The organism is Streptomyces sp. NPDC032091 (assembly GCF_055580265.1).
In genome coordinates, this window is sequence record NZ_JBVILR010000001.1 from 336486 (window position 1) to 448002 (window position 111517).

The window sequence follows — 111517 nt, forward strand, 5'->3', positions numbered from 1 at the left end:
ACAGGGCCGTGAAGTGGCCGCCGGCCAGCTCGGGATCGCCGTGCAGGTCGAGCAGCCCGGCCTTCTCCAGGCCCGACAGCGCGTCGGCGAGCGCGTCGGCGACGGGGCCGGGGCCCGCCGCCTTCCACGCGGCCAGCACCTCGGGCGGCACGTGGTCGGCCTCGGCGTGGATGTGGCGCACCAGGGCGAAGTGGTCGGGGTGCTTCACCATCACGTCGATCAGCGCCCGGGCGAGGGCGGCCAGGTCCCGTTCCAGGTTGTCCGGGTGGGGCGGCCGCTCGGGGTCCACCAGGGCGCGCACGGTGGCCACGTGGGCGTCGCGGACCTCGCCGGAGCTCCAGGTGACGACGGCCCGGAAGAGCTCCGACTTGCCGCCGGGGAAGTGGTTGTAGAGCGTCCGCGTCGAGACGCCCGCCGCCGCGGCGAGAGCGTCGACGGCGGCGCGCGCGTAGCCCTCGCGGCCGAACACCGCGCAGGCGGCGCGCGCGATGGCGATCCGTTTGGCCAGCTTGCGGGGCGAGAGCGCGTCCGCCGTCCCCTCCGGCACCCCGCCCGGGGTCTCCTCCTCCATCACGCCTCCATGCCTCCATCGTCGCTCAAGCGATTCTCTACAACGGCCGTTGTGCTTCTTACAACGCTCGTTGTAGTTTACCGGAGAGCCAGGGTCACGAACCCACCATCCGGTCATCAGAGGGGGCCAGCCATGTCTGTCGCCGAAACCGCCACCGCGACACCGCTGCGCGTCGCCGTCATCATCGGCAGCGTCCGCGAGAACCGACGCGGGCCGGCCGTCGCCGAATGGTTCCTGCGGGCCGCCGAGGGCCACACCGGACTGGAGTTCGACGTCATCGACCTCGCCGACGTCCCCCTCCCGCTCACCCTGCCCGACTGGGGCGGCTCCCCCGACGCCGAGACCGCCGCCGTGCTGGAGCGGGTCACCCCGCGCCTCGCCGACGCCGACGCGTACGTCGTCGTCACCCCCGAGTACAACCACAGCTACCCGGCCTCGGTGAAGAACCTGGTCGACTGGCACCGCACGCAGTGGCACGCCAAGCCCGTCGGCTTCGTCTCGTACGGCGGCGTCAGCGGCGGCCTGCGCGCCGTCGAGCAGCTCCGGCTGGTCTTCGCCGAGATGCACGCCGTGACCGTGCGCGACTCCGTGAGCCTGCACGGCCCCTGGAACGGACTCGGCCCGGACGGCGAGCCCCGCGAGACGGTGGTCTCCGACAGCGTCGTGAAGAACCTCCTCGGCCAGCTCGACTGGTGGGGCCGCGCCCTGCGCACCGCCCGCACGGTTCACCCGTACGAGGTCTGAGGGCCGTAGCGCGATGGCGACCGCACCCCCCGCGCAGGACGCACCGGCGGCGTTAGGGGCCGCGCCCGGTCAGCTCGGGCGCATCCTCACCGTCGTGATCACCGGCGCCGTCATGTCGGTCCTCGACATGACGATCGTCAACGTGGCGCTCGACAGGCTCTCCGAGTCCTTCGACGCCCCACTGGAGACCATCCAGTGGACCACCACCGCCTACACCCTCGCCCTGGCCGCCGTCATCCCGGCGGCGGCCTGGGCGATGGGCCGGATCGGCGCCAAACGCACCTACCTCACCGCCCTGTCCCTGTTCACCCTCGGCTCCCTGCTCGCCGCCTGCGCGTGGAGCGCCGGCAGCCTGATCGCCTTCCGCGCCGTCCAGGGCATGGGCGGCGGGCTGCTGATGCCGGTCGGCATGACGATGGTGATGCGGGCCGCCGACCGCGACCGGCTCGGGCGGGCGATGGCCCTGCTCGGGCTGCCCGTGCTCGTCGGCCCGGTGGCGGGGCCGATGCTGGGCGGCTGGCTGATCGACACCGCCTCCTGGCCGTGGATCTTCCTGGTCAACCTGCCCGTCGGAGCGGCCGCCCTGATACTCGCGGCGAAGCTGCTGCGCCCGGATTCCCCCCCGGGCGCGGCGGCTTCGCCGCGGCTCGACCTCCCGGGGCTGCTGAGCCTCTCCCCGGGCCTCGCGCTGCTCCTGTACGGGCTGTCCCGGGGCGGTGAGCGCGGCGACTTCGGCTCGGCCGGGGTGCTGCTGCCCCTGCTGGGCGGCGCCGTCCTCGTCGCGGCGTTCGTACGGCGCGCGCTGCGCGTCCCGGAGCCGCTGCTCGACCTACGGCTCCTGCGCGACCGCACGTTCGCCGCCGCCATCGGCACGCTCGCGCCCTTCACCTGCGGCTACTTCGGCTCGATGCTGCTGGCGCCGGTGTACTGGCAGCAGGCGCGCGGGCTGAGCGCGACCGCGGCGGGGCTGCTGGTGGCTCCGGTGGGCCTCGCGGTCGGGACGACCATGCAGATCGCCTCCCGCCGCGTGGACCGGGTGGCCCCGCGCCGGCTGATCCCCGCCGGGGTGGCGGTGGCGGCGCTCGGCATGCTGCTCACCGGCCTGCGGACCGGCACCCCGGGGGTGCCGGCCTGGCAGGCGGTGGGGTCGCTGATGGTGATGGGCGTCGGCGCCGGGATGGTGCTGATGCCGACGATGACCACCGCCGGGCGGGACCTGCCCCCCGCGCGCATGGCGGCGGCGAGCACGGCCCTCAGCATCAACTCCCAGCTGTGCGCCTCGGTCGGGACGGCCCTGACCTCGGTGGTCCTGGGCGCGTCGGGCACCACCCCGGCCGGCTTCCGCACCGCGTACGCCGTGGCGGCGGGCCTGATCGCCCTGGCCCTGCTCCCGGCCCTGCGGCTGCCGGGGCGCCGGCGGGGGTAGGGCGGGCTACCGGTGGCCCTTCTGCCGGAGCAGGCGTTCCAGGCCGGGGGTCAGGTGGAGGCGCGGGCCGCGGTGGCCGGCGGGGGCCGCCTGCCGGGCCGGTACCTGCTTCGCCGGGGCCGGGTGCGTCACGGGCGCCGGGAGCGTGGTGTGGCCGGACCACCGGTCCGGGCGGGTCTGGACGCGGCCGACGGCGCTCGCCAGCAGCTCCGAGAACCAGATGTTCCGGTCGGGTCCGGCGGTGATGTTGAACGGGACCTTGTCCACCCCGCCCGGGACCTCGTACTCGGTGATCGCGCCGCTCCGGGTGATCCGGCCGATGCGGCCGGACTGGACGGCGTACCACATGTCCCCGTCCCGGCCGCGGGTGATGTCGTAGACCTGGAAGTCGGGGACGGGGACCGGGAAGAGCCGGATCTCGCCCCGCGGGGTGATCCGTCCGACCGCGTTCAGCCCGCTCGCGGTGAACCACATGCCGCCCGGGCCGGCCGCGATGCCGGAGAGGTAGCTGGAATCGCCGCCCACCGGGTACTCGGTGATCCGGCCGTTCAGGCTGATCCGGCCGACCTTGCCGGCGGAGAACTCGGTGAACCAGAGCGAGCCGTCGGCCGCGGCGGCGATGTAGTACGGCACGGCGTCCGGGGTGGGGACCGGGTACTCGGTCACCTTGCCGTCGGGTGCCATCCGCCCGATCGCGTTCGTTCCCGGCTCGGTGAACCACAGGGCGCGGTCGCCGCCGACCGCGATGCCGAGCGGGAAGCGGTTGGCGCCCGGCAGCGGGAACTCGGTGATCCGGCCCTTGGTCGTGATCCGGCCGATCCTGTCGGTGAACCCCTCGGTGAACCACAGGGCGCGGTCGGGGCCCTGGGTGATCGCCTGGGGGAAGCTGTCGGGGGTCGGCAGCGGGTACTCGGTGACGGCGCCGCCCGTCGTGACCCGGGCGATCCGGTTGGCCCCGGACTCGGCCACCCACAGGGCGCGGTCCGGGCCCGATGTGATGCCGGCGGGGAAGGCGGCGGGGGTCGTGAGCGGGAACTCCCTCACGTCCCCCACCGCCCGGCCCGTCCCGGCCTGGGCCGGGGCGGTGGCGGCGGCGAAGGCGAGCAGCGCCCCCAGGGAGGCGGTGAGCAGCGTGCGCAGGCGTCGTCGGATCTTCGGCGGGTACGGCATGGGCCGGGTCCCTCTCGGGTGGGCGGCAGACGGGCGACATAGAGCGGAATATCAGATTCCGAACCGGGTCCGTCCCCACCGCCCGCACGGCTCGCCCGCGAACCGCCCGCCTGCCGTATCGCGGGGCCCGCCGGCCGGCCTACGCCTTGGCGGCGTTGCCGAGCACCTTGGACGGGGTGATGCGCACGACGACCCGTACGGCCCCGTCGGAGGCGTCCCCGTACTCCTTGCCGGCGCCCGGCCCCAGGTACTGCTCGGCGATCCGGACGGCGACGGCCCGGCCGGTGTCCTCGCTGACGGTGGCGGTGCCGCGGATCTCGGCGTACAGGTAGGGGTTCGCCAGGTCGAACACGGTCAGCCCGACCCGCGCGTCCCGGACGAGGTTCCGCTCCTTGCGGCGGCCTTGCTCAGTGGAGACCAGCAGGTCGTCGCCGTCCCGGATCACCCAGACCACGGAACTCTGCGGACTGCCGTCGGGGTTGAGGGTGGAGAGCACGGCGGGGTGCGGGGAGTCGAGCAACTGCCGCACGGTGTCGTTCAGCGCAATCGTCATGCGGTGAAGACTAGTTCGGCCTCCAGCCGGTCCGGCCGGATCCCGGGGCGGCCGGACCCCACTACCCGAAGTCGGTCACTCCCAGGGGATGTTGAGGAAGGGGCTGGCCGGGTCGGTGGTCAGCGTCAGGTGGGTGGCGAGGGAGGACGCGTACCAGCTGCCGAACTCCTCCTCGTCGAAGTGCAGGCACCGGGCGAGCGCGTACCCGGCGGAGAACTCCGCCCACGAGTCGTACGCCCCCCGGGCCTGCTCGCCCGCGCGGAGCACGGCCCGCTCGGCGTCCTGGAGGGTGCCGTAGCGGGTGGCGACGCCCCAGCGGGCCATCTGGGAGGCCCGGCCGTAGTCCCAGGCCACGACCGAGCGGACCCAGCCGTCCGCGGGGAGCAGTCCGTCGGCGCGGAAGCGCTGCTCGTAGCGGGTGATCCGGCCGATGAGCCGCCGGACCCCGGCGATCTCGCCCTCGACCTCGGCGGCCGGGCGCGGCCGGGCGACGGTGACCCCGTCGGGGGTCAGCCGCGGCTGGGCGGCCAGCTCGGCGCTGTGGCGCAGGCCGGCCTCGGCGGCGTGGCGCCAGTGCTCGACGTCCACCGGCCCGGCGAAGTCGCAGGCGAGGACTCGGCGCAGGCGGAGCGCGAACTCCCAGACGGGGCTGACGACATCGGCCTCCAGCATCCGCTGGAGCACGTCGAACCAGCCGGCGGTGTCGGTGATGTCCCACATCGCGCGCAGCCGCTCGCGTTCGCGGGTGTAGCCGTTGCCGTGGTGGGCGAGGGCGTTCCAGAACTCCCCGTTGGAGACGGCCAGATGGGCCCCGACGGCCAGGCCCCGGGCCACCGGGCCGTGCAGCGGGCCGCCGGTGTGGAGGGCGTGCACGGCGCCGGGGGCCAGCCCCCAGGAGCCGGCCGCGTCCCAGTGGGCGCGCCAGCGGGCGAGGTCCGCGGGGGTGGTGGACAGGTAGGCCTCGACGGGGCTGCCGGGGTTCACGGCGAGGTGGGAGGGGTCCCGGGCGTCCCAGGCGTTGGCGAACCAGGCGAGGCTCTGGCGGAGGTAGACGGTGTGGGGGTCGGGGGCCGGCAGCATGCCCCGGGTGTAGACGGCGAGGGTGTGGTCGCCGGACGGGTGGAACCGGGCCGTGCGGGGGTCGGCGTCGACCTGGGCGCGGGGCTGCGGGAGGAAGAGCTCGGCGCGGGCGAGGGCGTCCAGGTAGGCGCCCCAGTCCCCGCGCGCCTTCGCGCCGTACAGCTCGCGCTCGATCGCACTCGGCGCCGTCCACTCGTCCACACGGGGACCCTATACGGGGCCCGGGCGGGCCCCCCGGACGGGCCCGGGCGGCCCGGCGCCCCGCCGTCCCGGTCAGCGGCCGAGGTTTTCCAGCCAGGCCAGAGTGGAGACGAGCTCGGCGCCGAACTCCTCGCAGAGCGCGAGCGCCTCCCGGCCGGCGGCCGTGCCGGACGGGTCCGTGCCGGACGGGTCCGTGCCCGGCGCCGGCGGGGCGAGGAGGCCGTGGCAGGCCCTCTCGACGGCGAGGTTGCGGGCCTCGTGGTAGCCGCCGGTCCCGCCGGGGGCGGCGGCGAGGTGGCGGGCGTGGGCGAGGGCGGCCGGGTGGTCCCACAGGCAGTCCTCGACGTGGTGGTCGAGGGAACGGGACAGCTCCCGGGCCAGCCGGACGATCCGCTCGGCCTGCCGCGCGTCCGGTCCGCCCGACGGACGCCACGCCACGAGTTCCGCCAGGACCTCCAGCTGGAACTCCGCGACCACCCCGTCCGGCTCGCCCTCGGGCATCGCGGCCGCCGCCCGCTCCAGGGCGCGGACGGAACCCTCCCCGTCCGGGCCGAGGAGCAGTGCCCGGAAGGCCTCCTCCACCGCCGTACGGTGCAGCCCCCACGCGGGATCGAGCCCGAGCGCCAGGAGCGGTGCCCGCAGCCGCCACAGGGCCGCCACGGCGTCGTACCGCTCCGCGGGCGTCCCGTCGTCCCGCCCGCCCGTTCCTCCCATGCCGTCACGCCCCCGATCCGCCGGTCCGCCCGTACGGGCCCCACCCTAGACAGGGGCGCCTCAGCCCGGGCCCACCTGGGCCGTGAGCTGGACCGTCACCTCGAACACCGCCAGGGCGGGCTCGGCGCCCACGTCACGGAAGAGGCGGGGGGCCGGGGCGCCGCCCGGGGCCGCGCGCACGGCCTCCAGGGCCGCCCGGTCCCGCCACAGGGTCTGGACGCGCCAGTGCCCGTCCCGGCCGCCCAGCAGCTCCGTGCGGACCAGCCCGTCGGGCAGCGGCCGGGTCACGAGCTCGCGGTAGGCGGCCACGAGATCGGCCTCGCGCCCGGCCGCGACGACCCCGCTGACCTCGCTCAGCACCTGTCCGGTCATGGGCCTCGCCTCCTCGCCGCCCCGCCCCCTCCACGCTACGCGCGCGGCGGCGGGTCGGCGCTCCGGCCCGGAACGCCGGCGGCCGGTGGCCGGATCCGTTGTGTCGGCCGGGGCCGGGGCCGCGGCGTCAGTAGGCTGGCCGGCCGGACAACTCGGCGGCGGGTGGAGGGCGTTGTGCGCGGTGGGACGGTCGCGGTGGTCGGGGGGAGCATCGCGGGGTGTGCGTTCGCCTCGGCCGCGGTGCGGGCGGGGGCCGGGGAGGTCGTCGTCCTGGAACGGACCCGGGGGCGGCTCGCGGACCGGGGGGTCGGGCTGTGCGTCCACGACGACCGGGCCGCGGAGCTGGTCGCGGCCGGGGCGCTGCCGCCGGGGATCGCGGCGCACCGGCTGGAGCGGCGCCGGTGGGTGGTGCGGGACGCCGCGGCCGGGGAGGGCGGGCGGCTGATCTGGGAGCAGCCGTTCCCGTTCCACTCCTACCACTGGGGGCTGCTGTGGCGGGGGCTGCGGGAGGCGGTGCCGGGGGCGGTGGACTACCGGCAGGGGAGGGCCGTGGAGGCGGTGGAGGGGACCGGGGACGGGGTCCTCGTGCGGTTCGGGGACGGGGGCGCCGAACGGTTCGACCTCGCCGTCGGGGCCGACGGCTACCGGTCCGTGGTGCGGGAGGCGGTGAGCCCGGGCGCGGTCCCGCACTACGCCGGGTACGTCTGCTGGCGCGGGAACTTCGACGCCGGGCTGCTGGAGGGGCTTGGGGGCGCGCCCTCGTACCCCGAGGCGGTGACCACCGTGTGCTTCCCCGGCGGGAGCTGCGTGATCTACCGGATCCCCGGACCGGTGGGGCTCCGGGTGAACTGGGTGCTGTACGCGGCGCCGCCGGCGGGCGGGGGGCTGCGCTTCGACGATCCGACCAGCTTCCCGCCGGGGGCCCTGGGGGAGGAGCTCGCGGGGCACCTGCGGGCGCTGCTGGAACGGGAGTTCCCGGAGTACTGGGGGCGGGCGCTGGCGCTGACCGCGCCCGAGGACACCTTCGTCCAGCCCATCTACGACCTGGTGACGGAACCCGCCGCGGCGGGCCGGCTGCTGCTGGCCGGCGACGCGGCGAGCGTGGTGCGGCCGCACAACACGAGCGGTGCGGCGAAGGCCCTCCAGGACGCCACCGCCTTCGGCGCGGCCTGGGCAGGGGCGACGTCCTGGGAGGACCTCGTCGCCGGCTACCGGACGGCCCGCGGCGCGGCCGGACGCGAACTGGTGGCGCTCGCCCGGCGGCTGGGGCGCGCACAGGTGGAGCGGACACCGGTGTGGGCCCGGATGAGCCCCGCCGACGTCGCCGGCTGGTGGGAGGCCCAACTGGCGGGCGCGGCCGGCATCGGGGGCCAGGCCCTGTCCTCGTAGCGGCGCGCCGGGCCGGGCCGCGGCCCGTACGACCCCCGTGCGTCCGCGCGACCGCACGGACCCCCTTGACGGGTCCCGGCGGCGGGGAGACGCTCCCGGGGCTCACAACCGAGTGCAGCTGGGGGGCTGTTATGCCGGAGGAGTCGGTCCAGACGGTGGGGGAGCTGCGGGCGCTGCTCGCGGCGCGCGGGGCGCGGTGGTCGGCCGGCGAGCACCTCGCCGACGAGGATCCCCTGCCGAGGGCCTCGCTCGGCCTGGAACCGGGTCCGCACCTGACGCCCGCCGCCGAGGCGGGGACGGTGGACCTGCCGGCGCTGGTGGGGCGGGAGAGCGGGAACCCGGACCTCGACAGGCGCCGGGCCGCCCACGGGCTGCTGCCGGGGAGGGCAGCGGGCGCCGGGCGGCCGGCGGCCGTGGACTGGCGCGGCCGGTGGGGGTGGCCCTGGCTGACCAAGGTCAAGGACCAGAACCCGTGCGCGTCCTGCTGGGCGTTCGGGGCGGCCGGGCTGGTGGAGTCGATGGCCCGGATCGAGCACGACGTGTGGGCGGCGCGCTCGGAGGGGGACGTCCACGACGCTCTGAAGTGCACCTGCGGGCAGGGCGGCAGCCCCGAGACCGCGCTGGACTGGGTCAGGGACAACGGCGGCCTCGCCGACCCCGACTGCTGGCCGTACGGCACCCCGCCCCCCGGCCTGCCCGCCGAGCGGCGCGACGCCTGGCGGGCCGAGTACACGCCCAGCTGGGACCGTTCGGGGCGGACCGTGCGGATCACCGACTACGTCCGGCTCGGCGACGTGGAGCAGCAGAAGGTGTGGCTGGACACCGTCGGCCCGCTGACCGCCTGCTTCGACGTCTACGACGACTTCTTCGCGCTCGGGGCAGGGGTCTACCACCGCACCGGCGGCCTGCTCGCCGGCGGCCACTGCGTGCTGGTGGTCGGCTACGACGACGCGGCCGGCTGCTGGCTGTTCAAGAACTCCTGGGGCCCCGGCTACCACGTCGGCGGGTACGGCCGGATCGCCTACGGCGAGGTCAACATCGACTACTGGGCCAAGTGCGGCCTGCGCGGCACCAACATCGACCCGTGGAGCAAGCGCCGCCTGCACGCCGGCAACGTCTACGAGAGCGGCAACGGCCCGGCCCACCGCAACTTCGAGCTGGCCGCGACCACCGGCGGCGGCCGGCTCCGGCACTGGTGGCGCGAGGGCGACACCCCCTTCGCCTGGTCCCGCGCCGAGACCTTCGCCGGCGACGCCTCGGGCCAGCCCGCCTTCACCGGCACCACCTACAACCGGAACATGGAGACCCTGCACGTCACCACCGGCGGCCGGCTGCGCCACTGGTACTACGAGCAGGCCGTCGGCGTCTGGCGCGACGGCGGTGCCTTCGGCCCCGGCGACGCCGCCATCGGCTCGACGCCCGCGTTCATCCAGAGCGACTACGGCAAGCCCGGCAACTTCGAGGTGGTCGTCCGCACCGCCGACGGCCGCCTCAACCACTGGTGGCGGATCAACGGCGCCCCCTGGACCTGGAACGACGGCGGCCGTTTCGGCTCCGGCATCGCCCACTACGGCCCCGCCCTCGTCCAGACCCGCGCCCGCACCCTCGACCTGGTCGCCGCCCGCACCGACGGCCGGATGCAGCTGTGGTGGCGCGACGACGCCAACGGCTTCGCCTGGAAGGCCGGGGAGGTCTTCGGCAGCGGGGCCACCTCCGCGCCCTGCCTGATCGAGGGCCAGTACGGGGCCGCGGACGAGGACACCGCCGGGAACTACGAGCTGTGCGTGGCCGTCGCCGGCGGGCGGATCGAGCACTGGTGGCGGGGCAACGCCGCCGGCGGCCCCTGGACCCGCGGCGCCGTCTTCGGGCACGACGTGCTGGCCGTCACCGGGATGCTCCAGGGCAGCTTCGGGTTCAACCTGGAAGTCGTCGCCCTGCGCACCGACCGCCTGCTCCAGCACTACTGGCGCGACGGCGCGGGCTGGCACGAGGGGGCGGTCATCGGCCCTGCGTGAGCGGTGAGGGAGGCAGCGGGTGGAGGTGCGCAGCGTCGTCCTCGGCGCCGGTGAGGCGTACGAGCTGCGGCTGACCGGGCGCGGGGCGCGCGGGTACGTGTGGACCTGGCAGGTCTCCGGGGACGCCGACGCCGTCTCCGTGAGCGAGACCGCGCCCGGGCGGGCGGGGCGGGCGGCGCCCGGGGAGCCGGTGGAGCGGACGTACCTGGTCCGGGGCGGGCGCCCCGGCGGGCGGGCCCGGATCCGGTTCGCCCAGGTCCGGCCGCCGTACCCGCAGGAGGCCCCGTACGACGAGTTCGTGCTGGACGTGGAGGTGGCCGGCGCCGGCCGCTGAGCGCCCGGGCACCGTACGGCAGCCGGAGGTCCACATCGCGGACGGAGGGGACAGGTGTATCCCTCATGTATCTATCCTGTGCGCATGCCACCCGCCACCACCGCAGCCGCCCCGTCCCCCACCGCCGCAGAACGCGTCTACCGGCACGTCAAGCAGGGCGTGCTCGACCGCCGCTACGAAGGCGGGGTGCTGCTCACCGAGGGCGAGCTCGCCGTGGCCGTCGGGGTCTCCCGGACCCCGGTCCGCGAGGCGCTGCTGCGGCTGGAGACCGAGGGGCTGCTGAAGCTCTACCCGAAGAAGGGCGCGCTGGTGCTGCCGGTCTCCGCGCAGGAGATCGCCGACGTCGTCGAGACCCGGCTGCTGGTGGAGGAGTTCACCGTGCGCAAGGCCGTACCGGCCCCGCCCGCGCTGCTGGAGCGGCTCACCCGGCTGCTGGAGGAGCTGCGGCACCACGCGGCCGCCGGGGACCTCGCCGCGATGATGGCCGCCGACCGCTGCTTCCACGCCGAGATCGTCCGGCACGCCGGCAACCAGATCCTCTCGCGCCTCTACGACCAGCTGCGCGACCGCCAGCTGCGCATGGGCGTGGCCCTGCTGCACGCGCACCCCGAGCGGGTGGAGCGCACCCTCGCCGAGCACGCCGAGATCCTGGACGCGCTGCGCGCCGGCGACCGGGAGGCCGCCGCGGCCGCCGTGCGCGGGCACATCGGGCGGGTCGAGGCGCTGGTGCGGGGGGCGGACCGATGAGCGCGGCCGCCGCGCCGTCCTCGTCTCCGTCCTCGTCCCCGTCCGGGATCCCGGACCTTCAGGATCCGCCCGGCGGGCGGCGGGCCGTGGCCGTCTGGTCCATCGGCGTCGCCGTCTACTTCGTCGCGGTGATCTTCCGTACCAGCCTGGGCGTGGCCGGGCTGGAGGCCGCCGACCGCTTCCACGTGAACGCCTCCGCCCTGTCGACGTTCTCCCTCCTCCAGCTCCTGGTCTACGCCGGCATGCAGGTCCCGGTCGGGCTGATGGTGGACCGCCTCGGCACCAAGAAGGTGCTGACGCTCGGCGCCGTCCTGTTCACCGCCGGCCAGATCGGCTTCGCGCTCGCGCCGACCTACACGATGGCGCTGGCCGCCCGCGCCCTGCTGGGCTGCGGGGACGCGATGACCTTCATCTCCGTCCTGCGGCTCGGCACCCGCTGGTTCCCCGCCCGGCGCGGACCGCTGATGGCCCAGCTGGCCGGGCTGGTGGGGATGGCGGGGAACCTCGTCTCCACCCTGGTCCTCGCGCCCGTGCTGCACGGCGCCGGCTGGGTGCCGGCCTTCGCGGGCAGCGCGCTGGCCGGGCTGGTCGTCCTGATCCCGCTCACCCTGTTCCTGCGCGACCACCCCGAGGGCCACGCCCTGCCGCCCGCGCCGCGGGGCGGAGGCGGGTTCGTACGGCGCCAGATACGCGACTCCTGGCGGGAGCCCGGCACCCGCCTCGGCCTGTGGGTGCACTTCACGACCCAGTTCCCGGCGATGGTGTTCCTGCTGCTGTGGGGCATGCCGTTCCTGGTCGAGGCACAGGGGCTGGACCGGACGGCCGCCGCCGGACTGCTCACCCTGATCGTCGCCGCGAACATGGGCTGGGGCCTGGTCTACGGGCAGGTCATCGGCCGCCGCCAGGGCGCCCGGCTGCCGCTGGCGCTGGGCACCGTCGGCGTCACCGCGCTGCTGTGGGCCGCGGTCCTGCTCTACCCGGGGGAGCACGCCCCGATGTGGCTGCTGGGCACCCTGTGCGTGGTGCTGGGCACCTGCGGGCCGGCCTCGATGATCGGCTTCGACTTCGCCCGCCCGGCCAACCCCGCCGAACGGCAGGGGACCGCGTCCGGGATCACCAACATGGGCGGGTTCCTCGCCTCGATGACCACCCTGCTGTCGGTGGGCGTCCTGCTGGACGCCACCGGCGACGACTACCGGATCGCCTTCGCGTCGGTGTTCGTCGTGGAGCTCCTGGGCCTCACCCAGATCCTCCGCCTCCGCCCGAAGGCCCTCGCCCGCGAAGGCGAACGGGAGCGGGAGCGCGCGTGCCCCGTCCCCGCCGCCACCGCCGCGCCGGCGGCCGGGGGGAGCCCCCGGGAGGCCGCCCCCTCGGCACCGCGCTGACCCGGCGGGGCGGCGGGGGCGGGCTACGGCGTGACGGCGAAGTTCGCCAGGATCGCGTCCGCCAGCTCCGCGTCGCCGTCCACCTTCACGCGGTCCGCGACCGTGCGCGGCCGCACCCGCCCCGCCGCGAGACGGACGTACGTCGGCCAGTCCAGCGACAGCGACACCGCCGGGCCCAGCGAGGGCGTCGAATCGAGGGTGGCCCGCCCCGCCGCGTCCACCCGTACCGTCCGCAGGAACTCCAGCTCGCCGTGCACGTCCAGCACCACCGCCGTGTGCGGCGGCGCGCCCGCGCCCTTCGCCACCACCTTCGGCAGCCCCGACAGCAGGATGTCCCGCGCCACGTGCGCCCCCGGGGCGTCCCAGTTGCCCGGCGCGCCCAGCGCCGCCCGCAGGTCCTGCTCGTGGATCCACACGTCGAACGCCCGCAGCCGCAGCGACAGCTCCAGCGGGATCTGGTCGCCCTTCGGTCCGCGCACCAGCGTCGTGGCCGGATCCCGCTTGTCACCCCGCAGCTGCCGCTGGCGGCGGATGACGGTGTACTCCAGCTCGGAGGTCATCTCGAGGGCGGTGTGGTGCCGGCGGACGTCAACCGGAACCTCCATGTAGCGGGTGAACTCGTCCACCACGTGCCGCAGGTCGCGCGGCAGCGTGTGGATCGGCCGCGGGTCGCCGAGCTGCTCCAGCTCCATGCCGATGACGTGGGAGACCACGTCACGGACGGACCAGGCCGGGCACGGCGTCGGCAGGTTCCACTGGCCCTCCGTCAGGGGGAGGACCAGTTCGGTTATCGCCTCGATCGAGTGTGTCCACGCGTCGACGTAGGGCTCAAGACTGGGATGGACGGTCAACGGGACCCCTCGCTGGCTGTTCAGTGGCGCGTTGTGGACTATTCCCAAAACTACGCTGCCGATGAGCACCCCGACAGCGCTTTCGTGTGACGATCGTAGGCCTTGAGTTGACCGGCTGACATGCCAGGACGGTGGTAGTGTGCGCGCCTCGCTGATCCAAATCGCGGTGAATGAGGGGGAGTCGGTGGCTTCCCGGCGGTCCCGGGCCGCCGAACTCGTACGGGAGCAGGCCGGCTCCGACCTCGTCGTGCTGCCCGAACTGTGGACGGTGGGCGCCTTCGCCTACGAGCAGTTCGAGACGGAGGCCGAGCCGCTGGACGGCCCCACGTACGAGGCCATGTCCAAGGCCGCCCGCGACGCCGGGGTCTGGCTGCACGCCGGCTCGGTCGTGGAACGCGCCGGCGACGGCTCGCTCTACAACACCGCGCTCGTCCTCTCCCCGGCGGGCGAACTCGCCGCGACCTACCGCAAGATCCACCGGTTCGGCTTCGACCAGGGCGAGGCGGTGCTGATGTCCGCCGGCGACACCCTCACCACCGTGACCCTGCCCGAGCAGACCCTCGGCCTCGCCACCTGCTACGACCTGCGCTTCCCCGAGCTGTTCCGGGGCCTGGTCGACGCGGGGGCCACGACGATGGTCGTCTCCGCCGGCTGGCCGGCCCGCCGCCGCGAGCACTGGACCCTGCTCAACCGGGCGCGGGCGGTGGAGGACCAGGCGTACGTCCTGGCCTGCGCGACGGCCGGTACGCACGCGGGCGTCGAGCAGTCCGGGCACAGCCTCGTGGTCGACCCGTGGGGCGAGGTCCTGGCGGAGGCGGGCCCGGGCGAGACCGTCCTGACGGTGGAGCTGGACCCGGCGAAGGTGGCGGAGACCCGCGACCAGTTCCCCGCCCTGAAGGACCGCACCCTGGGCCGCTGACGGCACGGACGGGGGACGCCGTGGGCGGCGGCGCCCCCCGCCGGGGCTCACTCCCCCTCCTCCCGCTCCCGCTCCGCCATGCGGATCACGCACACCGCGACCGCGACCATCAGCGCCGCGTCCGCCTCCTCCCGGACCACGTCCACCGCGTACGTCTCGCGGATCCGGTACCACTGCCGGGAGATCAGCGCGAGCAGCTCGCCCTCGTACTCGACCTTGAACTCCCGGTCCAGGATCCGCCCGCTGACATCGAGCTCCGTCCCCTCGGACATCGTCACGCGGAAGTGGTTGCGCAGCAGCGACAGCCGCTTGCGGCGGATCACCGCGAGCCGCTTCCCGTCCCGCTCCAGGGTCATCGCGTCCCGCAGGCCCGGCAGGCCGAGACCGCCGAAGAGCCGCTCCCGCAGCGTGATCAGGACCCGCCCGTCGGGATCCTCCAGCTCCAGGGTGTCGCGCAGCCGCAGCGCCTTCCCGTCGACGAGGAAGGCGTGCCGGCCGTCCTCGTCCTCGATCCAGTAGTCGTCGCCGATGGCCAGCAGTTTGTCCCGAACGAGGTATTTCATGCGGGGATCGTTGCCCGGGATAGGTTGCCGCCATGCCCCTTCTCTACGTGACCGACCTGGCCTACCCGGCGCGCGGCCGCCGCTACGGCGACGAGGACGTCCTCCTCACCTCCCGGCTGCGCGAGCACTTCCCCCTCGCCCTGTGCCATCCGCGGGACGCGCGGGCCCTGATGCCCGGCTTCGACGCGGTGATCGTCCGCAACAGCGGCCCCGTACTGCACTACCAGGAGGCCTACGACGCCTTCCGCGCGGCCGCCCTCGCCACCGGGACCCGCGTCTACAACCCGCTCACCGGCCGCGCCGACATGGCGGGCAAGCAGTACCTCCTCGACCTGACGGCCGCCGGCTACCCGGTCATCCCGACCGTCGACGACCCGGCGGACCTCCACCTCCTGCCCCCGGCGGACACGTACGCCGTCAAGCCCAGGCAGGGCGCCGACTCCATAGGCCTGACCTTCACCGCGGCCCCCGCCGGCCGCCCCGGCCATTCCCTCATCCAGCCCCGGATCGACTTCGCGTACGAGGTCTCCTTCTACTTCGTCGACGACGCCTTCCAGTACGCCCTGTACGCCCCCGACCCGGACCGCCGCTGGGAACTCGTCCCGTACGAGCCCACCCCCGAGGACCTGGCCTTCGCGCGCCGCTTCATCGCCTGGAACACCCTCGACCACGGCATCCAGCGCGTGGACGCCTGCCGGGCCCCGTCGGGCGGGCTCCTCCTGGTGGAACTGGAGGACCTCAACCCGTACCTCTCCCTGGACCTCCTCCCGGCCGCCGTCCAGGACTCCTTCGTCGAGGCCCTGGTCAGCTCACTGACGTCGTTCCTCGCCGCCGGGACCTGAGCAGCAGCCGCCGACCGGGGACCTCCACCCAGGAGTGCAGGGCCCAGGCGAGGGCCAGCGACACGGAGAAGGCGGCGAGGAGCACCAGCGGCCCGCCGTTCCACAGGCCCAGCTTCGGATGCCCGCCGAACAGGCTCTCGCCGGCCCGGATCACCAGGATGTGGACCATGTAGAAGGCGAACGAGACCTCGCCGAGCCTGACGGCGAGCCGCCCCCGCCAGGGCGAGGGCTCGCCGCGCAGGTCCGCCTGCGCGGCGGCGGCGATGAGGGCGGTGTAGCCGACGATCGTGCACGCGGCCGCGTGGAAGGGGTAGTCGGTCTGGGAGCCGAGGAAGTACCCGCCCAGGGTGAGCGCCACCGCCACGGTCAGCCCGGGCCCCCGCCAGCGGCCGGCCCGCACCAGCTCGGCGCAGGCGATCCCGAGCACGAACTCGGGGAGCCGGTACAGCGGGAAGAAGTAGCTGGACCAGATCGTCCCGTCGGGCAGCCCGCTGAGCTCCATCCAGGCGGGCACGGCCATCACGGCGGCCAGGCACACCAGGGCGACGACCGCGCTCCCCCGCCACCCCGTGCGCCGCAGCGGCCGCACGAGCAGCGGGAACGAGAGGTAGAAGAAGGCCTCGACGGCGAGCGACCAGCTGACGGGGTTGAGCCCCTGGAAGTACCGCACCTGCGGCACCCAGGACTGCACCAGCGCCAGGTTGGCGACGACCGGCCCGGCCGCCGGCCTCTCCCCGGCCCCCGGCAGCAACAGCAGCAGCAGCGCCGCGCCGGCCGTCACCAGGTGCAGCGGATACACGCGTGCGAACCGGCGCCGCCAGAACCGCACGACACCCCGCCCGGTGGGCGTCCGCGCGGTCGACCAGGCGAGCACGAAGCCGGAGAGCACGAAGAAGAACGAGACCCCGGTGTTCCCCGCCCCGAAGGCGGCGCCCACCAGCCCCTGCGCCCGCCCGCCGAAGTACTCCACGACGTGGACGTGGTACAGGAACACCATCAGCGCGGCGGTCCACCGCAACCCGGTCAGCGAAGGCAGCCCGACGGGCCGCACCTCGACCCCCTCGCCCGCCTTCGCGCCTTCACTCGTGGACATGACCGCTGCCGTCGACATGCGCGGCAACCTAACACGCGCGATTCTTGTTCGATTGCGCCAATGGCAAGCTTGAAGGATGAACGATGCTGCCCCGGCGCCCACCCCCGCGCCCGCGCCCCGCCGTGCCCGTGTCCGTGCTCCCGAGCTGATCGGCAAGGGGGGCTGGCTCAACACCGGAGGCAAGGAGCTGACCCTCGCCGATCTGCGAGGGCGCATTGTCATCCTCGACTTCTGGACCTTCTGCTGCATCAACTGCCTGCACGTCCTCGACGAGCTGCGCGAGCTGGAGGAGAAGCACCGCGACACCGTGGTGATCATCGGGGTGCACTCGCCGAAGTTCGTGCACGAGGCCGAGCACGCCGCCGTCGTCGACGCCGTCGAGCGGTACGAGGTGCACCACCCCGTGCTCGACGACCCCGAGCTGGCCACCTGGAAGCAGTACGCCGTGCGGGCCTGGCCCACGCTCGTGGTGATCGACCCCGAGGGGTACGTCGTCGCGCAGCACGCCGGTGAGGGGCACGCGCACGCCATCGAGCGGCTCGTGGAGGAGCTGGAGGCCGAGCACGGGGCCAAGGGGACGCTGCGGCGCGGGGACGGGCCCTACGTGGCGCCCGAGCCCGTCGCCACGGACCTGCGCTTCCCCGGGAAGGCGGTCGTGCTGCCGTCCGGGAACCTGCTCGTGTCCGACTCCACGCGGCACCAGCTGGTGGAGCTCGACGCCGACGGGGAGACCGTCGTGCGGCGGATCGGCAGCGGGGAGCGCGGTTTCGGGCCGCAGGCCTTCAGCGAGCCGCAGGGGCTGGCGCTGCTGCCCGACGGGCGGGTCGTCGTCGCCGACACCGTCAACCACGCGCTGCGGGTGTTCGACCCCGCCACGGGGGCGGTGGAGACCGTCGCCGGGACCGGGCGGCAGTGGTGGCAGGGGTCTGCGACGTCCGGGCCGGCCCTGGAGGTGGACCTGTCCTCGCCGTGGGACGTGGCCTGGTGGCAGGGCCGGGTGTGGATCGCCATGGCCGGCGTGCACCAGCTGTGGACCTGGGACCCGGAGGCGGGCACCGTCGCCGTCGCCGCCGGGACCACCAACGAGGGCCTGGTGGACGGGCCCGCCGCCGAGGCCTGGTTCGCGCAGCCGTCCGGGCTCGCGGCCGCCGGCGACCGGCTGTGGATCGCCGACTCCGAGACCAGCGCGCTGCGTTACGTGGAGGAGGAGGGTGAGGGGTACGCCGTGCGGTCCGCCGTCGGGACCGGCCTGTTCGACTTCGGGCACCGGGACGGGGACGCCGCCCAGGCGCTGCTCCAGCACCCCCTCGGGGTGACGGCCCTGCCGGACGGCTCGGTCGCGGTCTGCGACACGTACAACCACGCCCTGCGGCGGTTCGACCCGGCCACCGGGCAGGTGACGACGCTCGCCACCGATCTGCGCGAGCCCAGTGCCGCCGTGCTGGTGGGCGAGGACATCGTGGTCGTGGAGTCCGCCCGGCACCGGCTGACCAGGCTGCGGCTGCCGGAGGAGGCCGTACGGGTCGACGCGGTCGCCCACCGCACCCGGCGGGCGGCCACCGAGGTCGCTCCCGGCACGCTCCGGCTGGACGTGGTCTTCCAGGCGCCGCAGGGCCAGAAGCTGGACACCCGGTACGGGCCCTCCACCCGCCTGCTGGTCTCCTCCACCCCGCCGGAGCTCCTGGCGGCGGGCGAGGGCGCCGGGACGGACCTGTTCCGGGACCTGGTGCTGAACCCCGACGTCACCGAAGGGGTCCTGCACGTCTCGGCGATGGCCGCGTCCTGCGACGACGACCCGGCGAACGAGTACCCGGCCTGCCACGTCCACCAGCAGGACTGGGGCGTCCCGGTCGTCGTCACCGAGGGCGCCGCCGCCCGCCTGCCGCTGGTGCTGGCCGGGATGGACGGCTGACGGAGGGCCGGAGGACTCCTGTCCTTCCCGGGGGGCTCAGCCCTCCAGGAAGGACAGGAGGGCGTTCGCCAGGAGGAACGGGTCGTCGGAGCCGCACAGTTCGCGGGCCGAGTGCATCGAGAGGATCGCCACGCCGATGTCGACCGTCTGGATGCCGTGGCGGGCCGCGGTGATCGGGCCGATCGTCGTGCCGCACGGCATCGAGTTGTTGGAGACGAACGTCTGCCACGGCACCCCGGCCCGCTCGCAGGCGGCGGCGAAGACCGCCCGGCCGCTGCCGTCGGTGGCGTAGCGCTGGTTGACGTTGACCTTCAGGATGGGGCCGCCGTTGGCGCGCGGGTGGTGCGAAGGGTCGTGGCGTTCCGCGTAGTTGGGGTGGACCGCGTGCCCGGTGTCCGAGGAGAGGCAGATGGTGCCGGCGAAGGCGCGGGCCTTGTCCTCGTACGTGCCGCCGCGCGAGAAGACTGAACGTTCCAGCACGTTGCCCAGGAGCGGGCCGTCGGCGCCGGTGTCCGACTGGGAGCCGTTCTCCTCGTGGTCGAAGGCGGCCAGCACCGGGATGTGGTCCGGCTTGTCGGACGAGGAGACGGCGACGAGGGCCGCGACGCCCGCGTGCACCGACAGGAGGTTGTCCATGCGGGGCCCGGCGAGGAGTTCGCGGTCGCGGCCGAGGTAGGCGGGCGGCTCGATCGAGTGGACCATCAGGTCCCAGCCCGCCACCGAGCCCTGGGGCAGGCCCTCTTCCTCCTCCAGGAAGGCGATCAGGTCGCCCTCGTGGGCGTCGCCCAGGCCCCAGATCGGCTGCATGTGCCGCTGCTTGTCGAGCTTGAGGCCGTCGGAGTTGACCGAGCGGTCCAGGTGCACGGCGAGCTGGGGGACGCGCAGCAGCGGGCGGTCGATGTTGACCAGCCGGTCGGTGCCGTCGCGCAGTGACAGCCGGCCGGCGAGGCCGAGGTCGCGGTCGAGCCAGGTGTTGAGGAGGGTGCCGCCGTAGATCTCGACGGCGACCTGCCGCCAGCCCTGGGAGCCCGTGTCCGGTACCGGCTTGACGCGGAGGTTGGGGGAGTCGGTGTGCGCGCCGATGATCCGGAAGGGGGTGTGCGCGGCCGCGCCCTCGGGCACGTACCAGGCGATGAGCGCGCCGCCGCGCAGGACGAACCGGCCTCCCGTGCCCGAGTCCCAGGCGTCCGATTCCGACAACTGCCTGAAGCCTGCCTTTTCCAGCCGCTCGGCCGCGTTGGCCACGGCGTGGTACGGCGACGGACTGGCCGTCAGGAAGGTCATCAGATCGTCGGTGTGGCCGCGGTCGAAGCGGGCGGGAGAGCTCATGTGGTTCACCTTAACGACGGTCGTGTTCGCCATGGCCGGACTGCGGCGGATAGCCGAGGGGTCGGAGGGCCGAGGGGTGCGTGGCCCGCGGCCCGGCCGATTTCAGCCCGGCGGACGCTCGAATCGGCGCTGCAGCTGCCGGCGCTCGCCCCGTCGGATGCGCGGGAGCATCTCGGGGGCCTGCGGCGGGCGCTGAGCACGTCTTTTGCGTCCGGCGCAGAAGATACAGGCCTCGCCGGGCGGGGCATCGGGGTCGATCGGCGCGCCGGGGTGTTCGGAGCACCCCGAGGCGTTGCGCGGCCGCGAGAGTTCGCGGGCCACGATGAACGCGCGGTGGAGGTCGTCCGCGAGGCGTACGAAGTCCTGGTCGGGGGAGCCGAGCGTGAGGTGGAAGCGCTGCTCGTCGATGCCGCGCAGGTAGTCGCGCAGCACGTCGAGGGTGTACGGGGGCCCGGGCACGGGGTAGCCCAGGCGCCGCTGCTCCACGGGGGCGGCGGGGGCGGCCGGGGGGCCGCCGCGCAGGCGCCGGCCGAGGCGGCGGCGGTCGTTGCAGATGAGGCAGCGGCCCCAGCCCTCGGGGGCCTCGGGGTCGAGGGCGCCGTTGGGGTGCTCGGGGCAGCCGGTGTAGCTCTTGGCGGGGGCGAGGCCGGCGGCCGTCTGGAAGGCCACGTAGAGGGCGTCGGCCACGGGGTCGTACTCGGCGGGGTGGGCCCCGTCGTAGAGGTCCTTGATCCGGTCGCCGAGGGCGCCCACGTTGGCCTGGAGCTCCTTGAGGGCGTACGGGCGCCCCGTGGGGACCGTGTACCCCCTGCCGCTGTGCTGCTGCTCCTGTGGACTCATGTCTACGAGCGTCCCACGAACCGCCGACAACCGGGGAACCCGGTCGTCGCACGACCGGGTTCCCCGGTCCCGGACACGCCGGTGGCCGGACCCTCGACAGGAGGGGTCCGGCCACCGGCGCGTACGTACACCGCGTACAGCAGGGGGGCTGCCTTAGAAGGCGGCCTCGTCGAGCTCCATGAGGGAGTTGTCGACGGCCTCGGCCAGCGCGCGCTGGACCGAGACGCCCGGCAGGACCTGGGCCGCGTAGAACTTCGCGGCGGCGATCTTGCCGGTGTAGAAGGGCACGTCCTTGGCGGAGGCGGTCGCCAGCTTCTCGGCGGCCACGGCGGCGCCCTTGAGCAGCAGGTATCCGACGACCACGTCGCCGGAGGCCATCAGCAGGCGGGTGGTGTTCTGGCCGACCTTGTAGATGTTCTTGACGTCCTCGCCGGTGGCGGTGAGGTCGACGATCATCTGGCCGACGATGGCCTCCAGGTCCACGGCGGCCTTGGCCAGCGCGTCGCGGGCCGGGGCCAGCTCCTCGCCGCCCACGCCCTCGGCGAGGAACTTCTTGATCGTCTCGGAGAGGACGTTCAGCGAGGCGCCCTGGTCGCGGACGATCTTGCGGAAGAAGAAGTCCTGGCCCTGGATGGCCGTGGTGCCCTCGTAGAGGGTGTCGATCTTGGCGTCGCGGATGTACTGCTCGATCGGGTATTCCTGGAGGTAACCCGAACCGCCGAAGGTCTGCAGGGACTCGGAGAGCAGCGCGTACGACTTCTCGGAGCCGTAGCCCTTCACGATCGGCAGGAGCAGGTCGTTGAGGCCGATCTCGGCGGAGGCGTCCTCGCCGGCGGCCTCCTTGAGCTGGATCGCGTCCTGGACGGAGGCGGTGTACAGCACGAGGGCGCGCATGCCCTCGGCGTACGCCTTCTGCGTCATGAGCGAGCGGCGCACGTCGGGGTGGTGCGTGATGGTGACCTTGGGCGCGGTCTTGTCCATGAAGTTCGCCAGGTCCGGGCCCTGCACGCGCTCCTTGGCGTACTCCAGCGCGTTGAGGTAGCCGGTGGAGAGGGTGGCGATGGCCTTCGTGCCGACCATCATGCGGGCGAACTCGATGATCATGAACATCTGGCGGATGCCGTCGTGCTTGTCGCCGATCAGCCAGCCCTTGGCGGGGTGCTGGTCGCCGAAGGTCATCTCGCAGGTGTTGGAGGCCTTGAGGCCCATCTTGTGCTCGACGTTCGTCGCGTAGACGCCGTTGCGCTCGCCCAGCTCGCCGGTCTCCCAGTCGAAGTGGTACTTCGGGACGAGGAAGAGGGACAGGCCCTTGGTGCCCGGGCCGTGGCCCTCGGGGCGGGCGAGGACGTAGTGGAGGATGTTCTCCTCCATGTCGTGCTCACCGGAGGTGATGAAGCGCTTCACGCCCTCGATGTGCCAGGAGCCGTCCTCCTGCAGGATGGCCTTGGTGCGGCCGGCGCCGACGTCCGAGCCGGCGTCGGGCTCGGTGAGGACCATGGTGGAGCCCCAGCGCTTCTCGACGGCGATCTGCGCGATCTTCTTCTGCGCCTCGTTGCCCTCGGCGTGCAGGATGCCGGCGAACGCCGGGCCGGAGGAGTACATCCAGATGGCCGGGTTCGAGCCGAGCAGCAGCTCCGCGTAGGCCCAGATCAGGGAGCGCGGGGAGGTGGTGCCGCCGATCTCCTCGGGCAGGCCCAGGCGCCAGTACTCCGAGTCCATGAAGGCCTCGTAGGACTTCTTGAAGGAGGCCGGGACCGGGGCGGTGTTGGTGGCCGGGTCGAAGACCGGCGGGTTGCGGTCGGCGTCCGCGAAGGACTCCGCGAGCTCGTTCTCCGCGAGGCGGGTCAGCTCGGACAGGATGCTCTTGGCGGTCTCGGTGTCCATCTCGCCGAACGGGCCGGTGCCGTACAGCTTTTCGCGGCCGAGCACCTCGAAGAGGTTGAACTCGATGTCGCGGAGATTCGACTTGTAGTGCCCCATGGCGACGGCTCCGTTAAGGCTCGGGGAGACAGATTCCTCGTACATACCAATCGGTAACCTCATCATGCTACCCACGAGTAATAAGGCGCAACCCTTCTGCGGCGACTGTGACCAGCGTCAACCGGGTCCGGCTGGAGGGTGCCTGGGGGCCGGGCCCGCTCGGTAGGCTTCGGTCCATGTACGGCTACGACCAGAACGTGAGCGCGGGACAGCAGCAGTACGCCGCCCCGCAGCAGATGGCCGGCGGGTACGGCGAGCAGCCGCTCTACCCCGAGCCCTCGCCGCCGTCGCTCGCCGACGCGGTACGGGCCTTCACCACCGGGTCGCTGTCCGCCGAGGACTTCCAGCAGATCTTCGCCACGTCGAAGGTCTACTGCCCGCGCGGCGAGACCCCCGGGTTCCTGGCCCTGCACAACACGCAGCAGCCGGTCATCCCGATGTTCACCACGCTCAAGGAGCTCCGCCGGTACGCCGGCAAGGAGTCCAAGTACTTCGTGATCACCGGCGCCGAGGTGATCGACCTGCTGCCGACCGGGTACGGCTTCGTCCTCGACATGGAGGGCGACCACCGGATGGTCTTCGACGCGAAGGCGGTCGAACAGATGGTCGACTTCGCGATGCGCCGCATGTACGGCTGAGTCGCGCCCGGAAGGCGCCGCCGCACCCCCCGGGAATGCTCCCGGGGGGTGCGCTGTTGTGGGCGGGTGGCAGGAAGTTCGAGATTCAACTAAACTCGACGCAGAAGGAGGTCCTGACCATGCCCGCAGTGACCGTTGAGAACCCGCTCGCGCTGCCGCGCGTCATCGCTCCCGTCGAAGGTGCCCAGGCCAGGCCCGTGCTGGGCGTGGTCGACGCGCCCTCCGGTTTCGAGGGCGAAGGCTTCCCGGTGCGCCGCGCGTTCGCGGGGATCAAGTACGAGTACCTCGACCCGTTCATCATGATGGACCAGATGGGCGAGGTGGATTACGCGGCCGGAGAGCCCAAGGGCACCCCCTGGCACCCGCACCGCGGCTTCGAGACCGTCACCTACATCATCGACGGCACCTTCATCCACCGTGACTCCCACGGCGGCGGCGGAGTCATCACCAACGGTGACACCCAGTGGATGACGGCGGGCTCCGGCCTCCTGCACATCGAGACCCCGCCCGAGGAACTCGTCATGTCCGGCGGCCTCTTCCACGGCCTCCAGCTGTGGGTGAACCTGCCCGCCAGGGACAAGATGCTGGCGCCGAAGTACCAGGACATCCGCGGCGGCACCGTGAAGCTGCTCGCCTCGCAGGACGGCGGCGCCCTGATCCGCCTGATCGCGGGCGACCTCGCGGGCCACGCCGGCCCCGGGGCCACGCACACGCCGATCACGATGATCCACCTGACGATCAGCGCCGGCGCCGAGGTCACGCTGCCCTGGCGGCACGACTTCAACGCCCTCGCCTACGGCCTCGCCGGCAGCGGTGCGGCGGGCGCCGAGCGCCGCCCGTTCCGGATGGGCCAGACCGTGGTCTTCGGCTCCGGCGACGGGCTGACGATCCGGGCCGACGACGCGCAGGACTCCCGCAGCGAGACCTTCGAGGTGGTCGTCCTCGGCGGACAGCCGATCCGTGAGCCGATGGCGCACTACGGGCCGTTCGTCATGAACAGCCACGCCGAGCTCCAGCAGGCCTTCGACGACTTCCAGGCGGGCCGCCTGGGCGTCATCCCCAGCACCGACGTGACCGGCCTCGGCCACCGCGGCGCCGGCCAGGCCGACCCGGAGGAGACGGCCTAACCGCCGTCCCCCGCCCGCGCGGGGCCCTCGGGCCCCGTGGCGGCGTACCGGCCCCGGAGCTCCGACAGGACCCCGAACGCGGCCGCCGTCAGCGGGACCGCGAGCAGCATCCCGAGGACCCCGGCGACACTCGCACCGGCGGTGAGCGCCAGCAGCACCGCCGCCGGGTGCATCTGCACCGTCCGGCTCTGGATCATCGGCTGGAGCACGTGCCCCTCCAGCACCTGCACGGCCAGCACCACGCCCAGCGCCCACAGCCCGATGACCCACCCCCGGTCGGCGAGGGCCACCAGCACGGCGACGGCGCCCGAGATGAAGGCGCCCAGGTACGGGATGTACGCGCCGACGAACACCAGCGCGCCCAGCCCCACCGCCCCCGGCACCCGCAGCACCAGCAGCCCCACGGTGATGCAGACGGCGTCGATCGCGGCGATGAAGGTCGTGCCCCGCATGAACCCCTCGACGGCCCGGTAGGCGCGGCGCGCCATGGCCTCCACGGTGTCCCCGGTCGAGCGCGGGGCCAGGGAGCGCAGGGCGCCGATCGCCCGATCGGAGTCCCGCAGGAAGAAGAAGATCAGCAGCAGGGCCAGGATCGCGGTCGCGATCACCTCGCCGACCACGCTGATCCCGCTGATCACCCCGGAGGCGGCCGTGCCGCCGAACTTGGCGAGCAGCTCCTTGGCGTGGGCCGCCAGGTCCTGGAGCGAGGTCCCGGCCGCCCCGAAGTGCTCGGCCAGGCCCTCCCCGGCCCGCTTGAGGGCGCCCACGATCTGGTCACCGGTCTCGATCAGCGCGGCCACCACCACGTAGCTCGCGCCGCCGACCACCGCCACCACCGCCAGGCAGGTCAGCGCGGCGGCCAGCGAGCGGCTCAGCCGCATCCGCACCAGCCTCCGGTGCAGCGGCCCCAGCAGGGCCGTGCCCAGCAGGGCCAGCAGCACCGGGGTGACGGCCGTCTTGAAGAGCACGCAGAGCCACACGCCGACGGCGGCCACACCCGTCACCAGCAGGACGACGGCGCACCAGGCGGCCAGCCGCCGCGCCGGCTCGGGCAGCAGGGACGTGCTCGGGGTCGGTGCGGGCATGGCCGGACCGCCTTTCGGATTCCGGGCGCCGGGCGGTCAGGGGGCGGACCGGGGGGATTCCCGGTCCTCGTCACCGTCCGGCTTGGACCGTTCGTACAGCTCGAACCAGATCGACTTGCCCTCGCCACGCGGATCCACACCCCAGGCGTCGGCGAGCATCTCCATCAGCAGCACGCCGCGCCCGCTGGAGGCCATCTCGCCCGGGTGGCGCTTGTGCGGCAGCTCGTCGCTCCCGTCGGCCACCTCCACCCGCAGCCGCCGCGTGCCCGGCTCGCCCGCCGCCTCCGCGACCAGCAGGGCGTCGCCGTCCGTGTGGACCAGCACGTTCGTCACCATCTCGGAGACCATCAGCACCGCCGAGTCCACCTGCTCCGGGTCCGCCCAGTCGTGCAGCAGCTCCCGGACCTGCCGGCGGGCGCCCGCGATCCGGGCCGGCTCGGCCTGGGCCACGGTCAGCACCGTGCGCCGGGCGGGCCGTACGGGGTGTGCCGCGACGGTCCCGCAGCCGCAGCTCGGACTCTCGCGGCACAGCAGCACCACGGCGATGTCGTCCTCGCGGCGGTCGGCCAGCGGGCCGGTGGTGTGGTGCGAGGACGGCCCGTGCACGGCCTGGACCAGCAGGTCGGCGAGGCGTTCGAGGTGGTTGTCCGCGTCCCCGCCGCCCTCGGCGGGGCCGGTGCGGTCCTGCGCGTCGGTCTCCAGGATCGCCCGCAGCCGAGCCCAGCCCGTGTCCAGGTCGTGCCCGCCGGTCTCGATGAGCCCGTCGGTGCACAGCATCAGCGTCTCGCCGGGCTCCAGCGCGAAGCGGGTCGTGGGGTAGTCGGTGTCGGGCACGATGCCCAGCGGCAGCCCGCCGGCCGTCGGCCGCATCAGCACCGTGCCGTCGGCCATCCGCACCACCGGGTCGGGGTGCCCGGCGCGGGCGATCTCCAGCGTCCCCGTCCCCGGGTCGCACTCCACGTACAGACAGGTCGCGAAGCGGGGACTGCCGAAGTCGGCGTCGGGTCCGGCACCGGGCCCGGCGGCGGGGTCCTCGTCCGGGGCGGGCGCGGAGCACAGCCCGGCCAGGAACCGGGAGGCGCGCGAGAGCACCGCGTCCGGCCGGTGGCCCTCGGAGGCGTAGGCCCGTACGGCGATCCGCAGCTGGCCCATCAGCCCCGCGGCCCGTACGTCGTGCCCCTGGACGTCCCCGATGACCAGCGCGAACCGGCCCGACGGCAGCGGGATCACGTCGTACCAGTCGCCGCCGACCTGGAGCCCGCCGCCGGTGGGCACGTAGCGGGCGGCGATGGTCATACCGGGGATGTCGGGGCCGAGCTGGGGCATCATCGACCGCTGGAGGCCGGTGGTCAGCTCCCGCTCGGACTCGGCCACCCCGGCCCGCTGGAGGGCCTGGGCCAGCATCCGGGCCACCGTCGTCAGCACCGACCGCTCGTCCGGCGAGAAGGTCACCGGATGCTTGAACGCGGCCATCCAGGCCCCCAGCGTCCGGCCGGCCACGATCAGCGGCAGGAAGGCCCAGGAGGCCCGGCCGAAGTCCCGGGCGAGCGGCCAGGTGACCGGGAAGCGCCGCTTGTACTCCTCCGGCGTGGGCAGGTAGATCGCCCGGCCGGTCCGGACGACCTCGGCCGCCGGGTAGTCCGTGTCCAGGGGCATGTCCGAGAAGGGGCCCTCGTCGCCCGGGGCGTGCCCGTGGTGCCCGATGACGGACAGCCGTTCGCCCTCCGTCCCGAAGACGGCCAGCCCGTCGGGGCTGAAGCCCGGCATGGACAGCGAGGCCGCCACCCGCAGCACCTCGGCGGTGGAGCGGGCCTCGGCCAGCGCCCGCCCGGCGTCCAGCAGGAAGGCCTCGCGGGAGCGCCGCCAGTCGCCGGTGATCGGGGTGTGCGCGGCCGTGGTGCCGGGCTGCGGCTCGGCGATCTCCTGGATGGTGCCGATCAGCTCGTAGTCGACGCGGCCGTCCGCGGTCCGGTTCTCCAGCGGCTTGGAGCGGCTGCGGACCGTGCGCAGCACCCGTCCGTCCTCGTCCATGATCCGCAGCCGGGCCTCGGCGAGGGTGCCCTCGGCCACGGCGAGGTTCACGATGCCGTTGATCTCGTTCCAGTCCACCGGGTGGAAGCGCGCGCGGGCGGCCGCCTCGGGCAGGACCACGGGCTCCGCGGGCAGCCCGAGCAGCCGGGCGGCCTCGCCGTCGAGGGTGACCGTTCCGGACGCGTTGTCCCACCGCCACAGGCCGGTCGCGATGGCGGCCAGGACGTCCTCGGTGCGCACCCGGCCATCTTTACAGGTCATGCGGCCGCGGCGCCCGTCCGGCGTCCCGCGCGGCCCTGCTCCCGGCGCGCCCGGTGAGGGTTGCTCCCGGACGGTAACCTTGGGACGGTTGAGTCCACCTTGAAATCGCGTAGAACTGGATGACTGATGCATCGGTACAGGTCCCACACGTGCGGCGAGCTTCGTGCCTCCGACGTCGCATCCGACGTCCGGCTGAGCGGCTGGGTGCACAATCGTCGAGACCTGGGCGGCATCCTCTTCATCGATCTGCGTGACCACTACGGCATCACGCAGCTCGTGGCCCGCCCCGGTACCGCGGCGAACGAGGCCCTCGGCAGCGTCAGCAAGGAGACGGTCGTCCGCGTCGACGGCAAGGTCGTCTCGCGCGGTGCCGACAACGTGAACCCCGAGCTCGCCACCGGCGAGATCGAGATCGAGGTCTCCGAGGTCGAGGTGCTCGGCGCCGCCGCCCCGCTGCCCTTCACGATCAACACCGACGACGGTGTGAACGAGGAGCGGCGCCTGGAGTACCGCTTCCTCGACCTGCGCCGCGAGCGTATGCACCGCAACATCATGCTGCGCTCGGCCGTGATCGCCTCGATCCGCTCGAAGATGGTGGCCCTCGGCTTCAACGAGATGGCGACCCCGATCCTCACCGCGACCTCCCCCGAGGGCGCCCGTGACTTCGTCGTCCCGTCCCGCCTCAACCCGGGCAAGTTCTACGCCCTGCCGCAGGCGCCGCAGCAGTTCAAGCAGCTGCTGATGATCTCCGGCTTCGACCGGTACTTCCAGATCGCGCCCTGCTTCCGCGACGAGGACGCCCGCGCCGACCGTTCGCCGGGCGAGTTCTACCAGCTCGACGTGGAGATGTCCTTCGTCGAGCAGGAGGACGTCTTCCAGCCGATCGAGAAGCTGATGACCGAGCTCTTCACCGAGTTCGGCAACGGCCGCGAGGTCACCTCCCCCTTCCCGCGGATCCCGTTCCGCGAGTCGATGCTCAAGTACGGCAACGACAAGCCCGACCTGCGCGCCAAGCTGGAGCTCGTCGACATCACCGACGTCTTCGAGGGCTCGGAGTTCAAGGCGTTCGCCGGCAAGCACGTGCGGGCGCTGGCCGTGCCGGACACCGCCGACCAGCCGCGCAAGTTCTTCGACGGCCTCGGCGACTACGCGGTCTCGCTGGGCGCGAAGGGCCTGGCCTGGGTGCGCGTCGGCGAGGACGGTGCGCTGACCGGCCCGATCGCCAAGTTCCTCACCGAGGACAACGTCAAGGTCCTCACCGAGCGTCTGGGCCTGGCCGCCGGGCACGCCGTGTTCTTCGGCGCGGGCGAGTTCGACGAGGTCTCGAAGATCATGGGCCCGGTCCGGGTCGAGGCCGCCAAGCGCGCCGGCCACTTCGAGGAGAACGTCTTCCGCTTCTGCTGGATCGTCGACTTCCCGATGTACGAGAAGGACGAGGAGACCGGCAAGATCGACTTCTCCCACAACCCGTTCTCCATGCCGCAGGGCGGCATGAAGGACCTGGAGGAGAAGGACCCGCTCGACATCCTGGCCTGGCAGTACGACATCGTCTGCAACGGCATCGAGCTGTCCTCCGGCGCCATCCGCAACCACGAGCCCGAGGTCATGCTGAAGGCCTTCGAGATCGCCGGTTACGAGGCCGAGACGGTCGAGCGGGAGTTCGCGGGCATGCTGCGCGCGTTCCGCCTGGGCGCCCCGCCGCACGGTGGCATCGCCCCGGGCGTGGACCGCATCGTGATGCTGCTGGCCGACGAGCCGAACATCCGCGAGACCATCGCCTTCCCGCTCAACGGCAACGCCCAGGACCTGATGATGGGCGCGCCGACGGTGCTGGAGGAGAGCCGCCTGCGCGAGCTGAACATCGCCCTGCGCAAGCCGGTCGAGACGAAGGCCGCGGACGCGAAGCCGGTCGCCGAGGCCGTCCACCCGGACGCCGCGCGGTAACGCCGCCGCTCCTGTAGCGGGAAGGGCCCGGGATCCTCGCGGATCCCGGGCCCTTCGCGTCGGCCGTCTGCGGTCTGCGGTCTGCCGTCAGAACCGGTCGAGGAGGCCCTTGAGGAGGGCGGACGGGGTCAGCTCCGCGGGGGCGGGGCCGGCGTGGAAGAAGCCGGCGTTCTCGGCGTCCAGCTTGCGCAGGAAGTCGAAGGCCTTGGCGTCGTGGTCGCCGAACGCGACGAACTGCCAGTGGATGCCGGGGGCGGTGGCGGCGGCGTCCGCGATCGCCTGGCGGGCGGGGCGGACGTTGTCGGGGGCGCCGTCCGTCTGGAAGACGACCAGGGCCGGGCCCGTGCCGCCGTCCTTCCGGTAGCGCTCGACGACGGCCTCGACGGCGACGTGGTAGCTGGTGCGGCCCATCCGGCCGAGCTCGGCGTGGCGCGCCTCGACCCAGGCCTCGTCGTGGGCGTCGAGGGTCAGCTCGGCGGTGCCGTCGAGCTCGGTGGAGAAGAACACCGTGTGGACGGTGGCCTCCTCGTCCAGGTGCGCGGCGAGGGCGAGGGCGTGGTCGGCGAGGTACTGGACGCTGCCGTCCTTGTAGAACCCGCGCATGGAGCCGGACCGGTCGAGGACCAGGTACACCTTGGCCCGGGCCCCGGCCCTGCCCTTGCTCCGCAGCACCTGCCCGGCGGCCTTGTACGCCGCCGGAACGGCCCCGCCCTTGCGGCGCACCGCCGAGGCGGGCAGCGCGGGACCGGCCTCGGCCACGAGGGGCTCGGCCTCCGGCTCGGGGACGTCGGCCGCCTCCTCCGGCTGTGGCGCGGGCTCGGGCTCCGTTTCCACGACGGCCTCGGCGGCGGCCGGTTCGGCCTCGGGGGCGGCCGGTGCGGCCTCGGGCTCCGGCTGGGTGGCGGGCTCGGGTTCGGCCTGGGCCTCGGGCTCGGCGGCGGGCTCCGGCTCGGTGGCGGCCTCGGGTTCGGCCTGGGCCTCGGGCTCCGGCTGGGTGGCGGTGGCCTCGGGCTCGGGGACCTCGGCCGCTTCCTCCGCCTGCGGCTCGGGCTCGGGCTCCGTCTCCACGACGGCCTCGGCGGCGGCCGGTTCGGCCTCGGGCTCCGGCTCGACGGCGACGGCCTCCGGCCGGGTGGCGGTGGCCTCCGGTTCGGGGGTGGTCGGCTCCTCCGCCCGCGGGGCGGGTTCCGGTTCCACGGCGGCCTTGGCGGCGGCCGGTTCCGGGGCCTCCGGGGCGGGGTCCTGGGGCGCCGGGGGCGACGGCCGGCGGGCCTCCGGGACGGTGGGGTCCGTCGTGGTGGCGGGGGCGGTGAGCAGGGCGCCCGCCTCGCGGTCGCGTGGCGCGGACTGCGGCGGGACCGTCGGGTTGTCGAAGGACGCCGCCACCAGGTCGGCCGCCGCGTCCAGGGGGGTGCGTTCGGCCTGGTTGGGGACGGCCGCCGCCGGGGCGTCCGACGTCTCGGCGGCGGCCGTCTCCGAAGTCCTTCCGAACACCTTGCGCAACAAGCTCCGAATACCCATGGGCCAGGCCTTTCGCATGAGTGCGTGCGTCATTTGTCCGTGCTGCGCGGTTGATCCCTGCCCAGAGTGGACACGTAAGGTTATCGGCCCCTTGGCTGGAACGACGGCAGGGGCGCCCTTCGTGGTGCCCGTCCTACCACCCAACCTGTCCGACCGCACGAACTGGCCCTCCGCCGTGCCGGGTTCATCCACCGTTCATCCCCCCGCCGCGGCACCGGCTCGGCGGTCCGAGACGTTTCACGTGAAACGGGGCCCTTCAACTCCCCTCCGGCAGCCGCCCCACCGGGAGCCGGAGCGTGGTCAGGGCGCCGCCGTCGGGGGCGTTGGTGAAGCTGAGCGTGATGTCGAGGACGGCCGCCTGGCCCGCCGCGATCGTCAGACCCAGACCGTGACCGCGGCCCCGGCCGGGATCTCCCGTGCGGAACCGCTGCGGACCCTGTTCGACCAGTTCCGCGGGATAGCCGGAGCCGTGGTCGTGGATCACGACCACGGGCCCCTCCACGGTCACTTCGACCGGAGGCCGGCCATGCTTGTGGGCATTGACCAGCAGGTTGGTGAGGATCCGGTCCAGGCGCCGCCGGTCGGTGAGCACCACCGCGTCCCGCACCACCCGGACGTCGGCGGCGAGCCGCGACCCGGCGACGGCCCGCCGCACGGCCCGTCCCAGCTCCACCCGGGCCAGGTCGGCGCGTTCCACCCCCGATTCCAGCCGCGAGATCTCCAGCAGGTCCTCGGTGAGCAGGTGCAGGGCCCGCAGCCGGTCCTCGATCATCTCCTTGGGCCGGCCCTCCGGCAGCAGCGCGGCCGCGGCCAGCGAACCCGTCAGCGGGGTGCGCAGCTCGTGCGCGACGTCGGCCGTGAACCGCTTCTCCGCCTCCAGCCGTTCCTGGAGCGAGGCGGCCATCGAGTCCAGGGCCCGCGCGACGTCCCGGACCTCGTCGCGGGAGCGGTGCGTGCCGAGGGCGTCCCGTCCGGCGGGGAAGCCGACCCGGGCGTCCAGGTCGCCGGCGCTGATCCGGCGGGCGACGGCGGCCGTGGTGGTGAGGCGGCGGCTGATCCGGTCGGCGAGGAACAGGCCGGCCAGGGCCACCACCCCGGCGGCAAGCGCCGAGGAGGCGAGGATCGCGGTGTCCAGGTCACGCAGCCGGGTGCGGGTGCTCTCGTACGGGATCCAGACCGCGAGGGCCTGCCGGTCGGCGGGCCCGGCCGCCCACATGACGGGCTCGCCCTGGTGGGTGCCGACCATGCTGCCGGTCCGCCCGTGGGCGACGAGGTCGCGCAGCGGGCCCGGGAGCCCGGGCGGATCGAGGGCGGCGTGGACGTCCCCGTGCGCGGTGCCGTACTCGTAGTGGCCGAGGGCGTGCTCCAGTTCCCGGTCCGCCTCCTTGCGGACCTCCCCGACGACCTGCCGGGCGACCACGTTGTGCACGGCGATGCCCAGGGCGGCGGCCACCGTGCAGCAGACCAGGGTGGTGGTCAGGGCGATCCTCCAGCGGAGGCTGCTCAGCGCGCGCATCGCTGCCGGTCCGCGCTCAGCGGGACGTCGGTCAGGGTGGGGCAGTCGTCGAGGGTGAGCTGCGACAGGCTCATGCTCTTGGTGCGGGGGTCCCAGACGTAGTCGGAGACGGAGGTGTAGACCGGGTTCGAGGTCGGTTCGCGGACCGCGAGGTGTTCGGCGGCGACCTCCACGCCCTCCAGGACCCCGCGCCTGGAGAGGATGCGGGCGATCCGGCCGTCGTCCTGGACGGTGTAGACGCGCAGTTCGGAGAGGCGGCCGTCCACGTCCAGGGCGGTGATCAGCTCCTCCCGGCCGTTGCCGGTCAGGTCGTGCAGGACGCCGGGCCGCACCGGGCAGGAGGGGCCGCCGTCCACAGCCTGTGTGCAGAGCGCGAGCCGCCGGACGGCCCGGGGGTCCACGAGGCGGCCCGTGCCGCCGTCCTCGGCGGTGGCGGAGGTGATGTCGGCCCGTACGACGGCCAGGGCGTCCACCCCGCGCATGCTGAGCCCCGGCACCTTGGGCAGGCCGGGGACCACGGCGGCCGCGCCGGGCTGCTGGCCGGGGCCCGGCGGGTCGGGGAAGTAGCCCTTCCACAGGGTCCTGGGGGCGTGGACCGTGCCGAGGTCGCCCTGGTTCTTCAGGCCCTCGACGTCGGCGCACCCGGCGGCCGTGACCGCCAGGGCGGCGGCCAGGGCCGCGGCGGCCGGACGGTGGCGTGGGCGCATGCTTCGATGCTGCCGTGCGACGGGTTCCGGGGCATTCGGTCAGTGCTCCGGTTGGGCGATGGCCCGGGCGGCCGCCACCTCCTGGTGGAGGGGGGACAGGACGCTCGGCTCCTCGGGTTCCGCGGGGATGTCGACCCGGTACAGGGTGGGACTGCTGCGGATGCCGTCCGCGAGCGCGCGCAGCTGGCCGGCGATCCGGGCCACCTCGGACGGGGGCGGGTCGGAGGCTCCGTGGTTGACGCGGACCCGGGCCGCCGTCGTGGCGTCCACGATCCGTTCCACGGCCACCACCAGCGGCCACCAGGCGGCGGCGCGGCTGCCGGTGGGCGGGGGCTCGGTCAGGGCCCGCTGGAACTCGCTGCGCACCCCCGAGAGGTCGCGGTAGATCCGCCGCCGGGCCTGGAGCCGGGACTGGCGGGCCGCCCGCAGCGCCGCCTCGTCCGCCACGGGGGCGAAGGCGCACTCCACGTAGCGGGCGGCGTCGTCGACGGCGTCGGCGAGACGGTCGCCGATCCGGGTGTGCCAGCTCTCGGGCCACAGCAGGTAGCCGGCGACGAGGGTGATGGCGCAGCCGATCAGGCTGTCCAGCAGGCGGGGCCGGATCAGGTCGAAGCCCTGGTGGTTGAGGAGGTCCGACAGCAGCAGGATCACCGGGGTGATGGCCGCGGTCTGGAAGACGTACCCCTTCGCGGAGAACGCCGGGATCAGGGCGGCGAGCAGCACCATCACCGGGACGTCCCACCAGCCGCGCGGCACCTCCGCCAGCACGGCGGCGGCCAGGACCAGCCCGGCCGCCGTCCCCAGGGCGCGCAGCACGGCGCGGGAGAACACCGACCCGAAGTCCGGTTTGAGGACGAAGGTGACCGTCAGCGCCACCCAGTACGAGCGCTCGACCTCCACCAGGGAGACCAGCGACTGGGCCAGGCCGATGCACAGGGCCAGGCGCAGCCCGTAGCGCCAGGAGGCCGCGGACAGCATCATGTCGCGCACCACCCGCCCGGTCCGCACGCGCAGGGCGGCGGGCCGGCCGAGGCGGTCGTCGACGTTGTACGGGTCCGGTTCCGCGAGGGGCACGATCGTCGCCGCGTGCCGCAGGGCGGCGTCCACGGCGCGCTCGGAGGGGCTCCGCGGGGCGGGCAGGTCGAGGACCGGCACCCCGGTGCGGCCCTCTTCCACGGCGCCGGCCAGCTCCCGTACCGCCGCCGGGACCTCCGGGGGCAGCGGCCGGCCGCGCAGGTGGGCGGCGGGGGCGGCCTCGACCAGCGGGATCAGCACGTTCAGCTGGGCGAGGACCCGCACCAGCGAGGGGCTGCGCCCGTGCACCCGGGCGCGGCGTCCCAGGACGAGGTCGTAGGCCTGGTTGAGGGTCTGGGTGACCTGCTGCCGGCGTTCGTCGTAGGCGGAGGCCGGTCCGCCCGCCGCCTCCAGGGCGTCGGCGACGGCCCGGTAGACGGCGGCGACGGCGGCCCGTTCGGGTTGCCGGCCGCGCAGCGGCCAGCCCAGCAGGGTGAGCAGCAGGACGAACAGGCCACCCGTGGCGAGCAGCAGCGGGGCCGTCCACCAGGGTTCGGGCATCGGCAGCCCGGCCCCGACGACGGCGTTGAGCAGGAACACCAGTCCGGACGCGGAGGCGACCGTGCCGATCGAGGAGATCATCCCGGAGAGCAGGGCGACGAGGGTGAGGACCGCGACCGCGACCCAGCCGTGCCCGTACACGAGGGTTCCCAGGGCCACCCCGATCGCGCCGAGCAGCTGCGGGAGCGCGATGTTCAGGATCCGCATCCGGTAGGCGTCGGCGGTGTCGCCGATCACCCCGGACAGGGCGCCCATCGAGGCGAGCGCCCCGTACTCGGGCTCGTCCACGGCGAAGCCGACGGCGAGGGGGACGGACAGGGCGATCCCGGCGCGGGCGACCGCGGCCCAGGGGACGGGGGCACGGTTCGGCCGCAGTCCCGCGAGGAGCCAGGCGGGGGGAGCCAGGGGGTGGGCCCGGGTCCGGCCGGGCGGTATGTGCTCGGTGCGTCGTTCGGTGGTCATTCCGCTTCCGTGTCACCGCTCGCGAATCGGTTCTTCTGGGGCGTTCTGCGGAGGATGGGTATGTTCCGAGCTTATGGGGTGCGGCGCAGCCGGCCCGCCAGCCATGCGGTGAGCGCGGTGGCCAGTCCGACGGCGAGGACCACCCAGGCGGTGGTCCGCAGGAACGCGGTGAGCGCGTCGTACACCGCCCCGGCGGCGGCCCGGTCGATGTCGGCGGGGAGGTCGTCGAGGGTCAGCCGGCGGCACACGGCGACCGCGACGCCCAGCAGGACGGCCCCGGCCGCGACGCCGAGGCCGGTGGCCAGCACGGCGCGGCGGCGGCGCACCGCGACGGCCACGGCCGCCGCGGCGAGCAGCAGCGTCAGCACGGGGAGCCAGACCCCGGCGACCTGGAGCATGCGGAACCCCTTCCGGAGCGCGCCGAGGTCGTCGTACTCCATGACCTTCACCGACAGGTGCGTCTCGGGGATGCGGTCGGCGAACGGCACTCCGTCGGCCACCAGCTCCCCCTTGACCGCGGCCGTCACCGGCGCGACGTCGATGGTGACGGCGTCCCCGTGGCCGGTGGTGAGGGCGTCGAGGAAGGCGGTGTGGGCGGCGCGGTTGGCCGCGTCCCAGGCGGTCCGGTAGGCGGGGGTCCCGGCGAAGGAGCGCAGGGCCTCCCCGAGCAGGGCGTCGACCCCGCCCTGGAAGGGGCCCGCGTCGATCTGGCCGGAGAGGGCGCGGGCGGCCTGGGTGACGACCACCCCCTGGACGGCGGGGTTCGTGGCGAGCGGGGACATGGCGGCGGTGTAGCGGTCGGCGTCACCCAGTTGGCGGTCGGCCCAGTACGCGACCGCGCTCGCGGGCACGAGGAGGGCCACGAGCACGATGAGGGCCGCCGACAGACAGGTGCGCACGTCACCAGGGAAGGCGGACGCGGGGCCCGGCGCCACCCCGGTTGCTCCGTACGGGGACGCGGCGGGGCCCGGCCCGCGCCCGGACGGGTGATCCACTTGCCGCCCCGGGACGGCGGGTGTGCCCTGGAGGCTGGAAGAGAGGAGCCCCGCCATGGCACACGCGGCCCCCACCGCCCCCCGGCGGCACCACCGCCCGAGGGCGTCGGCGCAAGCGCACGACATCAGCAAGAGCGCTCTGGCCCGCCCGCTGCTGCTCGGCCTCGTGTACGGGGTCTGGGCGGCCTTCATCAAGCGCCAGATGGGCCCGGTCGACGCGGGCAACGTCTTCTACGGGATCCTGTGCGGCGTGATCTTCGCCGGCATCATGTTCGCCCTCGCGCGGGTCGGCCCCCGGCTCAAGCGGGAGGTGCACGCCGCCGCGTACGGGGTCTTCATCGGGATCGCCGTGGGCTACCTGCACAGCCTCACCAACCAGTCCGTGCTCCGCGCGGCCGTCGTCGGCCTGTTCTCGGGGCTCGGCGTCGGGATCGTGGCCTTCTACCGGTACTACACGCGGGAGCCCTGAACCCCGCGCACCGGTCCGTGGCGCCGGCTCCCGCGCCCCCTCGCCGGGGGCACGGGAACCGGCGCCGCCTCGCGGCCGGGCCGGACCGCCGAGGCGGCCGGACCGGCTTACGCGGCCGGGTCGGCGGTGGGCCGCTGCGGCTCGCCGCCGGCCGCCGTGCCGGGGGCCTCAGGCGTGGTGTCGCGGGCGGTCTGACGGGCGGGGACCTGCGGTGCGGGCCGGTCCTCACGGGCCGCCGGGGAGAAGCGGGCGGCCTCCGCGCGGATCAGGGCGTTCAGGGCGGCGTACGGGTCGATGGGCATGACGGAACCTCACGGTGGTCCGGGTGGGTGTGGGGGAGTTCTGCCGCTCGGCCCGCTCAGCAGCGCAGGACCACACTCCGCACCGTCCGCGGGGACACGGCCGCCGTGGCCGGCCCGCCCTGGGCCACACGGGTGGACTCGCCCGCGTGTTTCACGTGAAACGTCCCGGTCGGCAGCCCGCGCAGGGCCGGCGCCGCGCGCACGACCGTCCGTACGTCCGCCCGCGCGTCGGGATCCGCCGCCGGGTCCGACTGCCCCTCGGCGGGATCGGCCGGGGCGGAGGCGGCGGCGCGGGGATCGGTGCCCGCGGCGGCGGCCGCCGCCGCTCCGGCGCCGAACAGGCACAGCAGGACCACGCAGGCCACCGTCAGGGCCCGCGCCGGCACCCACCGCGCGTACCGCGCACCGCTCATGGTGCTTCCATGCCCCTCGGGCCCATGTGACTCCCCGGCCGCCGCCGAGAAGCCCCCGACCGGGGGACGGGAACACCTCCCCCGGCGGACGCGGCGGACGCGGCGGACGGAGGCACCGGGCTCAGCCGCTGCGCAGCGGCCCGGTCAGCCGCGCGAGGACGGACGTCTCGCCGCTGACCAGCCGCAGCCGGGCCCGTCCGCCCCGGTCGGGGGCGGTGACCCCGTACGGGGAGACCCGCTCGACGGTGAACACGGCCGTACGGTGGTCCGCGCGCGGCACCTCGATGGTGCGGCCGCGCCGGAGCTCGGCGAGCGGGAGGCCGTTGCCGGTGACCACGGCCGTCCCGGCCGACCCGGGGGCCGGGCCGACGGCGTCCCAGCCGGCCGTGGTGTCACCGCTCGGCTCGCCTTCGGCCAGGGGGAGGTCCACCCCCAGGCTGGGGATCCGCAGCCGCAGCGGACGCGAGGGGCGCAGCGGCCCGGCGGCTCCGGTGCGGCTCCGGTGGGCGGGGGCGTGCCCGTGGGTGCCGGAGTGCTCCAGCTCGCGGACGAGGCGGCGGTGGCCGGACAGGCCCAGCGCCCGTGAGGGCAGTGCGTCGGTGACGCCCGAGGTCCCCGGCTCCGCGCCCTCTCCTCCGCGCAACAGGCCGATGCCGGTACAGAGCAGAGTGACCGTCAGCGCGGCGGCCGCCCATCGGGCGCGGGACATGGCATTCCTCCAGGAGGCCGGCACGGGCGGCCGGTTCCTGGGAGCGTGGCCCAGTCGCGGGGGGACGGCACGTCGACGGTATGCGCGAGTTGACGGTCCGTCATCGGTGTGTCGGGGGGTGCGGCGGGAGTCTTCGCAGCTGGCGGTGGGGGACGGGGGTGGCGGCGAAAGCGGGAGGCCGTACAGCCGAAAGGGTGAGGGCGTCGCTACGGGAGGGGGTGCGCGGGCCAGTTCAGCAGGCGGGCTCCGAGGGTGGCCGTCTGGAGGGTGTAGCGGTGGGTCGGGTTGCCCGGGTCGTGGGCCGTCAGGCTGTGGATCCGTTCCAGGCGGTACGTCAGCGCCCGTACGCTCAGCCCCAGCCGCCGGGCCGCCTCCGCCGTCACGCAGCCCGCGTCGAACCAGACGGCCAGCGTGTCCAGCAGCGGGCCCGCCCCGCCGCGTCCGGCCCGCAGCGGTCCGAGGACGCTCAGCACCAGGTCGGCCAGGGCGGCCCGGTCCCGGGTCAGTACGGGGAAGACGAGCAGCTCGGCGGCGCGTACCAGCGGCCCCTCGAAGCCGAGCAGGTCCGCGAGGTCGAGGGCGCGCAGGGCCTCCGCGTAGGAGGCGGCCACCCCGCCCACCCCCGGATGCGGGCGCCCGACCGCGACGAGCCCGCCGGGGCCGCCGTCCGCCTCCGCCCGCCGGGCGAACCGGGCCGGCAGCCCGTCCTCCTCGCCGGGGGTCACGCAGACCAGCCGGCCCTCCCTGGTGGCGAGCAGCGCCGCCCCTTCCAGGGCCCGCTCCAGCCGCCGGACGCCGGGGCTCCCGTCCGCGTACGGGGTGGCCGCGCGGGCCACGGCCACCGCGTACGTCCGGGCCGGGCGGAGTCCGAGGTGCTCGGCGCGCTCGCCGAGGCGGTCCGGGTCGCCCCGGCCGAGGAGGAGGTCGTCGACGCACTCGCGGCGGGCGGCCTCCTCCCGGCGCACCGCCAGCCGCCGGGCCCGCTCGTAGCCCTCGGTGAAGGCGTCCACGGCCTGTTCCGCGGCGTGCATCAGGGGGTCCGGGGCGGCCCGGCCGGCGAGGGCGGCGCGGGTGGCGGCCAGGTGGGCGCCGACCAGGCCGGACAGACCGTGACCGGCCTCGGCGGCCCTCTCCCCGAGGGCGCGGCGGGCGTCGAGCTCCTCGCGCGCGGGCCGGCGGCCGGTGGCCGAGACCTCCCCGAGCATCCGTACGTACCCGGTCAGGTACTCCTCGGGTATGTCCCGCCCTGCCGCTGTCACACCGACCCCCGTTCCGCTCGAAAAGCCCCATTCTTCCTCGGACGAGGGGCAGTTCGCTGACGGGGGCCGCGGGAGGGCGGAGCGGCGGGCGGGATCAGAACACCACGAAAACCACCGCCGCCGCCCCCATGAGGGCGGCGGCGAGGTGCATCGCGGGGTGGCCGTGGTCGCCGTACCAGAGCTGGCGGGCCAGCCCGCCGAGGGCGGCCAGGGCGGTGATGACGCCGATCTGGGCGAAGAGGGGGACCGCGGTGAAGGGGGCCAGGCTCAGCAGTGCCGAGTTCAGCCAGAATGGTGCGGCGCCGGTCCAGCCCCGCCATTCCCGGATCGCGGACTGCATGTCCCGGTTCCCCACCCTCCGCCCGCGGCACGCCCGCAAGCGGAGTGCCGACTTCAACTCGTCGGCTGTACAGCCTCCTTGGGCGCGACGGCCGGGGCAAGAGCGCGTTCGGCTAGAAAACCGAAGGCCAGGCCGAAAGTCGTCCACACCGTCGCCTGGATGGCCAGCGAGGCGAGCCGGAACTGCCAGATCAGCGCCGCCGGGAACTCCTCCGGCACCTCGTTGATCCCCGGCAGCACCGCGTAGGAGACGGCGACGGCCGCCACGAAGCCGAGGGAGGCGACGACCGAGGCGTTCCAGTTGCCCAGGCGCGGTGCGAGCCGCCGTCCCAGGATCAGGGCGCCCGAGGCCAGCAGCACGCTCAGGGCGATCATCAGCAGGTAGAGGGTGGTCCGGCGGACGACCGTGTCGGGGTCGCCCACGGCGGGGGGATTGGCGGGGTACTTGAGGAACGGCACCAGCGCGACGGTGACGAACAGCCCGCCGCTGACCAGGGCCGCCGTGGCGCGGGGGCCGAAGCGGCCGATCCGGCCGAGGGCGAAGCAGAAGACGAGCGCGGCGATGCCGCCGAGCGCGAGCCCGTAGAGCAGGGTGCCGGTGCCGAGGCCGGCCGTCGCCTGGAGGGCCCGGCTGACCGGGGCGGCCTCGGCGTGGTCGTGCGCGGCCTCACCGGCCTCCTCGATGGCGATCGCCGCGTCCACCTTGGATTCGCCGAGCAGGTACGCGACGAGGAAGGCGGCGACGCCCGCGAGCAGGCCGGCCAGCATGCCCCGGACCAGGAGGGCCCGGGGGGAGACGGTGTTCACGTGGAAGCTCCTTGCGTGATCGTCGGAGGATCAGCAGGAGGTCAGTGGCAGGGGAAGCCGAGCAGGTGGCGGCCGTCGTGCATCCACTCGTGGACGTTCTCGCCCTGGAAGATCGCGGCGGCACCCTGCTCGACGCCGACGAGGTACAGCAGGAAGAGGGTCACGACGGCGGCGAAGACGGCCCAGGGGGCCAGCGCGGAAAGCGAGATGGGGGCGACGGCGACAGGGGCCGAAGCGGGCACGGCGGAGTGGGCCATGGCAGTACCTCCAGGGGAACACGCGTCCCGGTCAGTGGTGCTCTCGTCGAAGGCGGGCGGGTCTGACTTCCCTCCCGCGTAGCGGCGGGAGGATTCACAGTGGCGCGACCGTGCCGGATTCTCACCGGTACTTCCGTCATACCTTCTTCATGTCGTCCGTGACGGTAGCGCGGTCCTGGCGTGAACACCACGGCGTGTGGCCGCCGTCTCACGCCCTGGGCGCGCGCTTTACGCTCTTTTTATGCCCCTGACGCCCCCGGTGCGCCTGCACCTGACCACGCCCCCGCTCGACGACGCCGCCCGCCAGGGCCGGTTCGCGCCCGCGCGGCCCTGCCCGGGACACGAGGGCCTGGCCGGTCCGGACACGGGGGAGTGGGCGGGCCGCACCCTGGACGAGGTCGCCGCCGAGGACCCGGAGACGGTGCGGCGCTGGCTCACCGACCCGGAGTTCGCCCCGCCCGGCGGCGGGGAGTCGGTGGCCGCGCTGATCACCCGCACGGGGGAGCACCTGGCGGGGCTGGAGCCCGGCCGGCACCACGCGGTGGTCGCGCAGGCCGTCGTACGGGCGGTGGTGGTGGCCGCCCTGGAACTGCCGGCGGCGGCCTTCTGGCGGCTCGACGTGCGCCCGGACACCGAGACCGTCCTCAGTGGCCGGGCGGGCCGCTGGAACCTGCTGGTCGGCCGGCCGCGCGCCGCGCGATGACGGACGGCCCGGACCCCGCGACGCGGTCCGGGCCGAAGGCCGTCGGGGCGGAAGCCGTCGGGGCGAAGGGCGTTACGCCACGATCCAGTCGGAGGTTGCGATCACCGGCTGGACGCCGTCACGGTGGACGGTGCCCTCGATCAGGCCGTACATCCGGTCCGCCGCGAAGTACACCTCGTTGTCGTTCTTGAGGCCGAAGGGCTCCAGGTCGACGAGGAAGTGGTGCTTGTTGGGGAGGTTCAGGCGCACCTCGTTGACCTTGGGGCAGTTGTCGAGCACGCGCTCGGCCATCTGGTTCAGGGTCTGCTGGAGCGAGTAGGAGTACGTCTCCGCGAAGGCTTCGAGCAGGTGCTTGCGGGCCTTCTTGTACGACTGGTCCCAGTCGTGCCCGGCGTCGTCGGCGGCCAGCGCCGAGTGCGCCCAGCGGGCGGTGACCTTGGTGGCCAGGATGCGGTCGTACGCCTCCTGGAGGGTCGTGTACGCGTCCTTGATGAAGCCGTGGAACTCGGAGTTGGTCGAGTTCATCACGGTCAGGTCCTTCAGCCCCGAGATCACCTGGAGGCCGGTGGTCTCGCTGTAGGTGACCTGCGCGGTGCGCACCTCCTGGCCCTTGCGGACGAAGGAGTGCTGCTCCTTGCGCGTCGGGACGGGGATCCGCTCCCAGGCGAACTCCTCGATCCGGATCTGCGCCTCGCGGATGGGGGCCTGGGAGGAGACGAAGTGCTTGGCGAGCAGGATGCCGAAGGCCTCGGGCGAGGCGATGCCGTGTTCCTTGCCGAAGGCGTACACCGTGTTCTTGGTGGTGTCGGTCGGCAGGCAGTTGGCGTTGTCGCCGGTGAGGTGGACGTCGCGGAACTCGCCGCGCAGGGCGACCGAGACGTTCAGGTCGCGGATCTCGGCCCAGGAGCCGTCGCTGCCCTTGCGGGTCACCACGACGATGCGGTTCTCGGCCTTGCCGTACTGGTTCTGGCCCAGGACGTGCTTGCTCATGCTGTTTCCTTCGGGTACTCGGGAACACGGAGTCCGTTGGTCTGGATCCCGTACGCCCGGCGTCCAGCGCCCGCCCCCCGAGGAGGGCGTCCCGCTCCCCGCCGTTCGACCCCTCTCGGGGGCCGCCCCGGGACTGACGTGCATCCCGGTCCGTAGGTGCTGAGTCGTACCTGTGTACTGACGGGATTGCACCATGTGTACGGCGGGTTTGACCAGCGCACGGAACCTCCGAACACCGGCACCCGCCGCTTGGGCGACCCCACAACCGCGCAGGTCAGGACATGTGCGCATCCGTGACGGCGAGGGCCTCGTCGAGGACCGCCAGCCCCTTGGCCACGTCGTCGGCCGCGATGTTGCAGGGCGGGGCGACGTGGATCCGGTTCCCGGCCAGGAGCGGCCACAGGCCGCCCTTCTTCAGGGCCGCGCCGAAGGCCGCCATGGGGGCGTTGTCGGCGCCGGAGGCGTTGTACGGGACGAGCGGCTCGCGCGTGGCCGCGTCCCGGACGAGCTCCAGCGCCCAGAAGGTGCCCAGGCCGCGGACCTCGCCGACGGACGGGTGACGCTCGGCGAGGGCGCGCAGGCCGGGGCCGAGCAGCTCGGTGCCGGTGCGGGCGGACTGCTCGACGACGCCCTCCTCCTCCATCACGTTGATCGTGGCGACGGCGGCGGCGCAGGCCAGGACGTGCCCGGAGTAGGTCAGGCCGCCCGGGTAGGGGCGGCGGGCGAAGGTCTCCGCGATGGCGGAGGAGATGGCGACGCCGCCGAGCGGGACGTAGCCGCTGGTGACGCCCTTGGCGAAGCAGAGGAGGTCGGGGGTGACGCCCCAGTTGTCGGCGGCGAACCAGGTGCCGGTGCGGCCGAAGCCGACCATGACCTCGTCGAGGATGAACACGATGCCGTGGCGGTCGCAGATCTCGCGGACGCCCGCCAGGTAGCCGGCCGGGGGCACGAGGACGCCGGGGGCGCCGCCGACCGTCTCCAGGATGATCGCCGCGATGGACTGAGGTCCCTCGAAGACGACCGTGTCCTCCAGGTGGCGCAGCGCGCGCTCGCACTCCTCGGCCTCGCCGCCGGCGTAGAAGGGGGAGCGGTAGGGGAACGGCCCCCAGAAGTGGACGACGCCGGCGGTGGCGGTGTCGTTGCCGAAGCGGCGGGCGTCACCGGTGAGGTTGATCGCGGTGCTGGTGGCGCCGTGGTACGAGCGGTACGCGGACATCACCTTGGGCCGGCCGGTGTGCAGCCGGGCCATGCGGACGGCGTTCTCGACGGCCTCGGCGCCCGCGTTGGTGAAGAAGATCTTGTCCAGGTCGCCGGGGGTGCGCTCGGCGATCAGGCGGGCGGCCTCGGAGCGGACGTCCACGGCGAAGCCGGGCGCGACGGTGCAGAGCCGGCCGGCCTGCTCGGCGATGGCGGCGGCCACCTTGGGGTGCTGGTAGCCGATGTTGGTGTAGACGAGCGCGCTGGAGAAGTCGAGGTAGCGGTTGCCCTCGTAGTCCCAGAAGTACGAGCCCTCGGCGCCCGCGACGGCGAGCGGGTCGATGAGCTCCTGGGCCGACCAGGAATGGAAGACGTGCTTCCTGTCGGCGTCTTTCACGGTGCGGAGGGCGTCGGCGGCTGCGTTCATATGGTGAGGGTAGTTGTCCACGATCCGGACACCGGGCTGCCCGGGCCCGTGGCGGGCCCCGGGACGGCCCGGCAGGACTTGACGGATCGGGCCGGTGGTCCTCGACGGTGGACGAGCGGCCGGATTAGCGTCCCCGCGACGGCCGCTCCACGGGGGAGAACGGCCGAAAACCCCTGGTGGGGGCCGCTCGCTCGTTCTCGGGACCCCGCTTGGAGAGCGGCACGAGGGCCCCCGCCGGGTCCTTTTCCGGCCGTGCGGGGCTGCTCCCGAGGGGAGCCGTGGGGCCGCTGTGGCGGCCTGGTGGCCGAAACCGTGGGATTTGTCCCTCCTGGTCGGGGGTAGGTGCGGCGCCGAGGGGTCGGGTGAGGCCGAGACGGGAGTGCGCCGGTGGCGGAACAGACGCGGAGGCTGGTCCTGGGCGGCGCCACGGCGGGCGTCGTCACGCGGTGCCGGGACTTCACCCGGCGGGCCCTCGCCGACTGGTGCTGGGCGCCGGGGACCGAGGCGGAGGAGGACGTGCTCCTGCTGGTGTCGGAGCTGGTCACCAACGCCTGCCTGCACGCCGGAGGCCCCAGGGAGCTGGTCCTGCGGCACGGGCCGGACGGCGGGCTGAGGGTCGAGGTGACCGACGACAGCCCGGAGCCGCCGCGGCCCCGCCCCGCGCAGGACCGGTCCCGCCCCGGCGGGCACGGCCTGGTCCTGCTGAACCACCTGGCCCGGGACTGGGGGTCCTCCCCCCTCTCCGACGCCCGCCCGGGCAAGACGGTCTGGCTGGAACTCCCGGCGCCCCTGCCGGAGCCGTAGGCCGCGGGGCGCCCTCCGGCCGGGGCCGGGCCGCCGGAGCGGCCCGGCGCGCGGGCGTCAGGCCGTCACACCCACTCGCGCTGGGCGGCGCGCAGGCCGGCCTCGAAGCGGCTGCCGGCGCCGAGACGTTTCATCAGCTCGGCCATCATCCGGCGGACCGTCCGCAGGGACAGGCCCAGCTGCCGGCCGGCGGCCTCGTCGGTGAGCCCGCTGCCCAGCAGGCGCAGCAGCTCCTTCTCCTGCCGGGTCAGCCCCCGGTCGTCGCGGTCCTGGCGGGTGCCCAGCGGTACGGCCGACTCCCAGATCTGGTCGAACAACCCGGCCAGGCCGACGACGACGCCCGGCTCGGTCAGCTGGACCGCACCCTTGCGGGTGTTCTCCGGGTCGGCCGGGACGATGACCGTCTTGCGGTCGAAGATGAGCATGCGCAGCGGCAGCGAGGGCGCGGTGCGCACCTCGCCGCCGAGGTCGGTGAGCCATTCCGCGTAGTCGGTGGTGACCGCGTCGTTGCGGACGCTGTCCAGGTAGACCGTGCGCATCCGGACGCCGCGGTCCAGGGAGTCCCGGTCCAGGGGCTTGCTGGCCTCAAGGCTCGCTTGAGACTGCGCCCCGCCGGGGTTGAAGGTCAGACACTCGGAGGTAGCCTCGTTGGAGAGCTCCCTGATCCGGTTCTGCACCGACTCGACGCCGAGGAACTGCTGGGCGACGCGCTGGGTCTGGCCGGTGTAGAGCTCGCTGTAGGTGCTGACCAGCTGGGCCATGTCGGCCTCGCAGCGGGCCACTGCCTCCTGTCTGCTCTCCAGCTCGCGCTTGCGTTCGTTGAGCAGTTCCCGCAGGCCCAACGCGGGGTCGGACGGCTGGAGTTCCTCCCCCGTGGCGGATCTGTGCAACAAGCGCAGATCGGTCAGCTTCTCCAGTGACTCACGCACGTCGGCGGGCGTGATGCGGAGCCTGCGCGCGATCTCCGTGACGCCCCATGCGTGGTTCGCCAGCATGAGTCCGTACACGTCCGCCGTTTGTGGGTCCAGTCCCAATAGTTCCAGCATGGTCGTTCCTCTTCGGTCCCCCGCCGCTCACTCTGCACTGAGCCGCGCCGATACCGCCAACATATGAGACGCCGCAGGTGGATGGCTACTTCCGCGCGTGCTCCGTTGCGAGGTTGGCACCGAGCTGCCACGGGGTTCTTCCTGCCAGCGGATCTGCTTCCGGATGGGGTCCGGCGTAAAGCAAGCTGGTCGCAGAACGAGGGAGCGCCCGGTGCGGGACGCCCGGGCGGCTCCTCGCTTTACGAACGCTTTTCCAGGGGGAAAACCATGCTGCAGTTCCGTCGTGTCTCCGGTGCCGTTTCCGCCGTCGCTCTCGCCGCCGGCCTGATCCTCTTCGGTGCGGGCCACGCCCCCGGGCAGGGCGGGGAAAACCGGGTCGCCGTCGAGGCCGGGAACCAGAACTGGGACATCGTCGCCCCCGACGCGGACGCGTGGCCCGAGACCTTCGCCATCACCTCGTACAACCAGAACTGGGACTAGTCGACTCGCATGCTTATGACCGCGGTTTCCCTGCGCGCACCGACCGGCTTGGCGGGCGGTCCGCCGGATCCGCTGCTGCTCGCCTCGTTGTTGAGGTCCGTGGCCACACCCGCGGACGGCCTGGAACACGTGGCGGTCCGCCCCCGTGACGGGCGCGTCGAGCTCGTCCTGTTCCAGACCGTCTCCGACGTACTGGAACCACCGGCGTCAGGCGACAGCATTTGCCGCCGGGCACTGGAGATAACCCAACAGCTCAGTGGCTGGACCGTGGAAACCGAACGGTAGGACACGGCCCCACGGTTCATTCAGGGGATTCAGCATGGCTATCAGCGTCATTGTCGGCGGCAGCCGGATTCTCTTTCTGGAGGCTCTCGTCGAAGCCCTCCGGTCGGCCGGCGGCATAGAGGTCATCGCCGCGGAAAGCGACCCTCAGCACGTCCTATCACTTGTCCACCGGCATTCACCCGATGTCGTTCTCCTGGAAGACACCCCGGTGGGCGATGACGTACTGCGCCTCGCGTCGGCGGTACGGGCGCGGGTGCCCTCGTGCGGAATCGTGCTGATGATGGCCGGAAATCGCCCTGCCGCGGTCGGCCGGGCGATGGCGGCCGGAGTCCACGGAATCGTCCCGACCGATACGGGACTGCCGCGGCTCATCGCCACCCTCAAGGGCGTGGCGGCGGGCTGCGTGACGATGGCCCCGTCGCTGGCCGGCAGCGCCATGGGACTCGGCCTGCCGGGCGCCGGACCGGCGACGAAGCTCAGCACCCGGGAGTCCCAGGTGCTGCGCCTCACGGCCGGCGGGGCCACCGTCAAGGAGATCGCCGCCGAGCTCTACCTGGCGGCCGGAACCGTACGCAACGTCACCTCGGCGTCCATCAAGAAGCTCGGCGGCCGCAACCGCTTCGACGCGGCCCGCATCGCGGTGGAGCAGGGCTGGATCTGAGCCCCGCCGGCCGTGCCTCAGGCCTTCCGCGCCCGCAGCCCGGAGAGCGCGGTACCGCCCCACAGCACGGCCGCGCAGCCGAGCCCGGGCACGTACCGCCAGGCCTGCTCGTCCGCGCCCAGCCCGAACACGGCGGCCGCGGCGAGGGCGACGGTGGCCAGCATGGCCGCGCCGAGCCAGCGCAGCATCGGCGCGCGCAGGGTCCTGGCCAGCGGGAAGAAGTGCGCGCCGACCACCAGGGCCGACCAGCTCAGCATCATCTCGGGGCGGTCCAGCGTGGTGCGTATGTAGTTGTTGCCCGCGCCGAGGACGGCGACCTCGATGAGCAGCACGGTGAGGAACTTCGGGCCGCCGCCGCCCGCTGCCGGGGGGGTGCCCTTCGCGGTGGCCGGGGTGCTCCGGGCCAGGAGGAAGAGGCGGACGGCCGTGGCGGCGCTCGCGGCGAACAGGACCGCTCCGGCCGCGAGGACGTACGGGCGGGCGGCGCCGTGGACGACGGCCTGTCCCAGGGCGAACCACATCACGCCGAAGGCGGTGCCGATGAGCGATGCCCGGCCACCGTTCTTGAGCTGGTCCCGTCGGGTCCGCAGGACGGGGCGGACGGCGGTCTTCTCCACGGGTGTTGCCTCCTGAGTGCGTGGGTTTTACATCTTCTCGCAGCGGGTGTACCGGCCCTCCCACGGCGACCGGTCGCGGCGGTCTAGCGGAAGAATCCGGCCAGTTCGGTCTTCAGGATCTTTCCCGTGGGCCCCACGGGAAAGGCCTCGGTGAACACGATCCGGCGCGGGTACTTGTACCGTGCCAGCCGCTCCCCGCTCCAGAGGGTGATCTCCTCCGCCAGGCCCGGGTCCGGCCGTACGCCCGGCACGGTCCGCAGCACCGCGCAGACCTCCTCGCCGAGCCGCTCGTGCGGCACCCCGACCACCGCGGCCTGCGCCACCGCCGGATGGCCGAGGAGGACCTCCTCCACCTCGCGGGGGTAGACGTTGTAGCCGCCGCGGATGACCACGTCCTTCTTGCGGTCCACGACGCGCAGGTAGCCGTCCTCCTCGCGCAGCCCGATGTCCCCGGTCCGCAGCCAGCCGTCCACCAGCACCTCCGCGGTGGCCTCCGGACGGTTCAGGTAGCCGGCCATCAGCCCGTGCCCGCGTACGACGATCTCCCCGCGCTCCCCGTCCGGCAGCAGCCGGATCCGCCGCGCCTCGTCCGGCGCGGCGATGCCGACCTCGACGCCGGGGATCGGCAGGCCGACCGTCCCGGGACGGCGCGGTGTTCCCGGCTGGTTGTAACTGACGCTGGGGGAGGTCTCGGTGAGCCCGTACCCCTCGTAGACGGGGGCGCCCAGCACCTCCTCGACGCGCCGCAGCACCGCCGGGGGCAGCGAGGAGCCGCCCGAATAGGCGCGCTCCAGCGGGGGGCGGCGGGGATCGCGTCCGGCCGCGTCCAGCAGGGCGAGGTACATCGTGGGGACGCCCATGACGACCGTGCAGCCGTGGGCGGCCATCAGGTCCAGGGCGCGGGTGCCGCAGAAGCGGGGCATCAGCACCAGGGTGGCGCCGGCGTGGAAGCAGACGCCCATGCCGCAGATCTGGCCGAAGGTGTGGGACAGCGGCAGCGTGCCGAGCAGGACGTCGTCCCCGTCGAAGGCGAAGGGGGTGCGGGCGGTGGTCGTGATGTTCATGAGCACGCTGTGGTGCGTGAGCATGACGCCCTTGGGCGCGCCGGTGGTGCCCGAGGTGTAGAGGACGACCGCGATGTCCCCGGGGGCGCGGGGGACGGCCCCGTCGAGCGGACGCGCACGCTCCGCCTCCCGGTCGAGCCGGGGGAGTTCCGCGGAGTCGTCCCACGGGTCGCCGTCGCCGTCGTGTACGCCGAGCAGCGCCACGCCCGCCGCCCGGGCGACGGCCGCCGCCCCGGGCAGCAGGGAGGCGGCGCAGACCAGCGCCGCCGCGCCCGAGTCCCGCAGGACGTGGGCGATCTCGGGCGCCCGGGAGTCCTCGTGGACGGGTACGGCGGTGCAGCCCAGGGCGAGGACCCCGTAGTAGGCCATCGGGAACGCCGGGGTGTTGGGCAGCAGCAGCGCCACCCTGTCCCCGGCGCCCAGACCCCGCTCGCGCAGCGCGGCCGCGTACCGCAGGGCGCCGTCCCACAGCTCCGCGTAGGAGTAGGAGCGGTCCCCGAAGACCAGCGCGGGATGCGCGGGCCTGCGGGCGGCCGACTCTGCCAGGACGGACGCCACCGACGAGGACGGCGAGGGCAACGGGGGCGGGGAGGACGCCGGGGACGGGGAGCTCATGCGCCGGTCCGGGGCAGGCCGAGTTCGAGCCAGACGGAGTCGAGCGCCTCGACGAACTTCTCCACCTCGGCCGGCTCGGGCAGCGCCCCCGGCGCGATCCGCAGGATCTCCTCGCCGGTCTTCACGCTCGGCGCGTTGATGGACTGCACGTAGATCCGGTACCGCTCCAGCAGCAGGGCCGAGGCCTTCTTGCAGGCGGCGTCCTCGCCGATCAGCACGGACACGATGTGCGACTCGTCCGACAGGAACGGGATGCCCCGCTCCCGCAGCAGCCCGTGCAGCAGCCGCGCGTTGCGGTGCAGCGCGGTCCGCTCGGCGTCCGAGCCCGCCAGGTGCCGTACGGCGGCCAGCGCGCCCGCCGCGACCGCCGGGGGCAGGGAGGTGGTGAAGACGAACGGCCGCGACAGGGTCCGTACGGCGTCGACCAGGGCGGCCGGGCCGGCGATGTAGCCGCCGGCGGTGCCGAAGCCCTTGCCGAGGGTGCCCATCACCACGTCGATCTCGTCGGCCAGCCCCTCGCGGGCGGCGATGCCGGCGCCGCGCGGCCCGTACATGCCCACGGCGTGGACCTCGTCGAGGAAGACCGTCGCCCCGTACCGGCGGGCGATCTCGGTGACCTCGCGGATCGGCGCGACGTCGCCGGACATCGAGTACACGGACTCCAGCACGATCAGCTTCGGGCGCTCGGGGTCCTCGGCCGCGATCAACTCCTCCAGGTGGGCCGTGTCGTTGTGGCGGAAGATGCGCTTGGCGGCGCCGCTGTGCCGCAGCCCGTCGATGATCGAGGCGTGGTTCAGCTCGTCCGAGAAGACCACGCAGTCCGGCACCGCTCCGGCGATCACCGTGAGGGCGCCGTCGTTCGCGGTGTAGCCGGAGGTGAAGATCAGCGCCGCCTCCTTGCCGTGCAGCGCCGCGAGTTCCTCCTCCAGCCGCACGTGCACGTGGTTGGTGCCGCCGATGTTGCGCGAGCCGCCGGAGCCGGCGCCGAAGCGCTCCAGCGCGTCGCGCATGGCCGCCATGACCTTCGGCTGCTGGCCCATGCCGAGGTAGTCGTTGCTGCACCAGACGCTGATCTCGGCGGTCGCGTCGGCCGGGTCGGTGGAGGTGGAGGCGCTGGGGAAGCGGCCGGCCCGGCGGCCGAGCTCCAGGAACTCCCGCTTGCCGTCCGCGATCGCGGCGGCGGCGCGGTCCGTGAAGAACGCCAGGTGGGCCTGGGGGGACGCCAGGAGGGTCGGGGTCGTGGAAGTCGTCACGATGTCAGCTCGCTTTCTTCATCGGTTCGAGGCCGCGCCGGAGACCGCCGCGCCCGCGAGGCGCCTGTGGTCGGGCTTTCCGGATTCGGTCAGGGGGAGTTCGGGCCACCGCACGATCCGCGCGGGGGCGTGGGCGGGGGAGAGGGCTTCGGCGACGTGCCGGCGCAGCTCGTCGGGCTCGCAGGGGACGCGCAGCACCACGGCGGCGTGCACGGCCTCGCCGGTCACGGGGTCGGGCGCGCCGAACACCGCGCAGTCGGCGACGGCGGAGTGGGTGAGCAGGGCTCGTTCCACCTCGGCGGGCCGGACCTTGACCCCGGCCGCCTTGATCACCCGGCCGATGCGGTCGACCAGGTGGAGGCAGCCGTACGCGTCCAGGTGCCCGAGGTCGCCGGTCCGCAGCCAGCCGTCCGGCAGCAGCACGGCGGCGCTCTCGGCGGGCAGCCCCTGGTAGCCGGCCATCGCGTACGGGGAGCGCACCTGGACCTCGCCGGTGCCGCCCGCCGGGACCTCGCGGCCGGTTCCGGGGTCGCGGACGCGGACCTCGACGCCGGGGAAGGGCCGGCCCACGCTGGGCAGCAGCTCCGGCTCGAAGTGGTCGAGCTGGTCGAGCAGGGTGATCCGGCCCGCCTCGGTGGAGCCGTAGCACTGCACGAGGCGTGGCCCGAAGACCCGTACGGCGTCGGCCAGCCGCGCCGGGGAGGCCACGCAGCCGCTGTAGATGAGCTGGCGCAGCGCGGACAGGTCGGTGCCGGCGGTGTCCGGGTGGTCCAGCAGCCGGTACAGCTGCGGGACGGTCAGGTAGACGCGGGTGATCCGCTCGGCGGCCAGGGCCCGCAGCACCTCGCCGGCCTCGAAGCGGTCGTGGACCACGAGGGTGCCGCCGGAGGCCAGGACCACGTCGGCCATGACGGCGACGGTGTGGCTGGTCGGGGTGACGATCAGCATCCGCTCCGGCGGCCGCCCCGCGAGGGAGGCGGCGTCGCCGAGTACGAGGCGGTTCCAGGCGGTGAAGGACTGCCGTACGCCCTTGGGGCGGCCGCTGCTGCCGCTGGTGTACGTCACCACCGCGCAGTCGGGGGTCCGCGGAGCCGGGACACCGCCGCTGGCGTCCGCGTCCGCGTCCGGGTCCGCGTCCGCGTCCGCGTCCGGGTCGGCGTCGGCGTCCGTGGCGTCGGCGTCCGCGGGGTCCGCGGTGTCGAGCGTCACGACGGCCGGCGACTGCGGGAGCAGACGGGCGAGTTCGGCGCCGCGGGCGGCGTGGGCCGGGTCCGTCACGAGGACCCCGACCCCGCACTCCGCGAGGAGCGCGGCCTGTTCGGCGGCTGGCAGCGGCAGGTCCGAGCCGGGGTTCACCGACCGGACGTACATCACCCCGGCGCCCAGCAGGTGGGCCGCGTACCGGGCGGTGAAGGTCAGCGGGTGGTTGGCCGCGGTGAGGATCCCGACCATGGCACCCGGCCCGGCGCCCGCCGCGCGGAGCGCGTCGTGGGCCCGGAGCGCGGAGCGGACGAGCGCGGCCCCGTCGAGGGCGCCGGCCCGGCCCCGGATACGGGACCGCCGAGGGGTGCGGGCGAGTACGTCCAGGATCCGGGAGACGTAGTGCCCTTGCGCAGTGGATGGTCCGGTCACGCCGTCATTCCGTTCCCTGTGAAGCAGAGTCACCCGCATGCTCGACCGCGGGAGGGGGCCCGTACAAGGCTTTCCGGCAAGGCGCTGACACCGGTCACGCGAGGTCGTGACATTTGTCATTCCGGGCGCCCCGAAAACATGAGGGGAATCGCGTGCGCGTACACGCGAAAGGGCCGGCATGACGAATGTAACGGGGCCCCGTTACCTGTGTCAGGGGAAGCCCGGAAAGGCTTCCGGAAGCCGATTGCGGCGGGCCATGATTCTTCTCGTCAGGCCGACCGGCCCGACAGACGGAAAACCTGAAAGGGAATTCACATGGACAAGAACCTGGGCACCGAGGACTTCGCTTCCTTCGAGCTGGAGGAGATCGAGGTCCTCGACGTCGCCGACGGTGCGGCCCTCCCCGAGGTCGGCGCCTCCAGCGGTGACTGGCTGTGCTGCTCCTCGTCGTCCTCCTCGTCCTGCTGCTGAGCTGACGAGGCGGTACGCCGCAGGCAGGTCCGAGCAAGGCGCCCCGCCCACCGTCGCGAGACGGCGGGCGGGCGCCTGCCCCGCTGTATCCGTGGAAGCCGAGAAAAAGAAAGGGAATTCGCATGGACAACCTGACCGCCGAGGACTTCGCTTCCTTCGAGCTGGAGGACCTGGAGATTCTCGACGTCGTCGACGGCGTCGCCCTTCCCGAGATGGGCGCCTCCAACCTGGGCAGCTGGCTGTGCTGCTCTTCGTCGTCCGGTTCGTCCTGCTGCTGACGCCGGATCCGAGAACGAGAGGTGACACCCATGGAAGGCGCCCCGGACGAGCGCACGATCGGCATGCGCTTTCATGCGCAATCACCGATCGAACCCGCATGGATTTCGCAGGTGATGGCGCCGCTGGTGCGCACCCTGCGCATCGAGCACAACGCCACCGTGGCCTACCTGGCCCGTGGCTGGAAGCACGGCCCCCACGTCGAGCTCATCGCCCGCGGCCCGGACGGGATCCCGTGGCAGGACATCGCCGGCTCCGTCGACTGGCGGCTGGAGGAACTCCCCGAGCCCATCACCGGGGAGCAGTACCTCGCCCAGGCCCGTGAACTGGGCCGGCTGGAACGCGTCGAGCCCCCCTACCTTCCGCTCCGCCCGCGCGGCACCGTCGAGTTCTTCGACCGGCACTCCGGCATCACCTGGCCCGAGGCCCTCGAAGCCCCCCGCGACCTCGCGCTGACCCGGATGTTCACCCCCCTGGCCCGGCTGCTGGACCTCGCCGCCCGCCGGGACGGGGGCGTTCCCGTGACGGCCCTCGCGGAGGCCTTCACCGCCCTGTGCACGGCCCACCCCGGCGGCCCCGCCTACGGGGTGTTCTCGCTGCGCTCGCACGCCGAGGCCTTCCTGCACTGGGCCGGCTCCGTCAAGGACCCGCGCCCCTCCTTCGCCCGCCGGCGCGAGGCCGACGCGCCCATGCTGCGCGCGGTCGTCGAGCGGGCCCGGGACGGGGCCGAGAGCGCCGAAGCCGCAGAGTTCCGGGCGGCGTTCGCCTACGGCATGGGGGTCTTCGACACCGCGGCGGCCCGCGGCGACCTCAGTGCCGCACTGCTCGACGGGCTGGCCCCCGTCATGGACCGCGCGTCCACGGCCCCGCCGGGACACCGCGGACCCGTCGGAGAGGGCCGCAGCGAGTTCCACGCGACCATCGCCGAGAGCCGGGTCGCGGACCGGACGCCGTCCTGGTTCGCCTCGTACCGGCTCCTCATCAACCTGTTCTACAGCCGGCTCCCCCTGCTCGGCGTGACACCCATCCAGCGCTACTACCTGTGCTTCGCCATCGCCGAGACCGTCGACGAGGTGTACGGGGAGGACTGGCGCGAGCGGCTGCGGCGCGCAGCGGAGAGGAAGGCGGCGTGAGCACGCTCACCCGGCCCGGCACCGAAACCCCCGACGGGACGGACACCGGCACGGGCCCCGCCGCCCGCGCGGCGGCGGGCGGACCCGCGGACGACGCGGACCTCGCCATCCGGACCTCCGGCCTGCACAAGGCGTACGGGTCCCATGTCGCCGTCGGCTCGGTGGACCTGGAGGTCCGCCGGGGCGAGGTGTTCGGCGTGCTCGGCCCCAACGGCGCCGGCAAGACCACCACCATCGAGATCCTGGAGGGCTTCCGGCACCGCTCCGGCGGCTCCGTCAGCGTCCTCGGCGAGGACCCCGGCCAGGCCGGACGCGCCTGGCGCAACCGCATCGGCATCGTCCAGCAGAGCGGCACCGACCACGAGGGCTGGCGGGTCGGCGAACTCGTCGAGCAGATCGGCCTGTGCTACTCCGACCCGCTGCCCGTCCGGGAGGCGCTGGAGCTGGTGGACCTCGCCGACCGCCCCAAGGCCCTCCTGGGCTCCCTCTCCGGCGGCCAGCGCCGCCGCCTGGACCTGGCCCTCGCGGTCGTGGGCCGCCCCGAGCTGCTGTTCCTCGACGAGCCGACCACCGGCCTCGACCCGCAGGCCCGCCGCGACTGCTGGCACATGATCGAGCGGCTCCGCGACGAGGGCACCACCGTCCTGCTGACCACCCACTACCTCGACGAGGCCGAACGGCTCGCGGACCGCGTGGCGGTCCTCGCCGGCGGCCACGTACGGGAGGTCGCCCCGCCCGCCGAACTGGGCGGCGGCGACGCCGGCACCGAGGTGTCCTGGCGCGAGGACGGCCGCACCCGGACCGTCACCACCGCCGAGGTCGGACCCGTCCTGGAGGAACTGCGCGCCCGCCTGGGCACGGACGTCCCCGGACTGGAGATCCGCCGCCCCTCCCTGGAGAGCCGCTACCTGCGGCTGATCGAGGACGCCGCACGCGACCGCGCCGGCGAGGACCCGCACGAAAGGAGCAGGACCCGATGACGCCCACCCCGGCCCTCCAGGCCACCGCACCGGCCCCGGCCGCCGCCCCCGCCACCCGCGCCGGCGCCACCGCCGCCGCGAAGGCCCCGGTCGGCGCCGTGGCCGCCCGCGGCCCGCTGCCGGGCGTCTTCCGCACCGGCGTCCTGCGCGCCCGCGCCGAACTGCGGGTCTTCTTCCGCAACCGCACCGCGGTGGCCATGAACATGGCCCTGCCCGTGGTCCTGATGCTGCTCTTCGGCTCCATCTTCACGATGAAGGCCGGCGACCACACCGTCCCCATGCACGACGTGGTCGTCGCGGGCGTCCTCGCCTCGGGCGTCATGTCGGCCGCGTTCGGCGTCCTCGCCACCGGCATCGCCCTGGAGAGCGGTGACGGCTCGCTGAAGCGGCTGCGCGGCACCCCGTTCGCGACGGGCGGCTACTTCCTGGCGAAGACGGTCCTGGTCCTCGTCCTGGCGCTGCTCCAGTCCGTCGCCGTACTGGCCCTGGCCGTCGCCGTGTTCGACTTCCCGCTGCCCACCACCCCCGGACGCTGGGCCACCCTGGCCTGGGTGTTCCTCCTCGGCTCCGCCGCCACCGCCCTGATGGGCATCGCGGTCGGCTCGCTGATCACCGACCGGCGGACGATCACGGCCGCCGTCCAGTTCCCGTTCGTGCTCCTCCAGTTCGTCTCCGGGGTCTACTACTCCTTCTCCGGCCTGCCGGACACGGTGCAGCACATCGGCGCGGTCTTCCCGCTGAAGTGGATGGCCCAGGGCATGCGGGCGGCCCTCCTGCCCGACGACATGGCCGCGCTGGAGCCCGCGCACAGCTGGGAACTCGGGCGGGTGGCCCTGGTCCTGGGCGCCTGGATCGCCGGCGGCCTCCTGCTGTGCGTCGCCGCGCGCACGCACCGGATCCGGAAGGACTTCCGGTGACGGTCACAGAAGAACGCCCGGCGGCCGCCCTGCGGGCCACCGCCGCGGAGCCCACCGCCGGGGCGGACACCCCGGTGAGCGGCCCCGGCACCGCACCGGGGGCCACCGCCGGGGAGAACACCCCGGTGAGCGCCTCCGCCGACACCCCGGGGCGCCCCCCGGCGGAGCGGACCGAGCCCGTCTGGATGCTGCGCGTCAACCCCCTGCGCCGCACCCGGCTCGCCGACCCGGCCCTCGCCGGGATCCTCGACGAGCTGGCCCGCGTCGAGGCCGAACTGGCCGTACGGGCCACCGCCTGCACCGACGCCCTGTACGAGCGCATCGGCGCGGCCCCCGCCGACGAGCGGGCCGCACTGGTCGCCGTACGCCGGGCCGTGCACAACGACCGGGTCCCGGCCACCCTCCCGGACCCGGCCCCGGCCGAGTTCCTCGCCTGGCTGGAGCTGCGCGTCCTGCGCGACGGCCTCCTCGCCGAGGCCGCCGGGGAACACCCCGGGGCCCTGGCCCGCGAGCGCGGCACCCTCTCCGGCCTCCTCGGGGACGAGGACCTGCTGCGCTCGCTGGCGCTGCTGGCCCCCGAGGTCCACCGGGCGGCCGTCGGCTACCGCGAGGGCACCCTCTCCCGGGCCGCCAAGTCCGAGCGCGGGCTGCTCCAGTACGTGACCCGGGCCATGATGCGCACCAGCCCGCTCGCCCGCTTCACGGCGGTCGGGCTGGCCGTGCCCTCCCCCGACGGGGCCCGCCCCGACGAGGTGGCCTTCACCGGGGCCCGCTCCTTCCCCCACCTCGACCAGGCCATGCTCGGCTACGTCGCCCGCACCGCCGACCCCGCGCTCCCGCCGGGCCCCGGCACCTGGGTCCGGCAGTCGCCCAGCCTCTCCCCGGGCCCCGGCCCGGACCGGATCTCCTTCGTGAAGGCCGGCGTGGACAGCAGCCGGCTGCTGTCCACCTCCCTCACCGAACCCCTGCGCCGGCTCCTGAACGCCACGGACATGGGCCCCCGCACCGTCGGCGCCATCGCCGGCGACCTCGCCCGCACCCTCGGCACCACCCCCGAGCGGGCGGCCGCCGTCGTCCTGGGCTCCCTGGACGCCGGGCTGCTGTGCACCACCGACGGCCCCGAGGACTGCGCCGCCGACCCGCTCGCCGGGTCGGCGCGCCACGAAGCCCTGCGCACCGCCCTGGCCGGGCTCGCCGACGCGGGGCACGCCGAACGCGCCGACACCCTGCGCGGCATCGGCGCCCTCACCACGGCGCTGACCGAGGAGGCCCGCCGCCCGGCCGTCCTCCTGGTCTCCGAGAACTACGTGCTGCCCCCGGCCCGGGTCGACACCCGGGGACTCGACCGGCAGCTGCGCGACCTCGCGCACGCCATGGAGTTCCTGTCCGCCTTCGACCGGCTCCACGACATCCGCGCCGTGCTCACCGACGTGTTCGTCGAACTCCACGGCCGCGGGGCCTCCGTCAGCCTCACCGACCACGCCCGCCACCTGGTGCGCACGGTCAACGAGCGCGTGATCGCGGGCAGTGACAGCCTCGCCCCGCTGCGCGCGCTGCGCACCCGGATGCTCGGCGAGCTCCGCGCCGACCTCGCCGCCCGCGCGGGCGACACCGAAGTGGTGTGGGACGCCGAGTGGCTCGCGGAGCTGGCCGCCCCGCTGCCCGAGCGGTTCCGCCGGGACGCCGTCGCCTACAGCGTCCTCGTCCAGCCGGCCGGCGACCGGCTGGTCGTCAACGACTCCTACCCCGGCCACGGCATGCTCTACGGCCGCTTCCTCGGCCACGACGCCGCACTCGGCGGGGAGGCCCTGCACCGGCTGCGCCATCGCCTGACGGAGCGGCACGGCACCGGCGGCACCGTCCTCGCCGAGGACCGCGGCCTGCACGGGGTCAGCGTCAACGCGCACGCGCCCGTCCTCGACCGGCGGCTGCGCGCCGACGACTGGTACGGGCTGCGGCTCGTCCACGACCCGGACCTCGACCGGCTCCACGTCGAGGACGCCGACGGCCGCCCGCTGCACCTCGTCACCCTCGGCACCGGCCACCCCGAGCTGCTGCCGCCCCCGCTGCGCCTGGCCAACTGGCTGGTCATGGGCGGCCGGCTGCTCCCCGACCTCGGGATGCCCGGCGGCCTCGGCGGCCCCGGCCCCGGCGGGGTGCCAGCCGAGCCGGCGACGCCCCGGCTGCTCGCCGGGTCCGTCGTCCTCCAGCGCCGCCGCTGGTACCCGGGCGAGGACTTCGCGCAGGCCGTCAAGCAGGGGCCCGGCGAGGCCGACCGGATGCTGGCGCTGACCCGCTGGCGCGCCCGCCACGGGGTTCCGGCCGAGGTCGTCCTCAAGCCGGCCCCCGCCGCGGCCGCGGGCGCGGGCTCCGGCCGATCCGGTGCCAAGCAGCGCAAACCGCAGTACGTGGACCTGACCAGCGCGCTGCTCGGCCGTGTGCTGCCGCGCTTCCTCGACCGGGACGGCAGCGGCTTCGTGGAAGAGGCCCTGCCCGCCGCGGGCACGTCACCGCACGCCTACGAGTGGGCGGTCGAGATCAGCAGGCCGTCCGGCGGACGGTTCACCTACGACAAGGACCAGGGAGAGCGATGATGAGGATGAGGCTGCGCCCGGCCCTGCACTACGCACCGGTGCGGGACGGCGTCTACTTCGGGGCCGAGGGCACCTCGTTCGTGGTGCGCGGTCCGGCGGCGCTGTTCCGGGTGGCCGACGTGTGCGTGCCGCTGCTGGAGGACGGCGCGGACGAGGACTCCCTGGTCGCCGCCCTCGGCAACGAGGCCGCCCGGCCCGTGGTCGCCACCCTGCTGAACACCTTCAGCCGGCAGGGCCTCCTCCTCGACCTGGACGCCCTGAGCGTGCCGGAGCCGGACGCGGAGACCCGTGAGCGGTACCGCGACGTCCTCGCCGACCTGGAGACCCTGCACGAGGACCCGTACGCGGCGTTCGCCCGGCTGCGCGCGGCCACCGTGCTGGTCTCCGGTCCGGCCGCCTCCGTCCTGCCCGCCGCCCGGGGCCTCGCCCGGACGGGCGTCGGCCGCCTGATCCTGGCCGTCCCGGCCGCGGAGGCGACCACCGCGGCCGACACGGCCGCCCGCCTGGGCGCCGAGCTGCTGACGCAGGCCCCGGAGTCCGCCGCACCGGTGCGGGCGGACGTCGCGATCGTGTGCGCCCCGGGCGAGCTGCTCGGTGCGGAGCTGGCGCGGGTGGGCGCGCTGCTGCCGGCGGGCTGCCCCGTCGTGCCGGTCCGCCAGGACTCCCGCTTCCACCTGGTCGGCCCGGAGGTCTCCGGTCCCGCCGGGCGGCTGGAGGCGGTGGCCGACCGGGTCGGCCACTGGGTCCGCACCCCCGACGCCGCCCCGCTGGGCGCGGCGGCCGGCGCGCTGGCCGGGGCCCTCGCCGGGCAGCTGGCCTACCGGGTGCTGACCGGCACCGCCGGGGCCGTGGGCGAGAGCGCTTACGTGGTCCACGGCGCCGAACTGAACGCCACCCGCATCGACCTGCCCCCGCTTCCGGCGCCCGCCGGGGCCGCCGCCCCGGCCGCCTCGGCCATCGCGCCCGGGCCGGTCGGGTCCGGTGCCGGTCTGGACGAGGTCGTGGCGCGGGTTCAGGACGTCGCCGCCCGGTGGACCGGACCCTTCGCGCTGGTCACGCCCGAGAACCTGCCGCAGCTGCCGCTCGGCATCGCCGAGGCCGAGCACCGGGACGGCACCGCCGGCTCCGTCGCCGCCTGGGGCGCCGACCAGCGCTCCTCCTCCGTGGCCGCCGCCCTCGCCGCCCTGCGCGCCCAGCAGCACCCCGGCCCGGAGGCCGTCGGCGCCGCCGGCACCACCGAGGAGGGCTGGCTGCTCGACGGCACCCTGCGGCTGCTCGCCGGGCGGGCCGAACCCGCCGGCGACGCCCCCGCGTTCGAGGAGCTCGACAAGGCCGCCCAGGTGCTCTGGCGCACCCTGGAGGACCACGAATTCGTCGGCGTCGGACTGAGCCTGCTCACGGTGCCGGGCGTGGACTGGCAGCTGGCCGTGGTCCACGACCGCGCCACCGGGCAGGACGTCGCCTCCGCCTGGGGCCCGGACCGCGCGCGTGCGGCCGTCGCCGCGCTCAGCACCGCGCTGACCCGCGTCCAGACCCGGCGGATCCGCGGGCGCGAACTCGTCACCGCCGGGCCCGACACCACCGCGCTGCTGCACGCGGGCCCCGCCGCGCTGACCGCCCTGGCCGCCCAGACCCGGCTCTGGCTCACCCCGTCCGGGACCCGCGCCGCCGACCCGGTGTCGGGCGAGACCCCGCTGTGGTTCGGCACGGTCACGGCCCGCCCGGCCACGGACTCGGTCACGGAAGCCCTCCCGAAGGAGGCCCTGGCATGACGACCGCCCCCAACACGGCGGCCCCGGTCGACGTTTCACGTGAAACATCGCCCCCGGCGCCCCCGGCCGCCCTCCCCGATCTGGTCGGGCTCCTCGGCGCCTACGCCCGGGCCGCCGGACTCGACGCGGGCTCCGTCGTCCTGCACACCGGCTGGGACCTCGACCGGGAGCGGGACCTGCACCGGCGGGCCCTCGCGGACGGGCGGCCGTACCTGTCCGTCCGGATCCTCGGCGACGAGGCCCAGGTCGGCCCCCTCTGGGTGCCCGGCACCGACTCCGGCTGCCCCGGCTGCGCCGAGACGCGGTCCCGGATCGCCGTCGACCACCCGCTGGCCGACCGGATCGAGCAGCCCCTGCGCGGCGCCCGCCCGCCCCGGCCCTTCCTCGCCGAAGCGCTCGCGGCCGCCCTCGACGCCCTCACCGCACACCCCCTCGCCCCCGGCGAGCTCCTCGCTGTGGGCGGCTCCGGCGTCTCCCGCCACCGCGTCGTCCGCACCTTCAACTGCCCGGTCTGCGCCGGACCCGCCACCGCCCCCGACCCGGCGGCCCGGCCGCCCCGGCTGGTCCTCGACGACCCCGCCGCCTCGCCGGACGACCCCGTCCGCGGGACCGGCGGCGACGCGCTGCTCGCCCCGGGCGTGCTGCGCCGCCGCCTGGTCGACCCCCGCTTCGGTCCGGTCCTCCAGGTCATGCGCGACCTCGACGCCCCGTACGCGATGAGCAACGCCGTCCTGCCCGAATCGCCGGCGTACGGCTACGGCCGGGCGCTGACCTTCGACCGCGCCGAGTCCGTCGCGGTCCTGGAGGCGTACGAGCGCATGGGCAGCTTCCCGCACCACGGGCAGGTCCTCACCGGCCTCTCCTACCGCGACGTCGCCGACCGCGCCCTCGACCCGGTCACCCTCGGCACCTACACCGAGGAGCAGCTCGCCCACCCCCTCTCCCGGGTCATCCCGAGCACCCCCGACACCCCCATGGACTGGGTGTGGGGCCACGACCTCGCCACCGGCGAACCGACGCTCGTCCCGGCCGAGATCGGCTTCTACCGCTACGAGTACCTGCACCGCCACGACCGTCACGGTGCCCGCCGCGACCAGCACGCCGACCGCCGCCGCAGCCACTTCCCGGACTCCTCCAGCGGCTGCGCCCTCGGCTCCGGGCTCACCGAGGCGGCCCTGCACTCCCTCCTCGAACTCGCGGAGCGGGACGCGTTCCTGCTGTCCTGGCACCGGGCCCGGCCGCTGCCCGCCATCGACCCGGCGAGCCTGGCCGACCCGGTCTCGCGCCGGCTCCTCGACACCATCGACATCCACGGCTACGACGCCCATCTGCTGGTCGCCACCCAGGACATCGACATCCCCCTGGTGTGGGCGATGGCCGTCAACCGCACCGGCGGCCACCCCGCGAGCTGGTCCGCCGCCGGCTCCGGCGCCGACCCGGAGTCCGCCGTGCGCGCGGCGCTGTGGGAGCTCACGCAGATGTGCACCCGGCCCCCGGCCGACCCGGAGGCGGGCGCGGCGATGGTCACCGACCCCTGGCAGGTCGACGTGCTGGAGGACCACGTCGACCTGTACAACCGGCCCGAGACCCTGCCCCGCGTCACGGCCGTCCTCGGCGGGCCCCGCGTCACGCTCCAGGAGGCCTTCCCGGACTGGCCGGACCGCCTGCTGCGGGCCGCCGGCGGCACCGTACGGGGCGCGCTGGACTTCGTACGGGCCCGGTTCGCGGACGCCGGCCTGGACCGGATCGTCCTCGTCGACCAGTCCACCCGCGACCACACCGACCTCGGCCTGGCCGTGGCCAAGGCGGTCGTGCCCGGGATCCTCCCGATGTGCTTCGGCCACGCCCAGCAGCGCCTCGCCGGCCTGCCCCGGCTGGCCGCAGCGCTGCGCGGCACCCCGCAGGAGCACCGCGGCGCCCCGTACGACCCCCACCCCTTCCCCTGAGAGGCAGGACCCCGATGAGCGTGTCGACGACGCCGGACACCCTGTCCCGCCGCGTGCTGCGCTACGCCCACGCGCAGGGCACCGGCCGTTCGCAGTTCCCCACCCCGGCCCAGGTCGCCGAGGCCTCCGGGCCGCTTCCCGACGGGGCGGCCGGGGCGCCCGGCACCGCGCTGCCGTACGGGACCACCGAACTCCTGGAGCGCGCCGCGTTCCCGGCGGGACGGGTGGCCGGGGCGGACCGGCTGCCGGAACGGGCGCTGCTCGCGGCGTTCGGGCTCCAGCGGGCCGAGCTGACCAACCCGTACTTCGAGCACCGGGCGCTGCCCTCCGTCCGCAGCCTCTTCCCGGTGCACGCCTTCCTGACCGGGGAGGGCCCGGCCCGGGTCCTCGACGTGCACCGGCACGCCCTGACGGAGCTCCCGGGCGCGGCCGGCGACACCGCCCGCCGCATCCTGCTGGCCGGCCGCTACACCCGCCTTCCCGCCTTCTACGGCCCGCTGCGCGGCACCCTCACCGAACTGGAACTCGGCATCTCGCTGCGCGCCCTGGCGGTGGGCCTGGAACTCTTCGGCGTGGAGGGCCGGCTGACCCTCCCGACGTCGGGCGGGGCCCTGACGGAGCTGGGCCTGGCGGACGGCGAATGGAGCTGGCCCCTGACGGTGGACCTGGCGGGTCCGGGCGGAGCCCCCGCAACGGGCTCGGGGGCGGAGCCCCCGGAAACGGAGAAGGGGCGGGGCGGGGAGCAGCCGCGCGCAGCGGCCTCCGCGGACCTCTCCCTCGACCAGATCCTGGCGGTCAACCGCACCCAGTCCACCCTCCCCCACCGGGAACCGGCCCCCCTCGCCCCCGCGATCCCGCAGGACGCCGCCGCCCGCGGCCTCTCCTGGGCCGAGGCCCTCTGGGAGCGCGGCTCCGGCCGTATGCCCCGTGGCCTCACCGGCATGGCCGGCCGTCCGCGCCGGGTGTCGCGGGGCTCCCTCACCGGCGCCGCCGCCTGGGCCGCCGTCGCCCCGCCGGGCGAACTGCTGCGCCGGGTCGCGGAGCACGTCACCGTCACGGTGGCCGTCCAGGCCACCGACGGCTTCGAGGACGGCGTCCACCGCCTCACCGGCGGCCGGCTGGTGCCGCACCGCCCCGGCCCCGGCGCCCTGGCGGACCTGGAGCGGGACTACGGCTACAAGCTCGCCCCCGGCAACGGCTGCGACGTCCGCCACGCCTCCGCGGTCTGGTTCTGCTCGGTCCGCCAGCACGCGCTGGTCGCGGAACTCGGGCCGGGCGCCTGGACCCTGGCCCAGTACGTGGCCGGCTGGATCACCCAGGGCCTGTGCCTGAACGCCGCCGCCCACGGGCTCTACGCCCGCCCGGCGCGCGCCTTCGACGGGCTCGCCGTCCAGCGGCCGCTGGGGCTCGCGCCCGACGAGACCGTCCTGCTGTCCGTCATCAGCGGCACCCCGCGCTTCAACGGACTCCCCCTGGACCTGAGGTTGTGACATGAACGAAACCCCGAACACCCCGGACCGCTCCTGGACCTCCTGGCACCTGCACATGGCGGCCTCCGACCGTTCCGTGGGCGACCGCGTCGTCACCGACGTGGTCGGTCCCGCCATGGCCGGACTCCCGTCCGGCAGCTGGTTCTTCATGCGCTACTGGCAGGGCGGCCCGCACGTGCGCCTGCGCGCCCGTGACCTCCCGGCCCCGGAGGCGGCCGCGCTGGGCGGGGTCCTGCGGGAGCGGCTCGCGGCCGCGAACGTCCTGCTGCCGGGCGAGACGCCCGTGGACCCGGCGCGGTTCGCCGTGCAGTCCCGGCGGCTGGCCACGGCGGGGGAGGGCGGGGTCCCCGTCGAGGAGCGGGAGCTGCTGGCACCCGGCGTGTACGAGACCCCGTACGTCCCCGAGTACGGGCGCTACGGCGGTCCCGGTCTCATCGGCGTCTCCGAGGACCTCTTCGGCGGTTCGAGCGCGCTGTGCCTGGCCTTCCTGCGCACCGGGCCCTCGGACCGGGCGCGGACGGCGCTCGCCCTGCGGGCCACCGCCGTGGCCGCCTCCGTGCTGGACGCGGGTCTCTTCGCCGCCTTCGGGGCGGGCTCCTGGAGCGACTGGGCGCTCAAGGCGGGCTACCCGCAGGAGGTGCTGACGGCGCTGGAGGCGGAGTGCGTCATCGCGGCCGACCGGCTCACCGCCGACGGCCACGACCTGATCGCGCGGGCCACCTCCTCCCCGGGCCCGCTGGCCCCCTGGCGGACGGCGCTGTCGGAAGCGGTCACCGGGCCCTTCGCCTCGGCGGGCGCGTACCTGGCGCGGATCGTGTTCTCCCACGTCCACATGCTCCACAACCGGCTCGGCCTGGGCACGCTCGACGAGCTGCGCAGCTACCTGCTGCTGGCCCGCCAGGCCGGTACCGCCACCCCGGCCGCCCCGGCCGCCACCCCCGCCCCGACCACCCTCCCGACCGCAGCGAGGACGGCATGACGACGACCACGACCACCACCCCCTCGGCCCTGTCCCGGCCGGCTTTCGCGGCGCTCGGCCGGCTGACCGCCGACCCGGAGGCCTTCCGCGCCGACACCCCGGCCGAGCCGGTGGTCTTCCGCGCCCCCGGGGACTTCTCCGACCTCTTCGGCTGGGCGGCCCTCGACGCCTCCCTCGCGACCTCCGGCCGGCGCCTGCCCGACTTCCGGGTGATCAGCGGCGGCGCCCAGATCGCCGACCAGCGCTACACCCGCCCGACGCTGATGTACGCGGACGCGCCGGACGTGCGCAGGACGGCCGGCGAACTCGCCGAGGGCGCCTCGCTGGTGATGCAGGGCCTCCAGGAGTACAGCGAGCCCCTCGCCCGCTTCACCCGCGCCCTGGCCCACGACACCTCGCGGCCCGTGCACGTCAACGCGTACGTCACCCCGCCCAAGTCCCAGGGCTTCGCCGCCCACTTCGACCCGCGCGACTCCTTCATCGTGCAGGTCGAGGGGACCAAGGTGTGGACCCTGCGCGAGCCGGTCCTGCCGGCCCCGCTCGCCCACGAGTCGTGGGACCGGCTGCGCGAGCGCCCCGAGTGGACGACGGAGCGGCTGGAGGGCATCGAGCCGTGGAAGGTGCTCACCCTCGAACCCGGTGACGTGCTGTGGCTGCCGCGCGGCTGGGTGCACTCGGCGCGCAGCGAGGGCGTCTCCTCCCTGCACCTGACCCTCAGCCTCACGGCGTGGACCGAGCACTGGGCGGTGGGCGAACTGCTCTCGCGCGTCGTGGAGGTGCCCGGCCGGACGACGTTCCCCGCGGACTTCGTACGGGACCCGGCCGCGGCCGCCGAGGCCGTGGCGGACCTGCGCCGGGGCCTGGCCGACTGGTTCGCCGGGACCTCCGACGAGGAACTGGCCGCGCTCCTCGCCGGGGCCGCGATCCGGCAGTTCCCGGCTCCGCTGCGCCAGGTCTCGGCGGTGCTGGCCGACGAGCCGATCACCCCTGACACGGTGTTCGAGGTCCACCGCGAAACGGTGCTCAGCGCCGTGGTGGAGGGCGGGCACCTGCTCCTGCGCCTGGCGGACCGGGTGCTGACCTTCCCCGAGGCGGCCGCCCCGGTCCTGGCGGAGCTGCTGGCCCGCCCGCGCTTCACCCCGGCCGAGCTGCCCCTGGCCGAGGACGTCGTCCGCCGCCTGTGGCACGAGGGCCTCCTCACCCGCGCCTGACCCGACCCCGCCCCGTGCGCCTTCCCCCGGCGCACGGGGCGCCCCTTCCCGCACGCCCCTCCCCTCCCGAAGGAGAACCGCCATGCAGTCCCGTCCCGTGATCACCGTCGCCCTGGTCGTCGCCCTCACCCTCGCCGTCGTCGTCGCGATCGGCGCGCTGCCCCACGACGTACAGCCGATGCCCCGCATCCTGGCCCTGGCGATCGGCATCTCCACCGTGATCTACACCCTCCGCCGGCCCAGGAACGCGGCTGCGAAGGCCTCCCGCTAGGTCGTCTCCGGAAGAGACGGCCTAAGCGGTGCCCTCCGGCGCGGTGAAGATCCGGTCCAGGTGGTGGCGCAGCACCGCGGTGGCCGATTCGGGCCCGCGCTGGCCGACCAGGATGCTCGTGCCCAGGGTCGCCGCCATGGCCAGCAGGCTGATCGCCTCCGTCCGCGCGTCCGCCCCCGGGTCGGCCAGGCCCGCCTCCTGCGCCGCCACGATCAGTCCGGCCAGGGCGTCCTCGGCGGCGTCGGGGTTGTCGATGAACGGCTGGGCGGCCAGCGCCTCGTCGGTCACGGAGAGGATCGCGTACGAGGAGTACAGGAGGTGGAAGGTGCGGCTCTCCTCGTCGGTGGGCAGCGAGGCCAGCACCAGCGCCTCGGCGGTCGCCCGCGGTCCCGGGGCCGGGCCGGCGGCGGCGAGGCGCGCGCCGACGCGGGCCGTGAACCGGCCGGTGAGGTGCTGGAGCCCGTAGAGGAGCAGCTTCTCCTTGGTCTCGAAGTAGTACTGCACCAGCCGCAGCGACACCCCGGCCTCGGCGGCGACGTCCCGCATGCCGACGGCGTGCAGCCCGCGCCGTCCCGCGACCCGTACCAGTGCCTCGGCGATCTGGCCGCGCCGTTCCTCGTGGTCCACGCGCTTGGGCATATCCGCTGTCTCCGTTCATCGGCCGCCTTCTTCATGGTACCGCCGTACCATCAATATGGTACGGTCGTATCACGAAGAACGGAACTACAACGGAGGTGCCGCCGTGCCCGAGAACAGGACCCGCGTACGCCGTGACATCGGCCGCTACGTCAGCGACGAGCTCCGCGACCGCTACTTCGAGGCCTGCGACGCCCTCTTCGCGATGGGCGCCCCCGCCCGCTGGGAGAAGGACGTCGAGACCAGCTTCGGCACCACCCGGGTCTACCGCTACGGGCCCACCGACCCGGCGGCCGAGTCCCGTACGCCCATCGTCCTCATCCACGGCTCCGGCGGCTGCTCCGCGATGTGGTACCCCAACACCCCCGCGCTCAGCGCCGAACGCCCCGTCTACGCCCTCGACACCCCCGGCGACCCCGGACGCAGCGTCCACCGCGAGCCCATGTGGCAGCCCGAGCGCGCCGCCCAGTGGATGGACGAGGCCCTCGACGCGCTCGGCCTGGACCGGATCCACCTCGTGGGCTCCTCCTACGGCGGCTGGCTCGTCATCAACCAGGCGCACCTGCGGCCCGGCCGGCTCGCCTCGGTCACCGCGCTCGACCCGGGCGGCCTGGAGAAGGTGGGCCTGCGCTTCTTCGTCTGGATCTTCGTCAGCCTCTTCGCCACCTTCGCCCCCAAGGCGCTGCGTCCGACCCTCGCCAAGTGGCTGGAGCAGCCGGTCCTGGCGGTCCCGGAGCTGCGGCGATGGATCCAGGCCGGCGTGCGGGCCTTCCGCATCCGCCGCCCCGCGCCGCTGCCGCTGTCCGACGCGGAACTGGGCTCCATCCGTACCCCGTTCTACCTGATCATGGGCAAGCGCAGCCTCCTGGTGCACCCGAAGCGGCAGATGGAACGTGTCCCGCGGCTCATCCCCGGCGCCCGTGCCGAGATCATCGCCGCCACGGGCCACGGCCCCCAGATCGACCACCCGGACGTGGTCAACGCCCGCATGCTGACCTTCATGGACGACGCCGACACCCTGGAACGCTCCACCGCCCGGTGACCGTCCGTCCGCCTCCTCGTTTGGCATCCACCAACGATCACGAGGCGGAGGCCGGCCATGACCCACCGACGGACGACCGATCCCAGGCGGCCCACCCTGGAGAACACCGAGGACGTACGCGCCGCCGCCCGCTCCCTGGCCGAGGGGCGGGCCGTCGCGCACGGCTTCGGCAACCTCTACGCCCTCACCGCCCGCCCGGACCGGGCGGTGGTGGAGCGGATCAACCGGATGAAGGGCCGTCCGCCCGCCCAGGTCGCGAGCGTCACGACCGTCCGCGACCACGTCCCCGCCCTCTTCGACTGGAGCCGGCTGCCGACGGCCGTGCGGCGCCGGCAGGTCGAGGACCTGATCGAAGACCTCTTCAACCTCGGCCCCTTCGGATTCCGCGGCCCGGCCGCCCCCCGGGTCCCGGACCACCTCACCGCCACCCACGAGGGCGTGCCCACGGTGCGGCTCATCGCCCCCGGCTACCACTGCCCGTCCAACGACTTCCTCGCGGCGGCCCTGGACCGCACCGACGGCGACTTCCTCGCGATCACCTCGGTGAACCCCTCGCGGCACCGGACCGGCGCCGCGTACGAGCCGGCCCACTGGCGTGCCGACGGCGTGCTCGCCGACTTCGGCGACGAGCCCGGCGTCACCCTCCTCGCCCACCGCGACGAGGCCGCCGCCCGCCGCCGCCACCCCCACCACGCGACGGCGTCCACGACCGTCCTCTCCTTCCACCACACCACCGCCAAGGGCCGCTCGGGCCTGCCCGCCCTCACCCTGGAACGCCACGGTTCCCTCTCGGCGGCCCACACCCGGGCCGTGGCCGCCAACCACGGCTTCGCCCTCGTCGTCGGCCCCCGGGCCGGCGAACCCCTCCCGCCGCGCGTGTACGCGGACTGACCCCGGGCCCAACCAGCTGTCCCGGAAGCGCCGTTGGGCGGAGCGGGCGTGCACCTGTGTACGCCGATGGTTGTATGGCCGGTGCGGCGGGCCGCTTCCTAGGGTGGCGCCCGTGATCAATCTCAGTGGGCAACTGATCGTCACCAGGCCGCCGCGGGTCCTGGACATCCGCTGGCACTCCCTCGCGGAGACCGTCCGCCTGTGCTGGCAGGAGGCCCGGCCGGTCGTCCAGGTCGCGTTCCTCCTGCGGTTCGCCGTCGGTGCCGTCTGCGCCGCGCAGCCGCCGCAGTCGCCGGGCCGGCCCGTCCTCGGACTGGCGTCCCTGTGGTGCGCCGTGATCTGCGCGTACCTGCTCAACGGCGTCACCGACGTCCAAGAGGACCGGGTCAACGGCTCGCGGCGCCCGATCGCCCGCGGGTACCTCCCCGAGCACACCGCCGCACGGGGCACGGTGCTGTTGGCCTGCGCCGCGCTCCTGCTCGGCGGGCTCGCCGGGCCGGGCGTGGTGGCCTGGACGGCCGCCTTCCTGGGGCTCGGCTGGGCCTACTCGGCCGGCCCGGTGAAGGCCAAGTGCTCCAGCGGACGCTGCGCACTGGTGGTGTTCGGGCTCGGCGTGAGCGCGTACGGGGCCGGGGTCGCGGCGTCCGGCGGCGGGTGGACCGCGACGGGTGTGCTGGTCGCCGGGGTGATGTCGGCGTGGATGGCGCTGGTCGGCGCCGTGGCCAAGGACCTGGGCGACGTCAGCGGTGACGCGGCCGGCGGCCGCCGCACGGTCGCGGTCGTCCGGGGCCCGGCCGCGGCCCGGGCCCTGGCGGTGGGCGGTGCCCTCGCCGTCGGCGCGGCCGCACCGGCGCTGGCCCTGCTGTGGGCGGAGCCCGCGCTCGCCGCGGCCGTGCCGGTGGCCCTCGGCTCGGTCTGGGTGGTCGTCCGCGTGCTGCGCGGAGCCCGCCGGGAGCACGCGGGCCGCGCCGAACGACGCGGCGCCTACCGGGCGTTCATGGTCACCCAGTACGCCGCGAACCTGGCCGTGGCGGCCTGCCTGGCCCTCCTCCACGCCACTGGGTGAAACCCCCCTCAGCCCCGCCCCGCCCGACCGCCCCGATCACCCCGACCGCGCCGCGCCCGCGGCGCGGTCAGCCCTTTTCCTGGAACATCTTGTTCAGCGCCTGCACCCGGGAGCTGATGCCGAGCTTGCGGTACGCGTTGTGCAGATGGCGTTTGACGGTCGCCTCGGTGATCTCGAAACGGCGGCTGATCTGCCGGTTCGTCAGCCCCTCGCGCACCGCCGTGAGGATCTCCCGCTCCCGCAGCGTCAGCAGTTCCAGGGCCTGCGGCTCCAGCTCCGCGCCCGGGGCGGCCGGCGCCGGCCGCCCCGGCCGGCCGTCGGCGGGGGCCGTCGGCCGCGCGGCCTCCTCGTAGCCGCGGATCCCCTGGTAGAGGCGGGCTCCCGTGACCGCCCGGAAGATGGTGCTGATCTCCTGCTGCACCGCGTGCCGTCCGTCGGGCGGCATCAGGGCCGCCGCCCGTGCCACCGCCTCGCGCATCGCCTCCCAGAGGACCTCCGCCGCCCGGACCGACTCGGACACCGGGATCTCCTGGGTGACGCGGTGCGCCCCGAGGAGCCGCGAGTACTCCCCGACCCCGGTCACCTCCGCCGGCCGGCCCGTCTCCAGCGACTGCGCGCACTCCGCCAGGATGTTCTGCGCCTGGTACCGGCACTGCCCCCAGGCGTCATCGCGGGTCGCCAGCGGGCTGCCGAGGCGTCGCAGCTCCGCCCGGTAGGTCTCGATGACGGCGGGCGCGGCGTCACGGAGTTGCTGTGCGGCTGCCTGGCGGCTCAACTCGCGCCTCCTCTTCGGTCCGGCGGCTGGGACGCGGAGAACGTAGCACCCACAAGATCCGAAGGAAAAGGCCGTCCGAGGGGTGAGAATGCGTCGGTCCGGCGCACCCGCAGCCACGGATTTCGTGGTTTCGGGTGCGCCGGACCGCTGGTTCAGCCGGTTCAGGACGTTCTGGCCCGCTGGGTCACCACGATGCAGGCGAGCACGACGGCGGCCGTCAGCGGCACCGCCGCACCGATCTCCTCACCGAGCAGCAGCACCGCCCACACCAGCGTCAACAGCGGCTGCGCGAGTTGGAGTTGGCTCGCCCGGGCCACACCGATGAGACCCATGCCCTTGTACCAGACGACGAACCCGCCGAACTGGGAGACGGCCGCGATGTACGCCATGCCGACCAGGGCCTTCGCCGTCAGGTGCACCGGTTCGTGCGGCAGCGCCCACAGGGACACGGCCAGGTTGACCGGAGCGGCCAGGACCACGCCCCACGCGATGACCCGCCAGCCCGGCATCCGTGCGGAGAGCCGCCCGCCGAAGGCGTACCCGGCCGCGCAGACGACGAGGGCGCCGAAGAGGTAGAGCTCGGCGATCGTCGGCTTGCCGTGGCTCTGCGTGAGCGTGAACGCGATGACGGTCGCGCCGCCGGTCAGGGCCGCGGCCCAGAACACCTTCGAGGGTCGGCGCCGGGTCAGCACCGCGGAGAACGCCGCCGTCGCCATCGGCAGCGCGCCGATGACGATCGCCGAGTTCGCCGTCGACGAGGTCTGCAGCGCGAGCGTGGTGAGCAGCGGGAAGCCGATCGCGCAGCCACCGGCCACGACGGCCAGCGCGGCCCGGTCCCCGCGGGCCGGCAGGGGTGCCCGGGTCACCAGCAGCGCCGTCCCCGCGATGACGGCGGCGAGCACGCCGCGCACCCCGATGGCGCTCCACGGACCGAACCCGTCGAGGGCCCACACCGTGCCGGGGAAGCTGAAGGAGAAGCTCAGCACGCCGAGCGCGGCGTAGAGGGTGCCGCGCGGCACGACCGAGGCGGCGGGTGCGGCGGCGGACGCACCGGATGCGGACGCACCGGATGCGGGCGCACCGGTCGCGGGCGCGGCGGGTGCGGCGGCCGGGGCCGGGGCTGTCGGAGTCTGTCGGGTAGCCATGGTCATCCGTTCTTGCGGTCTCGGGTGATGTCTTCCAGCCGTGCGGCGAGGGCGCGCGCGAACCGGGTCGCGGATCCTTCCGCGAAGGGCATGCTCAGCGACGGTTCGCACACTTCGAGTTCGAGGAGCACGGGCCTGCCGTCCCCGTCGCGGATGAGGTCGACGCGGCCGTAGAGCAGCGGCCGCTCCAGTTCCAGCCGTGCCACCACCGCCCGCAGCGCCGCCGAGGCGACCGCCCGCTCGTCCTGGGCGGCGTCCCGCGCGGTGCGGGCGTCCTGCGTGGGGACGTCGACCGTTCCGTCGGGCAGGAGCAGCGCCCGCTTGCGGATGGCGTGGCTGTACTCGCCGTCGAAGTAGATCAGGTCGGTCTCGCCGTCCCGGTCGACGGCGTCCAGGTAGGGCTGGATCAGCGCGTCGCAGCCCTGCTGGAGCAGCTTGGCGATGTGCCGGACCGCCTCGGGCTCCTGCGCGCGGGAGTAGCGCTGCACGTCCCGCGAGTACGCGCCCACGGTCGGCTTGACCACGAACTCGGCGGCCTGCGGATGCCGTTCGAGGAAGGCGCGCAGCGCGTCGGCCGGCTCGGCCTCCGGGGCGACGAAACTGCTCGGCACGACGGGCACCCCCGCCGCGTCCAGATCGCCCAGGTAGCTCTTGTCCAGGTTCCAGCGCACCACCGGGAGCGGGTTGAGCAGGTGCGTCACGGCGGTGACGTGCTCGCACCAGCGCAGGAAGCGCGGCAGCTGCTCGACGTAACTCCAGGGGGACCGCAGGAGTACGGCGTCGAAGGCCCCCCAGTCGATGGCCGGGTCCTCCCAGCTGCATATCTCCGCCCGCACTCCGGCCGCCCGGCACGCCTCCAGCAGCAGCGGCATGTCGTAGTCGATCGGAAGGCTGGTCATGTCGGTGGCCAGGGCCACGTGGTTGCCCATAGATGTGCTCCATTGATGTACCGGGATTACCAGGGGACGGTCGCGCCGCGGTGCGTGTACGTGCCGGTGGGGCCGTCGTCGCCGAGCAGGGCCATCGCCACGCCCGTGCGCGCGCCCTGCGCGGGCGTGAGGTCCCCCTCGCCGTCGTTCAGGCCGGTCCGGGTGTAGCCGGGATGGACGGCGTTCACCTTGACGGGGGTGTCACGCAGCTCGTAGGCGAGGTGCACGGTCCACGAGTTGAGGGCGCTCTTGGACGCGCTGTAGGCCGGGAGCGACTTGAACAGGTCGCTGTGGGCGTACGAGGAGGGGTCGCCGTGCGTGCCGACGGAGCCGAGCAGGCTGGACAGGTTGACGACGCGTCCCGCCGGGGAGCGCCGCAGCAGCGGCAGGAAGGCCCGCGTCACCTCGACGACCGCGAACAGGTTGGTGTCGAAGGTCCGGCGCCACTGCGCGAGCGGCTGCTCGGACGGCTTCCTGCCGTACTCCTCGACGCGGATCGCGGCGTTGTTGACGAGGATGTCGAGCCGGCCGTACGACCGCTCGACCTCGGCGGCCGCGGCCCGGACGGCGTCGCCGTCGGTCACGTCGAGGACCAGCGGCTCCACCGGGAGACCGCTCGCGCGCAGTTCCTCCACCGCCGCGTCGACCGCTTCGCGGTCCCGGCCGGAGAGGAGTACGCGGACGCCCTCGGCGGCGAGCAGGCGCGCCGTCTCGAAGCCGATGCCGCGGTTCGCGCCGGTGACCAGGGCCAGCCGGAAGGGATGGGGGGACATGCGGGGCCTCCAGGACTAGAGCGTGGTGAGGAACTTCGCGACGGGCGGGCCGAAGCGGTCGATGTCGACGAGGAAGGCGTCGTGGCCCTCGTCCGACTCCAGGGCCAGGAACCCGGCGTCGGTACCGCCGGCGCCGAGCCCGTCGGCGATCTCCCGCTGTTGGCCGAGCGGGAAGAGGATGTCGGTCTCCACACCGATCACCAGCGCCTTCTCCAGCCGGATCCGGGCCAGCGCCTCGCCGGTCGCCGATCCGCAGGACTCGCCCAGGTCGAAGCGGTCCATGCACCGGCTGAGGTGGAGGTAGCTGTTGGGGTCGAAGCGGCCGGAGAACTTCCGGGCGTGGCGTTCGAGGTACGCCTCGACGGCGAACTCGGGGCCGAACGGCCCGCCCTGCGCACGGCGCTCCGCCGCGACGCGCTCCCGGCCGAACCGGCGGTCCCATTCCCGGGCCGAACGGTAGGTCGTCATGCCCAGCTTGCGCGCCGTGAGCATGCCGCGGTGCGGATAGTCCTCCGTCTCGTGGCCGGCGTAACGGCCCCCGTTCCACCCCGGGTCGAAGCGGATCGCCTCGCGCTGCAGCGAGCGGACCGCCGTGGCGAACGGCAGCGAGCGCGCCGCCCCGCAGATGTTCAGGTGGGAACGGGCCAGGCCCGGATGCCGGGCCAGCAGGGACAGCGCGCTCATCCCGCCCATGGAGGCGCCGATGACGCAGGCCAGCCGCTCGATGCCCAGGGCCCGTACGGTGTGCGCGGCGGCGTCGGCGATGTCCTCCATCGACAGCTCCGGGAAGTCGGGCCCGTACGGGACCCCCGTCGCCGGATCCACGGACGCGGGCCCGGTCGACCCCTTGCAGCTGCCCAGCGCGTTCACGCAGACCACGTACCAGCGGTCCGTGTCCACCGGCTTGCCCGGCCCGACCATGGCCTCCCACCAGCCGGGCGCCGGGTCCCCGGGGTGGGAGGCCACATGGCTGTCGGGGGAGAGGCCCGTCAGCACCAGGACCGCGTTGTCCCGTTCGGGGGTCAGCCGCCCGAGCGTCTCGTACGCCGTGCGCGCACCGGTCAGGGTCCCGCCGCGCAGCAGCGGGAAGGCGTCGGGCAGGGCGCTGAACCGGGCGGCCGGCGGAACGAATTCCCGGCTCACGTCAGTTCCCGGCGCCCGGTCCGGCGCCGAGCGACGCGAGCCACTCGTCGTCCGAGCCCTCGTTGACGCCCTCCATCAGGAAGGTGGACAGGTACCGCTCGCCGGTGTCCGGCAGCATGGCGAGGAGCACCGACCCCTCCGGGGCGGTCTCCGCGACGCGCAGCGCCGTGGCCAGGGTGGCGCCGGCGGAGATGCCGGCGAAGATGCCCTCCTCCGCGGCGAGCCGGCGGGAGGTGTCCCGTCCGACCGTCTCGTCGACGGTGACCAGGTCGTCGATGACCCGGTCGTCCAGCACGCCGGGCACGAAGTTCGGGGACCAGCCCTGGATCCGGTGGACGTTCCACTCCTGCTTGCCCAGGATGGCGGCGTTCTCCGGCTCGGTGGCGACGACCCGTACCCCGGGGCGGGCGGTCTTCAGCATCTGCCCGACGCCCGTGAGGGTGCCGCTGGTACCGAACCCGGTGACGAAGTAGTCCAGCCGCCTGCCCGCGAAGTCGGCGAGGATCTCCGACGCCGTGGTCTCGCGGTGGTAGGCCGGGTTGGCCGGGTTGTCGAACTGCCGGGCCCGGAACCAGCCGTGCTCCGCCGCGAGTTCGTCCGCGATCCGGTTGCCGCCGCTGCTGCCGAGCGCGCCGGGGAAGAGCAGCACCTTGCCGCCGTACGCACGGATGAGCTGGCGCCGCTCCCGCGAGTAGGTGTCGCCCATGACGGCGACGAACCGGTAGCCGCGCGCCGCGGCCACCATCGCCAGGGCGATGCCGACGTTGCCGGAGGTGCACTCGACGATCGTGTCCCCGGGCTTCAACTCCCCCCGGGCCTCGGCGTCGAGGACCACGGAGAGCGCGAGCCGGTCCTTCACCGAGCCGCCCGGATTGAACGCCTCCACCTTCACGTACACCGTGGTGTGCGCGGGGGCGAGCCGGTTCAGCCGGACGATCGGGGTACGGCCGACGGTGTCGAGGATGCTGTCGTACAGGGGCATGGGGGATCTCCTGGGCGGCGGGGGGAGGGAAGGAAGAGGGGAACGGGGCCGGGAACGGGAACGCGGCCTAGCGGCCGGCGAGGACCTCGGCGTCGGTCCGTGTCTCGAAGACCGGGGCGACCATGTCGAGGATCACGGCGACGGCCCGCTCGTTCAGCGCCTCGTCCGGGGACGCGTCGAACTCGGCCAGCTCGACGCCGAGCAGCCGGTCGGCCGGGATCGTCTCGAAGACGGTCCGGATCTGTTCGGGGAGCAGGCCGTCGGGGACGGTGTAGTCGGCCGGCACGTGGCCCGGTTCGAGCACGTCCCAGTCGATGTGCACCCAGACGGGGCGGTCGCCGATGGCGTCCCGGACGTTCTCCGCCGTCGTCTCGGCGGGCGGGATGACCCTGACCCCGGCCGTCGCGATCAGCCCGGCCTCGCCCTCGTCGATGTCCCGGGCGCCGACCAGCACCGCCTGCGAGGCGGGCAGCCCGCCCCCGTGGCCGCTGTCCCACAGGCCGCACGCGGCCGAGAGCACCATCCCGCCCAGGTAGCCGGTGCCGGTGGCCGGGGTGTTGAAGTCGCCGTGGCCGTCGATGTAGAGCACCACGGCGTCCGGGACCTCACGGGCCACCACCGGCAGCGTGCCGATGCTGGCGGGGCAGGTGTTGGAGACCAGGACCGTCCGGCGGCCGGCGCGGATCCCGTCCCCGACCGCCCGGCCGAGGGCCTGCAACTGGCCTTCGGCCTGCGGGAGGCTGACGCTCCAGTCGTCGACGGCGGCCGGCGCGGGCTCTCCGATCCAGCGGCCGGTGAGTCCGTACCGCTGCTCCAGGGCGCGCGCGAGCCGGGCCGCGCCCTCGATCATGCGGGGCTTCCGGTCGGCCACCCGGCCCTGGGAGACGATGAGCTCGATCATGGTCAGGAGGTCCTCTGCGTGTCGGCGTCGGTGCGGTGGGGGAAGGGGCAGGCGTCGGTCCGCCCGGCGTTCTCCTCGATCAGGCCGTACTGCTGCCATTCGAGGGCGCCGATTCCGTAGGAACCCAATTGCCGGGCGTGCGGGACACCGTCGTAGCGGTGTATTCGGCCGCGAATGTTGGCGCGCACTTTCCGCCCGCTCGGGGTGTCGCCGGCGAACACGTCGAACCGCTCCCGCGGATTGACGACCAGGACGAAGGAGCCGCCGAGGTTCCGGCTGCGGCGGACCCGGTGCGCGGGGCTGCTCATATTGCAGAAGAGCGGCATTCCGTCGAAGCACATGGACCAGGTCTCGTCATCGGGACGCCGGGCGACCCCGGCGGGCCAGGGCGCGGGGTCGGCCCGGTGCAGCTCCCGCAGGACGTGCCAGCCGAAGGCGTGGTGGTCCTCGACGGAGTCCCCGGGCACGGCGTCCGGCGCGAACACCACGACCAGCGGATACGCGGTGTCCAGCTGCCCGTCCCAGCCCCTGGCCAGCTCGACGTACTCCCCGAGCGCCCCCGCCAGGTGCCGGATGCCGTCCGGCCCGCCGTCCGCCACGAAGACGAACCTCAGGAGCTCCTTGCGCAGGGCGTTGCGCGAGAACACGCACGGAAATCCCGGGTCGGCGAGCCGTGCGGTGATCTCCTCGACCGCCGTGCGCTGCCAGCCGTCCTGGAATTCGCCCGTGCGGGCCTGGGAACAATTGCTGTGGTGTGTTGCGACGTGTGCACCGAGCCATCCGTTTCTGCGGTTACGGGCTGTGGCGATGGCCATCGTGGCCCGCAGAATCGGGGCGCCGCAATAAAGGGAAACGAACGGCTGAGGAAGGGTGTAATTCCCCTACAACCAAAGGTGTAGACGCCGGCCCCTGCCGGAAAGGCGAAGAAAGGGGGCGGACGGCGCGGCGGGCAGTGGCAGCGCCGGCCCGAGCGCGCCCGGGGCGGCCGGGTCCGCCCGCCCGCTCGGCATCGGGACCGCCGCGGAGCCGGCGGAGCAGGGGCGCGCGGCGGCTACCGGGGCCTCCCGCCCACCGGCACGCCGGTCAGGCGGGTCGCCGGCCCGGTGGCCTCACACCCGCTCCGGGGGCGTGCCGGATTCGGCGGCGCGGCGGTACTCGGCGTTGATGCGCTGGGCCTCTTCGAGCTGGTCCTCGAGGATGATGATCCGGCAGGCGGCCTCGATCGGGGTGCCCTGGTCGACGAGCTCGCGGGCGCGGGCGGCGATGCGGAGCTGGTAGCGCGAGTAGCGGCGGTGGCCGCCCTCGGAACGCAGCGGAGTGATCAGGCGGGCTTCGCCGATGGCGCGGAGGAAGCCCTGTGTGCTGCCGATCATCTCCGCGGCTCGGCCCATGGTGTACGCGGGGTAGTCGTCGTCGTCGAGACGGTCGTACGAGTCGTCTGCTGTCATTTGCACCTCTCCGTGAAACGCATAGAGGGGCCCTGGTGCCAGTACTGGCACCAGGGCCCTGAAGGAACTACTACACCACCTGCCGGCCCTGATGAAGCGCCGGCCTTCTGTGTCCGCACACCCGGTCGGGTAGTTGCCGTCGGTGCGGGGATCGCAGCTGCTTGACCGAAGACCACCTCGCTATCGATGTCCCGCGGTACCCGGGTTCGAAGACTTCCGCCCGGGCGATCCTGATGGCGCCGTGTTCCTCCGTTCCTTCCTTGCTGCTGCTCGCCGGCAGTTCGTCTCTGCCAGGCCTGCTGTCTCTGCGACTACGAGAGAAAACATAACCCACCCGTGCGCCGATGTCTACTGCGGCCACGATAGATTTTTTGCCCCCGGTGAGGGATGGCCGGCTCCCGGCGCGGAGTGCGACGTGGTTGCGCGGGTGCGGCGGCCCCCGCACCCGCGCGCCCCCGGTCGTCCTTCCCGTGCGGCGGGACGACCTGTGGACGGGGCGGAGCGCCCCGTAGGATCGGGTCTCATGTCGAAGATTGACGAGCTGCTCGTTGACGTCGCCCGGCTGGTGGAGTCCGCGCAGAGCAACCAGATGTCCCTGACCGTCGTGACCGGGGGCGCTGTCATCACAGGCCGACTGGCACCCGAAGCGGTGTGGCGGCAGCGGGTCTCGGAAGTCCTGGCGGACTCCGACCGGCTGGCCGAGTTCTCCGCCGTCTTCGCCACCGCGGCGGCGAAGGACGGCCCGCCCACACACCTGCACTTCCACCTGGCGCGGATCCTCCAGGGCACGGTGGGGATCCCGGAGACAGGCGGGATGTACCGCGTCTCGATCGCGGACATCAGCGCCTGGACCCTCGGCGACGTCAGCTACTCCGACCACTGACCCCGCTTCGCCGGGGTGTCACGGGAATGACGGGAAGCCCTGGGAAATGAACGCAGCCGGGGCCCGCACCCAAAAGGATGCGGGCCCCGGCTGTGCATGACGCGTCGGTGGCGCGTCAGTGGTGCGTCAAAGTCAGGCGGGAACGATGTTCTCGGCCGTCGGGCCCTTCTGGCCCTGCGCGATGTCGAAGGAGACCTTCTGGCCCTCCTGGAGCTCGCGGAAGCCCTGGGCGGCGATGTTCGAGTAGTGGGCGAACACGTCAGGACCGCCGCCCTCCTGCTCGATGAAGCCGAAACCCTTTTCCGCGTTGAACCACTTCACGGTGCCAGCGGCCATGTCATATCTCCTTGGGGGAGTGCAGCGGCATCCGCACTGTGCGGTCGCCGTGTCGCCGCGATGATTCCCTGCCCGGAAAATGACCGGAAAGTAAAACGGGTACCAAAACTGCAACGGATTCGACGTTAGCACGCTGATGCCGTCCGTGCGGGTTCCCTTTTTATTCCGAGTGTCGCCGGCAAAAACCCTCCCCGGGGTGCCGGCCAAAATCTCCGTCCGCGAAAGCAGTATTCGCGATTCAGGCAACGACAAAGGCCCAGGTCGTCGACCTGGGCCTTTGTTCGAGAGCGGATGACGGGAATCGAACCCGCGCTATAAGCTTGGGAAGCTCATGTTCTACCATTAAACTACATCCGCAGAGTGGGCCAGTTGCCTGGATCCCTACCGTTGCACACTGTACCCCATGATCGACCTCCGGTGAATCCACCCGCCGGGCCGGCGTCCTCGCGGTGGGGCACCAGGCGTCACGGGGGCGGGAGTTGGGGCGTACCTTTGGGGTGCGGAGCGGCGGCTGGAGTGGGTCTTGTTCATCCCCTAATGTGGCGATTCATCGCAGTACGGCTCGTTGGGGAAAGGGACTCGATGGAGCACACAGTCGTCCGTTGTGCCGAAGGGCACGTTTTCAGCACCGCCTCCTTCCCGCTGCAGCACCTCGGTGCCGGCCGGATCGGTCCGGGGCGGCTGCTGCGGTGTCCGCGGTGCGCACGGCTGCGGCACGCGGTGCCCGTGGGCGGCATCAAGCGGTAGGGCCGTCCCGCACGGCTTCCCGGGCGCGCGGGCCCGCTCTCGATTGGGGGCGGCCCGCGCGCTCTGCGTATCCTCGGGACGTGCTTCTCTCCGACAAAGACATCCGGGCCGAGATCGACAGCGGACGGGTTCGCATTGACCCGTTCGACGAGTCGATGGTGCAGCCCTCCAGCATCGACGTACGCCTCGACCGGTTCTTCCGGGTCTTCGAGAACCACCGCTACGCGCACATCGACCCCGCCATCGAGCAGCCCGACCTGACCCGCATGGTCGAGCCCGAGGGCGACGAGGCGTTCATCCTGCACCCGGGTGAGTTCGTCCTCGCCTCGACGTACGAGGTCATCTCGCTCCCCGAGGACATCGCCTCCAGACTGGAGGGGAAGTCCAGCCTGGGCCGCCTGGGCCTGGTGACGCATTCGACGGCCGGGTTCATCGACCCCGGTTTCTCCGGCCACGTGACCCTGGAGCTGTCGAACCTCGCCACCCTGCCGATCAAGCTGTGGCCGGGCATGAAGATCGGACAGCTGTGCATGTTCCGCCTCAGCTCGCCCGCGGAGTTCCCGTACGGCAGTGAGCGGTACGGCTCCCGGTACCAGGGGCAGCGCGGGCCGACCGCCTCGCGCTCCTTCCAGAACTTCCACCGCACCCAGGTGAGGCACGAGGCATGAGCGACGTACGCGAGACCCTGACCTACGAGGCGTTCGGCAGCGCCGTCCGCGAGCTGGCGCAGACCATCGCCGACGACGGCTACGAGCCGGACATCATCCTCAGCATCGCCCGGGGCGGGGTGTTCGTCGCCGGCGGTCTGGCCTACGCGCTGGACTGCAAGAACATCCACCTCGTGAACGTCGAGTTCTACACCGGCGTGGGCACCACGCTGGAGATGCCGGTCATGCTGGCGCCCGTGCCCGAGGCGATCGACTTCACCGACAAGAAGGTCCTCATCGCCGATGACGTGGCCGACACCGGGAAGACGCTGAAGCTCGTGCACGACTTCTGCCTGGGCCATGTCGCCGAGGTGCGCTCCGCCGTGATCTACGAGAAGTCCCACTCGCTCGTGAAGTGCGAGTACGTGTGGAAGAAGACCGACGACTGGATCGAGTTCCCGTGGTCCACGGAGCCGCCGGTGGTCAAGCGCGAGGGCCAGGTCCTCGACGCCTGAGGTGACCGGACGACCGGACAAGAGGAAGGGCCCGCCGCGCTGGTGCGCGGCGGGCCCTTCCGCGTGTGCGGGGTCAGCCGGTCAGAGCATGCCGAGCTTGATCATCGACAGCAGGGCGACCAGCTGGATCGCGGAGGCGCCCAGCGCCTTCTGCCACGGCAGGTCGTGCGACTTGCTGACCATCGAGGTGAACAGCGCGCCGGCCGCCAGCCAGGTCAGCCAGCCCAGGATCTGCACGACCATGTTGTCGCCGCTCAGGAACACCGCCACCAGCAGGCGCGGCGCGTCCGTGATGGACATGACCAGCATCGACAGGCCCACGGTCGGCTGCCAGGCGCCGTCGCCGCCCAGCTGGCGGGCCAGCGTGTGGGTGACCGCGCCCAGGATGAGCCCGCAGATGACGAAGGCCACGCCGGTGCTCAGGACGATCGGGACCGCCTGGGTGAGGGTCGCCTTGATGGCGTCCTCGCGGGCCTTGTCGAAGCCGAAGACGGCGAGCATGCCGTAGAGGAAGGTGACGACGAGCGCCGGCCCCCAGACGGCGTAGTCGCGCATCTGGAGGAAGGTCGGCCCGGGCCGCAGCACGATGCCGCGCAGCAGGTCCTTCCAGTGCAGGCGCGGCCCGGCCGGGGCGGAGGCCGCGGCGCCCGCGTGGTAGGTCGCGGCCTGGCCGTACGGGTCCTCGCCGAGGGAGAAGGCCTGGGTGTGGCCCGGGTTGTCGGCGTACGAGGGGCCGTGCGGGGCGGCGTGGTGCGGCTGCTGGTGGTGCCCGCCGGGGCCGCCGCCGTACGGGTCGAAGTACTCCGGCTCGCCCTGGCCGCCACCGCCGGCCGCGCCGCCCGGCTCCGGCCAGTGCTGCTGTGGCGGCGGGCCGCCTGCGGGCGGGTACGGCGGATGGCCGTACGGCGCCTGGGCCTGCGCCTGGGGCGCCTGCTGCCGGCCGTACGGCTGCTGCCGCGGGGTGTGCGGGGGTTGCTGCGGGGGGCGGTTGTCGTCCCGGCCCCGTCCGATCCTGAATCCAGCCACGTGATCGAAAGTACCTGCTCCGGCGGGCGGTCGTGGCCGGGGCGGCGGAAACGGGGCCTTTGCGGCTGAGCTGTGACATCCCCTAGGGGGAGTGGGGGACGGCCCCGCGCGGCGGCGACCGGTGGGCGGCGGTCCCGGACACACAGGAACGGCCGGCCCCCGAGGGGACCGGCCGTTCCTGCTCTGCGCGCTACTTGCCGCTCTCGGCCTTCGGCTCGGCGGCTTCCGCCTTCTTCTCCGTCGCGGGAGCGGCGTCGGCCACGGCCTCGGGCTCCGCGTCGGTCTCGGTCCCGGCGTCCTCCGACGCGGCGGATTCCGCGGCAGCCTCGGCCTCGGCCTTGGGCTCCGCCTCCGCCTCGGCGGGGGCCTCGGCCTTCGGCTCCGCGTCCGCCTTGGCCTCCGCTTCGGCGGCGGCCTCCACCTTGGCCTCCGCTTCGGCCTTCGCCTCCGTCTCGGCGTCAGCCTCGACCTTCGGCTCCGCGTCAGCCTCCGCGTCAGCCTCGACCTTCGGCTCCGCGTCAGCCTCCGCGTCAGCCTCGGCCTTCGCCGCGGCCTCCGCCTCGGCGTCCGCCTTCGCCTTCGCTTCCGCTTCGGCCTTGGCCTTCGCTTCCGCGTCCGCCTTGGCCTTCGCCTCGGCGGCGGCCTTCGCTTCGGCGTCCGCCTTGGCCTTCGCCTCGGCGGCGGCCTTCGCTTCGGCGTCCGCCTTGGCCTTCGCTTCGGCGGCGGCCTTCGCCTCGGCTTCCGCTTCGGCAGCGGCAGCGGCAGCGGCTTCCGCCAGTTCCTCCTCCGTCGGTTCCGGCGCCTTCACCGATTCCAGGAGGAGCTGGGCCACGTCCACGACCTGGACGGATTCCTTCGCCTGGCCGTCGTTCTTCTTGCCGTTGACCGAGTCCGTCAGCATGACCAGGCAGAACGGGCAGGCCGTCGAGACGATGTCGGGGTTCAGCGAGAGGGCCTCGTCGACGCGCTCGTTGTTGATGCGCTTGCCGATCCGCTCCTCCATCCACATCCGCGCGCCACCGGCGCCGCAGCAGAAGCCCCGCTCCTTGTGGCGGTGCATCTCCTGCTGGCGCAGCCCCGGCACGGCCGACATGATCTCCCGCGGCGGCGTGTAGACCTTGTTGTGCCGGCCCAGGTAGCAGGGGTCGTGGTACGTGATCAGGCCCTCGACCGGGGTGACCGGGGTGAGCCGGCCCTCGTCGATGAGGTGCTGGAGCAGCTGCGTGTGGTGGATGACCTCGTACTCGCCGCCCAGCTGCGGGTACTCGTTCGCGATGGTGTTGAAGCAGTGCGGGCAGGTCGAGACGATCCGCTTCGCCGACTTCGGCTTCTTCGTCGACTCGTCCTCGTCGTCCTCGCCGAACGCCATGTTCAGCATCGCGACGTTCTCCTGGCCCAGCTGCTGGAACAGCGGCTCGTTGCCCAGGCGGCGCGGCGAGTCACCGGTGCACTTCTCCTCGCCGCCCATGATCGCGAACTTGACGCCCGCGATGTTCAGCAGCTCGGCGAAGGCCTTCGTCGTCTTCTTCGCGCGGTCCTCGAGGGCGCCCGCGCAGCCGACCCAGTACAGGTAGTCGAACTCGGAGAGGTCCTCCGCGTCCTTCCCGATGATCGGGACCTCGAAGTCGACCTCCTTCGTCCACTCCACGCGCTGCTTCTTGGCCAGACCCCAGGGGTTGCCCTTCTTCTCCAGGTTCTTGAGCATCGTGCCCGCCTCCGACGGGAACGCGCTCTCGATCATCACCTGGTAGCGGCGCATGTCGACGATGTGGTCGATGTGCTCGATGTCGACCGGGCACTGCTCCACGCACGCACCGCAGGTGGTGCAGGACCACAGCACGTCCGGGTCGATGACGCCGTTCTCCTCGGCGGTGCCGATCAGCGGGCGCTCGGCCTCCGCGAGGGCCGCGGCCGGGACGCCGGCGAGCTGCTCGGCCGAGGCCTTCTCCTCGCCCTCCATCGTCTTGCCGCCGCCCGCGAGCAGGTACGGCGCCTTGGCGTGCGCGTGGTCGCGCAGCGACATGATGAGGAGCTTGGGGGAGAGGGGCTTGCCGGTGTTCCAGGCGGGGCACTGCGACTGGCAGCGGCCGCACTCGGTGCAGGTGGAGAAGTCGAGGATGCCCTTCCAGGAGAACTGCTCGACCTGGGAGACGCCGAAGACGTCGTCCTCGCCCGGGTCCTCGAAGTCGATCTCCTTGCCGCCGCTGGTCATCGGCTGGAGGGCGCCGAGCGCCGTCGCCCCGTCGGCGTTCCGCTTGAACCAGATGTTCGGGAAGCCGAGGAAGCGGTGCCAGGCCACACCCATGTTGGTGTTGAGCGAGACGGTGATCATCCAGATGAAGGAGACGCTGATCTTCACCATCGCGGTGAAGTAGATCGCGTTCTGGATGCCGGCCGCGCCGAGCCCCTTGAAGGCCAGGACCAGCGGGTACGAGGCGAAGTACGCGGGCTCGTACGACTCCACGCCGTGGATCGCGCCCTCCAGGCCGCGCAGGCACAGGATCGCGACGCCGATGGTGAGGATGACCCACTCGACGAAGTACGCCTGCCAGGCCTTCGAGCCGGCGAAGCGCGACTTGCGACCGGCGCGCGAGGGAAGGTTGAGCAGGCGGATCACCATCAGGACGGCGATGCCGACGACCGTCATCACACCGATGAACTCGGTGTACAGCTCGAAGGGCAGCCAGTCGCCGACGATCGGCAGCAGCCAGTCCGCCTGGAAGAGCTGGCCGAAGGCCTGCACCAGGGTCGGCGGCAGCGTCAGGAAGCCGATCGCGACGAACCAGTGCGCGAAGCCGACGATGCCCCAGCGGTTCATCCGGGTGTGGCCGAGGAACTCCCTGACCAGGGTGATCGTCCGTTCCTTCGGACGGTCGGTGCGGCTGCCCGCCGGTACGGGTTGGCCGAGTTTCACGAACCGGTAGATCTGCGCCACGGCTCGGGCGAGCAGCGCGACGCCGACCACAGACAGGACCAGCGACACGATGATCGCGGCGAGTTGCATGGGAGGGCTCCTCGGGCGGGACTTACTAAGCGGTAACTTATTGAGTCAAGGCTTGAGGTTACCCATTTCCCGCGCCGCACTGTAGGTGAGTGAGCGGTGATCTGTGTCGCTCAGGCACGCCTGTGTTCGAAGGCGGCCCGAGGGGTCTTCGCGAGGATCGCGAGGTCCGTCCCCAGCCAATGGCTCTCCACATAGTGCCGGTCCATCAGGGCCATCTCCTCCCAGGGGAGGTCGGAACGTGCGCCGACCTGCCACAATCCGGTCATTCCGGGGCGTACGAGCAGGCGTTCGGGGTGGTCCGTGCGGGGCTCGGGGCGGGGCCCCACCAGCGACATCTCGCCGCGCAGCACGTTGAGCAGCTGCGGCAGCCCGTCCAGGGCGCACCGCCGCACCCACGCCCCGGGCCGGCCGGCGCCGTCGGTGCGCAGCCGCCAGGTGCGGAAGGGGCGGCCGGCCAGGCCGAGCGCGGGCTCCCGTACGAGGACGCCGGCGCGCGTGGCCCCGTACAGCGCGGCGGCCGCGAGGAGCAGCGGGGCCGCGCACAGCAGGGTCAGCGGGACCGCCCCGATCAGGTCGCACACCCGCTTGGCGGGGGGCCTGGCCGGCCATCGCAGGGTGACCCCGGGTCGGCGCACCCGTAGCCAGGCCGGCCGGGCGGGCGGGGTGAGGTGCAGGTGCATGCCGGGCACGCTGCCGGAACCCCGTCCGCCCGGCGGGCGCGCCGCGCGGCTCCGTCCGTCCCCGGAACCCGTTCGGGTGCCGCGCCGCAGTCGGGGGCTCCGCCCCCGAACCCCCGCGCCCCCATCGCCGGCGGGGCTGGTTGAGCGTAAGCAACACCTAAAGGTTGAGCCGACCCGGCTCACCTCTGTTGACGCCGGCGCAGCGTTCCGGCATCCTTGAGTCTGTTCCACTCAAGTCAGCTGGAGGAATCGAAATGGCACGTGCGGTCGGCATCGACCTGGGCACCACTAACTCCGTCGTCAGCGTTCTCGAAGGCGGCGAGCCCACCGTCATCACCAACGCCGAGGGCGCCAGGACCACGCCGTCCGTCGTCGCCTTCGCCAAGAACGGCGAGGTCCTCGTCGGCGAGGTCGCCAAGCGCCAGGCGGTCACGAACGTCGACCGCACCATCCGTTCCGTCAAGCGCCACATGGGCACTGACTGGAAGATCAACCTGGATGGCAAGGACTTCAACCCGCAGCAGATGAGCGCCTTCATCCTGCAGAAGCTGAAGCGCGACGCCGAGGCGTACCTGGGCGAGAAGGTCACGGACGCGGTCATCACCGTCCCGGCCTACTTCAACGACTCCGAGCGCCAGGCGACGAAGGAGGCCGGCGAGATCGCGGGCCTCAACGTCCTGCGCATCGTCAACGAGCCGACGGCCGCCGCCCTGGCCTACGGTCTCGACAAGGACGACCAGACCATTCTCGTCTTCGACCTCGGCGGCGGCACCTTCGACGTGTCCCTCCTGGAGATCGGTGACGGTGTCGTCGAGGTCAAGGCCACCAACGGTGACAACCACCTCGGTGGCGACGACTGGGACCAGCGCGTCGTCGACTACCTGGTGAAGCAGTTCGCCAACGGCCACGGCGTCGACCTGTCCAAGGACAAGATGGCGCTCCAGCGCCTGCGCGAGGCCGCCGAGAAGGCGAAGATCGAGCTGTCGTCGTCCACCGAGACGACCATCAACCTGCCGTACATCACGGCCTCCGCCGAGGGCCCGCTGCACCTGGACGAGAAGCTCACGCGCTCGCAGTTCCAGCAGCTCACCGCGGACCTGCTCGACCGCTGCAAGACCCCGTTCCACAACGTCATCAAGGACGCCGGCATCAGCCTGTCCGAGATCGACCACGTGGTCCTGGTCGGCGGCTCCACCCGCATGCCGGCCGTCGCCGAGCTCGTCAAGGAGCTCACCGGCGGTCAGGACGCCAACAAGGGCGTCAACCCGGACGAGGTCGTCGCCATCGGCGCCACCCTCCAGGCCGGTGTCCTCAAGGGTGAGGTCAAGGACGTCCTGCTCCTCGACGTGACCCCGCTGTCCCTCGGCATCGAGACCAAGGGCGGCATCATGACCAAGCTCATCGAGCGCAACACGACCATCCCGACCAAGCGGTCGGAGATCTTCACGACGGCCGAGGACAACCAGCCGTCCGTGCAGATCCAGGTCTACCAGGGCGAGCGCGAGATCGCGGCGTACAACAAGAAGCTCGGCATGTTCGAGCTGACGGGCCTGCCGCCGGCCCCGCGCGGCGTCCCGCAGATCGAGGTCTCCTTCGACATCGACGCCAACGGCATCATGCACGTCACGGCCAAGGACCTCGGCACGGGCAAGGAGCAGAAGATGACCGTCACCGGCGGCTCCTCGCTCGGCAAGGACGAGGTCGACCGCATGCGCCAGGAGGCGGAGCAGTACGCGGAGGAGGACCACCGCCGCCGCGAGGCCGCCGAGTCCCGCAACCAGGGCGAGCAGCTCGTCTACCAGACGGAGAAGTTCCTCGCGGACAACGCGGAGAAGGTCCCGGCCGAGGTCAAGACCGAGGTCGAGACGGCCGTCACCGAGCTGAAGGACAAGCTCAAGGGCGAGGACACGGCCGAGATCCGCACCGCGACGGAGAAGCTGGCCGCGGTCAGCCAGAAGCTGGGCCAGGCCATCTACGCCGACGCCCAGGCCGCCCAGGCCGCCGGCGGTGCCGGTGACGCGGGCCAGGCCAAGGCCGAGGACGACGTCGTCGACGCCGAGATCGTCGACGAGGACAAGCCGAAGGGCGGCCAGGTCTGATGTCGGAGGAGACCCCGGGCTTCGACGAGAAGCCCGAAGTCCCCACCGGCGCCGACGACGCCGAGCCGAAGGCCGCCGACTCCTCCAAGGAGAAGGAGGCGGCCCCGGCCGGGGACGCAGCTCAGGACGTAGCGCTCCTGGCGCAGCTGGACCAGGCCCGTACCGCGCTGAACGAGCGCACCGCGGACCTCCAGCGGCTCCAGGCCGAGTACCAGAACTACCGCCGCCGCGTGGAGCGGGACCGGGTCGCCGTCAAGGAGATCGCGGTCGCGAACCTGCTGTCGGAGCTCCTGCCGACCCTGGACGACATCGGCCGGGCCCGGGAGCACGGCGAGGTGGTCGGCGGCTTCAAGTCGGTGGCCGAGTCCCTGGAGACGGCCGCCGCCAAGATGGGGCTGCAGCAGTTCGGCAAGGAGGGCGAGCCCTTCGACCCGACGATCCACGAGGCCCTGATGCACTCGTACGCGCCGGACGTCACCGAGACGACCTGCGTGGCGATCCTGCAGCCGGGGTACCGGATCGGCGAGCGGACGATCCGCCCCGCGCGGGTCGCGGTGGCCGAGCCCCAGCCGGGCGCGGCGCCCGCCGCGAAGTCCGAGTCCGCCGACGGCGACACGCCGTCCGACAAGGACACGGATGCCCCCGACGAGGGCTGACGGACACCATGTAGGCAGACGGGAGGAGGGTCACCGGGGATGAGCACGAAGGACTTCGTCGAGAAGGACTACTACAAGGTCCTCGGTGTCCCGAAGGACGCCACCGAGGCCGAGATCAAGAAGGCGTACCGGAAGCTCGCCCGCGAGTTCCACCCGGACGCCAACAAGGGCGACGCCTCGGCCGAGGAGCGCTTCAAGGAGATCTCCGAGGCGAACGACGTCCTCGGCGACGCCAAGAAGCGCAAGGAGTACGACGAGGCCCGCGCCCTGTTCGGCAACGGGGGCTTCCGCCCCGGTCCGGGCGGGGGCGGCTCGTTCAACTTCGACCTGGGCGACCTCTTCGGGGGCGCCCAGGGCGGCGGCCAGGGCGGCTTCGGCGGCGGACTGGGCGACGTCTTCGGCGGCCTGTTCAACCGCGGCGCCGGCGCCGGGCCGGGAGCCCGCACCCAGCCGCGCCGCGGCCAGGACATCGAGTCCGAGGTCACGCTCTCCTTCACGGAGGCCGTGGACGGGGCGACGGTCCCGCTGCGGATGTCCTCGCAGGCCCCCTGCAAGGCCTGCTCGGGCACCGGCGACAAGAACGGCACGCCCCGCGTGTGCCCGACCTGCGTCGGCACCGGACAGGTCTCCCGCGGCAGCGGCGGCGGCTTCTCGCTGACCGACCCCTGCGCGGACTGCAAGGGCCGCGGCCTGATCGCGGAGAACCCCTGCGAGGTCTGCAAGGGCAGCGGGCGCGCCAAGTCCTCCCGGACCATGCAGGTCCGGATCCCGGCGGGCGTCTCCGACGGCCAGCGGATCCGGCTGCGCGGCAAGGGCGCCCCGGGCGAGCGCGGCGGCCCGGCGGGCGACCTCTACGTCGTCGTGCACGTCGGTACGCACCCGGTGTTCGGCCGCAAGGACGACAACCTCACGGTGACCGTGCCCGTCACGATCGCCGAGGCGGCGCTCGGCGCCGACATCAAGGTCCCGACCCTGGGCGGCCCGGCGGTGACGCTGAAGCTTCCCCCGGGCACCCCCACCGGCCGTACGATGCGGGCCCGCGGCAAGGGTGCGGTCCGCAAGGACGGCACCCGCGGCGACCTGCTCGTCACGGTGGAGGTCGCGGTACCGGCGGAGCTGTCCGACAAGGCCCGCGAGGCCCTGGAGATGTACCGGGACGCGACCGGGTCCGAGGACCCGCGCGCCCTGCTGTTCGAGTCCGCGAAGGGAGCTTGACGTGGAAGGCCGCCGACGACAGTCCCGCTTCGGTGACGGGGCGTACCAGTTGACCGACGAGACCCCGGTCTACGTGATCTCGGTGGCCGCCCAGCTCTCCGGACTGCATCCGCAGACCCTCCGCCAGTACGACCGCCTCGGCCTGGTCTCCCCGGACCGCACGGCCGGGCGCGGCCGGCGCTACTCGGCCCGGGACATCGAGCTGCTGCGCACGGTGCAGCAGCTGTCCCAGGACGAGGGCATCAACCTGGCCGGCATCAAGCGGATCATCGAGCTGGAGAACCAGGTGGCCGCGCTCCAGCAGCGCGTGGCCGAGCTGGCCAGCGCGGTGGACGGCGCGGCCGCCGCCCTCCAGGCCCGCGAGGCCGCGGTGCACGCCTCGTACCGCCGCGACCTGGTCCCGTACCAGCAGCCGCAGCCGGGCAGCGCCCTGGTCGTCTGGCGCCCCAAGCGCCCGATGGACTGACGGCGGCTCCTGGCCGCCTCGTGTGCCCCGCCCGGGACCTTCCGGGCGGGGCACACGCGCGTCACGGCCCGGAGAGGTCCCTACAGGCCCCCGGGGGCCCTTCCGAGCCCCCGGTGTGCAGGATGCCGGACTGGGCGATGAGGTAGCCCAGCTGGGCCCTGCTGCCGCTGCCGAGGGCGGTGGCCAGCTTCGCGATGTGGGCGCGGCAGGTACGGACGTTCATCCCCAGGCGGCGGGCGATGGCCTCGTCGACGTGTCCCTCGACGAGGAGCTGCGCTATGGAGCGCTGCACGCCCGAGATCCCGTCCGGGGTCTGCGTGTAGGTGACCTCGTCCTGCAGCGGGACGGCGCGCCGCCACAGCTGCTCGAACACCTTGATGAGGTAGTCGACCAGGCCGGGGTGGCGCAGCTCCAGGGCCACGCGGCGGTCGTCGCTGACGGGGATGAAGGCGACCGTCCGATCGAACACTATGAGCCGTTCGATCAACTCCTCCAATGTCCGGATTTCCACCTTTCCGGCGGACATCCGGTCCACGTACGCCAGTGTCCCCTGGCTGTGCCGGGCCGTGTGCTGGTACAGGGTCCTGATGCTGATGCCCCGGTCGATGAGCGGGGCGTCCCGCTCCAGGGCCTGCGCCAGGGCCTCGGAGGGCCGTGCGCCGCCCGGCTGGACCGTCAGGACCTCGGTGTGGCATTCGGCCGTCGCGAGGTCCAGGGCGGCGTTGATCCGTTCGAAGCCCTCCAGGACCGTGATGGCGTGGGTGTTCGCCGGGTTCTGCGCGCTGATGGTCAGGAACGGCTCGAATACGTCGGTGAGATCTACAGCGGCGCGTCTGCGGTCCTGGATCTCGCGTTCAATCGGGTGCAGCCGCTGTGCGAGTGCGACGGACGGCGGAACCGGCCGCAGCTGGTTGGCGTCATCGGGGTCGGGCTGCAAAAGGGCGAATTCAAGCAAGCAGGGTGCCTGCTGCACCTCACTCCGTGCGATCCGACCGGTGCTGAGCGCCGTCGCGTAGAGGCGCGTGCCCTCCGGGCAGAGCGCCGTGATGGGGTGGGGATGTGTCGGGTTTGTCGTACTTTTGGGCAAATCTCCACCCCCCAGGGTCCTGAACATGCAAGAACATGATGCATCGTCCCTGTGGCGTTGACGTGCCTGAATGAGCCATCGTCTGTCAGGCGGGGGAGAGGATTCCATCAAGTGAGGACGAAGCCGACCATGTATAAGAGAATGCTTCGCTCGGCGCTTGCCGTTGGTTTCTCCGCTGTTGCGGTCTTTGGGGCGGTCAGTGCCGTCGGGAGTGACGCGGGGAGCGCTCTGGCCATCGACACCGGCTGGACCAGCAGCCCGGCAGGTAAGGACGACACCGGCTGGACGGTCCAGCCGACCAGTGTCGACACCGGCTGGACCGCTCTCCCTGCGAAGGCTGCCTGATGACCCCCGACGACCGCGACTTCCGTCGCGAGATGGCTTCGGCGTACCGATCCGGATGGCAGTTCATCGACCTCGCGACGGCGATCCCCTACGCCGGCGACTCGCTGATGGTCACCCTGTTCGGCCAGCCGATCGTCATCGTGCGCGAGGAGGACGAGGACGTCCGTGCCTACCGCTGCCTGCGCCGCCCCCGGGGCGCACCGCAGCCCGTCCGCTGCGAAGTGCGGTACGGCATGGTCTTCGTCAACCTGGACCAGCGTGATCACCAGCTCTTCGAACCCGATATCACCACCGCCACCCCCCGCAGTGCCTGAGGCGATTCCCCCGTCGTTGCAGATCGCTCCAGGTGCTTCCCCCACACAACGGCGCCATCGTGGACCTGACCACGATGGCGCCGTTGTGATGTCCCCGTCCAGTGCGCGAACAGGACATCCGGGTGAGGATCCGCTGAGAATCGCTCGAGGACCGCTCGAATCCGGCCGTTGTCCTCAGGCGCGCCCCATCGCGCGGTCCAGCGTGATCTCCAGGACCACCCGGTCCGGGTTCGGCGAGGGCGTCCGCCCGTACCGCTGCGCGTAGCGCTCCACCGCCTCGGCGACCGAGGCCTCGTCGGTCCGCACCACGGCCCGGCCCTCCAGGGTGGCCCAGCGCCGCCCCTCCATCTGGCACACCGCCACCCGCGCGCCGCCGTCCGCCGCCGCCGCGAGCACGTTGCGCACCTTCCTGCTGTGCCGGTTGCTGATCACCCGGGCGAGCCCGGCCTCCGGGTCGTACGTCACGCCCACCGGGACCACGTGCGGGGTGCCGTCGGGGCGGGGGGTGGTCAGGGTGCAGATGTGCCGCTCCCGCCAGAAGGCGAGGTATGCGGGAGTCGGGTTGAGTACGTCGTGGACGGGCTTCGCATCAGGCATGGTCCGAAGCATATGTCCGGCCCGGATCCTGCCTTGAGTGGAATAGACTCAACTTTGCGGACGCTGAACCAGTCAGAGTTGTGGACGCAAGAGTCGCCCCGCCGGAGAGGAGAACCCGAGAGTGGACGCCGAGCTGACCAACAAGAGCCGTGACGCGCTGAACGCGGCCACGAGCAGGGCCGTCAAGGACGGCCACGCCGACCTGACCCCCGCGCACCTGCTGCTGGCCCTGCTCGCCGGCGAGGACAACGAGAACATCACCGACCTGCTCGCCGCGACCGAGGCCGACCAGGCCGCCGTCCGCTCCGGCGCGGAGCGGCTGCTCGCCGCCCTGCCCAGCGTCACCGGCTCCACGGTCGCGCCCCCGCAGCCCAGCCGCGACCTGCTCGCCGTGCTCGCCGACGCCGACGCGCAGGCGAAGGCGCTCGGCGACGACTACCTCTCCACCGAACACCTCCTCATCGCCGTCGCCGCCAAGGGCGGCGCGGCCGGTGAGGTCCTTTCCGCCCAGGGCGCGACCGCGAAGAAGCTGCTGGCCGCCTTCGAGAACGCACGAGGAGGACGGCGGGTGACCACCCCCGACCCCGAGGGCCAGTACAAGGCCCTGGAGAAGTTCGGCACCGACTTCACGGCAGCCGCCCGCGAGGGCAAGCTCGACCCCGTCATCGGCCGCGACCACGAGATCCGGCGCGTCGTCCAGGTCCTGTCGCGCCGCACCAAGAACAACCCGGTGCTCATCGGCGAGCCCGGCGTCGGCAAGACCGCCGTCGTCGAGGGCCTCGCCCAGCGCATCGTCAAGGGCGACGTCCCCGAGTCCCTGAAGAACAAGCGGCTCGTCTCCCTCGACCTCGGCGCCATGGTCGCCGGTGCCAAGTACCGGGGCGAGTTCGAGGAGCGCCTCAAGACCGTCCTCGCCGAGATCAAGTCGAGCGACGGCCAGATCATCACCTTCATCGACGAGCTGCACACCGTCGTCGGCGCCGGCGCCGGCGGGGACTCCGCCATGGACGCCGGCAACATGCTCAAGCCCATGCTGGCCCGCGGCGAGCTGCGCATGGTCGGCGCCACCACCCTCGACGAGTACCGCGAGCGCATCGAGAAGGACCCGGCGCTGGAGCGCCGCTTCCAGCAGGTGCTGGTCGCCGAGCCCACCGTCGAGGACACCATCGCGATCCTGCGCGGCCTCAAGGGCCGCTACGAGGCCCACCACAAGGTCGTCATCAACGACAGCGCCCTCGTCGCCGCCGCCACCCTCTCCGACCGCTACATCACCTCCCGCTTCCTCCCCGACAAGGCCATCGACCTCGTCGACGAGGCCGCCTCCCGGCTGCGCATGGAGATCGACTCCTCTCCGCTGGAGATCGACGAGCTCCAGCGCTCCGTCGACCGGCTGCGCATGGAGGAGCTGGCGCTGAAGAACGAGTCCGACCCGGCCTCGATCGAGCGCCTGGAGAAGCTGCGCAAGGACCTCGCCGACAAGGAGGAGGAGCTGCGCGGCCTCACCGCCCGCTGGGAGAAGGAGAAGCAGTCCCTCAACCGTGTCGGCGAGCTCAAGGAGCGCCTGGACGACCTGCGCGGCCAGGCCGAGCGCGCCCAGCGCGACGGGGACTTCGACTCCGCCTCCAAGCTGCTCTACGGGGAGATCCCCGCGCTGGAGCGCGAGCTCGCCGAGGCCACCGAGGAGGAGGCCCAGGCCGGGCCCGCCAAGGACGCCATGGTCAAGGACGAGGTCGGCCCGGACGACATCGCCGACGTGGTCGGCGCCTGGACCGGCATCCCGGCCGGCCGCCTCCTGGAGGGCGAGACCCAGAAGCTCCTGCGCATGGAGGAGGAGCTGGGCCGCCGCCTGATCGGCCAGACCGAGGCCGTACGGGCCGTCGCCGATGCCGTGCGCCGCACCCGCGCCGGCATCGCCGACCCGGACCGGCCGACCGGCTCGTTCCTCTTCCTGGGGCCCACGGGCGTCGGCAAGACCGAGCTGGCCAAGGCCCTCGCGGACTTCCTCTTCGACGACGAGCGGGCCATGGTCCGCATCGACATGTCCGAGTACTCCGAGAAGCACAGCGTGGCCCGCCTCGTCGGCGCCCCGCCCGGCTACGTCGGCTACGAGGAGGGCGGCCAGCTCACCGAGGCCGTCCGGCGCCGCCCGTACAGCGTGGTGCTGCTGGACGAGGTCGAGAAGGCCCACCCCGAGGTCTTCGACATCCTGCTCCAGGTCCTCGACGACGGCCGCCTCACCGACGGCCAGGGCCGCACCGTCGACTTCCGCAACACCATCCTGATCCTGACCAGCAACCTGGGCAGCCAGTTCCTGGTGGACCCGGCCACCTCGCCCGAGGACAAGAAGGACCGGGTCCTGGAGGTGGTCCGGGCGAGCTTCAAGCCGGAGTTCCTCAACCGCCTCGACGACCTCGTCGTCTTCTCGGCCCTCACCCGCGACGAACTGGCGCACATCGCCGAGCTGCAGATCTCCCGCCTGGCGAAGCGCCTCGCCGACCGCCGGCTGGCCCTGGACGTCACGCCCGAGGCCCTGGCCTGGCTGGCCGACAAGGGCAACGACCCCGCGTACGGCGCCCGCCCGCTGCGCCGCCTGATCCAGACGGCCGTCGGAGACCGCCTGGCCAAGGAGATCCTCTCCGGCGAGGTCCGCGACGGCGACACCGTCCGGGTCGACGTCGCCGGCGAGGACCTGCTGGTGGGGCGGGCCCTGTAGGCCCCGTGTCCGTGCGGACCCCCGCGCGCCCGTGTCCGCCCGGAGCGGATCGGGCGTGCGGGGGTGGACAGGGGGTGGGCGCGATGGTGGAGGATGGCTGTATCCGCACGAAGGGAAGTACACGGTGAGCATCGACCCGGCCTCGATTCCGAACTTCGGGGGTCAGCCCGAACCGCAGGCGACAGGACCGGCGGGCCCCGTCGTCCCCGACCAGGATCTGGTCAAGCAGCTCCTGGAGCAGATGGAGCTCAAGTACGTCGTCGACGACGAGGGCGACCTCGCGGCGCCGTGGGAGGACTTCCGCACCTACTTCATGTTCCGCGGTGAGGGCGAGCAGCAGGTCTTCTCCGTCCGGACCTTCTACGACCGCCCCCACGCGATCGACGACAAGCCGCAGCTGCTGGAGTCGATCGACGACTGGAACCGCCGCACCCTGTGGCCCAAGGTCTACAGCCACACGCACGACGACGGCTCCGTCCGGCTGATCGGCGAGGCGCAGATGCTGATCGGCACCGGCGTCAGCCTGGAGCACTTCGTGTCCTCCACGGTCAGCTGGGTCCGCGCGTCGATCGAGTTCGACAAGTGGCTCATCGAGCAGCTCGGCCTGGAGAAGGAGGTCGACTCCGCGGAGGGCGACGCCGACTCCGACGGCGGGGACGACGCCTAGCCGTCCCCGCCCCGGCCCGCTAGAGGGGCACCTTCGCCATGAGCAGGAGGTACGCCCCGTAGCCGTACGAGAGCCCGGCCAGGCCGGCGGTCACCGCGACCGCCGTGCGCGGCCGGGCTCTCGCCGTCGCGGCGGCCAGCGGCAGCAGCAGCGGGAACGCCGGCAGCAGGAAGCGGGGCTTGGACTCGAAGAACCCCGCCCCGCCGACGGTGATCACCAGCAGGGTGCCGGTGTAGACGAGCAGCGGCAGCGGCGCCCGGTCCAGCAGCAGGAGCACCGCGAGCAGGCCCGCCACGGCCAGCCCGGCCACCGCCACGGCCACCGGCAGGGTGACGTTCCCGCCGGTCAGCACCCGGTCCACGACGCCGACCGTGCCCGCGCCGAAGTCGAAGCGCGAGCCCCACTGCCGCTGGACGGTGAAGTAGCCGAGCGCCTCGTGCCGACGCGCCCCGACAGCCCCCACGTACGCCGCCCAGCCCGCGGGCGCCAGCAGCCCGGCCGCCCACACCGCGGGCGCCCGGTTGCCCCGCAGCAGCTCCCGCAGGGCCGGCAGGGTCACGGCGGCGGCCACGGCGATCCCGGTCGGCCGGGTCAGCCCGGCCAGCACCGCGAGGGAGGCCGCCCACATCCAGCGCTCGCGCAGCAGCGCGTACAGGGCCCAGGCGGCCAGCGCGCACAGCAGCGGCTCGGTGTAGCCGAGGGTCAGCACCACCGCGTGCGGCAGCGAGGCCCACAGCGCGACGAGCAGCACCCCGGCCCGCGCCCCGAGCAGCCGCTCCCCGACCCGGTACACCCCGACGGCGGCCGCGCCGGCGGCGGTCCAGGCCACGGCGAGCCCGGCGACGGGCCCCCCGCCGAGGAGGTGCGTCAGCAGCGGGTACAGCGGGAAGAAGGCGGCGTCGCTCTGGATGGAGTCGGAGGCGGGCCACATCTGGGTGCGGCCGTAGCCGTTGGCGGCGATGGACAGGTACCAGAAGGAGTCCCAGGAGCCGCCGAGCACCTTCACGGGGTCCCGCCCGGCCCACCAGGCCCCGACGGCGACGACCAGCGCACCGGCCCCGCGCAGGACGGCGAACACCGCGAGCGCCCGCCCGGCCGACCCGCCCGGCGCGGCGGTCTCCGGCCTTGGCGCGGCCGGCGCGGGGGCGCCCGGGGTCCGTCTCGTCGACACGTCCACGCCGGCGCCTAGAGCGCCCGCAGCCGGTCCACCGCTTCGCGCAGGACCTCCGTCTTCTTGCAGAAGGCCCAGCGGACCTGGGTGGCGCCGGCCTCCCGGTCGTCGTAGAAGACCTGGTTCGGGATGGCGACGACCCCGCAGCGCTCGGGCAGGGCGCGGCAGAAGGCCAGGCCGTCCTTCTCGCCCAGGGGCGAGATGTCGGTGGTGATGAAGTAGGTGCCCTGCGGGCGGAAGACCCGCAGTCCGGCGGCGGTGAGGCCCTCGGTGAGCAGGTCGCGCTTGGCGGCGAGGTCGGCGCGGAGGGTCGCGTAGTAGGTGTCGGGGAGGGCGAGGGCCTCGGCGACGGCGTACTGGAAGGGGCCCGACGAGACGTAGGTGAGGAACTGCTTCGCCGAGCGGACGGCCGAGACCAGTGCGGGCGGGGCGGTGATCCAGCCGACCTTCCAGCCGGTGAAGGAGAACGTCTTGCCGGCGGAGGAGATGGTGACGGTGCGCTCGCGCATCCCGGGCAGGGAGGCCAGCGGGGTGTGGCCGCCCTCGAAGACGAGGTGTTCGTAGACCTCGTCGGTGACGACGAGCAGGTCGCGTTCGACGGCAAGTTCGGCGACGGCGGCGAGCTCCTCGGGGGTGAGGACGGTGCCGGTGGGGTTGTGCGGGGTGTTGAGCAGCAGCAGGCGGGTGCGCGGGGTGACCGCGTCGCGCAGGGCGTCGAGGTCGGGGCGGAAGTCCGGGGCGCGCAGGGTGAGGGGGACGCGGACGGCGCCGGCCATCGCGATGCAGGCGGCGTAGGAGTCGTAGAAGGGTTCCAGGGCGATGACCTCGTCGCCCGGTTCCAGGAGGGCGAGGAGGGCGGCGGCGATGGCCTCGGTGGCGCCCGCGGTGACCAGCACCTCCGTGTCGGGGTCGTAGCCGAGGCCGTAGAAGCGCTGCTGGTGCGCGGCGACGGCCGTGCGCAGCTCGGGGACGCCCGGACCGGGCGGGTACTGGTTGCCGCGTCCGTCGCGGATCGCCCGGACGGCCGCCTCGGCGATCTCGGCGGGGCCGTCGGTGTCGGGGAAGCCCTGACCCAGGTTGATCGACCCGGTGCGGGAGGCCAGGGCCGACATCTCCGCGAAGATCGTGGTGCCGAAGGCCGCCAGGCGGCGGTTGAGGAAGGGGCGGTCACTGTTCACGGGTGCGCTCATGGGCGCCATCCTGCGGGGAACCTCTGGAGTTGCTCAAGTGTGCTTTGGCGGGTCCGGCCGACGGGCATCCCCCCTCCACGCGGGACACGGGGGTCCCGTTCCCCGGGGGACCGGGGTGTCGGAAGGGGGCGGTGACATGGTCGTCGTCGTACTGGTCGTCGGGGCGATCGCCGCGGTGGTCGTCTGGGTCGCGAAGAAGATCTCCGGCGGGGGCGGGTTCGGCGGCGGGGGGAGCTCCGGCGGCAGCTGGTGGGCGGGCGGCGGGGGCTCTTCCTCCTCCTGCGGGTCCTCTTCCTCGTGCGGTTCCTCGTCTTCCTGCGGCTCGTCCTGCGGTTCCTCCTGCGGTGGCGGCGGGTGCGGGGGCAGCTGACACTGGGACGGGACGCGGCGCGCGCGGCCGCGTGGACAGGGCGCCCGGCGGGGACAACTTCCTTCGGGCGTCTTCTTGTTCGGGTGCGTACGAAGGCGTACGGACGGCCTGTCGTTGAACACGTGAACCGGGTAGCCCCCGAGGGGATGTAAACCCCGTCAAGTTGGGTAAAAGCGCTGTGAGTGCCGTGCCTTTCATGATTCCCTCGGTTGAGTAGACCAGTCCTCGGAGGACCTCCCTGGACTCCCTGTGGACCAGTGCCGGTGTCCCCCCACCCGTTCGTTTGCCGCTGGCGGGCCCCGGCCCCTCTCCCTCGCGCGTTTGCGGAGCCGACTCATGCTCACGACCCTCCAGACCACCTACACCGACACGCGTGCCGCCGATCTCGCCTGGGCCCTGGGACGGGAGCGGCTGCCCGCCCTGGCCGTACTGAACCTCCAGCTGGAGGACGCGAAGGTGGAGTTGCGCCTGCTCGGGGCCTCCCACCAGGTGCTCCTGGAGGAGGGCGAGGTGCTCTGTTCGGAGACGGTCGCCTGCATGCCCGGCAGCCGCACGCCGCTGCCGCTGGGCGTGGCGAAGCGGGTGGGGGACTGGGAGTACGAGTTCGCCGCGCGCGTCGAGACCCTCTCGCGGGGGTCGTTCGCGGGCCGGGCCCAGGAGTTGCTGGCGCTGGTCGCGGACCACCCGAACGGGCTAGCGGGCACTTTCCCGGGCGACCCGCACGCCTTCACCGCGATGCTCGCGCAGCGGTACGAGGGGCAGGTGCGCTGGCGGACCTGGCACGCGTACCCGCAGGAGGGCCAGCTGGTGGCCACCCGCACCCGGGTGGGGGTCCGGATGGGGGCCCCGGTCTAGTTCCGCCGGGCGCGGCCCGGGTGGGTGCACGTTACGCCAACTGGCGGGATCGGCACCGCACTTGCACCCATGTGGGTGACAGGGTGTCCGTGGGTGGTGACGTACGGTTCGCTGCATGATCGACCGTTCCGCCCCCCGCGGGGTGCTCCCGGCGGCGGAGCCGCGGGGCGTGCAGACCGTCCCGGCCGCCCTGCCCGTACAGCCCCGGACCGGCCGACTCCTCGTCCTGGCCACGGTGTTCGTCTGCGCCGCCTGCGGGCTCGTGTACGAACTGGAGCTGCTCGCCCTCGGCTCCTACCTCATCGGCGACTCCGTCACCCAGGCGTCCGTCGTGCTGTCCGTCATGGTCTTCGCCATGGGCGTCGGTTCGCTCCTGGCCAAACGGCTGCGCGCCCGGCCCGCCTTCGGCTTCGCCGCCATCGAGGCCGCGCTGGCCCTGCTCGGCGGCTTCTCCGCCATGGCCCTCTACGCGAGCTTCGCCTGGCTGGGCGAGTCGCGGCCCGCGCTCGTCGCGTTCTCCTTCGCCATCGGTGTACTCATCGGCGCCGAGATCCCGCTGCTGATGGTCCTCATCCAGCGCATCCGCAGACAGGACGCCGGCGGGGCCGTCGCCGACCTGTTCGCCGCCGACTACGTGGGCGCCCTCGTCGGCGGGCTCGCCTTCCCCTTCCTGCTGCTGCCCGTCCTCGGCCAGCTCACCGGCGCGATGCTCACCGGCACCGTCAACGCCGTCGTCGGCGGCGGGCTCGTGCTGTGGCTGTTCCACCGCGACCTCAGCCGGCGCTGCCGCTGGCTGCTCCTCGTCGTCAACGCCGCCGTGCTCGCCGTGCTCGCCTGCGCGACCCTGCTCGCCGACGACTTCGAGCGCGTCGCCCGCACCGCCGTCTACGGCGCCGAGGTGCGGGTCGCGGTGCAGACCGGCGTCCAGGAACTGGTCCTGACCGGCCCCTCCACCGGCTCCCCGCGCTCCCTCGACCTGTACCTCGACGGGCGGCTGCGGGTCAGCGGCTACGACGAGTACCGCTACCACGAGGCCCTGGTCCACCCCGCGATGACCGGCCCGCACGCCCGCGTCCTGGTCCTCGGCGGCGGCGACGGGCTCGCCGCCCGCGAGGTGCTGCGCTACCCCGACGTCGCCTCCGTCACCGTCGTCGAGCTCGACCCCGGGGTGGTCGAGCTCGCCCGCACCGACCCGATGCTCTCCGCCCTCAACGGCCGCGCGTACGAGGACCCCCGCCTGGGCGTGGTCTCCCAGGACGCCTTCCGCTGGCTGCGCGGGCCCGCCGCCCGCGACCGGTTCGACGTGATCCTCTCCGACCTGCCCGACCCCGGCATCACCCCGAGCACCAAGCTGTACTCGCAGGAGTTCTACGGGCTGGCCGCGCGGGCTCTGAACCCGGGCGGGCGCATCGCGGTCCACGCGGGACCGCTCGGCACCAGGCCCCGTACGTACTGGACCGTCGAGTCCACCCTGCGCGCCGCGGGCCTGCTCACCACCCCCTACAGCGCGGGCGGCCGCCTCTCCGGCTTCGCCGCCGGGCCCGACCGCACCCTGGGGGCCGCCGACGCCCCGCCGCAGGACTGGGGCTTCGTCCTCGCCTCCCGCGACCGGGTCCCCGAGCTGCGGGTCGATCGCGACACGCCCGCCCTGCGCGCGGTGTCCACCCGGGGCCTGCAGGACGCCGCCCGGGACGCGGCCCGCGTCCGGCTGTCCGGCCTGCCGCCCTCCACGCTCCCGCACCCGCGCTACTCCTGACGCACGGGGGCGTCGCCTCCGTGTGCAGGGACGGCGCGCGTCGGTAGGCTCGACCGCATGGAGCATCAGGTGTTCGTTCCGGTACCGGCAGACGAGCTGCGCGCCGTGCTGCGCGACCCCGTCCGGGTGGCCCGCTGCGTGCCCGGTCTCCAGCAGGACGCCGACACCGGCACGGCCGCCGGGACCGCCGCCGGCGCGGTGGCCGGGCGGCTCAGGCTGCGGGTCGGCTCCAGCAGCGTCACCTACCGGGGGACCCTGGCGCTGACCGAGCGGGACCCGGAGCACTTCGCCGCGGAGTGCGAGGGCGCCGAGGTGCGCGGGCACGGCAGCGTGAAGCTCTCGGCCCTGGTGCGGCTGATCCCCCACGACGGCGGGACCCGGCTGGAGTTCACCGGGGAGGCCACCGCCGAGGGGCGGACCGCCGGCTTCGACCACGAGGCCCTGGCCGCCGCGGTGCGGCGCCTGCTCGACCGGCTCTGCGCCAACCTGGCCGAAGCGGCCGGCCCGGTGCAGCCGGGGGACACCGGGCGGCAGCCGGACACCGGGGAGCCGTCGCAGGCCGGGGAGCAGGCGGACACCGAGGTGCCCCCGCCGTCCCTCGACCCCTTCCTGGACCACGACTTCCCCGAGCTGCCCGACTTCACCGGGCTCCCGGAACTCGGCGGTCTGCCGGAGAGCGGCGGGCTCGGGGACGCCGCCGACCCGGCCGACCCCACCGCGCCCCCCAACCCCCCGGCCGAGGCCGCTCACGCCCGCCGCACGATGATCGGCCGCAGCGCCGAGGAGGTCGACCACGCGCCTCCGCGCGGCCGTTACGCCCCCGTGCCGGCCCCCTCGGCCGGCGGCGGCAACACCGCCATGCGCTGGATCGCCCCGGCCGCGGCCCTGGCCCTGGCCTCGGCGGTGGTCGTCGGACGGGCCCTGCGCCGCCGCCGCTGACCGCGGCCCGGCCGGTGGTGAGCGGCTGCCGGGCCCGGTCGCCGTAGGGTCGGCCGTATGAGTACGCAACTGAGCGCCGGCGGCGCCGACATCACCATCGACCAGGAGAACGGCTGCCGCATCGGCAGCCTGCGCGTCGACGGCACGGAGCTGCTGCGTCAGGGCCCGCACTACGGGTCCTTCCCGATGGTCCCCTGGTGCGGCCGCACCGCGGAGGGGCGGTTCCGCGACGGGGCCGCCGTCCACCAGCTGCCCGTCAACCACCCCCCGCACGCCATCCACGGCCTCGGCCGCGACCTGCCCTGGCGGAGCGCCGGGGTGACCGGCACCGCGGCTTCCTTCTACTTCGACCTGGCCGACCCCTGGCCGTACGCCGGGCGGGTGACGCAGACCTTCGAGCTGAGCGGCGACGCCCTGAAGATCACCCTGGGCGTGGAGACGTACCAGGACTCCTTCCCGGCCCAGGCCGGCTGGCACCCGTGGTTCAACCGCACCCTGTCGGCCGGCGGCGCCGAGGCGCAGATCGCCTTCGACCCCGCCTGGCAGGAGGAGCGCGGCGAGGACCACCTCCCCACCGGCCGCCGGACCACCCCCGGGCCCGGCCCGTGGGACGACTGCTTCGGCATGCCCTACGGGGTAGACGTCACCCTGACCTGGCCCGGGGAGCTGGAGCTGAAGGTCACGAGCCCGGCCGAATGGGTGGTCGTGTACGACGAGCAGCCCGAGGCCGTCTGCGTGGAGCCGCAGTCCGGCCCGCCGAACGGCCTGAACACCCTTCCGCGCCTGGTCACCCCGGTCGACCCGCTGGAGGTCTCCACGACCTGGACCTGGCGCCGCCTGCGCTCGCCGCACTAGGGGGTGTCCGCAAAGTCCCGCCTGCCCCGCGACGCCCGGCACGCACTCTCGCCGCACCGGGCGCAAGACCGAGTACGTCCAGTACGAGGTCTCGCGCCCGGCGCACCGAGAGCACGCACCGGACGCCGCGGGGCCCGCCCTGCGGGCGGACGACGCTACTTTGCGGACACCCCCTAGGGCCCAACTAAGCTCGACGTCATGACTGACGTACGCGATGCGCTTCTGCAGCAGATCAAGGACAAGGCCGTCGTGCACGGCAAGGTGACCCTCTCCTCCGGCAAGGAGGCCGACTACTACATCGACCTCCGCCGCATCACCCTCGACGGCGAGGCCGCCCCGCTGGTCGGCCAGGTCATGCTCGACCTGACCGCCGACCTCGACTTCGACTGCGTCGGCGGCCTGACCCTGGGCGCCGACCCGGTCGCGACCTCCATGCTGCACGCCTCCGCGGCGCGCGGGGAGCGTCTGGACGCCTTCGTCGTCCGCAAGGCGCAGAAGGCGCACGGCATGCAGCGCCGGATCGAGGGCACCGACGTCAAGGGCAAGCGCTGCCTGGTCGTCGAGGACACCTCCACCACGGGCGGCTCCCCGCTGACGGCCGTCGAGGCCGTCCGCGAGGCCGGCGGTGAGGTCGTCGCCGTCGCCACCATCGTGGACCGCGGTGCGGCCGAGGCCATCGCCGGCGCCGGTCTGCCGTACCTCACCGGCTACCAGCTCGGGGACCTGGGTCTGGCCTGACCCGCCCTCCGGCGGCCCGATCGTCTCGGATCGTGGTCGCGAAGGGGTGGTGACGCCCTCCCGGGAGGGCGCGGCGCACCAGGTGACGAAGGTCCCCGGAAGCCCCCGCTCCACTCCTGACCTGCGCCTTTTCGGAAGGGCCGGGTGTTTCACGTGAAACACCCGGCCCTTCTCGTCGTACGACCCCCGTCATGCGGGGTGGAGTGTTCCGCCGAGTCTGGAAAGATAGGCGCGACGTCTGACGTCGCCCCCAGGTCAGGGCCCGCAATAAGCACACTCCCCGCACATCCAAGGAGCGGACAGATGCCCATCGCAACCCCCGAGGTCTACAACGAGATGCTCGACCGGGCGAAGGCAGGCAAGTTCGCCTACCCGGCCATCAACGTGACCTCGACCCAGACCCTGCACGCTGCGCTGCGCGGCTTCGCGGAGGCCGAGAGCGACGGCATCATCCAGATCTCCACCGGCGGTGCCGAGTTCCTGGGCGGCCAGTACAACAAGGACATGGTCACCGGCGCGGTCGCCCTGGCCGAGTTCGCGCACGTCGTCGCCGCCAAGTACGACATCACGGTCGCGCTGCACACCGACCACTGCCCCAAGGACAAGCTGGACGGCTACGTCCGCCCGCTGCTCGACATCTCCGCCGAGCGCGTGGCCAAGGGCCTGAACCCGCTCTTCCAGTCGCACATGTGGGACGGCTCCGCCGAGACCCTGGCCGACAACCTGGCCATCGGCCAGGAGCTGCTGGCCAAGGCCGCCGCCGCGAAGATCATCCTTGAGGTCGAGATCACCCCGACCGGCGGCGAGGAGGACGGCGTCAGCCACGAGATCAACGACGAGCTGTACACCACCGTCGACGACGCCATCCGCACCGCCGAGGCCCTCGGTCTGGGCGAGAAGGGCCGCTACCTGCTGGCCGCCTCCTTCGGCAACGTGCACGGCGTCTACAAGCCGGGCAACGTCGTCCTGCGCCCCGAGCTGCTCAAGGACCTCCAGCAGGGCGTCGGCGAGAAGTACGGCAAGAGCAACCCGTTCGACTTCGTCTTCCACGGCGGCTCCGGCTCCACCGAGCAGGAGATCGCCACCGCGCTGGAGAACGGCGTCGTGAAGATGAACCTCGACACCGACACCCAGTACGCCTTCACCCGCCCGGTCGCGGACCACATGTTCCGCAACTACGACGGCGTCCTGAAGGTCGACGGCGAGGTCGGCAAGAAGTCCACCTACGACCCGCGCACCTGGGGCAAGCTGGCCGAGGCGAGCATGGCCAAGCGCGTCCTCCAGGCCTGCGGCGACCTGCGCTCCACCGGCACCAAGCTGAAGTAGTCCCCCGGCGCTCCCCAGCGCCCCGGGCCCCGGAGAGGGGTCCGCCCGTCCGGAAGCGGAAGGGTGGACCCCTTTTTCGTGCGCGGGAGGTGACATACGCCGGTGGACGTCCGCCGGGCGATGGTGTGGAATCTACCCCTGAGCGAAAAACGTACCCGTGGGAATGTAAAGCCGGCGGGCCAGGAGAGGCGACGCCACATATGAGGACCGAGCGACCCCAGGTGAAGCAGGACCGGGCGGTGCGCACCCGCCGCGCCATCCTGGACGCGGCCGCCGTGGTGTTCGAGCAGTGCGGCTACGACGCGGCCAAGCTCTCGGACATCGTCAACATCGCGAAGGTCACCAAGGGCGCCCTCTACTTCCACTTCGAGTCGAAGGAAGGCCTGGCGCAGTCCGTCATAGACGCCCAGAACCAGGGGCAGCCGCAGGCCCTGCCGCAGCAGTACAAGGCGCAGGAGTTCATCGACATCGGCATGGTGTTCTCGCACCAGATGCGCCACGAGGTGCTGATCCGGGCGAGCGCCCGGCTGACCCTGGACCAGACCGGCACCCACCTCGACCGGGTGACCCCGTACGAGACCTGGATCGACCTGTGCGTGGGCGTGCTGTCCGAGGCCAGGGAGCGCGGGGAACTGCTGCCGGGCGTGGACCCGCTCGTCCCCGCCCGGCTGATCGTCGGCGCGTACGCGGGGCTGAACACCATGTCCCACACCCTCGGGCTCGACCTGGACGCCCAGGTCGCCGAGCTCTACACGCACGTGATGCCGAACGTGGTGGTCCCCGCCGTGGCCATCCGGCTGGACAGCGCCCCCGGGCGCGGGGCGCGGGCCCTGTACGGGCCGCAGGGGGTCCACCCGTGCCGGGTCGGCTGCGCGGACGGGGTGCTTCCGGCCGACGGCGGGTGCGAGGAGGACGAGCCCGGCGGTCCGGCCGTCTGACACGTCACGTCCGCCGCGCGTTCCTCCCCCTTCCCAAAAAGATCCTTCCGGGTATTATTTTTTTCCTCGCCTGCCCAGGGAGAACACGGTGGACATTGAGGTACTCGGCGCACCACGGGTCATCGAGAACGGTGTGCCCATCACCCCCTCCACACCGGAGTCCCGGCATGTCCTGGCGGCCCTCGCGGCCTGTCCCGACCGCCTCGTCCCGGTCTGCGTGCTCGCCGACGAACTCGCCCGCCACACCCCGCCCGAACACGCCCGCGCCGCCCTGCACACCGCCGTACGCCGGCTGCGCGAGCGGTTCGCCGAGGCGCTCGGCGCCGGCTCGGTCCGTACCCCCGAGACCGTTCTCTCCACCCGGCCCGGCGGATACCTCCTCGACACCGGCGGCGGCCGCTGCGACGTCCGCGAGTTCGAACGCGAGGCCGGAGCCGGCTACCGGGCCATGGGCCGCGGGGACTTCGCGCAGGCCTCCGCGCGACTGCGCCGCGCCCTCGACCTGTGGACCGGCCCCGCCCTGGACGGCATCGACGCCGGCACCTGGCTCCGCGGCCGCACCGCCTCCCTCGACGCCGACCGGCTCTCCGTCCTCGGCCAGTGGGTCGAGGCCGAACTCGCCCTCGGCCGCCACCGCGAACTGCTCCTGGAACTCGCGGGCCTGCGCGGCGCCGGCGGCCAGCGCCCCGACGGCGCCTACCTGGCGGCCCTGCGCCGGGCCGAAACCCGCGTCACCGCCCTGCGCGCCGCCCTCCCGGCCCCCGGACTGAGCCTGGCGGGCGCCGTACGCCGCTGAACGTCCCACCCTTGACCCCTGCTTGACCCTTCGCCGCCCGGAACCTAGGTTCGGGACGGGACGCGGGGAAAAACAGCTGGTCGGAGGGGGTCGGCAGAATGCGCGGGGACGACGCGGGCGCACTGGCCGTACTGGAACTGCTCGCGGAGGACGCCCCGCCGGGCCGCTACCAGGCGCTGCTCACCGAAGCGCGGGCGGCCGGAGCCGACGACGCCACCCTCGACGGGCTCACCCGCGCCCTGGAACTGGCCCGGTCCGTCCAGGCCCGCGCGAGCCGCAGCCGGCAGCGCGAAGCCGCCCTCACCGCCCTCGTCGACACCGCGCACGACCTCACCTCCCCGTACGACATCGACGGCCTGCTCCGCCTGATCACCCGGCGCGCCCGGCGCCTCCTCGGCTTCGACATGGCCTGGCTGTCCCTGAGCCGCCCCGACGGCTCGGCCTACGTCCGCACCTCCGAGGGCGAGACCACCGCCCTGAACGTCGGCCTGGAACTCGGCACCGGCCGCGGCCTCGGCAGCATCGCCCAGGCCCGCCGCTCCCCGGTGTGGACCCCCGACTACCTCACCGACCCCACCATCGCGCACGCCCCCGGCATCGACGCCGTCGTCGAGGCGGAGGGCCTCCACGCGATCATCGCCGTACCGCTGCGCCGCGGGGACTCCACGCTCGGCGCCCTCTACGGCTCGGACCGCGCGGTACGGCAGTTCAGCCCCGACGAGATCGGCATCATGCTCTCCCTCGCCGACCTGGCCGCCGTCGCCATCGAGAAGGCCCGGCTGCTGGAGCAGACCCGCGACCAGGTCACCGAGCTGGAGGCCTTCGGCTCGCGCACCAACACCGCCCTCACCCGCGTCCGCTACCTGTGGGAGTGTCACGCCCGCCTCGCCGGGCTCGTCCTGGACGGCGCCGGCCTGCCCACCCTCGCCCGGGCCACCGCCGACGCGCTGGACGGCGTCCTCCAGGTGCGCGACCCGGGCGGGCGCCCGCTGACCGCCACCGGGGAACTGCCCGGCTTGGACGAGGAGGCCGTCACCAAGGGGGCCCTCCAGGCGCTCACCGACCGGCGCCCCGTCCGCCTGCCCGGCGACCTGTGGCTGGCCCCCGTCCTCGCCGGCGCCGAGGACCTGGGGGTGCTGCTGCTGAGCGCCTCCGCCCCGCTCGCCGACGAGGACGTACGGCTGCTCCAGCTGGCCGCCCAGTCCGTGGCCTGCCTGATGCTCATCCAGCGGGGCACCGCCGCGGCCGAGGGACCCGTCCACGACGAACTCCTCGCCGACCTCCTCGACCGGCCGCACTCCGTCGACCTGCACCTGCTGGAGCGCACCCGCCGGCTCGGCATCGACCTCGACCGCCCGCACGTGGTGGTCGTCGCCCGGCCCGAGGGCGGCGAGCTCGGCAAGGCCGTCGCCTGGGCCACCTCGTACGCCTACCGGATGGGCGGCCTCAAGGGCGTCCGCCGGGGCTGCCTCGTCCTCGTCCTGCCCGGCACCGACGCCTCCGCCGCCGCCCACCGGGCCTCCGGCGAGCTGTCCCCGCTGCTGGGCCACGCCGTGTCCACCGGCGCCGCCGGACCCGCCGGCGGCCCCGGCGAGGTGGCCCGCGTCTACGCCGAAGCGGTGCGCTGCCTCGACGCGCTGACCGCCCTCGGCGGGGTCGGCGGCACCGCCTCCCTGCGCGAACTGGGCTTCGTCGGCCTGCTCCTGTCCGCCGACCACGACGTGGAGGCGTACATCGAGGGCACCATCGGCCCCGTCCTGGAGTACGACACCGACCGGCCGACCGAACTGACCCGCACCCTGGAGGCGTACTTCGCCTCCGGCGCCAGCCCCACCCACGCCGCCGAGGCCCTGCACGTCCACCCCAACACCGTCTCCCGGCGCCTGGAGCGCATCGCCGAACTCCTCGGCCCCGACTGGCAGAAGCCCGCCCGGGCGCTGGAGATCCAGATGGCGCTGCGGCTGCGCAGGACCCGTACCGTCCTGCACGACCGCCGCACCGCCGCCGACCGGTCGGCCGCTCCCCCCTACGCCGCCCCGTACGAGGCCCCGTAGCCCCGCGTCGCCGTCAGCGCCCGGGCGGCGTGCGCCACCGAGGCCAGCGTCACGTGCCGGTGCCAGCCCGGCAGCGCCCGCCCCGCGAAGTCGCGCAGCCCGGCCTCCTGCCCGCTGTGCTCGGCGGCGAACGCCACCCGCCGGCCCTGCTTCGTCAGCCGCAGCAGCGGGCCCACCGGCAGCCGCACCAGGTCCGTCACCCACAGCTGCGACGGCGCGCGGCGCGGGTCCGTCCACTCGCCGACCAGCAGCAGGTGGCGGCGGCGGGCCGGCGCGGGGTCGGGCATCATCACCCGCACCGCGACCGCGAGGGTGCTGCGGTGCCGGGTGCCGCCCGCCGCCGGATCCGGTTCGGTCCACTCCACCGGGGTGCTCAGCCCCTTCACCGACTGCAGCACGTCCCGCGCGCAGCGCGCCCCCGCGCCGTGCCCCGGCAGCGCCGGATCGGTGACGAGCAGCGGGGTGGACGGGCCGATCCGGGCGATGACGGGCAGGCCCGCCTCGGCGAAGCGGTTCATCGTGGAGCGTGTGCCGATCCCGCGGATGTCGAGCACCACCGGCCGCACCGGGCTCCCGCCGCGCCGGATCGTGGAGATCACCGCGGCCGCGGCGGCCTCCTCGTACGCGGCCCGCGCGGCGTGCTCGTCGGCGAACCCCGCCGGTCCCGCCCCCGCGCCCGCCGCCGCGGACGCGCCCGCGGCCTCCTCCGCCTCCGGCAGGAACATCTCCCAGCCCACCGGCGTGGCCAGCGCGGCCGAGGCGAACCAGATCCCGAACGCCTGCTGCCCCCGGAACATCTGCCCCTGGTGCGGGTCGAAACGGTTCGCCACGCCCACCGAGTGCTCCCCGCCCTTCGGGATGGCCATCGGCTGCGCCACCCACGCCGTCAGCGGACTGGCCGCCTCCAGGAAGCGGGAGAGGTTGGCGCGGATCGGCTGCCAGTCCCAGGTGGAGCCCGAGATGAAGTGGTGCATGCTCTGCTCGGCCGCCCCGCCGCCGACCTGGCCCGCGATCCCGCGCATCGACTTGCGGCCGGGCAGGGCGAGCAGGCCCTGCACGTACTGGCGGCCCTTCTCCCGCTGGTCCTTGCGGCGCAGCGGGGAGAGGACGGCGGCGCACAGGTCGTCGGCCGCCTCCCGGGCCGGATCCGGCCGCCCCGTCCCGGTCCCGCCCCCCGCCGGTGCCCCCGTACCCGCCCCCGCGGATGCCCCCGTCCCCGTGATGCTGATGGTGCTGCTGCTCATGACCGCTTCCACGACATGCCCCCCTCGGCGTGCGTCCACTGCCCCTCTACCGTCCGTCGAGGAACCCCTGTGGGGGGAGGTGTGCCGGTCACCGCGCTCGGCGCGGAGGTGGTGGGGTCCCCACCACCCGGGCGACTTGACGGACTGTCGGCCCGGACCTGGCCGGACCACCGCAGATCGGGCACGGTCTTGACCCGCGGCGTCGGCACGGGAGGCGTACGAAGGCGGGAGCAGCGGCGTGCAGTTCGGCATCTTCTCGGTCGGCGAGCTGGCCCCCGACCCCCGCACCGGCCGGA

General features: G+C 73.6%; 106 protein-coding genes, 1 tRNA gene and 1 pseudogene (2 of these 108 only partly in view). 55 read left to right on the top strand and 53 right to left on the bottom strand.

Features of this window, described 5'->3' with window-relative positions; all coding sequences use genetic code 11:
* Positions 1-571, bottom strand: the 5' portion of a protein-coding gene (locus ACZ5NJ_RS01550) for a TetR/AcrR family transcriptional regulator C-terminal domain-containing protein (RefSeq protein WP_468761495.1). It extends 119 nt beyond the left edge of the window; 571 of the gene's 690 nt are visible here — the first part of the coding sequence; its start codon is at positions 569-571; its stop codon lies off the left edge, out of view.
* A gap of 132 nt (positions 572-703) precedes the next feature.
* Here ACZ5NJ_RS01550 and ACZ5NJ_RS01555 point away from each other — a divergent pair, with 132 nt between their 5' ends.
* Positions 704-1315, top strand: a complete 612-nt coding sequence (locus ACZ5NJ_RS01555) for an NADPH-dependent FMN reductase (protein ID WP_468761497.1) — start codon at positions 704-706, stop codon at positions 1313-1315.
* 13 nt (positions 1316-1328) lie between these two features.
* The gene (locus ACZ5NJ_RS01560) at positions 1329-2741 is read left to right on the top strand and encodes a DHA2 family efflux MFS transporter permease subunit (protein ID WP_468761499.1); all 1413 of its coding nucleotides are present in this window, start codon (positions 1329-1331) and stop codon (positions 2739-2741) included.
* A gap of 6 nt (positions 2742-2747) precedes the next feature.
* On the opposite strand, the gene ACZ5NJ_RS01565 is transcribed toward ACZ5NJ_RS01560, so the two are convergent.
* The 5 genes from ACZ5NJ_RS01565 to ACZ5NJ_RS01585 form a co-directional block, all read right to left on the bottom strand.
* Positions 2748-3911, bottom strand: coding sequence for a Vgb family protein (locus ACZ5NJ_RS01565; protein ID WP_468761501.1), 1164 nt, complete (start codon positions 3909-3911; stop codon positions 2748-2750).
* 139 nt (positions 3912-4050) lie between these two features.
* On the bottom strand, positions 4051-4464 hold the full coding sequence (locus ACZ5NJ_RS01570) for a PPOX class F420-dependent oxidoreductase (RefSeq protein ID WP_468761503.1): 414 nt from the start codon (positions 4462-4464) through the stop codon (positions 4051-4053).
* 75 nt (positions 4465-4539) lie between these two features.
* Positions 4540-5745 carry a DUF1266 domain-containing protein gene (locus ACZ5NJ_RS01575; protein WP_468761505.1) on the bottom strand — a complete coding sequence of 402 codons (1206 nt, stop codon included), beginning with the start codon at positions 5743-5745 and terminating at the stop codon, positions 4540-4542.
* 72 nt (positions 5746-5817) lie between these two features.
* On the bottom strand, positions 5818-6459 hold the full coding sequence (locus tag ACZ5NJ_RS01580) for a hypothetical protein (protein WP_468761507.1): 642 nt from the start codon (positions 6457-6459) through the stop codon (positions 5818-5820).
* 60 nt (positions 6460-6519) lie between these two features.
* Positions 6520-6831: an antibiotic biosynthesis monooxygenase family protein gene (locus ACZ5NJ_RS01585; RefSeq protein WP_468761509.1), complete on the bottom strand. Its 312-nt coding sequence runs from the start codon at positions 6829-6831 to the stop codon at positions 6520-6522.
* Between the two features lie 174 nt (positions 6832-7005).
* Between ACZ5NJ_RS01585 and ACZ5NJ_RS01590 the strand changes: the two genes are divergently transcribed.
* The 5 genes from ACZ5NJ_RS01590 (at position 7006) to ACZ5NJ_RS01610 (ending at position 12701) form a co-directional block, all read left to right on the top strand.
* Positions 7006-8220, top strand: a complete 1215-nt coding sequence (locus ACZ5NJ_RS01590) for an FAD-dependent monooxygenase (RefSeq protein WP_468761511.1) — start codon at positions 7006-7008, stop codon at positions 8218-8220.
* Positions 8221-8351: 131 nt separating this feature from the next.
* Positions 8352-10235 (top strand): C1 family peptidase, encoded by a 1884-nt coding sequence (locus ACZ5NJ_RS01595; RefSeq protein ID WP_468761513.1) that lies wholly within the window; start codon positions 8352-8354, stop codon positions 10233-10235.
* 19 nt (positions 10236-10254) lie between these two features.
* The gene (locus ACZ5NJ_RS01600; protein WP_468761515.1) at positions 10255-10569 is read left to right on the top strand and encodes a hypothetical protein; all 315 of its coding nucleotides are present in this window, start codon (positions 10255-10257) and stop codon (positions 10567-10569) included.
* 84 nt (positions 10570-10653) lie between these two features.
* A complete protein-coding gene (locus ACZ5NJ_RS01605) occupies positions 10654-11316 on the top strand; it encodes a GntR family transcriptional regulator (RefSeq protein ID WP_468761517.1) in 663 nt (220 codons plus the stop codon).
* Positions 11313-12701 (top strand): MFS transporter, encoded by a 1389-nt coding sequence (locus ACZ5NJ_RS01610; RefSeq protein WP_468761519.1) that lies wholly within the window; start codon positions 11313-11315, stop codon positions 12699-12701. The genes ACZ5NJ_RS01605 and ACZ5NJ_RS01610 overlap by 4 nt, the downstream gene beginning before the upstream one ends.
* Positions 12702-12724: 23 nt before the next feature.
* Here ACZ5NJ_RS01610 and ACZ5NJ_RS01615 read toward each other — a convergent pair whose 3' ends face one another.
* The gene (locus ACZ5NJ_RS01615) at positions 12725-13552 is read right to left on the bottom strand and encodes a maleylpyruvate isomerase family mycothiol-dependent enzyme (RefSeq protein WP_468761521.1); all 828 of its coding nucleotides are present in this window, start codon (positions 13550-13552) and stop codon (positions 12725-12727) included.
* 139 nt (positions 13553-13691) lie between these two features.
* On the opposite strand from ACZ5NJ_RS01615, the gene ACZ5NJ_RS01620 reads away from it, so the two are divergent.
* A complete protein-coding gene (locus ACZ5NJ_RS01620) occupies positions 13692-14471 on the top strand; it encodes a carbon-nitrogen family hydrolase (RefSeq protein WP_468761522.1) in 780 nt (259 codons plus the stop codon).
* Between the two features lie 47 nt (positions 14472-14518).
* On the opposite strand, the gene ACZ5NJ_RS01625 is transcribed toward ACZ5NJ_RS01620, so the two are convergent.
* Entirely contained in the window at positions 14519-15034 is a 516-nt protein-coding gene (locus ACZ5NJ_RS01625; protein WP_468761524.1) for an LURP-one-related/scramblase family protein, read from the bottom strand.
* A 32-nt stretch (positions 15035-15066) separates the two neighbouring features.
* Here ACZ5NJ_RS01625 and ACZ5NJ_RS01630 point away from each other — a divergent pair, with 32 nt between their 5' ends.
* Positions 15067-15876 (top strand): ATP-grasp domain-containing protein, encoded by an 810-nt coding sequence (locus tag ACZ5NJ_RS01630; protein ID WP_468761526.1) that lies wholly within the window; start codon positions 15067-15069, stop codon positions 15874-15876.
* On the opposite strand, the gene ACZ5NJ_RS01635 is transcribed toward ACZ5NJ_RS01630, so the two are convergent.
* Positions 15839-16987 (bottom strand): acyltransferase family protein, encoded by a 1149-nt coding sequence (locus ACZ5NJ_RS01635; protein ID WP_468761528.1) that lies wholly within the window; start codon positions 16985-16987, stop codon positions 15839-15841. The two genes, ACZ5NJ_RS01630 and ACZ5NJ_RS01635, sit on opposite strands and share 38 nt — an antisense overlap.
* A 58-nt stretch (positions 16988-17045) precedes the next feature.
* Here ACZ5NJ_RS01635 and ACZ5NJ_RS01640 point away from each other — a divergent pair, with 58 nt between their 5' ends.
* Positions 17046-18881 (top strand): NHL domain-containing thioredoxin family protein, encoded by a 1836-nt coding sequence (locus ACZ5NJ_RS01640; protein WP_468761530.1) that lies wholly within the window; start codon positions 17046-17048, stop codon positions 18879-18881.
* A 36-nt stretch (positions 18882-18917) separates the two neighbouring features.
* Here ACZ5NJ_RS01640 and ACZ5NJ_RS01645 read toward each other — a convergent pair whose 3' ends face one another.
* The 3 genes from ACZ5NJ_RS01645 to ACZ5NJ_RS01655 all read right to left on the bottom strand — a co-directional run bounded on the left by ACZ5NJ_RS01645 (position 18918) and on the right by ACZ5NJ_RS01655 (position 23030).
* Positions 18918-20210: a M18 family aminopeptidase gene (locus ACZ5NJ_RS01645; protein ID WP_468761532.1), complete on the bottom strand. Its 1293-nt coding sequence runs from the start codon at positions 20208-20210 to the stop codon at positions 18918-18920.
* A gap of 102 nt (positions 20211-20312) precedes the next feature.
* Positions 20313-21050, bottom strand: coding sequence for a hypothetical protein (locus ACZ5NJ_RS01650; RefSeq protein WP_468761534.1), 738 nt, complete (start codon positions 21048-21050; stop codon positions 20313-20315).
* Positions 21051-21203: 153 nt separating this feature from the next.
* Positions 21204-23030, bottom strand: a complete 1827-nt coding sequence (locus ACZ5NJ_RS01655) for an acyl-CoA dehydrogenase (protein ID WP_468761536.1) — start codon at positions 23028-23030, stop codon at positions 21204-21206.
* 176 nt (positions 23031-23206) lie between these two features.
* On the opposite strand from ACZ5NJ_RS01655, the gene ACZ5NJ_RS01660 reads away from it, so the two are divergent.
* A complete protein-coding gene (locus ACZ5NJ_RS01660; protein ID WP_042815576.1) occupies positions 23207-23668 on the top strand; it encodes an SseB family protein in 462 nt (153 codons plus the stop codon).
* Positions 23669-23787: 119 nt separating this feature from the next.
* Positions 23788-24795, top strand: coding sequence for a pirin family protein (locus ACZ5NJ_RS01665; protein WP_468761539.1), 1008 nt, complete (start codon positions 23788-23790; stop codon positions 24793-24795).
* Here ACZ5NJ_RS01665 and ACZ5NJ_RS01670 read toward each other — a convergent pair.
* A complete protein-coding gene (locus tag ACZ5NJ_RS01670; RefSeq protein ID WP_468761542.1) occupies positions 24792-25880 on the bottom strand; it encodes an AI-2E family transporter in 1089 nt (362 codons plus the stop codon). The genes ACZ5NJ_RS01665 and ACZ5NJ_RS01670 overlap by 4 nt on opposite strands.
* A gap of 36 nt (positions 25881-25916) precedes the next feature.
* Positions 25917-28151 (bottom strand): SpoIIE family protein phosphatase, encoded by a 2235-nt coding sequence (locus ACZ5NJ_RS01675; protein WP_468761544.1) that lies wholly within the window; start codon positions 28149-28151, stop codon positions 25917-25919.
* 147 nt (positions 28152-28298) lie between these two features.
* Here ACZ5NJ_RS01675 and aspS point away from each other — a divergent pair, with 147 nt between their 5' ends.
* Positions 28299-30116: an aspartate--tRNA ligase gene (aspS, locus tag ACZ5NJ_RS01680; RefSeq protein WP_468761546.1), complete on the top strand. Its 1818-nt coding sequence runs from the start codon at positions 28299-28301 to the stop codon at positions 30114-30116.
* 87 nt (positions 30117-30203) lie between these two features.
* Here the strand turns inward: aspS and ACZ5NJ_RS01685 are convergent, their stop codons facing one another.
* From ACZ5NJ_RS01685 to ACZ5NJ_RS01705, 5 genes are all read right to left on the bottom strand, one after another.
* Positions 30204-31637 (bottom strand): VWA domain-containing protein, encoded by a 1434-nt coding sequence (locus tag ACZ5NJ_RS01685; protein WP_468761548.1) that lies wholly within the window; start codon positions 31635-31637, stop codon positions 30204-30206.
* Positions 31638-31893: 256 nt separating this feature from the next.
* Complete coding sequence (locus ACZ5NJ_RS01690; protein ID WP_468761550.1) at positions 31894-33153, bottom strand: sensor histidine kinase; 1260 nt, start codon at positions 33151-33153, stop codon at positions 31894-31896.
* A complete protein-coding gene (locus ACZ5NJ_RS01695) occupies positions 33141-33860 on the bottom strand; it encodes a hypothetical protein (protein ID WP_468761552.1) in 720 nt (239 codons plus the stop codon). The genes ACZ5NJ_RS01690 and ACZ5NJ_RS01695 overlap by 13 nt, the downstream gene beginning before the upstream one ends.
* Positions 33861-33899: 39 nt before the next feature.
* Positions 33900-35897 (bottom strand): FUSC family protein, encoded by a 1998-nt coding sequence (locus ACZ5NJ_RS01700; RefSeq protein ID WP_468761554.1) that lies wholly within the window; start codon positions 35895-35897, stop codon positions 33900-33902.
* Between the two features lie 71 nt (positions 35898-35968).
* Positions 35969-36796, bottom strand: a complete 828-nt coding sequence (locus ACZ5NJ_RS01705) for a hypothetical protein (RefSeq protein WP_468761556.1) — start codon at positions 36794-36796, stop codon at positions 35969-35971.
* A 151-nt stretch (positions 36797-36947) separates the two neighbouring features.
* On the opposite strand from ACZ5NJ_RS01705, the gene ACZ5NJ_RS01710 reads away from it, so the two are divergent.
* A complete protein-coding gene (locus ACZ5NJ_RS01710; RefSeq protein ID WP_468761558.1) occupies positions 36948-37361 on the top strand; it encodes a hypothetical protein in 414 nt (137 codons plus the stop codon).
* A gap of 107 nt (positions 37362-37468) precedes the next feature.
* On the opposite strand, the gene ACZ5NJ_RS01715 is transcribed toward ACZ5NJ_RS01710, so the two are convergent.
* The 7 genes from ACZ5NJ_RS01715 to ACZ5NJ_RS01745 all read right to left on the bottom strand — a co-directional run bounded on the left by ACZ5NJ_RS01715 (position 37469) and on the right by ACZ5NJ_RS01745 (position 41447).
* Entirely contained in the window at positions 37469-37663 is a 195-nt protein-coding gene (locus ACZ5NJ_RS01715) for a hypothetical protein (protein ID WP_468761560.1), read from the bottom strand.
* A gap of 56 nt (positions 37664-37719) precedes the next feature.
* The gene (locus ACZ5NJ_RS01720) at positions 37720-38076 is read right to left on the bottom strand and encodes a hypothetical protein (protein ID WP_468761562.1); all 357 of its coding nucleotides are present in this window, start codon (positions 38074-38076) and stop codon (positions 37720-37722) included.
* A gap of 121 nt (positions 38077-38197) precedes the next feature.
* Positions 38198-38785, bottom strand: coding sequence for a class F sortase (locus ACZ5NJ_RS01725; RefSeq protein ID WP_468761564.1), 588 nt, complete (start codon positions 38783-38785; stop codon positions 38198-38200).
* 206 nt (positions 38786-38991) lie between these two features.
* Positions 38992-39990: a PucR family transcriptional regulator gene (locus ACZ5NJ_RS01730; protein WP_468762003.1), complete on the bottom strand. Its 999-nt coding sequence runs from the start codon at positions 39988-39990 to the stop codon at positions 38992-38994.
* Positions 39991-40138: 148 nt separating this feature from the next.
* Entirely contained in the window at positions 40139-40384 is a 246-nt protein-coding gene (locus ACZ5NJ_RS01735; protein ID WP_468761566.1) for a hypothetical protein, read from the bottom strand.
* A gap of 53 nt (positions 40385-40437) precedes the next feature.
* A complete protein-coding gene (locus ACZ5NJ_RS01740; RefSeq protein WP_468761568.1) occupies positions 40438-41190 on the bottom strand; it encodes a CbtA family protein in 753 nt (250 codons plus the stop codon).
* Between the two features lie 41 nt (positions 41191-41231).
* The gene (locus ACZ5NJ_RS01745; RefSeq protein ID WP_468761570.1) at positions 41232-41447 is read right to left on the bottom strand and encodes a CbtB domain-containing protein; all 216 of its coding nucleotides are present in this window, start codon (positions 41445-41447) and stop codon (positions 41232-41234) included.
* Between the two features lie 241 nt (positions 41448-41688).
* On the opposite strand from ACZ5NJ_RS01745, the gene ACZ5NJ_RS01750 reads away from it, so the two are divergent.
* Positions 41689-42150, top strand: coding sequence for a histidine phosphatase family protein (locus ACZ5NJ_RS01750; protein WP_468761572.1), 462 nt, complete (start codon positions 41689-41691; stop codon positions 42148-42150).
* 72 nt (positions 42151-42222) lie between these two features.
* Here ACZ5NJ_RS01750 and pucL read toward each other — a convergent pair whose 3' ends face one another.
* Both pucL and ACZ5NJ_RS01760 read right to left on the bottom strand, forming a co-directional pair.
* Complete coding sequence (gene pucL / locus ACZ5NJ_RS01755; protein WP_468761574.1) at positions 42223-43140, bottom strand: factor-independent urate hydroxylase; 918 nt, start codon at positions 43138-43140, stop codon at positions 42223-42225.
* A gap of 274 nt (positions 43141-43414) precedes the next feature.
* Positions 43415-44764 (bottom strand): aminotransferase class III-fold pyridoxal phosphate-dependent enzyme, encoded by a 1350-nt coding sequence (locus ACZ5NJ_RS01760; protein WP_468761576.1) that lies wholly within the window; start codon positions 44762-44764, stop codon positions 43415-43417.
* Positions 44765-45151: 387 nt separating this feature from the next.
* Between ACZ5NJ_RS01760 and ACZ5NJ_RS01765 the strand changes: the two genes are divergently transcribed.
* Positions 45152-45568 carry an ATP-binding protein gene (locus tag ACZ5NJ_RS01765; RefSeq protein WP_468761578.1) on the top strand — a complete coding sequence of 139 codons (417 nt, stop codon included), beginning with the start codon at positions 45152-45154 and terminating at the stop codon, positions 45566-45568.
* 65 nt (positions 45569-45633) lie between these two features.
* Here ACZ5NJ_RS01765 and ACZ5NJ_RS01770 read toward each other — a convergent pair whose 3' ends face one another.
* Complete coding sequence (locus ACZ5NJ_RS01770; protein ID WP_468761580.1) at positions 45634-46614, bottom strand: LuxR C-terminal-related transcriptional regulator; 981 nt, start codon at positions 46612-46614, stop codon at positions 45634-45636.
* 267 nt (positions 46615-46881) lie between these two features.
* Between ACZ5NJ_RS01770 and ACZ5NJ_RS01775 the strand changes: the two genes are divergently transcribed.
* The 3 genes from ACZ5NJ_RS01775 to ACZ5NJ_RS01785 all read left to right on the top strand — a co-directional run bounded on the left by ACZ5NJ_RS01775 (position 46882) and on the right by ACZ5NJ_RS01785 (position 48040).
* Positions 46882-47094, top strand: coding sequence for a hypothetical protein (locus ACZ5NJ_RS01775; RefSeq protein WP_468761582.1), 213 nt, complete (start codon positions 46882-46884; stop codon positions 47092-47094).
* Between the two features lie 9 nt (positions 47095-47103).
* Entirely contained in the window at positions 47104-47379 is a 276-nt protein-coding gene (locus ACZ5NJ_RS01780; protein ID WP_468761584.1) for a hypothetical protein, read from the top strand.
* A gap of 208 nt (positions 47380-47587) precedes the next feature.
* On the top strand, positions 47588-48040 hold the full coding sequence (locus ACZ5NJ_RS01785) for a response regulator transcription factor (protein ID WP_468761586.1): 453 nt from the start codon (positions 47588-47590) through the stop codon (positions 48038-48040).
* 17 nt (positions 48041-48057) lie between these two features.
* On the opposite strand, the gene ACZ5NJ_RS01790 is transcribed toward ACZ5NJ_RS01785, so the two are convergent.
* The 4 genes from ACZ5NJ_RS01790 to ACZ5NJ_RS01805 all read right to left on the bottom strand — a co-directional run bounded on the left by ACZ5NJ_RS01790 (position 48058) and on the right by ACZ5NJ_RS01805 (position 53221).
* The gene (locus ACZ5NJ_RS01790) at positions 48058-48657 is read right to left on the bottom strand and encodes a hypothetical protein (protein WP_468761588.1); all 600 of its coding nucleotides are present in this window, start codon (positions 48655-48657) and stop codon (positions 48058-48060) included.
* A gap of 83 nt (positions 48658-48740) precedes the next feature.
* Positions 48741-50336, bottom strand: coding sequence for a long-chain-fatty-acid--CoA ligase (locus ACZ5NJ_RS01795; RefSeq protein WP_468761590.1), 1596 nt, complete (start codon positions 50334-50336; stop codon positions 48741-48743).
* Complete coding sequence (gene hemA, locus ACZ5NJ_RS01800; RefSeq protein ID WP_468762005.1) at positions 50333-51541, bottom strand: 5-aminolevulinate synthase; 1209 nt, start codon at positions 51539-51541, stop codon at positions 50333-50335. Before hemA ends, ACZ5NJ_RS01795 begins: the two co-directional genes overlap by 4 nt.
* A 66-nt stretch (positions 51542-51607) precedes the next feature.
* Positions 51608-53221: an ANL family adenylate-forming protein gene (locus tag ACZ5NJ_RS01805; RefSeq protein WP_468761592.1), complete on the bottom strand. Its 1614-nt coding sequence runs from the start codon at positions 53219-53221 to the stop codon at positions 51608-51610.
* Between the two features lie 315 nt (positions 53222-53536).
* Here ACZ5NJ_RS01805 and ACZ5NJ_RS01810 point away from each other — a divergent pair, with 315 nt between their 5' ends.
* From ACZ5NJ_RS01810 to ACZ5NJ_RS01865, 12 genes are all read left to right on the top strand, one after another.
* Positions 53537-53692: a thiazolylpeptide-type bacteriocin gene (locus tag ACZ5NJ_RS01810; protein WP_351877899.1), complete on the top strand. Its 156-nt coding sequence runs from the start codon at positions 53537-53539 to the stop codon at positions 53690-53692.
* Positions 53693-53814: 122 nt separating this feature from the next.
* Positions 53815-53970 carry a thiazolylpeptide-type bacteriocin gene (locus ACZ5NJ_RS01815; RefSeq protein WP_403349849.1) on the top strand — a complete coding sequence of 52 codons (156 nt, stop codon included), beginning with the start codon at positions 53815-53817 and terminating at the stop codon, positions 53968-53970.
* A 114-nt stretch (positions 53971-54084) separates the two neighbouring features.
* Positions 54085-55101 (top strand): hypothetical protein, encoded by a 1017-nt coding sequence (locus ACZ5NJ_RS01820; RefSeq protein ID WP_468761595.1) that lies wholly within the window; start codon positions 54085-54087, stop codon positions 55099-55101.
* Positions 55098-56081 (top strand): ABC transporter ATP-binding protein, encoded by a 984-nt coding sequence (locus ACZ5NJ_RS01825; RefSeq protein ID WP_468761597.1) that lies wholly within the window; start codon positions 55098-55100, stop codon positions 56079-56081. Before ACZ5NJ_RS01820 ends, ACZ5NJ_RS01825 begins: the two co-directional genes overlap by 4 nt.
* On the top strand, positions 56078-56998 hold the full coding sequence (locus tag ACZ5NJ_RS01830; protein ID WP_468761599.1) for an ABC transporter permease: 921 nt from the start codon (positions 56078-56080) through the stop codon (positions 56996-56998). The genes ACZ5NJ_RS01825 and ACZ5NJ_RS01830 overlap by 4 nt, the downstream gene beginning before the upstream one ends.
* Entirely contained in the window at positions 56995-59592 is a 2598-nt protein-coding gene (locus ACZ5NJ_RS01835; RefSeq protein WP_468761601.1) for a lantibiotic dehydratase, read from the top strand. The genes ACZ5NJ_RS01830 and ACZ5NJ_RS01835 overlap by 4 nt, the downstream gene beginning before the upstream one ends.
* A complete protein-coding gene (locus tag ACZ5NJ_RS01840; RefSeq protein WP_468761603.1) occupies positions 59589-61364 on the top strand; it encodes a hypothetical protein in 1776 nt (591 codons plus the stop codon). The genes ACZ5NJ_RS01835 and ACZ5NJ_RS01840 overlap by 4 nt, the downstream gene beginning before the upstream one ends.
* On the top strand, positions 61361-63310 hold the full coding sequence (locus ACZ5NJ_RS01845) for a TOMM precursor leader peptide-binding protein (RefSeq protein ID WP_468761605.1): 1950 nt from the start codon (positions 61361-61363) through the stop codon (positions 63308-63310). Before ACZ5NJ_RS01840 ends, ACZ5NJ_RS01845 begins: the two co-directional genes overlap by 4 nt.
* Positions 63311-63330: 20 nt before the next feature.
* The gene (locus ACZ5NJ_RS01850) at positions 63331-64800 is read left to right on the top strand and encodes a hypothetical protein (protein ID WP_468761606.1); all 1470 of its coding nucleotides are present in this window, start codon (positions 63331-63333) and stop codon (positions 64798-64800) included.
* A 1-nt stretch (position 64801) separates the two neighbouring features.
* Positions 64802-65779, top strand: a complete 978-nt coding sequence (locus ACZ5NJ_RS01855) for a thiopeptide-type bacteriocin biosynthesis protein (RefSeq protein WP_468761609.1) — start codon at positions 64802-64804, stop codon at positions 65777-65779.
* Positions 65776-66990, top strand: coding sequence for a JmjC domain-containing protein (locus ACZ5NJ_RS01860; RefSeq protein ID WP_468761611.1), 1215 nt, complete (start codon positions 65776-65778; stop codon positions 66988-66990). Before ACZ5NJ_RS01855 ends, ACZ5NJ_RS01860 begins: the two co-directional genes overlap by 4 nt.
* An 82-nt stretch (positions 66991-67072) precedes the next feature.
* Positions 67073-67261, top strand: coding sequence for a hypothetical protein (locus ACZ5NJ_RS01865; RefSeq protein ID WP_468761613.1), 189 nt, complete (start codon positions 67073-67075; stop codon positions 67259-67261).
* Positions 67262-67282: 21 nt separating this feature from the next.
* Here the strand turns inward: ACZ5NJ_RS01865 and ACZ5NJ_RS01870 are convergent, their stop codons facing one another.
* Positions 67283-67900, bottom strand: a complete 618-nt coding sequence (locus ACZ5NJ_RS01870; RefSeq protein WP_468761615.1) for a TetR/AcrR family transcriptional regulator — start codon at positions 67898-67900, stop codon at positions 67283-67285.
* Positions 67901-68003: 103 nt separating this feature from the next.
* Here ACZ5NJ_RS01870 and ACZ5NJ_RS01875 point away from each other — a divergent pair, with 103 nt between their 5' ends.
* From ACZ5NJ_RS01875 to ACZ5NJ_RS01885, 3 genes are all read left to right on the top strand, one after another.
* Positions 68004-68939: an alpha/beta fold hydrolase gene (locus tag ACZ5NJ_RS01875; protein ID WP_468761617.1), complete on the top strand. Its 936-nt coding sequence runs from the start codon at positions 68004-68006 to the stop codon at positions 68937-68939.
* 57 nt (positions 68940-68996) lie between these two features.
* Positions 68997-69830 (top strand): L-threonylcarbamoyladenylate synthase, encoded by an 834-nt coding sequence (locus ACZ5NJ_RS01880; RefSeq protein WP_468761619.1) that lies wholly within the window; start codon positions 68997-68999, stop codon positions 69828-69830.
* Positions 69831-69942: 112 nt separating this feature from the next.
* Entirely contained in the window at positions 69943-70896 is a 954-nt protein-coding gene (locus tag ACZ5NJ_RS01885; protein WP_468761621.1) for a UbiA family prenyltransferase, read from the top strand.
* Positions 70897-70963: 67 nt separating this feature from the next.
* Here the strand turns inward: ACZ5NJ_RS01885 and ACZ5NJ_RS01890 are convergent, their stop codons facing one another.
* From ACZ5NJ_RS01890 to ACZ5NJ_RS01930, 9 genes are all read right to left on the bottom strand, one after another.
* Positions 70964-71671, bottom strand: coding sequence for a helix-turn-helix transcriptional regulator (locus ACZ5NJ_RS01890; RefSeq protein ID WP_468761623.1), 708 nt, complete (start codon positions 71669-71671; stop codon positions 70964-70966).
* Between the two features lie 161 nt (positions 71672-71832).
* Positions 71833-72816, bottom strand: coding sequence for a DMT family transporter (locus ACZ5NJ_RS01895; protein ID WP_468761625.1), 984 nt, complete (start codon positions 72814-72816; stop codon positions 71833-71835).
* Between the two features lie 2 nt (positions 72817-72818).
* Positions 72819-73745, bottom strand: coding sequence for an ATP-grasp domain-containing protein (locus ACZ5NJ_RS01900; protein ID WP_468761627.1), 927 nt, complete (start codon positions 73743-73745; stop codon positions 72819-72821).
* A 26-nt stretch (positions 73746-73771) separates the two neighbouring features.
* Positions 73772-74518, bottom strand: coding sequence for an SDR family oxidoreductase (locus ACZ5NJ_RS01905; protein WP_468761630.1), 747 nt, complete (start codon positions 74516-74518; stop codon positions 73772-73774).
* A gap of 15 nt (positions 74519-74533) precedes the next feature.
* Positions 74534-75661, bottom strand: coding sequence for a homoserine O-acetyltransferase MetX (gene metX / locus ACZ5NJ_RS01910; RefSeq protein WP_468761632.1), 1128 nt, complete (start codon positions 75659-75661; stop codon positions 74534-74536).
* Position 75662: 1 nt separating this feature from the next.
* A complete protein-coding gene (gene cysK, locus ACZ5NJ_RS01915; RefSeq protein ID WP_468761634.1) occupies positions 75663-76643 on the bottom strand; it encodes a cysteine synthase A in 981 nt (326 codons plus the stop codon).
* A 67-nt stretch (positions 76644-76710) separates the two neighbouring features.
* A complete protein-coding gene (locus ACZ5NJ_RS01920; RefSeq protein WP_468761636.1) occupies positions 76711-77544 on the bottom strand; it encodes an arginase family protein in 834 nt (277 codons plus the stop codon).
* 2 nt (positions 77545-77546) lie between these two features.
* Positions 77547-78359, bottom strand: coding sequence for a YqcI/YcgG family protein (locus ACZ5NJ_RS01925; RefSeq protein ID WP_468761638.1), 813 nt, complete (start codon positions 78357-78359; stop codon positions 77547-77549).
* Between the two features lie 294 nt (positions 78360-78653).
* Positions 78654-78992 (bottom strand): MerR family transcriptional regulator, encoded by a 339-nt coding sequence (locus ACZ5NJ_RS01930; protein ID WP_468761639.1) that lies wholly within the window; start codon positions 78990-78992, stop codon positions 78654-78656.
* A gap of 523 nt (positions 78993-79515) precedes the next feature.
* Here ACZ5NJ_RS01930 and ACZ5NJ_RS01935 point away from each other — a divergent pair.
* Positions 79516-79875, top strand: coding sequence for a hypothetical protein (locus ACZ5NJ_RS01935; RefSeq protein ID WP_468761641.1), 360 nt, complete (start codon positions 79516-79518; stop codon positions 79873-79875).
* A 132-nt stretch (positions 79876-80007) separates the two neighbouring features.
* Here ACZ5NJ_RS01935 and ACZ5NJ_RS01940 read toward each other — a convergent pair whose 3' ends face one another.
* Together ACZ5NJ_RS01940 and ACZ5NJ_RS01945 are read right to left on the bottom strand one after the other, a co-directional pair.
* Positions 80008-80211, bottom strand: coding sequence for a cold-shock protein (locus ACZ5NJ_RS01940; protein ID WP_030747648.1), 204 nt, complete (start codon positions 80209-80211; stop codon positions 80008-80010).
* A 286-nt stretch (positions 80212-80497) separates the two neighbouring features.
* Positions 80498-80568, bottom strand: a tRNA-Gly gene (locus tag ACZ5NJ_RS01945).
* A 470-nt stretch (positions 80569-81038) separates the two neighbouring features.
* On the opposite strand from ACZ5NJ_RS01945, the gene dcd reads away from it, so the two are divergent.
* Complete coding sequence (gene dcd, locus ACZ5NJ_RS01950; RefSeq protein WP_007265045.1) at positions 81039-81626, top strand: dCTP deaminase; 588 nt, start codon at positions 81039-81041, stop codon at positions 81624-81626.
* Positions 81623-82120 (top strand): phosphoribosyltransferase, encoded by a 498-nt coding sequence (locus tag ACZ5NJ_RS01955; RefSeq protein WP_468761643.1) that lies wholly within the window; start codon positions 81623-81625, stop codon positions 82118-82120. The genes dcd and ACZ5NJ_RS01955 overlap by 4 nt, the downstream gene beginning before the upstream one ends.
* An 81-nt stretch (positions 82121-82201) precedes the next feature.
* On the opposite strand, the gene ACZ5NJ_RS01960 is transcribed toward ACZ5NJ_RS01955, so the two are convergent.
* The 3 genes and pseudogenes from ACZ5NJ_RS01960 to ACZ5NJ_RS01970 form a co-directional block, all read right to left on the bottom strand.
* Entirely contained in the window at positions 82202-83146 is a 945-nt protein-coding gene (locus tag ACZ5NJ_RS01960) for a Yip1 family protein (protein ID WP_468761645.1), read from the bottom strand.
* 787 nt (positions 83147-83933) lie between these two features.
* Positions 83934-86150 (bottom strand): annotated as a pseudogene (locus ACZ5NJ_RS01965) ((Fe-S)-binding protein); the annotation flags it as partial.
* A 110-nt stretch (positions 86151-86260) separates the two neighbouring features.
* Positions 86261-86830: a sugar transferase gene (locus ACZ5NJ_RS01970; RefSeq protein ID WP_468761647.1), complete on the bottom strand. Its 570-nt coding sequence runs from the start codon at positions 86828-86830 to the stop codon at positions 86261-86263.
* Between the two features lie 254 nt (positions 86831-87084).
* Between ACZ5NJ_RS01970 and dnaK the strand changes: the two genes are divergently transcribed.
* The 4 genes from dnaK to ACZ5NJ_RS01990 are packed head-to-tail and all read left to right on the top strand — an operon-like array spanning position 87085 to position 91266.
* Positions 87085-88929, top strand: coding sequence for a molecular chaperone DnaK (gene dnaK, locus ACZ5NJ_RS01975; protein ID WP_468761649.1), 1845 nt, complete (start codon positions 87085-87087; stop codon positions 88927-88929).
* Positions 88929-89585, top strand: coding sequence for a nucleotide exchange factor GrpE (gene grpE, locus ACZ5NJ_RS01980; RefSeq protein WP_468761651.1), 657 nt, complete (start codon positions 88929-88931; stop codon positions 89583-89585). Before dnaK ends, grpE begins: the two co-directional genes overlap by 1 nt.
* Positions 89586-89624: 39 nt before the next feature.
* Positions 89625-90800 (top strand): molecular chaperone DnaJ, encoded by a 1176-nt coding sequence (gene dnaJ / locus ACZ5NJ_RS01985; RefSeq protein ID WP_468761653.1) that lies wholly within the window; start codon positions 89625-89627, stop codon positions 90798-90800.
* 1 nt (position 90801) lies between these two features.
* Positions 90802-91266: a heat shock protein transcriptional repressor HspR gene (locus ACZ5NJ_RS01990; protein ID WP_395513781.1), complete on the top strand. Its 465-nt coding sequence runs from the start codon at positions 90802-90804 to the stop codon at positions 91264-91266.
* Positions 91267-91327: 61 nt separating this feature from the next.
* Here ACZ5NJ_RS01990 and ACZ5NJ_RS01995 read toward each other — a convergent pair whose 3' ends face one another.
* The gene (locus ACZ5NJ_RS01995; RefSeq protein ID WP_468761656.1) at positions 91328-92380 is read right to left on the bottom strand and encodes a helix-turn-helix transcriptional regulator; all 1053 of its coding nucleotides are present in this window, start codon (positions 92378-92380) and stop codon (positions 91328-91330) included.
* Between the two features lie 317 nt (positions 92381-92697).
* On the opposite strand from ACZ5NJ_RS01995, the gene ACZ5NJ_RS02000 reads away from it, so the two are divergent.
* The gene (locus ACZ5NJ_RS02000; RefSeq protein ID WP_042820115.1) at positions 92698-93012 is read left to right on the top strand and encodes a Rieske (2Fe-2S) protein; all 315 of its coding nucleotides are present in this window, start codon (positions 92698-92700) and stop codon (positions 93010-93012) included.
* 174 nt (positions 93013-93186) lie between these two features.
* On the opposite strand, the gene ACZ5NJ_RS02005 is transcribed toward ACZ5NJ_RS02000, so the two are convergent.
* Positions 93187-93609 (bottom strand): pyridoxamine 5'-phosphate oxidase family protein, encoded by a 423-nt coding sequence (locus ACZ5NJ_RS02005; protein ID WP_468761658.1) that lies wholly within the window; start codon positions 93607-93609, stop codon positions 93187-93189.
* Between the two features lie 121 nt (positions 93610-93730).
* Here ACZ5NJ_RS02005 and clpB point away from each other — a divergent pair, with 121 nt between their 5' ends.
* Positions 93731-96322, top strand: a complete 2592-nt coding sequence (gene clpB / locus ACZ5NJ_RS02010) for an ATP-dependent chaperone ClpB (RefSeq protein WP_468761660.1) — start codon at positions 93731-93733, stop codon at positions 96320-96322.
* Positions 96323-96446: 124 nt separating this feature from the next.
* Entirely contained in the window at positions 96447-96989 is a 543-nt protein-coding gene (locus ACZ5NJ_RS02015) for a type III secretion system chaperone family protein (RefSeq protein WP_395512469.1), read from the top strand.
* A gap of 19 nt (positions 96990-97008) precedes the next feature.
* Here ACZ5NJ_RS02015 and ACZ5NJ_RS02020 read toward each other — a convergent pair whose 3' ends face one another.
* Complete coding sequence (locus tag ACZ5NJ_RS02020) at positions 97009-98160, bottom strand: hypothetical protein (RefSeq protein WP_468761662.1); 1152 nt, start codon at positions 98158-98160, stop codon at positions 97009-97011.
* Positions 98161-98174: 14 nt separating this feature from the next.
* On the bottom strand, positions 98175-99359 hold the full coding sequence (locus tag ACZ5NJ_RS02025; protein WP_468761664.1) for a pyridoxal phosphate-dependent aminotransferase: 1185 nt from the start codon (positions 99357-99359) through the stop codon (positions 98175-98177).
* 127 nt (positions 99360-99486) lie between these two features.
* Between ACZ5NJ_RS02025 and ACZ5NJ_RS02030 the strand changes: the two genes are divergently transcribed.
* The 10 genes from ACZ5NJ_RS02030 (at position 99487) to ACZ5NJ_RS02075 (ending at position 109977) form a co-directional block, all read left to right on the top strand.
* Positions 99487-99720 (top strand): hypothetical protein, encoded by a 234-nt coding sequence (locus tag ACZ5NJ_RS02030; RefSeq protein WP_468761666.1) that lies wholly within the window; start codon positions 99487-99489, stop codon positions 99718-99720.
* 336 nt (positions 99721-100056) lie between these two features.
* Entirely contained in the window at positions 100057-100575 is a 519-nt protein-coding gene (locus tag ACZ5NJ_RS02035) for a DUF2617 family protein (protein ID WP_468761668.1), read from the top strand.
* A 115-nt stretch (positions 100576-100690) separates the two neighbouring features.
* Complete coding sequence (locus ACZ5NJ_RS02040; protein WP_468761670.1) at positions 100691-102331, top strand: polyamine aminopropyltransferase; 1641 nt, start codon at positions 100691-100693, stop codon at positions 102329-102331.
* Positions 102332-102388: 57 nt separating this feature from the next.
* A complete protein-coding gene (locus tag ACZ5NJ_RS02045) occupies positions 102389-103270 on the top strand; it encodes an SRPBCC family protein (RefSeq protein ID WP_468761672.1) in 882 nt (293 codons plus the stop codon).
* 57 nt (positions 103271-103327) lie between these two features.
* On the top strand, positions 103328-104125 hold the full coding sequence (locus ACZ5NJ_RS02050; protein WP_468761674.1) for an aldose epimerase family protein: 798 nt from the start codon (positions 103328-103330) through the stop codon (positions 104123-104125).
* 198 nt (positions 104126-104323) lie between these two features.
* Positions 104324-104863 (top strand): orotate phosphoribosyltransferase, encoded by a 540-nt coding sequence (gene pyrE, locus ACZ5NJ_RS02055; protein ID WP_395512476.1) that lies wholly within the window; start codon positions 104324-104326, stop codon positions 104861-104863.
* Between the two features lie 303 nt (positions 104864-105166).
* Positions 105167-106189 (top strand): class II fructose-bisphosphate aldolase, encoded by a 1023-nt coding sequence (gene fbaA, locus ACZ5NJ_RS02060; RefSeq protein WP_468761677.1) that lies wholly within the window; start codon positions 105167-105169, stop codon positions 106187-106189.
* Between the two features lie 200 nt (positions 106190-106389).
* Positions 106390-107127 (top strand): ScbR family autoregulator-binding transcription factor, encoded by a 738-nt coding sequence (locus ACZ5NJ_RS02065; RefSeq protein WP_468761679.1) that lies wholly within the window; start codon positions 106390-106392, stop codon positions 107125-107127.
* Between the two features lie 88 nt (positions 107128-107215).
* A complete protein-coding gene (locus tag ACZ5NJ_RS02070; RefSeq protein WP_468761681.1) occupies positions 107216-107923 on the top strand; it encodes an AfsR/SARP family transcriptional regulator in 708 nt (235 codons plus the stop codon).
* A 98-nt stretch (positions 107924-108021) separates the two neighbouring features.
* Positions 108022-109977, top strand: coding sequence for a helix-turn-helix domain-containing protein (locus tag ACZ5NJ_RS02075; RefSeq protein WP_468761683.1), 1956 nt, complete (start codon positions 108022-108024; stop codon positions 109975-109977).
* On the opposite strand, the gene ACZ5NJ_RS02080 is transcribed toward ACZ5NJ_RS02075, so the two are convergent.
* The gene (locus ACZ5NJ_RS02080; protein ID WP_468761685.1) at positions 109950-111221 is read right to left on the bottom strand and encodes an IS701 family transposase; all 1272 of its coding nucleotides are present in this window, start codon (positions 111219-111221) and stop codon (positions 109950-109952) included. The two genes, ACZ5NJ_RS02075 and ACZ5NJ_RS02080, sit on opposite strands and share 28 nt — an antisense overlap.
* A gap of 238 nt (positions 111222-111459) precedes the next feature.
* Here ACZ5NJ_RS02080 and ACZ5NJ_RS02085 point away from each other — a divergent pair, with 238 nt between their 5' ends.
* On the top strand, positions 111460-111517 hold the 5' end (the start) of the coding sequence (locus ACZ5NJ_RS02085) for a CE1758 family FMN-dependent luciferase-like monooxygenase (protein WP_468761687.1). Its footprint extends 1019 nt past the window's final position; only the first 58 of its 1077 coding nucleotides appear in the window; its start codon is at positions 111460-111462; its stop codon lies beyond the right edge, outside the window.

Coding starts and splice junctions, on each gene's coding strand:
- ACZ5NJ_RS01555 (WP_468761497.1), top strand. CDS start 704: ATGTCTGTCGCCGAAACCGCCACCGCGACACCGCTGCGCGTCGCCGTC.
- ACZ5NJ_RS01560 (WP_468761499.1), top strand. CDS start 1,329: ATGGCGACCGCACCCCCCGCGCAGGACGCACCGGCGGCGTTAGGGGCC.
- ACZ5NJ_RS01565 (WP_468761501.1), bottom strand. CDS start 3,911: ATGCCGTACCCGCCGAAGATCCGACGACGCCTGCGCACGCTGCTCACC.
- ACZ5NJ_RS01570 (WP_468761503.1), bottom strand. CDS start 4,464: ATGACGATTGCGCTGAACGACACCGTGCGGCAGTTGCTCGACTCCCCG.
- ACZ5NJ_RS01580 (WP_468761507.1), bottom strand. CDS start 6,459: ATGGGAGGAACGGGCGGGCGGGACGACGGGACGCCCGCGGAGCGGTAC.
- ACZ5NJ_RS01585 (WP_468761509.1), bottom strand. CDS start 6,831: ATGACCGGACAGGTGCTGAGCGAGGTCAGCGGGGTCGTCGCGGCCGGG.
- ACZ5NJ_RS01595 (WP_468761513.1), top strand. CDS start 8,352: ATGCCGGAGGAGTCGGTCCAGACGGTGGGGGAGCTGCGGGCGCTGCTC.
- ACZ5NJ_RS01605 (WP_468761517.1), top strand. CDS start 10,654: ATGCCACCCGCCACCACCGCAGCCGCCCCGTCCCCCACCGCCGCAGAA.
- ACZ5NJ_RS01610 (WP_468761519.1), top strand. CDS start 11,313: ATGAGCGCGGCCGCCGCGCCGTCCTCGTCTCCGTCCTCGTCCCCGTCC.
- ACZ5NJ_RS01625 (WP_468761524.1), bottom strand. CDS start 15,034: ATGAAATACCTCGTTCGGGACAAACTGCTGGCCATCGGCGACGACTAC.
- ACZ5NJ_RS01630 (WP_468761526.1), top strand. CDS start 15,067: ATGCCCCTTCTCTACGTGACCGACCTGGCCTACCCGGCGCGCGGCCGC.
- ACZ5NJ_RS01635 (WP_468761528.1), bottom strand. CDS start 16,987: ATGTCGACGGCAGCGGTCATGTCCACGAGTGAAGGCGCGAAGGCGGGC.
- ACZ5NJ_RS01640 (WP_468761530.1), top strand. CDS start 17,046: ATGAACGATGCTGCCCCGGCGCCCACCCCCGCGCCCGCGCCCCGCCGT.
- ACZ5NJ_RS01645 (WP_468761532.1), bottom strand. CDS start 20,210: ATGAGCTCTCCCGCCCGCTTCGACCGCGGCCACACCGACGATCTGATG.
- ACZ5NJ_RS01650 (WP_468761534.1), bottom strand. CDS start 21,050: ATGAGTCCACAGGAGCAGCAGCACAGCGGCAGGGGGTACACGGTCCCC.
- ACZ5NJ_RS01655 (WP_468761536.1), bottom strand. CDS start 23,030: ATGGGGCACTACAAGTCGAATCTCCGCGACATCGAGTTCAACCTCTTC.
- ACZ5NJ_RS01660 (WP_042815576.1), top strand. CDS start 23,207: ATGTACGGCTACGACCAGAACGTGAGCGCGGGACAGCAGCAGTACGCC.
- ACZ5NJ_RS01665 (WP_468761539.1), top strand. CDS start 23,788: ATGCCCGCAGTGACCGTTGAGAACCCGCTCGCGCTGCCGCGCGTCATC.
- ACZ5NJ_RS01670 (WP_468761542.1), bottom strand. CDS start 25,880: ATGCCCGCACCGACCCCGAGCACGTCCCTGCTGCCCGAGCCGGCGCGG.
- aspS (WP_468761546.1), top strand. CDS start 28,299: ATGCATCGGTACAGGTCCCACACGTGCGGCGAGCTTCGTGCCTCCGAC.
- ACZ5NJ_RS01685 (WP_468761548.1), bottom strand. CDS start 31,637: ATGGGTATTCGGAGCTTGTTGCGCAAGGTGTTCGGAAGGACTTCGGAG.
- ACZ5NJ_RS01690 (WP_468761550.1), bottom strand. CDS start 33,153: ATGCGCGCGCTGAGCAGCCTCCGCTGGAGGATCGCCCTGACCACCACC.
- ACZ5NJ_RS01695 (WP_468761552.1), bottom strand. CDS start 33,860: ATGCGCCCACGCCACCGTCCGGCCGCCGCGGCCCTGGCCGCCGCCCTG.
- ACZ5NJ_RS01700 (WP_468761554.1), bottom strand. CDS start 35,897: ATGACCACCGAACGACGCACCGAGCACATACCGCCCGGCCGGACCCGG.
- ACZ5NJ_RS01710 (WP_468761558.1), top strand. CDS start 36,948: ATGGCACACGCGGCCCCCACCGCCCCCCGGCGGCACCACCGCCCGAGG.
- ACZ5NJ_RS01715 (WP_468761560.1), bottom strand. CDS start 37,663: ATGCCCATCGACCCGTACGCCGCCCTGAACGCCCTGATCCGCGCGGAG.
- ACZ5NJ_RS01720 (WP_468761562.1), bottom strand. CDS start 38,076: ATGAGCGGTGCGCGGTACGCGCGGTGGGTGCCGGCGCGGGCCCTGACG.
- ACZ5NJ_RS01725 (WP_468761564.1), bottom strand. CDS start 38,785: ATGTCCCGCGCCCGATGGGCGGCCGCCGCGCTGACGGTCACTCTGCTC.
- ACZ5NJ_RS01730 (WP_468762003.1), bottom strand. CDS start 39,990: ATGCTCGGGGAGGTCTCGGCCACCGGCCGCCGGCCCGCGCGCGAGGAG.
- ACZ5NJ_RS01735 (WP_468761566.1), bottom strand. CDS start 40,384: ATGCAGTCCGCGATCCGGGAATGGCGGGGCTGGACCGGCGCCGCACCA.
- ACZ5NJ_RS01745 (WP_468761570.1), bottom strand. CDS start 41,447: ATGGCCCACTCCGCCGTGCCCGCTTCGGCCCCTGTCGCCGTCGCCCCC.
- ACZ5NJ_RS01750 (WP_468761572.1), top strand. CDS start 41,689: ATGCCCCTGACGCCCCCGGTGCGCCTGCACCTGACCACGCCCCCGCTC.
- pucL (WP_468761574.1), bottom strand. CDS start 43,140: ATGAGCAAGCACGTCCTGGGCCAGAACCAGTACGGCAAGGCCGAGAAC.
- ACZ5NJ_RS01760 (WP_468761576.1), bottom strand. CDS start 44,764: ATGAACGCAGCCGCCGACGCCCTCCGCACCGTGAAAGACGCCGACAGG.
- ACZ5NJ_RS01770 (WP_468761580.1), bottom strand. CDS start 46,614: ATGCTGGAACTATTGGGACTGGACCCACAAACGGCGGACGTGTACGGA.
- ACZ5NJ_RS01775 (WP_468761582.1), top strand. CDS start 46,882: ATGCTGCAGTTCCGTCGTGTCTCCGGTGCCGTTTCCGCCGTCGCTCTC.
- ACZ5NJ_RS01780 (WP_468761584.1), top strand. CDS start 47,104: ATGCTTATGACCGCGGTTTCCCTGCGCGCACCGACCGGCTTGGCGGGC.
- ACZ5NJ_RS01795 (WP_468761590.1), bottom strand. CDS start 50,336: ATGAGCTCCCCGTCCCCGGCGTCCTCCCCGCCCCCGTTGCCCTCGCCG.
- ACZ5NJ_RS01810 (WP_351877899.1), top strand. CDS start 53,537: ATGGACAAGAACCTGGGCACCGAGGACTTCGCTTCCTTCGAGCTGGAG.
- ACZ5NJ_RS01815 (WP_403349849.1), top strand. CDS start 53,815: ATGGACAACCTGACCGCCGAGGACTTCGCTTCCTTCGAGCTGGAGGAC.
- ACZ5NJ_RS01820 (WP_468761595.1), top strand. CDS start 54,085: ATGGCGCCGCTGGTGCGCACCCTGCGCATCGAGCACAACGCCACCGTG.
- ACZ5NJ_RS01830 (WP_468761599.1), top strand. CDS start 56,078: ATGACGCCCACCCCGGCCCTCCAGGCCACCGCACCGGCCCCGGCCGCC.
- ACZ5NJ_RS01840 (WP_468761603.1), top strand. CDS start 59,589: ATGATGAGGATGAGGCTGCGCCCGGCCCTGCACTACGCACCGGTGCGG.
- ACZ5NJ_RS01845 (WP_468761605.1), top strand. CDS start 61,361: ATGACGACCGCCCCCAACACGGCGGCCCCGGTCGACGTTTCACGTGAA.
- ACZ5NJ_RS01855 (WP_468761609.1), top strand. CDS start 64,802: ATGAACGAAACCCCGAACACCCCGGACCGCTCCTGGACCTCCTGGCAC.
- ACZ5NJ_RS01860 (WP_468761611.1), top strand. CDS start 65,776: ATGACGACGACCACGACCACCACCCCCTCGGCCCTGTCCCGGCCGGCT.
- ACZ5NJ_RS01865 (WP_468761613.1), top strand. CDS start 67,073: ATGCAGTCCCGTCCCGTGATCACCGTCGCCCTGGTCGTCGCCCTCACC.
- ACZ5NJ_RS01870 (WP_468761615.1), bottom strand. CDS start 67,900: ATGCCCAAGCGCGTGGACCACGAGGAACGGCGCGGCCAGATCGCCGAG.
- ACZ5NJ_RS01880 (WP_468761619.1), top strand. CDS start 68,997: ATGACCCACCGACGGACGACCGATCCCAGGCGGCCCACCCTGGAGAAC.
- ACZ5NJ_RS01895 (WP_468761625.1), bottom strand. CDS start 72,816: ATGGCTACCCGACAGACTCCGACAGCCCCGGCCCCGGCCGCCGCACCC.
- ACZ5NJ_RS01900 (WP_468761627.1), bottom strand. CDS start 73,745: ATGGGCAACCACGTGGCCCTGGCCACCGACATGACCAGCCTTCCGATC.
- ACZ5NJ_RS01905 (WP_468761630.1), bottom strand. CDS start 74,518: ATGTCCCCCCATCCCTTCCGGCTGGCCCTGGTCACCGGCGCGAACCGC.
- cysK (WP_468761634.1), bottom strand. CDS start 76,643: ATGCCCCTGTACGACAGCATCCTCGACACCGTCGGCCGTACCCCGATC.
- ACZ5NJ_RS01920 (WP_468761636.1), bottom strand. CDS start 77,544: ATGATCGAGCTCATCGTCTCCCAGGGCCGGGTGGCCGACCGGAAGCCC.
- ACZ5NJ_RS01925 (WP_468761638.1), bottom strand. CDS start 78,359: ATGGCCATCGCCACAGCCCGTAACCGCAGAAACGGATGGCTCGGTGCA.
- ACZ5NJ_RS01930 (WP_468761639.1), bottom strand. CDS start 78,992: ATGACAGCAGACGACTCGTACGACCGTCTCGACGACGACGACTACCCC.
- ACZ5NJ_RS01935 (WP_468761641.1), top strand. CDS start 79,516: ATGTCGAAGATTGACGAGCTGCTCGTTGACGTCGCCCGGCTGGTGGAG.
- ACZ5NJ_RS01940 (WP_030747648.1), bottom strand. CDS start 80,211: ATGGCCGCTGGCACCGTGAAGTGGTTCAACGCGGAAAAGGGTTTCGGC.
- ACZ5NJ_RS01955 (WP_468761643.1), top strand. CDS start 81,623: ATGAGCGACGTACGCGAGACCCTGACCTACGAGGCGTTCGGCAGCGCC.
- ACZ5NJ_RS01970 (WP_468761647.1), bottom strand. CDS start 86,830: ATGCACCTGCACCTCACCCCGCCCGCCCGGCCGGCCTGGCTACGGGTG.
- dnaK (WP_468761649.1), top strand. CDS start 87,085: ATGGCACGTGCGGTCGGCATCGACCTGGGCACCACTAACTCCGTCGTC.
- grpE (WP_468761651.1), top strand. CDS start 88,929: ATGTCGGAGGAGACCCCGGGCTTCGACGAGAAGCCCGAAGTCCCCACC.
- dnaJ (WP_468761653.1), top strand. CDS start 89,625: ATGAGCACGAAGGACTTCGTCGAGAAGGACTACTACAAGGTCCTCGGT.
- ACZ5NJ_RS01995 (WP_468761656.1), bottom strand. CDS start 92,380: ATGTTCAGGACCCTGGGGGGTGGAGATTTGCCCAAAAGTACGACAAAC.
- ACZ5NJ_RS02000 (WP_042820115.1), top strand. CDS start 92,698: ATGACCCCCGACGACCGCGACTTCCGTCGCGAGATGGCTTCGGCGTAC.
- ACZ5NJ_RS02005 (WP_468761658.1), bottom strand. CDS start 93,609: ATGCCTGATGCGAAGCCCGTCCACGACGTACTCAACCCGACTCCCGCA.
- ACZ5NJ_RS02025 (WP_468761664.1), bottom strand. CDS start 99,359: ATGGCGCCCATGAGCGCACCCGTGAACAGTGACCGCCCCTTCCTCAAC.
- ACZ5NJ_RS02030 (WP_468761666.1), top strand. CDS start 99,487: ATGGTCGTCGTCGTACTGGTCGTCGGGGCGATCGCCGCGGTGGTCGTC.
- ACZ5NJ_RS02035 (WP_468761668.1), top strand. CDS start 100,057: ATGCTCACGACCCTCCAGACCACCTACACCGACACGCGTGCCGCCGAT.
- ACZ5NJ_RS02040 (WP_468761670.1), top strand. CDS start 100,691: ATGATCGACCGTTCCGCCCCCCGCGGGGTGCTCCCGGCGGCGGAGCCG.
- ACZ5NJ_RS02045 (WP_468761672.1), top strand. CDS start 102,389: ATGGAGCATCAGGTGTTCGTTCCGGTACCGGCAGACGAGCTGCGCGCC.
- ACZ5NJ_RS02050 (WP_468761674.1), top strand. CDS start 103,328: ATGAGTACGCAACTGAGCGCCGGCGGCGCCGACATCACCATCGACCAG.
- pyrE (WP_395512476.1), top strand. CDS start 104,324: ATGACTGACGTACGCGATGCGCTTCTGCAGCAGATCAAGGACAAGGCC.
- fbaA (WP_468761677.1), top strand. CDS start 105,167: ATGCCCATCGCAACCCCCGAGGTCTACAACGAGATGCTCGACCGGGCG.
- ACZ5NJ_RS02065 (WP_468761679.1), top strand. CDS start 106,390: ATGAGGACCGAGCGACCCCAGGTGAAGCAGGACCGGGCGGTGCGCACC.
- ACZ5NJ_RS02075 (WP_468761683.1), top strand. CDS start 108,022: ATGCGCGGGGACGACGCGGGCGCACTGGCCGTACTGGAACTGCTCGCG.
- ACZ5NJ_RS02080 (WP_468761685.1), bottom strand. CDS start 111,221: ATGAGCAGCAGCACCATCAGCATCACGGGGACGGGGGCATCCGCGGGG.